Origin of the sequence: Rhodoferax bucti (assembly GCF_005876985.1) — a bacterium.
Lineage (GTDB): Bacteria > Pseudomonadota > Gammaproteobacteria > Burkholderiales > Burkholderiaceae_C > Allorhodoferax > Allorhodoferax bucti.
This window is the reverse complement of record NZ_VAHD01000003.1, coordinates 570300-684495: the sequence shown is the minus strand read 5'-3', so window position 1 is coordinate 684495 and position 114196 is coordinate 570300. Positions and strand designations below refer to the sequence as shown.

General features: G+C 60.5%; 103 protein-coding genes, 2 tRNA genes and 1 other RNA gene (1 of these 106 running past the window's edge). 67 read left to right on the top strand and 39 right to left on the bottom strand.

The features are described 5' to 3' along the window. Positions 1-1944 carry the 3' portion of a ribonuclease R gene (gene rnr, locus FDM28_RS14200; protein WP_138516155.1) on the top strand. Its footprint begins 321 nt before the window's first position, so 1944 of the gene's 2265 nt are visible here — the last part of the coding sequence; its start codon lies off the left edge, out of view; it ends in the stop codon at positions 1942-1944. A 61-nt stretch (positions 1945-2005) separates the two neighbouring features. Here the strand turns inward: rnr and FDM28_RS14195 are convergent, their stop codons facing one another. From FDM28_RS14195 to FDM28_RS14180, 4 genes are read right to left on the bottom strand one after another with little or no spacing between them, the layout of a single operon-like run. Beyond that, positions 2006-3466 (bottom strand): NAD(P)H-hydrate dehydratase, encoded by a 1461-nt coding sequence (locus tag FDM28_RS14195; RefSeq protein ID WP_138516153.1) that lies wholly within the window; start codon positions 3464-3466, stop codon positions 2006-2008. Beyond that, positions 3456-4343 carry an MBL fold metallo-hydrolase gene (locus FDM28_RS14190; RefSeq protein WP_138516151.1) on the bottom strand — a complete coding sequence of 296 codons (888 nt, stop codon included), beginning with the start codon at positions 4341-4343 and terminating at the stop codon, positions 3456-3458. The genes FDM28_RS14195 and FDM28_RS14190 overlap by 11 nt, the downstream gene beginning before the upstream one ends. Positions 4344-4353: 10 nt before the next feature. Continuing rightward, positions 4354-5196 carry an HDOD domain-containing protein gene (locus FDM28_RS14185; protein WP_138516149.1) on the bottom strand — a complete coding sequence of 281 codons (843 nt, stop codon included), beginning with the start codon at positions 5194-5196 and terminating at the stop codon, positions 4354-4356. 45 nt (positions 5197-5241) lie between these two features. Then, positions 5242-6495: an NAD(P)/FAD-dependent oxidoreductase gene (locus tag FDM28_RS14180; RefSeq protein WP_138516147.1), complete on the bottom strand. Its 1254-nt coding sequence runs from the start codon at positions 6493-6495 to the stop codon at positions 5242-5244. A gap of 269 nt (positions 6496-6764) precedes the next feature. Here FDM28_RS14180 and rpsB point away from each other — a divergent pair, with 269 nt between their 5' ends. The 21 genes from rpsB to FDM28_RS14075 all read left to right on the top strand — a co-directional run bounded on the left by rpsB (position 6765) and on the right by FDM28_RS14075 (position 28099). Continuing rightward, positions 6765-7517 (top strand): 30S ribosomal protein S2, encoded by a 753-nt coding sequence (gene rpsB / locus FDM28_RS14175; RefSeq protein WP_138516146.1) that lies wholly within the window; start codon positions 6765-6767, stop codon positions 7515-7517. Positions 7518-7599: 82 nt separating this feature from the next. Then, on the top strand, positions 7600-8523 hold the full coding sequence (gene tsf, locus FDM28_RS14170; protein WP_138516144.1) for a translation elongation factor Ts: 924 nt from the start codon (positions 7600-7602) through the stop codon (positions 8521-8523). A gap of 41 nt (positions 8524-8564) precedes the next feature. After that, on the top strand, positions 8565-9287 hold the full coding sequence (pyrH, locus tag FDM28_RS14165) for a UMP kinase (RefSeq protein WP_138516143.1): 723 nt from the start codon (positions 8565-8567) through the stop codon (positions 9285-9287). 28 nt (positions 9288-9315) lie between these two features. Beyond that, positions 9316-9876, top strand: coding sequence for a ribosome recycling factor (gene frr, locus FDM28_RS14160; protein ID WP_138516142.1), 561 nt, complete (start codon positions 9316-9318; stop codon positions 9874-9876). Positions 9877-9887: 11 nt separating this feature from the next. Then, positions 9888-10595 (top strand): polyprenyl diphosphate synthase, encoded by a 708-nt coding sequence (gene uppS, locus FDM28_RS14155; RefSeq protein WP_138516141.1) that lies wholly within the window; start codon positions 9888-9890, stop codon positions 10593-10595. A gap of 32 nt (positions 10596-10627) precedes the next feature. Next, positions 10628-11473, top strand: coding sequence for a phosphatidate cytidylyltransferase (locus FDM28_RS14150; protein WP_138516140.1), 846 nt, complete (start codon positions 10628-10630; stop codon positions 11471-11473). An 11-nt stretch (positions 11474-11484) separates the two neighbouring features. After that, entirely contained in the window at positions 11485-12672 is a 1188-nt protein-coding gene (gene dxr / locus FDM28_RS14145; RefSeq protein ID WP_138516139.1) for a 1-deoxy-D-xylulose-5-phosphate reductoisomerase, read from the top strand. Between the two features lie 15 nt (positions 12673-12687). Next, positions 12688-14046: an RIP metalloprotease RseP gene (rseP, locus tag FDM28_RS14140; RefSeq protein ID WP_138516138.1), complete on the top strand. Its 1359-nt coding sequence runs from the start codon at positions 12688-12690 to the stop codon at positions 14044-14046. Positions 14047-14092: 46 nt separating this feature from the next. Next, on the top strand, positions 14093-16390 hold the full coding sequence (gene bamA, locus FDM28_RS14135; RefSeq protein ID WP_420853029.1) for an outer membrane protein assembly factor BamA: 2298 nt from the start codon (positions 14093-14095) through the stop codon (positions 16388-16390). Continuing rightward, on the top strand, positions 16390-16899 hold the full coding sequence (locus FDM28_RS14130; protein WP_138516137.1) for an OmpH/Skp family outer membrane protein: 510 nt from the start codon (positions 16390-16392) through the stop codon (positions 16897-16899). Before bamA ends, FDM28_RS14130 begins: the two co-directional genes overlap by 1 nt. A 24-nt stretch (positions 16900-16923) precedes the next feature. Then, positions 16924-17907 carry a UDP-3-O-(3-hydroxymyristoyl)glucosamine N-acyltransferase gene (gene lpxD / locus FDM28_RS14125; protein ID WP_138516136.1) on the top strand — a complete coding sequence of 328 codons (984 nt, stop codon included), beginning with the start codon at positions 16924-16926 and terminating at the stop codon, positions 17905-17907. Further along, positions 17904-18344, top strand: coding sequence for a 3-hydroxyacyl-ACP dehydratase FabZ (fabZ, locus tag FDM28_RS14120; RefSeq protein ID WP_138516135.1), 441 nt, complete (start codon positions 17904-17906; stop codon positions 18342-18344). The genes lpxD and fabZ overlap by 4 nt, the downstream gene beginning before the upstream one ends. Before the next feature lie 10 nt (positions 18345-18354). Next, entirely contained in the window at positions 18355-19149 is a 795-nt protein-coding gene (gene lpxA / locus FDM28_RS14115; protein WP_138516133.1) for an acyl-ACP--UDP-N-acetylglucosamine O-acyltransferase, read from the top strand. A gap of 65 nt (positions 19150-19214) precedes the next feature. Further along, entirely contained in the window at positions 19215-20348 is a 1134-nt protein-coding gene (lpxB, locus tag FDM28_RS14110; RefSeq protein ID WP_138516346.1) for a lipid-A-disaccharide synthase, read from the top strand. Continuing rightward, the gene (gene rnhB, locus FDM28_RS14105; RefSeq protein WP_138516131.1) at positions 20320-20958 is read left to right on the top strand and encodes a ribonuclease HII; all 639 of its coding nucleotides are present in this window, start codon (positions 20320-20322) and stop codon (positions 20956-20958) included. The genes lpxB and rnhB overlap by 29 nt, the downstream gene beginning before the upstream one ends. A 7-nt stretch (positions 20959-20965) precedes the next feature. After that, complete coding sequence (locus FDM28_RS14100; RefSeq protein ID WP_138516129.1) at positions 20966-21736, top strand: TrmH family RNA methyltransferase; 771 nt, start codon at positions 20966-20968, stop codon at positions 21734-21736. 181 nt (positions 21737-21917) lie between these two features. Further along, positions 21918-23087, top strand: coding sequence for a glutamine-hydrolyzing carbamoyl-phosphate synthase small subunit (carA, locus tag FDM28_RS14095; protein WP_138516127.1), 1170 nt, complete (start codon positions 21918-21920; stop codon positions 23085-23087). Between the two features lie 5 nt (positions 23088-23092). After that, positions 23093-23761, top strand: coding sequence for a leucine efflux protein LeuE (gene leuE / locus FDM28_RS14090; protein ID WP_138516125.1), 669 nt, complete (start codon positions 23093-23095; stop codon positions 23759-23761). A gap of 23 nt (positions 23762-23784) precedes the next feature. Further along, positions 23785-27039: a carbamoyl-phosphate synthase large subunit gene (carB, locus tag FDM28_RS14085; RefSeq protein WP_138516123.1), complete on the top strand. Its 3255-nt coding sequence runs from the start codon at positions 23785-23787 to the stop codon at positions 27037-27039. Positions 27040-27182: 143 nt separating this feature from the next. After that, entirely contained in the window at positions 27183-27659 is a 477-nt protein-coding gene (gene greA, locus FDM28_RS14080) for a transcription elongation factor GreA (protein WP_138516121.1), read from the top strand. Further along, positions 27659-28099 carry a DUF4149 domain-containing protein gene (locus FDM28_RS14075; protein ID WP_138516119.1) on the top strand — a complete coding sequence of 147 codons (441 nt, stop codon included), beginning with the start codon at positions 27659-27661 and terminating at the stop codon, positions 28097-28099. The genes greA and FDM28_RS14075 overlap by 1 nt, the downstream gene beginning before the upstream one ends. A gap of 45 nt (positions 28100-28144) precedes the next feature. Here the strand turns inward: FDM28_RS14075 and FDM28_RS14070 are convergent, their stop codons facing one another. After that, positions 28145-28618, bottom strand: a complete 474-nt coding sequence (locus FDM28_RS14070) for a YhbY family RNA-binding protein (protein WP_138516118.1) — start codon at positions 28616-28618, stop codon at positions 28145-28147. An 18-nt stretch (positions 28619-28636) separates the two neighbouring features. On the opposite strand from FDM28_RS14070, the gene FDM28_RS14065 reads away from it, so the two are divergent. The 7 genes from FDM28_RS14065 (at position 28637) to FDM28_RS14035 (ending at position 34991) form a co-directional block, all read left to right on the top strand. Continuing rightward, complete coding sequence (locus tag FDM28_RS14065) at positions 28637-29323, top strand: RlmE family RNA methyltransferase (protein WP_138516116.1); 687 nt, start codon at positions 28637-28639, stop codon at positions 29321-29323. A gap of 132 nt (positions 29324-29455) precedes the next feature. Continuing rightward, complete coding sequence (ftsH, locus tag FDM28_RS14060) at positions 29456-31369, top strand: ATP-dependent zinc metalloprotease FtsH (RefSeq protein WP_138516114.1); 1914 nt, start codon at positions 29456-29458, stop codon at positions 31367-31369. A 65-nt stretch (positions 31370-31434) separates the two neighbouring features. Continuing rightward, positions 31435-32346, top strand: a complete 912-nt coding sequence (gene folP, locus FDM28_RS14055) for a dihydropteroate synthase (protein ID WP_138516112.1) — start codon at positions 31435-31437, stop codon at positions 32344-32346. 81 nt (positions 32347-32427) lie between these two features. After that, on the top strand, positions 32428-33759 hold the full coding sequence (gene glmM, locus FDM28_RS14050; protein ID WP_138516110.1) for a phosphoglucosamine mutase: 1332 nt from the start codon (positions 32428-32430) through the stop codon (positions 33757-33759). A gap of 3 nt (positions 33760-33762) precedes the next feature. Then, positions 33763-34263 (top strand): GNAT family N-acetyltransferase, encoded by a 501-nt coding sequence (locus FDM28_RS14045; RefSeq protein WP_138516108.1) that lies wholly within the window; start codon positions 33763-33765, stop codon positions 34261-34263. A 7-nt stretch (positions 34264-34270) separates the two neighbouring features. Next, positions 34271-34546 (top strand): hypothetical protein, encoded by a 276-nt coding sequence (locus FDM28_RS14040; protein WP_138516106.1) that lies wholly within the window; start codon positions 34271-34273, stop codon positions 34544-34546. Positions 34547-34586: 40 nt separating this feature from the next. Next, positions 34587-34991: a hypothetical protein gene (locus tag FDM28_RS14035; RefSeq protein WP_138516104.1), complete on the top strand. Its 405-nt coding sequence runs from the start codon at positions 34587-34589 to the stop codon at positions 34989-34991. Positions 34992-35015: 24 nt separating this feature from the next. On the opposite strand, the gene arsA is transcribed toward FDM28_RS14035, so the two are convergent. From arsA to FDM28_RS14000, 7 genes are all read right to left on the bottom strand, one after another. After that, a complete protein-coding gene (gene arsA, locus FDM28_RS14030; protein ID WP_138516102.1) occupies positions 35016-36788 on the bottom strand; it encodes an arsenical pump-driving ATPase in 1773 nt (590 codons plus the stop codon). Further along, positions 36767-38113, bottom strand: coding sequence for an ATP-grasp domain-containing protein (locus tag FDM28_RS14025; protein WP_138516100.1), 1347 nt, complete (start codon positions 38111-38113; stop codon positions 36767-36769). The genes arsA and FDM28_RS14025 overlap by 22 nt, the downstream gene beginning before the upstream one ends. Before the next feature lie 16 nt (positions 38114-38129). Continuing rightward, positions 38130-38876 carry an arsenical resistance protein ArsH gene (gene arsH / locus FDM28_RS14020; protein ID WP_420853025.1) on the bottom strand — a complete coding sequence of 249 codons (747 nt, stop codon included), beginning with the start codon at positions 38874-38876 and terminating at the stop codon, positions 38130-38132. Further along, on the bottom strand, positions 38854-39273 hold the full coding sequence (gene arsC, locus FDM28_RS14015; RefSeq protein ID WP_138516096.1) for an arsenate reductase (glutaredoxin): 420 nt from the start codon (positions 39271-39273) through the stop codon (positions 38854-38856). Before arsC ends, arsH begins: the two co-directional genes overlap by 23 nt. Beyond that, positions 39270-40139, bottom strand: a complete 870-nt coding sequence (locus FDM28_RS14010; RefSeq protein WP_138516095.1) for an aquaporin — start codon at positions 40137-40139, stop codon at positions 39270-39272. The genes arsC and FDM28_RS14010 overlap by 4 nt, the downstream gene beginning before the upstream one ends. After that, positions 40136-40636 carry an arsenate reductase ArsC gene (locus FDM28_RS14005; RefSeq protein ID WP_138516093.1) on the bottom strand — a complete coding sequence of 167 codons (501 nt, stop codon included), beginning with the start codon at positions 40634-40636 and terminating at the stop codon, positions 40136-40138. The genes FDM28_RS14010 and FDM28_RS14005 overlap by 4 nt, the downstream gene beginning before the upstream one ends. Positions 40637-40772: 136 nt before the next feature. After that, a complete protein-coding gene (locus tag FDM28_RS14000) occupies positions 40773-41102 on the bottom strand; it encodes an ArsR/SmtB family transcription factor (RefSeq protein WP_138516344.1) in 330 nt (109 codons plus the stop codon). Positions 41103-41346: 244 nt separating this feature from the next. Here FDM28_RS14000 and FDM28_RS13995 point away from each other — a divergent pair, with 244 nt between their 5' ends. Genes FDM28_RS13995 through FDM28_RS13975 form a run of 5 tightly spaced genes read left to right on the top strand, consistent with a single transcriptional unit; the run spans position 41347 to position 46647 of the window. Further along, positions 41347-42096, top strand: coding sequence for a GNAT family N-acetyltransferase (locus FDM28_RS13995; protein ID WP_240792027.1), 750 nt, complete (start codon positions 41347-41349; stop codon positions 42094-42096). Next, positions 42096-42971: a UDP-2,3-diacylglucosamine diphosphatase gene (locus FDM28_RS13990; RefSeq protein WP_138516088.1), complete on the top strand. Its 876-nt coding sequence runs from the start codon at positions 42096-42098 to the stop codon at positions 42969-42971. Before FDM28_RS13995 ends, FDM28_RS13990 begins: the two co-directional genes overlap by 1 nt. After that, complete coding sequence (locus FDM28_RS13985; RefSeq protein ID WP_138516086.1) at positions 42968-44059, top strand: glycosyltransferase family 4 protein; 1092 nt, start codon at positions 42968-42970, stop codon at positions 44057-44059. The genes FDM28_RS13990 and FDM28_RS13985 overlap by 4 nt, the downstream gene beginning before the upstream one ends. A 26-nt stretch (positions 44060-44085) precedes the next feature. Further along, the gene (gene ppk1 / locus FDM28_RS13980; RefSeq protein WP_138516084.1) at positions 44086-46170 is read left to right on the top strand and encodes a polyphosphate kinase 1; all 2085 of its coding nucleotides are present in this window, start codon (positions 44086-44088) and stop codon (positions 46168-46170) included. A gap of 15 nt (positions 46171-46185) precedes the next feature. Further along, positions 46186-46647 (top strand): SixA phosphatase family protein, encoded by a 462-nt coding sequence (locus tag FDM28_RS13975; protein ID WP_138516082.1) that lies wholly within the window; start codon positions 46186-46188, stop codon positions 46645-46647. A 5-nt stretch (positions 46648-46652) separates the two neighbouring features. On the opposite strand, the gene FDM28_RS17990 is transcribed toward FDM28_RS13975, so the two are convergent. Continuing rightward, a complete protein-coding gene (locus tag FDM28_RS17990; protein ID WP_170211767.1) occupies positions 46653-47303 on the bottom strand; it encodes a hypothetical protein in 651 nt (216 codons plus the stop codon). Between the two features lie 132 nt (positions 47304-47435). Between FDM28_RS17990 and FDM28_RS13960 the strand changes: the two genes are divergently transcribed. Then, positions 47436-49238 carry an EAL domain-containing protein gene (locus tag FDM28_RS13960; protein WP_138516078.1) on the top strand — a complete coding sequence of 601 codons (1803 nt, stop codon included), beginning with the start codon at positions 47436-47438 and terminating at the stop codon, positions 49236-49238. Here FDM28_RS13960 and FDM28_RS13955 read toward each other — a convergent pair. From FDM28_RS13955 to FDM28_RS13945, 3 genes are all read right to left on the bottom strand, one after another. Then, entirely contained in the window at positions 49235-50734 is a 1500-nt protein-coding gene (locus tag FDM28_RS13955) for a Ppx/GppA phosphatase family protein (RefSeq protein ID WP_138516076.1), read from the bottom strand. The two genes, FDM28_RS13960 and FDM28_RS13955, sit on opposite strands and share 4 nt — an antisense overlap. 68 nt (positions 50735-50802) lie before the next feature. Next, positions 50803-51930 (bottom strand): ABC transporter substrate-binding protein, encoded by a 1128-nt coding sequence (locus FDM28_RS13950; protein ID WP_138516074.1) that lies wholly within the window; start codon positions 51928-51930, stop codon positions 50803-50805. Positions 51931-52027: 97 nt separating this feature from the next. Continuing rightward, on the bottom strand, positions 52028-52522 hold the full coding sequence (locus tag FDM28_RS13945) for a fasciclin domain-containing protein (protein WP_138516072.1): 495 nt from the start codon (positions 52520-52522) through the stop codon (positions 52028-52030). A gap of 195 nt (positions 52523-52717) precedes the next feature. On the opposite strand from FDM28_RS13945, the gene pstS reads away from it, so the two are divergent. Genes pstS through phoR form a run of 7 tightly spaced genes read left to right on the top strand, consistent with a single transcriptional unit; the run spans position 52718 to position 59297 of the window. Further along, positions 52718-53761 (top strand): phosphate ABC transporter substrate-binding protein PstS, encoded by a 1044-nt coding sequence (pstS, locus tag FDM28_RS13940; protein WP_138516070.1) that lies wholly within the window; start codon positions 52718-52720, stop codon positions 53759-53761. A gap of 36 nt (positions 53762-53797) precedes the next feature. Further along, positions 53798-54829, top strand: coding sequence for a phosphate ABC transporter permease subunit PstC (gene pstC, locus FDM28_RS13935; RefSeq protein ID WP_420853024.1), 1032 nt, complete (start codon positions 53798-53800; stop codon positions 54827-54829). Continuing rightward, positions 54826-55686: a phosphate ABC transporter permease PstA gene (gene pstA / locus FDM28_RS13930; protein WP_138516066.1), complete on the top strand. Its 861-nt coding sequence runs from the start codon at positions 54826-54828 to the stop codon at positions 55684-55686. Before pstC ends, pstA begins: the two co-directional genes overlap by 4 nt. 36 nt (positions 55687-55722) lie before the next feature. Beyond that, positions 55723-56502 (top strand): phosphate ABC transporter ATP-binding protein PstB, encoded by a 780-nt coding sequence (gene pstB / locus FDM28_RS13925; protein WP_138516064.1) that lies wholly within the window; start codon positions 55723-55725, stop codon positions 56500-56502. Positions 56503-56518: 16 nt separating this feature from the next. After that, positions 56519-57220 (top strand): phosphate signaling complex protein PhoU, encoded by a 702-nt coding sequence (phoU, locus tag FDM28_RS13920; protein ID WP_138516063.1) that lies wholly within the window; start codon positions 56519-56521, stop codon positions 57218-57220. Beyond that, positions 57217-57954, top strand: coding sequence for a phosphate regulon transcriptional regulator PhoB (gene phoB / locus FDM28_RS13915; protein ID WP_138516061.1), 738 nt, complete (start codon positions 57217-57219; stop codon positions 57952-57954). The genes phoU and phoB overlap by 4 nt, the downstream gene beginning before the upstream one ends. Before the next feature lie 20 nt (positions 57955-57974). Further along, complete coding sequence (gene phoR / locus FDM28_RS13910) at positions 57975-59297, top strand: phosphate regulon sensor histidine kinase PhoR (protein ID WP_138516059.1); 1323 nt, start codon at positions 57975-57977, stop codon at positions 59295-59297. A 25-nt stretch (positions 59298-59322) separates the two neighbouring features. Here the strand turns inward: phoR and FDM28_RS13905 are convergent, their stop codons facing one another. From FDM28_RS13905 to trxA, 4 genes are all read right to left on the bottom strand, one after another. Further along, on the bottom strand, positions 59323-61035 hold the full coding sequence (locus FDM28_RS13905) for a hypothetical protein (RefSeq protein ID WP_138516057.1): 1713 nt from the start codon (positions 61033-61035) through the stop codon (positions 59323-59325). Positions 61036-61131: 96 nt separating this feature from the next. Further along, the gene (locus FDM28_RS13900; RefSeq protein ID WP_138516054.1) at positions 61132-61389 is read right to left on the bottom strand and encodes a type B 50S ribosomal protein L31; all 258 of its coding nucleotides are present in this window, start codon (positions 61387-61389) and stop codon (positions 61132-61134) included. A 109-nt stretch (positions 61390-61498) separates the two neighbouring features. After that, positions 61499-62764, bottom strand: a complete 1266-nt coding sequence (rho, locus tag FDM28_RS13895; RefSeq protein WP_087497082.1) for a transcription termination factor Rho — start codon at positions 62762-62764, stop codon at positions 61499-61501. A gap of 218 nt (positions 62765-62982) precedes the next feature. Next, the gene (gene trxA, locus FDM28_RS13890; RefSeq protein ID WP_138516052.1) at positions 62983-63315 is read right to left on the bottom strand and encodes a thioredoxin TrxA; all 333 of its coding nucleotides are present in this window, start codon (positions 63313-63315) and stop codon (positions 62983-62985) included. A 46-nt stretch (positions 63316-63361) separates the two neighbouring features. Between trxA and FDM28_RS13885 the strand changes: the two genes are divergently transcribed. From FDM28_RS13885 to FDM28_RS13875, 3 genes are read left to right on the top strand one after another with little or no spacing between them, the layout of a single operon-like run. Further along, positions 63362-66076: a PD-(D/E)XK nuclease family protein gene (locus tag FDM28_RS13885; RefSeq protein WP_240792013.1), complete on the top strand. Its 2715-nt coding sequence runs from the start codon at positions 63362-63364 to the stop codon at positions 66074-66076. Then, positions 66073-69516: a UvrD-helicase domain-containing protein gene (locus tag FDM28_RS13880; RefSeq protein ID WP_206021973.1), complete on the top strand. Its 3444-nt coding sequence runs from the start codon at positions 66073-66075 to the stop codon at positions 69514-69516. Before FDM28_RS13885 ends, FDM28_RS13880 begins: the two co-directional genes overlap by 4 nt. Beyond that, positions 69509-70819, top strand: coding sequence for a TIGR03862 family flavoprotein (locus FDM28_RS13875; protein WP_276611955.1), 1311 nt, complete (start codon positions 69509-69511; stop codon positions 70817-70819). Before FDM28_RS13880 ends, FDM28_RS13875 begins: the two co-directional genes overlap by 8 nt. A gap of 65 nt (positions 70820-70884) precedes the next feature. On the opposite strand, the gene FDM28_RS13870 is transcribed toward FDM28_RS13875, so the two are convergent. After that, on the bottom strand, positions 70885-72810 hold the full coding sequence (locus tag FDM28_RS13870) for a sensor domain-containing diguanylate cyclase (RefSeq protein ID WP_138516048.1): 1926 nt from the start codon (positions 72808-72810) through the stop codon (positions 70885-70887). Positions 72811-72844: 34 nt separating this feature from the next. Beyond that, positions 72845-72940, bottom strand: an RNA gene (ffs, locus tag FDM28_RS13865) — signal recognition particle sRNA small type. A 40-nt stretch (positions 72941-72980) separates the two neighbouring features. Between ffs and dnaX the strand changes: the two genes are divergently transcribed. Genes dnaX through FDM28_RS13845 form a run of 4 tightly spaced genes read left to right on the top strand, consistent with a single transcriptional unit; the run spans position 72981 to position 76494 of the window. After that, the gene (dnaX, locus tag FDM28_RS13860; RefSeq protein WP_138516046.1) at positions 72981-75053 is read left to right on the top strand and encodes a DNA polymerase III subunit gamma/tau; all 2073 of its coding nucleotides are present in this window, start codon (positions 72981-72983) and stop codon (positions 75051-75053) included. Positions 75054-75098: 45 nt separating this feature from the next. Further along, on the top strand, positions 75099-75431 hold the full coding sequence (locus FDM28_RS13855; RefSeq protein ID WP_138516044.1) for a YbaB/EbfC family nucleoid-associated protein: 333 nt from the start codon (positions 75099-75101) through the stop codon (positions 75429-75431). Between the two features lie 22 nt (positions 75432-75453). Then, the gene (gene recR / locus FDM28_RS13850; protein ID WP_138516042.1) at positions 75454-76044 is read left to right on the top strand and encodes a recombination mediator RecR; all 591 of its coding nucleotides are present in this window, start codon (positions 75454-75456) and stop codon (positions 76042-76044) included. Between the two features lie 36 nt (positions 76045-76080). After that, complete coding sequence (locus FDM28_RS13845; protein WP_138516040.1) at positions 76081-76494, top strand: MAPEG family protein; 414 nt, start codon at positions 76081-76083, stop codon at positions 76492-76494. Between the two features lie 47 nt (positions 76495-76541). Here FDM28_RS13845 and FDM28_RS13840 read toward each other — a convergent pair whose 3' ends face one another. Next, positions 76542-78212, bottom strand: coding sequence for a transglycosylase SLT domain-containing protein (locus tag FDM28_RS13840; RefSeq protein WP_138516038.1), 1671 nt, complete (start codon positions 78210-78212; stop codon positions 76542-76544). Beyond that, a complete protein-coding gene (gene gloB, locus FDM28_RS13835) occupies positions 78209-78979 on the bottom strand; it encodes a hydroxyacylglutathione hydrolase (RefSeq protein WP_138516036.1) in 771 nt (256 codons plus the stop codon). Before gloB ends, FDM28_RS13840 begins: the two co-directional genes overlap by 4 nt. Between gloB and FDM28_RS13830 the strand changes: the two genes are divergently transcribed. Beyond that, positions 78978-79778 (top strand): class I SAM-dependent methyltransferase, encoded by an 801-nt coding sequence (locus FDM28_RS13830; RefSeq protein ID WP_240792012.1) that lies wholly within the window; start codon positions 78978-78980, stop codon positions 79776-79778. The genes gloB and FDM28_RS13830 overlap by 2 nt on opposite strands. 8 nt (positions 79779-79786) lie before the next feature. Next, entirely contained in the window at positions 79787-80242 is a 456-nt protein-coding gene (rnhA, locus tag FDM28_RS13825) for a ribonuclease HI (RefSeq protein ID WP_138516337.1), read from the top strand. Position 80243: 1 nt separating this feature from the next. On the opposite strand, the gene moaA is transcribed toward rnhA, so the two are convergent. Then, on the bottom strand, positions 80244-81392 hold the full coding sequence (gene moaA / locus FDM28_RS13820; RefSeq protein WP_138516034.1) for a GTP 3',8-cyclase MoaA: 1149 nt from the start codon (positions 81390-81392) through the stop codon (positions 80244-80246). A 94-nt stretch (positions 81393-81486) separates the two neighbouring features. On the opposite strand from moaA, the gene FDM28_RS13815 reads away from it, so the two are divergent. Genes FDM28_RS13815 through FDM28_RS13805 form a run of 3 tightly spaced genes read left to right on the top strand, consistent with a single transcriptional unit; the run spans position 81487 to position 86320 of the window. Then, the gene (locus FDM28_RS13815; RefSeq protein WP_138516032.1) at positions 81487-83430 is read left to right on the top strand and encodes a TonB-dependent receptor plug domain-containing protein; all 1944 of its coding nucleotides are present in this window, start codon (positions 81487-81489) and stop codon (positions 83428-83430) included. A 5-nt stretch (positions 83431-83435) separates the two neighbouring features. Beyond that, positions 83436-84368 carry an ABC transporter substrate-binding protein gene (locus FDM28_RS13810; RefSeq protein ID WP_138516030.1) on the top strand — a complete coding sequence of 311 codons (933 nt, stop codon included), beginning with the start codon at positions 83436-83438 and terminating at the stop codon, positions 84366-84368. Then, a complete protein-coding gene (locus tag FDM28_RS13805) occupies positions 84350-86320 on the top strand; it encodes a hybrid sensor histidine kinase/response regulator (protein WP_240792011.1) in 1971 nt (656 codons plus the stop codon). Before FDM28_RS13810 ends, FDM28_RS13805 begins: the two co-directional genes overlap by 19 nt. On the opposite strand, the gene FDM28_RS13800 is transcribed toward FDM28_RS13805, so the two are convergent. Both FDM28_RS13800 and FDM28_RS13795 read right to left on the bottom strand, forming a co-directional pair. Continuing rightward, a complete protein-coding gene (locus FDM28_RS13800; RefSeq protein WP_138516026.1) occupies positions 86317-86988 on the bottom strand; it encodes a response regulator transcription factor in 672 nt (223 codons plus the stop codon). The two genes, FDM28_RS13805 and FDM28_RS13800, sit on opposite strands and share 4 nt — an antisense overlap. Before the next feature lie 117 nt (positions 86989-87105). Then, positions 87106-89160, bottom strand: a complete 2055-nt coding sequence (locus FDM28_RS13795; protein ID WP_138516024.1) for a sodium-translocating pyrophosphatase — start codon at positions 89158-89160, stop codon at positions 87106-87108. A 228-nt stretch (positions 89161-89388) separates the two neighbouring features. Here FDM28_RS13795 and ppa point away from each other — a divergent pair, with 228 nt between their 5' ends. After that, entirely contained in the window at positions 89389-89919 is a 531-nt protein-coding gene (ppa, locus tag FDM28_RS13790; RefSeq protein WP_138516022.1) for an inorganic diphosphatase, read from the top strand. Positions 89920-90053: 134 nt separating this feature from the next. Here the strand turns inward: ppa and FDM28_RS13785 are convergent, their stop codons facing one another. Next, positions 90054-90851, bottom strand: coding sequence for an esterase/lipase family protein (locus FDM28_RS13785; RefSeq protein WP_138516020.1), 798 nt, complete (start codon positions 90849-90851; stop codon positions 90054-90056). A gap of 304 nt (positions 90852-91155) precedes the next feature. Between FDM28_RS13785 and FDM28_RS13780 the strand changes: the two genes are divergently transcribed. Further along, on the top strand, positions 91156-93279 hold the full coding sequence (locus FDM28_RS13780) for a methyl-accepting chemotaxis protein (protein WP_138516018.1): 2124 nt from the start codon (positions 91156-91158) through the stop codon (positions 93277-93279). Here the strand turns inward: FDM28_RS13780 and FDM28_RS13775 are convergent. After that, the gene (locus tag FDM28_RS13775) at positions 93276-94469 is read right to left on the bottom strand and encodes a GNAT family N-acetyltransferase (RefSeq protein WP_138516016.1); all 1194 of its coding nucleotides are present in this window, start codon (positions 94467-94469) and stop codon (positions 93276-93278) included. The two genes, FDM28_RS13780 and FDM28_RS13775, sit on opposite strands and share 4 nt — an antisense overlap. A 74-nt stretch (positions 94470-94543) precedes the next feature. Here FDM28_RS13775 and FDM28_RS13770 point away from each other — a divergent pair, with 74 nt between their 5' ends. Together FDM28_RS13770 and FDM28_RS13765 are read left to right on the top strand one after the other, a co-directional pair. Continuing rightward, positions 94544-96220, top strand: coding sequence for an NAD+ synthase (locus FDM28_RS13770; protein ID WP_138516014.1), 1677 nt, complete (start codon positions 94544-94546; stop codon positions 96218-96220). 20 nt (positions 96221-96240) lie between these two features. Beyond that, on the top strand, positions 96241-96579 hold the full coding sequence (locus FDM28_RS13765) for a P-II family nitrogen regulator (RefSeq protein WP_138516012.1): 339 nt from the start codon (positions 96241-96243) through the stop codon (positions 96577-96579). 33 nt (positions 96580-96612) lie between these two features. On the opposite strand, the gene FDM28_RS13760 is transcribed toward FDM28_RS13765, so the two are convergent. From FDM28_RS13760 to FDM28_RS13740, 5 genes are all read right to left on the bottom strand, one after another. Beyond that, entirely contained in the window at positions 96613-97038 is a 426-nt protein-coding gene (locus FDM28_RS13760; protein WP_138516010.1) for a diacylglycerol kinase, read from the bottom strand. Continuing rightward, positions 97035-97517 carry an RDD family protein gene (locus tag FDM28_RS13755; RefSeq protein WP_138516008.1) on the bottom strand — a complete coding sequence of 161 codons (483 nt, stop codon included), beginning with the start codon at positions 97515-97517 and terminating at the stop codon, positions 97035-97037. The genes FDM28_RS13760 and FDM28_RS13755 overlap by 4 nt, the downstream gene beginning before the upstream one ends. 95 nt (positions 97518-97612) lie before the next feature. Then, positions 97613-98257 carry a DUF3106 domain-containing protein gene (locus FDM28_RS13750; RefSeq protein WP_138516006.1) on the bottom strand — a complete coding sequence of 215 codons (645 nt, stop codon included), beginning with the start codon at positions 98255-98257 and terminating at the stop codon, positions 97613-97615. Positions 98258-98296: 39 nt separating this feature from the next. Then, a complete protein-coding gene (locus FDM28_RS13745; protein WP_138516004.1) occupies positions 98297-98734 on the bottom strand; it encodes a DUF3619 family protein in 438 nt (145 codons plus the stop codon). Further along, a complete protein-coding gene (locus tag FDM28_RS13740) occupies positions 98731-99297 on the bottom strand; it encodes an RNA polymerase sigma factor (RefSeq protein WP_138516002.1) in 567 nt (188 codons plus the stop codon). The genes FDM28_RS13745 and FDM28_RS13740 overlap by 4 nt, the downstream gene beginning before the upstream one ends. Positions 99298-99589: 292 nt before the next feature. On the opposite strand from FDM28_RS13740, the gene FDM28_RS13735 reads away from it, so the two are divergent. From FDM28_RS13735 to FDM28_RS13710, 6 genes are all read left to right on the top strand, one after another. After that, on the top strand, positions 99590-101368 hold the full coding sequence (locus FDM28_RS13735) for an acetolactate synthase 3 catalytic subunit (RefSeq protein WP_138516000.1): 1779 nt from the start codon (positions 99590-99592) through the stop codon (positions 101366-101368). Positions 101369-101505: 137 nt separating this feature from the next. After that, positions 101506-101997: an acetolactate synthase small subunit gene (gene ilvN / locus FDM28_RS13730; protein ID WP_138515997.1), complete on the top strand. Its 492-nt coding sequence runs from the start codon at positions 101506-101508 to the stop codon at positions 101995-101997. Between the two features lie 135 nt (positions 101998-102132). Further along, on the top strand, positions 102133-103149 hold the full coding sequence (ilvC, locus tag FDM28_RS13725) for a ketol-acid reductoisomerase (protein ID WP_138515995.1): 1017 nt from the start codon (positions 102133-102135) through the stop codon (positions 103147-103149). A gap of 153 nt (positions 103150-103302) precedes the next feature. After that, positions 103303-104118: a CDP-diacylglycerol--serine O-phosphatidyltransferase gene (gene pssA / locus FDM28_RS13720; protein ID WP_138515993.1), complete on the top strand. Its 816-nt coding sequence runs from the start codon at positions 103303-103305 to the stop codon at positions 104116-104118. A 19-nt stretch (positions 104119-104137) separates the two neighbouring features. Then, a complete protein-coding gene (locus FDM28_RS13715) occupies positions 104138-105676 on the top strand; it encodes a 2-isopropylmalate synthase (RefSeq protein ID WP_138515991.1) in 1539 nt (512 codons plus the stop codon). Between the two features lie 139 nt (positions 105677-105815). Further along, positions 105816-106880 carry a serine hydrolase gene (locus tag FDM28_RS13710; protein WP_170211765.1) on the top strand — a complete coding sequence of 355 codons (1065 nt, stop codon included), beginning with the start codon at positions 105816-105818 and terminating at the stop codon, positions 106878-106880. Positions 106881-106937: 57 nt separating this feature from the next. Here FDM28_RS13710 and FDM28_RS13705 read toward each other — a convergent pair whose 3' ends face one another. Genes FDM28_RS13705 through aat form a run of 3 tightly spaced genes read right to left on the bottom strand, consistent with a single transcriptional unit; the run spans position 106938 to position 109280 of the window. After that, positions 106938-107723, bottom strand: a complete 786-nt coding sequence (locus FDM28_RS13705) for an IclR family transcriptional regulator (protein ID WP_138515987.1) — start codon at positions 107721-107723, stop codon at positions 106938-106940. Beyond that, positions 107716-108519, bottom strand: coding sequence for an arginyltransferase (locus tag FDM28_RS13700; RefSeq protein WP_138515985.1), 804 nt, complete (start codon positions 108517-108519; stop codon positions 107716-107718). The genes FDM28_RS13705 and FDM28_RS13700 overlap by 8 nt, the downstream gene beginning before the upstream one ends. After that, the gene (aat, locus tag FDM28_RS13695) at positions 108516-109280 is read right to left on the bottom strand and encodes a leucyl/phenylalanyl-tRNA--protein transferase (RefSeq protein ID WP_138515984.1); all 765 of its coding nucleotides are present in this window, start codon (positions 109278-109280) and stop codon (positions 108516-108518) included. The genes FDM28_RS13700 and aat overlap by 4 nt, the downstream gene beginning before the upstream one ends. A gap of 67 nt (positions 109281-109347) precedes the next feature. Between aat and FDM28_RS13690 the strand changes: the two genes are divergently transcribed. Next, a tRNA-Pro gene (locus tag FDM28_RS13690) sits at positions 109348-109424 on the top strand. Positions 109425-109478: 54 nt separating this feature from the next. Continuing rightward, a tRNA-Arg gene (locus FDM28_RS13685) sits at positions 109479-109555 on the top strand. Positions 109556-109566: 11 nt separating this feature from the next. On the opposite strand, the gene murI is transcribed toward FDM28_RS13685, so the two are convergent. Both murI and FDM28_RS13675 read right to left on the bottom strand, forming a co-directional pair. Continuing rightward, positions 109567-110388 carry a glutamate racemase gene (gene murI / locus FDM28_RS13680; protein WP_420853023.1) on the bottom strand — a complete coding sequence of 274 codons (822 nt, stop codon included), beginning with the start codon at positions 110386-110388 and terminating at the stop codon, positions 109567-109569. 4 nt (positions 110389-110392) lie between these two features. Continuing rightward, complete coding sequence (locus FDM28_RS13675) at positions 110393-111946, bottom strand: fumarate hydratase (protein WP_138515979.1); 1554 nt, start codon at positions 111944-111946, stop codon at positions 110393-110395. Between the two features lie 169 nt (positions 111947-112115). On the opposite strand from FDM28_RS13675, the gene acs reads away from it, so the two are divergent. Further along, the gene (acs, locus tag FDM28_RS13670; protein ID WP_138515978.1) at positions 112116-114110 is read left to right on the top strand and encodes an acetate--CoA ligase; all 1995 of its coding nucleotides are present in this window, start codon (positions 112116-112118) and stop codon (positions 114108-114110) included. Positions 114111-114196 lie beyond the last annotated feature (86 nt).

The following is a 114196-nucleotide window of genomic DNA, read 5'->3' as shown; positions in this document are numbered from 1 at the left end:
CCCGGGCAAGTTGTCGTGGTGGAGTTGATTGAGCCTCCTGCATTGTTTGGACAGCCGGTAGGCCGTATCAAAGAAGTGCTGGGTGAGGTGGATGACCCGGGCATGGAGATTGAAATTGCGGTGCGCAAATACAGCGTGCCACATGAATTTTCGGATGCCTGCGTAGCCCTAGCGCGGACCCTGCCGGACAAGGTTCGACCCCAAGACAAGCTGCACCGTATTGACCTCACCGACGTGCCGCTGGTGACTATTGACGGCGAAGATGCCCGTGACTTTGACGATGCTGTCTACTGCGAACCCGCCAGCAAAGGGCGAGGTAAGACGGCACTGAAAGGGTGGCGCTTGCTGGTCGCCATTGCGGATGTCAGTCACTATGTCGAGACCGGCAATGCGATTGACATTGACGCGTATGACCGCGCGACCAGTGTTTACTTTCCGCGTCGGGTGATTCCGATGTTGCCGGAAAAACTCTCTAACGGTTTGTGCTCGCTCAATCCGGAGGTGGAACGCCTGTGCATGGTCTGCGACATGTTTGTGACCGAAGATGGTGAGGTCGATGCCTACCAGTTTTACCCTGCGGTCATGTGGAGCCATGCCCGTTTTACCTACACGGAAGTGGCGGCAATTCTGGGCAACACGCGTGGCCCTGAAGCCAGCAAGCGCAAGGAGCGTGTGCAGGATCTGTTGAATTTGCATGGGGTGTACCAGGCACTGCTCAAGTCCCGCCACAAACGGGGTGCTGTAGATTTCGAGACCACCGAAACGCAGATCGTGTGTGATGAAAACGGACGCATTGAAAAGATCGTGCCGCGCACCCGCAACACCGCGCACCGTCTGATTGAAGAGGCCATGCTGGCGGCGAACGTCTGCAGCGCGGATTTCATTGCCCAGAACAAGCATCAAGGCCTGTTCCGCGTGCATGAAGGCCCTACGCCCGAAAAACAGGAGATGCTGCGGAACTACTTGAAAGCCAGTGGCATAGGCATGAGCATCAGCGACAAGCCGGCGCCCGGTGAGTTCCAGGCCATCGCCGAAGCTACCAAAGACCGCCCGGATGCGCAGCAGATTCATTCCATGCTGTTGCGCTCCATGTCGCAGGCGATTTACACCCCGGTGAACAGCGGGCACTTTGGCTTGGCGTTTGATGCCTATACCCACTTCACCAGCCCTATCCGCCGTTATCCCGATTTGCTGGTGCATCGCGTCATCAAGGCCATTCTGGCTAAAAGCAAATACCAGCTTCCTGCGCTGCCCACGCCGGGCGAGGCACATGCCAAGCTTGCCCGCCGGTTGGAGAAAAATCTGGCCTCCCGCGTGGCCAATCCGGAGACAAAACCCAAGAAGCTCAATGCCGAGGGCACGGCTTGGCAAGCAGCAGGCCTGCACTGCAGCGCCAACGAACGCCGCGCTGACGAGGCCAGCCGCGATGTGGAGGCTTGGCTCAAGTGCAAGTACATGCGCGAGCATTTGGGGGAAGAGTACTCCGGCGTGGTGTCGTCTGCGACCACGTTCGGCTTGTTCGTGACGCTGGATGCCATGTACGTGGAGGGCTTGGTTCACATCACCGAGCTTGGCGGTGAATACTTCCGGTTCGATGAAGCTCGGCAGGAACTTCGTGGTGAGCGCACCGGCATTCGTTACGCGATCGGTACCCGGGTCCGCATTCAGGTAAGCCGCGTTGATTTGGACGGCCGCAAGATCGATTTCCGCTTGGTGCAGGAAGGCGGCAGCGCGGTCCCTAAACTGCCGCCCGAAAAGGGCGCTGGCCGGGAAGCGAAGTCCAGTCGCGGGGACTACGCCAACCGGGCTGAGCCGGAGTCAGCCAGCGGCGCGCCGTTCAAAGGCAAGGCGCGGCAGCAGCGCGGTTCGGCCAGCTCGGCGCGCAGCGGTCGCGCTGAAAAGCCGAGCCCCTCCGCTAAAAAGACTGCGAAAAAAAGACGCTGACCCAGAGTTTTTTTGCTATAAAAAGAATAGCTGCTTGCGCATATTTGATGGGCGCTAGCAGCTATTTTTGTATGGAATCAACGAGCCGGGTGGCCGTCAGTGCCACGTCGGCAGGCCAGGAATCAGCCAGCACCCCGTGGCGATAGCTCGCGGTGCAGGCCGCAGTCCATGCGCTGGCGGTGTGGGCCAAGGAAGCGCCGGCCATGCCCGCAAGAACGTCCCCGGTGCCGGCCACCGCGAGTTGGCCGTTGCCGGTGGGGTTGATGTGGAGCGTTTGCCGGGGCGCTGCAATCACGCTGCCTGAGCCTTTGAGAATGACCGCGCACTGCAGATGGGTGGCCAAGCGCTGGGCTGCGGCCAACCGGTCTGCTTGCACATCGGCCACGCTGCAACCCAGCAAGCGCGCTGCTTCCAGTGGGTGGGGGGTGATCAGGGTGGTGTCCGCACGGCGTTGCTGAACCAGCGATTGCAGAGTGGGAGATATGGCAATGGCATTCAGCGCATCGGCGTCCAGCACCAGGCGCGCAGATTCCTTCAGCCAGCGGGGGAGGGTGTCTGCAATTTCCTCGCCGCCCCCACATCCTGCGACTACGGTGCAGGTTTCGGGCCGCAGCGAGCCAGTGGAGCGCAGCATCAAATCAGCGGGTCGAGGGACACCAGGGCTTTCGTGCCCGGATGCCAGTAGCGCCAGATACACCCGCCCTGCGCCTGCGTGCAGCGCTGCTCGGGCAGCTAATACGGCCGCACCCTCCATACCCCCGGTGCCGCCTACGATGGCAACATCTCCGTAGCTGCCTTTGTGTGATGCGTGTGGGCGAGCAAGAGCCTCGGGTGCCGGGTTCAACCAGGCGGGCGGCGGGGTCACGTGATCTGCGCTCAAGGTGTTTAGCCAGATGTCGCCGCAGAGGTCTCGCCCTTGCGCGGTGAACTGGCCGGGCTTCAGGCCGAGCAGAGCCAGCGTGTGACTGGCACGGATGCAAGCGCCCGGTACAGCCCCGGTATCAGCATGTAAGCCGCTGGGAATGTCCGCTGAGATGACCGGGCCTTGCCCTGCGCGGATGCGTCCAATCCAGTCTGCATAGACGCTGGTGGGGGCATCCCGCAAACCGATGCTGAGCAGTGCGTCGATACATGCGTCCCAATGCACAGGTGGTTCTGAATGTATGGTTAGGCCCGCTTGGCTAGCCCTTTCCAGCGCCAGTGCTGCATCGCTGGGTAGTGCGCCGCCGCCCTCAGGCAGGCTGACGTGCACAGATTTGCCCCAGCGGTGCAGATGGAGTGCGGCTTCCAATCCATCGCCGCCGTTGTTGCCACGCCCGCAGGCGACCCACACAAGCTGGGCGTGGGGTGCGACGGCCAGCGTCAGTTGCGCTAGGGCCAACCCTGCGCGCTGCATCAAAAAGCCGGTGGGCTGGTGGTGTGCCGCTTGGGCTTCGATTAAGCGTGTGCTGGCGGTGTCAAAGAGTGGAAGGCGCGACCCCACACGAGGGCCTCCGGGCCCGGTGATCCACTCAGAATTCATAGGTTTCGCCCTCGCGGGCGAGGCGAATATCCATGTGCTGGGTGAGGGGGGCGTTGTGCCGTAGTGCCTCCGCAAATGCGGCTTCCAGTGCATCGTCGCTGCGCGTGGGTTCGTGGTGGGTACAAAAAAGCACTTTGGCCCCCGCCGCATGTGCAGTGGCAATGCTGGTGCTGAAGGTGCCATGCCCCCAGCCCTTTTTGCCGGGGTACTCGGCATCGGTGTACGAGGTGTCGGCGATGTAGACATCTACGCCGCGTATAGCATCCAAAATAGCGCGATTTTTCTCGTCGACAAAGGCTTGGTAATCCGCATAGCTTTCGTCGCCAGGTGCATAGATGTTGTACGGTGGCTCGTGGTCGCCGGTGAAAAATACGGACTTCCCGTCGCAGTCAATACGGTAGCCGAAGTCCACCACCGGGTGGTTCAGGAGGCAGGGGGTCACGGTGGCACTGCCGATTTGCACCGGCTGGTCAGGCATCAGCGTGACGTATTCGATGCGGGCTTTCATTTCCTCCTCGCGAACGGGGAAGTAGCTGTATTGCAGTTGCACTGCCATCACTTGTTCAATGCCTTTGCCCGATACCGGATCAAACCCGCCGTGCAAGCGCAGGGTGTTACCCGGGATGAAGTTCGGGATAAAGAAAGGCAGGCCTTGTATGTGATCCCAGTGCGAGTGGGTAATGAGCACATTGGCGGTCACCGGCATTTCCGCCAACAGGGTTTGCGACAGGGGAAAGATGCCGGTGCCGGCGTCGAGAATGATCAGCTCGTTGTTGTCCGTGCGGATTTCTATGCAGGTGGTATTGCCACCGTAGCGCACGGTTTTGGGGCCGGGCGATGCAATGGAACCACGTACTCCCCAAAACCTGACTTTCATACGGCGTCCTTCACAGCTTGGCGAATACTTGTGCTTCTTGGAATAGCCCGCTCAGGTTCCCAAGCGAGCTGATGACCTCATCCAGATTGCCTCCCAATCGCTTTTGAAAAGGGGCCGGTAGCTCGTCAATGCAGTGATTGCCCGCAAAGCCAAAGGCCAATCGTTTGCTGATCTGGTTGGCACCGAATACACAGGCAATCATGTCGGTGTCTTTGAGGTTATTGATGTGCTGGTGTCGTATTGCTTCTACCAACGCGGGGGCGAACCGCCATTTTTCAACCAGCATGGCGCCCACAATGGCGTGATCCGCGCCCAATGTGGATTGCAGTGCTGCATGCAGCGAGCTGCCATTCGCTGCACTTTGTGCCAGCGCTGCTTTGAGTTCTTGTGGCATGAACTGGGCAAACACCACCTTGCCAAAGTCGTGCAGCAGGCCGGCAATGAAACAGTTCATCGGGTCGGCATCATCTACTTTGAGGGCCAGTTGCTTGGCGATGCTGGCTGTGGCCAAAGAGTGCAGTAAGTATTGCTGCACGTCGAAGGCGGCACTGTTTTCTTTGGGCAGCATGCCGATGGCGGCAATGCTGAGCGCCAGATTTTTGATGGTGTTAAAGCCCAGATACACCACCGCGTGCCCGATAGAGGTGACCTGCTTGGGCAGGCTGTAGTACGCCGAGTTGACAACTTTGAGAATCTTGACGGTGACCACCGGATCTTTGTCAATCACATCGACCAAGTCTTTGGGGGTGCTGTTGACATCCCGCGTGAGCTCCAAAATGCGCTGCACGCTTTTGGGAAAGGCGGGCATGCCATCCACTGCGGCAGCGAGGCGTTGCGACAGTTCTGGGCTCATGGTGTCTCTCCCTTTGCAGTAAATGCCTCTCGGGCGGCTGGGGCGTCAGCTGTGAAAGCGCTGCGGGCTGATTAGTTCACACGGCAAACTGTTTTTCTTGCCTGCTATCTGTTCGGATAGTAACCGCGCGCTGGCGGTGGCCAATGTCCAACCATTAGCGCCATGGGCGAGGTTGAGCCACACCCCGGGCAAGCCAGCGCTGCCCACGAGTGGCAGTCCATCGGTGGTGAAGGTGCGGCTTCCTCGCCAGACCTGTGTACCGGCAGGGTAGTTGGCTGCACCGGGAAAATACTGGTCCAGGGTGCGGAAAAGTTTGTGCACCATGCGCTTGTCGTGTGCTGCGTTGGTGGGCGGATTGAGCTCTGCACCCCCGCAAACACGCAGGCGTTTGCCCAGACGGCTGATGGTGATACCTGATTGGTGGTCTTGCACTGCACTACGTGGCGCGTTCAGAGGCTCCCGGATAGCGACGCTGAGCGCGTAACTATCGATCCGTGCAGTTGGAATGTGGGCGGCGAGTTTGAGTACGTCTTGGCCCGGCAGGGCCTCTGTGCAAACGACGACTTGGTCGAAGGACGCCGTTTCTCCATCGTGCATTCGCAACTGGGGTTTTCCGTGAGAGCTAATGGAAGCTATTTCCGCATTGAATTGGTAGCTCACGCCGTTGTGTATCGCTGCTTGTTTGGCCAGCAGCGCAAATTGGCGGCAGTTCATCACGCGGTCGCCGGGAATATGAATGGCTTTTGATACCCCCTCCGCGCCATGTAGTGCGGGCTCCAAGGCATCGAGTTCGGACCTTTCTAACAAGCGGTAAGGGTGTTCGGCTTGCTTGAGGGCCTGCAGTGCTGTCGCGTAGTGTTCTAGTTCGTCGTCGCTGCTGAGCAGGATGAGTTGGCCATCACTTTGCTCTACTTCCCACTGGTGATGGGCGATCCAGGCGTCGGAAATTTCCATGCCCCATCGGGCCATTGTTTGGGTGAATTGGCTCCGCTCCAATACGACATCCGGCGAACAGGAGGCGCTTTTTGTCCATAGCCAGCGCATATTTGCAGGGCGCGTGCAGCGGGCTTTGGAAAGCTCGCGAGTGCTTTGCAGCCATCTGCTGAGGCGGTTGCCCTGCATGGCAGCTCCCGTTAGTGGGAGTGTGAAGCTATGGCTGTGGATGCCGCCGTTCGCAAAGCTGGTGCCTTCGCTCGCCGCTGCATTTTTCTCAAACACCGTCACCTGATGACCTGCCTCGGCTAACTCATAAGCAGTTGCAATACCCACAACGCCCGCACCCACGATAGCTATTTTCATTTCGACTTTCAAAATACTGATGCGGACTCCGCTTGCCTCTATTTTTTCATAGCTTTGGACCTGTTTTGGTGCTTACGTATGTGGGCGACCGGAATCCTGCCAGGGCGGCTGAAGGAGCGGTGCGGCAAAGTGCGCGTGTTATACTCGACTGGCTTTGGTGGATTCGTCCATTGAAGTAATCACAAACCATCCCCACAAGGTGTTTCCGGCGATATATATCGCCGGCGATCAGCGGGGTGGATTTCAGATCTAACCTTTGGAGTTAAAAAATGGCAGTAACAATGCGCGAAATGCTGGAAGCCGGCGTCCACTTCGGACACCAGACCCGCTTCTGGAACCCTAAGATGGCCCCGTTCATCTTCGGTCACCGTAACAAGATTCATATCATCAACCTGGAAAAATCGCTCCCGATGTTCCAGGAGGCTGCAAAGTTTGTGCGCCAGTTGTCCGCCAAGCGTGGCACCATTTTGATGGTGGGCACCAAGCGCCAAGCCCGTGAAATCGTGTCTGCTGAAGCTCAGCGCGCTGGTGTTCCTTTTGTGGACCAGCGTTGGTTGGGTGGCATGTTGACTAACTTCAAGACCGTCAAGACATCCATCAAGCGTTTGAAGGATATGAAGGTCCAGCAAGAAGCCGGTTTGGACAGCATGAGCAAAAAAGAGCAGTTGATGTTCGCTCGCGAGCTGGAGAAGCTGGAAAAAGACATCGGCGGCATTCAGGATATGAACACATTGCCTGATGCAATTTTTGTGATTGACGTCGGTTACCACAAGATTGCAATCGCCGAAGCACGCAAGTTGGGTATTCCTTTGATCGGTGTGGTGGACTCCAACCACTCTCCCGAGGGTATCGACTATGTGATCCCCGGTAACGACGACTCTTCCAAGGCGGTGACTTTGTACGCTCGTGGCATTGCGGATGCGATTCTGGAAGGCCGTGCAAATGCGATTGACGACGTGGTCAAGGCTGTTGCAGCTGAAGGCGACGATGAGTTCGTTGAAGTGAGCGAAGCTTCCGCTTAAGCACTTCTGCACCCGAAAAAGGGGGCTTCGTTGCCCCTTTTTTTTAGCCCTTATTTAAACTGTTGAAATTCGGAGAATACAAATGGCAGCAATTACAGCGAGCATGGTGGCAGAACTGCGCGGCAAGACCGATGCGCCCATGATGGAATGCAAAAAGGCTTTGACTGAAGCCGAAGGCGATATGGCCAAAGCGGAAGAAATTCTGCGTGTAAAGTTGGGTAGCAAGGCTGGTAAGGCGGCGGCCCGCGTGACCGCTGAGGGCGTTGTTGCAACCAGCATCGCCAATGGCGTTGGTGCTTTGATCGAAGTGAACTGCGAAACCGACTTCGTGACCAAGAACGACAGCTTCTTGGCACTGGCGAACACCGCTGCGGCTTTGGTGGCTGAGCATAATCCCGCGGACGTGGCTGCATTAGGTGCATTGGCTTACGAGCAAGACGGTTTTGGTCCTACTTTGGAAGATGTTCGCAAGGGCTTGATCGGCAAGATCGGCGAGAACATGACATTCCGTCGTTTTCAGCGTTTTGCTGGCTCCAGCAAGCTGGCTGCTTACCTGCACGGTACCCGTATCGGCGTCGTTGTAGAGTTCGACGGTGATGAAGCTGCTGCCAAAGACGTTGCCATGCACGTCGCAGCAATGAAGCCTGTCTCCTTGTCTGCAGACCAGGTGCCTGCTGACCTGGTGGAGCGTGAGCGTTCCGTTGCGGCTGCCAAGGCTGCAGAAGATGCTGCCGTTGCTACTGCTGCTGGCAAGCCAGTGCAGTCTGCGGAGATCGTTGCCAAGCGCATCGAAGGCGGCGTGCAAAAGTTCCTCAAGGAAGTTTCCTTGTTTAACCAGCCGTTCGTGAAAAACGACAAGCAGACCGTTGAACAAATGTTGAAGGCTGCATCGACTACTGTTAAGGGCTTCACCCTGTACGTCGTCGGCGAAGGTATTGAAAAGAAGGTAGATGATTTCGCTGCCGAAGTGGCTGCGCAAGTCGCTGCTGCCAAGCAGTCTGCCTGATTGCTACGCAATATTTGTTGTCAAATAAACGGGAGTCGTTCATGAGCCAATCCAAGCCTGCTTACAAAAGAATTTTGCTCAAGCTGTCCGGTGAGGCGCTGATGGGCGACGACCAGTTTGGTATCAATCGCGACACCATCGTCCGCATGGTTGACGAAATTGCTGATGTGACCCGGCTGGGTGTGGAAGTTGCGGTTGTTATCGGTGGCGGCAACATTTTCCGTGGTGTAGCCGGTGGCTCGGTTGGTATGGACCGTGCTACCGCAGATTACATGGGAATGTTGGCCACGGTGATGAACGCATTGGCGCTCGGCGACACTATGAACAAGGCCGGTCTGACCGCTCGCGTCATGTCTGCCATTGGCATTGAGCAGGTCGTGGAGCCTTACGTGCGCCCCAAAGCACTGCAGTATCTCGAAGAGGGCAAGGTCGTCATTTTTGCCGCAGGTACTGGCAATCCTTTCTTTACTACCGATACCGCCGCTGCATTGCGTGGTGCAGAAATAGGCGCGGAGATTGTATTGAAGGCCACCAAAGTAGATGGTGTGTACACGGCTGATCCGAAAAAAGACCCTTTAGCAATCCGTTACTCCAGCATCACGTTCAACGATGCGATGACCCAGAATTTGGGCATTATGGATGCGGCAGCTTTTGCGTTGTGTCGTGATCAAAAGTTGCCCATCAAGGTGTTTTCGATTTTCAAGCACGGTGCCTTGGAACGAGTAGTGATGGGTGAAGATGAGGGCACGTTAGTGCACGTTTGATCTCTACTTGAGTAGATGCGAGGAAACTATGTCCATTGAAGAAATCAAAAAGACACTGGACGGCAAAATGGATCAGTCCATTGCCGCTTTGAAGAACAACTTGACCAAGATTCGTACGGGTCGTGCGAATCCAGCCTTGCTCGATACCGTGCAGGTTGATTATTACGGGTCTATGGTGCCCCTCAGCCAGGTCGCCAACCTTTCTCTTTTGGACGCGCGCACGATCAGCGTTCAGCCTTGGGAAAAAAACATGGCGCCCAAAATCGAAAAAGCCATTCGCGACTCTGATCTGGGTTTGAATCCCTCCAGCATGGGAGAGTTGATTCGGGTCCCTATGCCCGCCATGACTGAGGAGCGTCGTAAAGAGCTGACCAAAGTGGTTCGTGGCGAAGGTGAAGCGGCCAAAATCGCTGTGCGTAATTTGCGTCGTGACGCTAATGAAGCAGTGAAAAAGTTGGTGAAGGACAAGCTGGCATCGGAAGATGACCAGAAGCGGTGTGAAGCGGATGTTCAAAAGGCTACCGATAAGCACATTACGGAAATCGATCGTTTGGTCTCATCCAAAGAGCAAGACATCATGGCGGTTTAACGCCGCGTCGCATGTTGAGTTCCTCAGCACCGAGCCCTCTGCATGTTGCTATCGTGATGGATGGCAACGGGCGGTGGGCATCAAAGCGTTTTCTCCCCCGCCTTGCTGGGCACAAGCAAGGCGTAGACACACTCAAGCGCATCGTTAGAGCGTGTCCATCCCGAAGTATCGGTACCCTGACGGTGTTTGCCTTCTCTTCGGAGAACTGGAGTCGGCCCGCGGAGGAAGTCTCTGGTCTGATGGACTTGCTGGCGACGGCCTTAGCTCGGGAAGTATCTCAGCTGAAAAAAGAGGGTGTTCGACTTCGGTTTGTTGGAAGCCGCTCGGGTCTTTCGGACAAGGTCAAAGCAGGCCTTGCAGCGGCGGAGTTGGATACCGTCTCCAATACGGGTCTTGAGTTGAATATTTGTTTCAACTACGGTGGACGCTGGGATATCGTGCAGGCTGCTTCAGGATTGGCTGAGCGTGGAGAGCCAATTACTGAACAAACCTTAGGTGCTGCGTTAGCTCTCTCCCCTTCGGCGGATCCTGACTTATTCATTCGTACGGGCGGGGAATACCGCATCAGCAACTTTTTGCTGTGGCAGTCCGCCTATTCAGAATTCTTTTTCAGTCCTGCCTTGTGGCCAGATTTCACTGAGCAGGATCTGGATGCGGCTATCGCCGAATACAGTGCAAGAGAGCGACGCTTCGGTAAAACATCTGAGCAAGTTCGCTGAGCGCACCAGCGCTTTTCAATAAAGGTTTCTGTATGCTGCGTTTGCGGATCCTGACGGCGATTGCACTTCTCGCTGTATTACTCCCCGCTGTCTTTTTTCCAGAAGCTTGGCTATTTGCCTCGGTAGCAGGTGTTCTGATGGCATGTGCCGCTTGGGAGTGGTTTCGCTTGAACGGTGCGGGCTCTCAAAAGGCAGTGCTGGCCGGCTTTGGTTGTGCCGTCGTTTGCGTATTTCTATGGTTCACGCACCCTCAATCCGAGTCATTGAGCTTTGTTTGGCTCACTGCTGCTGTGGTGTGGGTAGTTGGCGGCGGTGTTTTGATCCGCTCGGGTGTGATGGCCTGGGCAAGGTTGAACGCTAACGTGCGCCAGGTGATTGGTTTTGTCGTGCTGTGTATCGCCTGGCTGGCTGTGGTGGCCGCGCGCGTTCGGGGGATTAACTTTTTGTTCTCAGTGATGGCGCTGGTGTGGGTGGCAGATATTGCAGCCTATTTTGCTGGTCGCGGCTTGGGCGGAAGGTTCTTCGATCAAAAGCTGGCTCCCGATATCAGTCCGGGAAAAACTCGTGAGGGTGCGATCGGTGGGCTGGTGGGTGTTCTGTTGCTGGCATTGGGTTGGATGTGGGTGGATATGGCTTACGCAACGGGTTCTCCCAGTATGTACACCTTGGTGGCCTCCAGGCACTGGGGCTTCATGTTGCTTGCCGTCATGTTTCTGGGTGTGATGAGTATTTGTGGTGATTTGTTGGAGTCGTTGGTGAAGCGGGCAGCTGGTGCCAAAGACAGTAGCCAACTATTGCCCGGACATGGCGGCGTGCTGGACCGCATTGATGCTTTGTTGCCGGTGCTGCCGTTAGCGATGCTTCTTACAGCTTATTGAGCAGAACAGTTATGAAGTACATCACCGTGTTGGGGTCTACCGGCTCCATCGGAGTTAACACTTTGGATGTGCTTCGGCGTCATCCGGAGCAATTTTCTGTTTTTGCGTTGACGGCCTCTCGCAATGTAGATTTGTTACTAGCTCAATGTGAAGAGTTCAAACCGCGCTACGCGGTGTTAATTAGCCCGGAGCATGCGCTAAGCCTGCAGGTTCGGTTGCAGCAGGCGGGTCTATCAACAGAAGTGTTGGTCGGTGCTGCGGCGCTGGATCAAGTGGCCGCCCATTCAGATGTCGATATGGTGATGGCTGCCATCGTAGGCGCTGCTGGCCTGTCCTCCTGCATTGCTGCAGCCCTTGCTGGCAAACGACTGTTGTTAGCTAACAAGGAAGCCTTGGTGGTGGGAGGCGATGTTTTTATGAGCGCGGTGAAACAAGGCGGCGCTACCCTGCTACCTATCGATAGCGAACACTCTGCTATTTTTCAATCATTACCAGATGATCGTGCACATTGGTCATCGGTGATCGACAAACTGATACTGACGGCCTCCGGGGGGCCTTTCAGGACTTGGGGCTCGGAGCAAATTCGAGCCGCAACGCCAGAGCAAGCTTGTGCCCATCCGAACTGGGTAATGGGTCGCAAGATTTCAGTGGACTCTGCCACCATGATGAACAAGGCCTTGGAGGTGATTGAGGCCAAGTTCTTGTTTGATGTTCAGCCCCGCCAAATCGACGTGGTCATCCACCCCCAAAGCGTGGTGCACTCCATGGTTCAGTATGTGGACAATTCGGTGGTGGCCCAGCTGGGTACTCCCGATATGCGTGGACCGATTGCATACGGCTTGGCATGGCCGCAACGCGTTGTCTCTGGTTCGGCTGCGCTAGATTTTTCGAGTATGGCGGCTTTGACCTTTGAGTCCATTCATAGCGAAGCCCATCGCGCCCGTTTTCCCGGTTTGGCACTCGCGTGGGAAACTTTAGAGGGGCAGGCTGGATCTACCGTGGTACTGAATGCAGCCAATGAGATTGCCGTGGCCGCATTTTTGAATCGCGAAATCCGTTTTGATCAGATCCACGCCGTGAATACACAAACTTTGCAGCAATTGGTTTTTTCGTCGCCTATGGACCTGCCGTCCTTGGTCGCGCTGGATGCGGAGGCTCGTAGCCTTGCCACCCGGTGCTGCGCCGTTTTGCGTAACTGATTACTCCTACTTGGCATCATGCAAACGATACTGGCTTTTTTACTGGCCATTGGTTTGTTGGTCGCTGTGCACGAGTGGGGGCACTTTTATGTCGCCCGTTTGTGTGGCGTAAAAGTCCTTCGCTTTTCTATCGGCTTTGGTCCGAAGATTGGGGGGATCTCCTCCAAGAGCACGGGAACTGAGTTCGTGCTTTGTGCGATTCCGCTGGGCGGTTACGTCAAGATGCTCGATAGCCGTGAGGGGCCAGTGCCCGATCATGAGCGATTCCAGGCGTTCAATCACCAGTCGCTAAAGCGCCGTGCAGCTATTGTGGCTGCGGGGCCGCTTGCGAATTTGCTTTTAGCCATTTGCCTGTACGCCGTGGTCAACTGGCAAACTGTCCCCCAAGCCGCAGCGGTTTTGCCCAGCCCGGTGGAGGCCTCGTTGGTCGCCAAAGGCGGTTGGTCCGGTGGCGAACGCATATTGGCTGTGGGCTTCGCTCCGGAGCGTTTGGAACCTATCCGCACTTTTGATGAGTTGCGCTGGTGGTTGACCAAAGCGAGCTTGGATAAGCGCGCCCTATATCTCAGCGCACAGCCGGCAGGCGCGGTTGGGGAGAATCCCACCTTGCGCACCTTGGCGCTTGGCACACTAGGTGCCAATGCAGCAGACGCAAGTTTGTTCCAAAAAATTGGTTGGATCGCGCCGTTTTCCAAACCCGTGTTGGGGGAGGTCGCTCCCGATGGGCGTGCAGCGTCTGCAGGGTTGCGTCAAGGGGACTTGGTGGTGTCGGTGGATGGGGTGGCCGTGGGAGATGCTTATCAACTCAGAGCCTTGATCCGTAAATCGCCCGAAACGGTGTTGCACTGGCGTGTATGGCGCGATGGGCGCGAGCTGTTGTTGTCAATTCAGCCGAAGGCAGAGCAACAAGGGGGTGAGACAGTAGGGCGCGTAGGTGCGTATATTGGTGCGGCGCCTGAGATGGTCGACATCCAATATGGCTTTGTCGATGGTGGTGTCCGTGCGTTTGAAAAAACTTGGGAAATTTCCCGCATGTCCTTAGCTGCCATGGCGCAAATGCTCACAGGGCAGGTTTCGCTGCGCAACCTCAACGGCCCCCTTGCGATTGCTGACTACGCAGGCAAGTCTGCGGCATTGGGCGCTGTGCAATTTTTGAGTTTTTTGGCGCTGATCAGCATCAGCTTGGGCGTGTTGAACCTGCTGCCCTTGCCCGTCTTGGATGGGGGGCACCTGATGTATTATCTTTGGGAGGGGTTGACCGGCCGTCCGGTACCCGAGAAATGGTGGGAAATGCTTCAACGCGCAGGCATCGCGTTGTTGCTGGTGATGATGTCAATCGCCTTTTACAACGATGTTTTGCATATTTGGGGTTGAACGCGTTGCCGTTTGACTCTATCCCCGGAGACTCAACTTGAGCACACTGAAAAATCACCGCCGCGGCATGCGCTTTGCGGCTTGCAGCGGATTGTTGGCTGTTTTATTACAAAGTGCATGGGCGCTTGAGCCTTTTGCAGTTAAGGATATCCGGGTAGAGGGGTTGCAGCGGGTGGAAGCGGGCACGGTGTTCGCCTCCATCCCTGTGCGCGTGGGTGACACCTACACAGACGATAAAGCAGCGGCATCGATTCGTGCCCTGTTCGCGCTGGGGCTTTTCAAAGACGTGCGCATCGATAGCAAAGATGGCGTGCTGGTGGTCATCGTGGAAGAGCGCCCCAATGTTGCTGACGTAGATTTTTCCGGCAACCGGGAGTTTGACAAAGACGTGCTCAAACGCGCACTGCGCGACATCGGCTTGGCAGAGGGTCGCCCCTTTGACAAAGCGTTGGTAGACCGCGCAGAGCAAGAGCTGAAAAAGCAGTACATCAATAAAAGTATGTACGCCGTGGATATCGTAACGACCGTTACCCCGATTGAGCGCAACCGGGTGAACGTGAGCTTTGCGGTGACTGAGGGGGACACCGCCAAGATCAGCGATATCAATATCGTTGGGGCCAAGAGCTTTTCCGAAAGCACTCTTCGTGGCTTGTTCGATTCCGACACGGGTAATTGGCTCAGTTGGTACACCAAATCCAACCGCTATGCGCGCACCAAACTGAATGCAGATATCGAGACCCTGCGTTCTTATTATTTGGCGCGCGGTTTCCTTGAATTCAAAGTGGACTCAACCCAGGTCGCTATTTCTCCGGATAAAAAAGATATTGCGATCACCGTCAATATCACTGAAGGTGAGCAATTCGCGGTATCAAATATCAAGCTGGCAGGTAACTTTCTCGGCAAAGAGCAGGAATTTCAATCCCTGATCACTATCAAAGCGGGGGAGCCTTACAACGCCACGGACGTTGCGCAGACTACCAAAGCATTCACCGACTATTTCGCAAATTTCGGCTACGCCTTTGCTCGCGCGGAGGCGCGCACTGATATTGACCGTGCCACTAACCGCGTCGAGATCACGTTGGTCGCTGAGCCCTCACGCCGTGTGTACGTGCGACGCATCAACGTCGCCGGGAATGACCGGACGCGTGACGAAGTGATTCGTCGTGAGTTCCGTCAACTGGAAGCCGCTTGGTACGACGGCGAGAAAATTCGCCAGTCGCGCAACCGGGTGGATCGTTTAGGTTATTTCACCAACGTCGGCGTGGATACTCAAGAGGTCGCAGGCTCTCCAGACCAGGTGGACTTGACGATCACGGTTGCAGAAAAGCCCACAGGCAGCATCAGTTTGGGGGCCGGTATTTCCAGTGCCGATGGTCTGGGCCTGTCTTTTGGCTTCAAACAAGAAAATGCCTTTGGCTCGGGGAACTCTCTGGGTATTGAAGTCAACACCAGCAAGGCCAACCGCACCGTGGTGCTGAGCACCACCAATCCGTACTTCACGGACGACGGTGTGTCCCGTACTTTCGATCTTTACCAGCGCACCAGCCGCCCTTATGACGATGTGGATACATATGCCCTCGAAACCACGGGTGTAGGTGTGCGTTTCGGAGTGCCATTCTCGGACTCTGACACGGTGTATTTTGGTATCGGAGCGGACAAGACCCGGATTATTCCCGGTACTTATCTGCCCACGGTTTACCAGGATTACGCCAATGAATTCGGTTACAGCGCCACGGCAGTCCCTCTGACTATCGGGTGGTCGCGAGACACGCGCGATAGCGCCTTGGTCCCCAGCACTGGCCGCGTGATCCGCACCAATGCAGAGTGGAGCGTGGGCGGCGATATGCGCTACATCCGCGGCACCGCGCAGTATCAGCAATTTGTGCCACTGTCTCGCACCGTAACCGGCGCGTTCAACTCAGAGTTGTCCTTGGGCGCCGCAACCGGCTCTGGTTCTTACCCCATCTTTAAAAACTACTACCTAGGTGGTTTGGGCTCGGTACGCGGGTTTGAGCAGGGCAGTTTGACCACGGCAGCACAGCGTGCGGCTTCGCTCACGGCAACGGGCGGCGCGAAGAAAGTTGTGTTCAACGCCGAAGTGCTGTCCCCGTTGCCCGGTGGCGGCAACGACCGAACTCTGCGTGGTTTTGGCTTTGTAGATGCCGGCGGAATTTATGCGGTGAACGAGGCTATCCAGCTGTCTGACATGCGCGCTTCATTCGGCGTGGGTATCAGCTGGATATCGCCAGTGGGCCCCTTGCGCTTGGTGTTCGCACGCCCGTTGTCCAAGTTTGACGCAGATAAAATGCAGAACATTCAATTTCAGATTGGAACCACTTTTTAATGAAAACATTGCATGCTAAATGGGCCTTGGTGGCTCTGATGACTTTGGGTACAGCCGGTGCTTTTGCCCAGGAATCCAAGGTGGGCTACATCAACACGCAGCGTATTACGACGGAGTCGGCCCCTGCCAAGGCTGCGCAAGCAAAGCTGGAGCAAGAGTTCTCCAAGCGCCAGAAAGATTTGGCCGACTTGCAGCAATCCTTGAAGTCCATGAGCGACAAGTTCGAGCGCGACGCGCCAGCCATGTCTGAAGCGCAACGCGTGGCTCGTCAGAAGGAGTTTGCGGAACAGAATCGCGACTTCCAACGTAAGCAGCGCGAGTTTCAGGAAGACCTGAACGGCCGCCGTAACGAAGAGTTGCAAAAAGTGTTGGATGCAGCTAACCGCGCTGTCAAGCAAGTGGCCGAAGGCGAGAAATACGATTTGGTGCTGCAAGAAGTGGTTTACAGCAGTACCCGCCATGACATCACTGAGAAAGTTTTGAAAATTCTCAACGCGGGTGCCAAATAAGCTTTGACGACACCGCACGTCCATGTGAAGTCTATTTCGCTCGCCGCGCTGGTTGAAAAACTGGGTGGTGAGTTGCTCGGCTCTGCCGAGGTGCGGATCACCGGTCTGGCTCCTTTGGAGTCAGCCACCGAGTCGCAAATCAGTTTTCTCAGCAATCCCAAGTACCAGCAGCAGCTCGCCCAAACTCGCGCAGCCTGCGTGATCGTCAGCCCTGCGGTAGCAGAGTTGGCTGCGGTGCGAGGGGCTTGCATTGTTACCCCTAACCCCTATCTGTACTTCGCCAAGCTTACGCAACTGTGGCGTGCACTTATAGCGCGCGATGTTTCCGGGGTGCCTGTGATCCACCCGAGTGCGGTAGTCGACCCTCAGGCCTCTGTGGCAGCCACTGCGCGTATCGGTCCTTTGTGTGTCATTGAAGCTGGTGCATCTGTAGGCGAAGGCACGGTGTTGAAGTCCCGCGTCACCGTGGGTGAAGATTGCCATGTCGGTGATCGCTGCATCGTTCATTCTGGTGTGGTGATCGGTGCCGATGGTTTCGGCTTTGCGCAAGACGGTGGGCGCTGGGAGAAAATCGAGCAGCTGGGTGCAGTCCGCATTGGCAACGATGTGGAGATTGGTGCTAACACCTGCATCGACAGGGGCGCGCTGAGTGACACGGTGATTGAAGATGGCGTAAAGCTGGACAACCTGATCCAGATCGGCCACAACGTGCGCATAGGCGCAAACACTGCGATGGCAGGGTGTGTGGGCGTTGCGGGGTCTGCCACCATTGGGCCGAATTGCACGGTGGGCGGTGGTGCGATCATTTTGGGTCATCTGACGTTGGCTGCTGGCGTGCACATTTCGGCTGCGACGGTGGTCAGCAAATCCATTCACAAACCCGGTCACTACACGGGCATGTTTCCGATCGATGAAAACGCAAATTGGGAACGCAATGCTGCTTCTTTGAAGCAGCTGCACAGCTTGCGTGACCGCATTAAAACCTTAGAAAAAGAGAACAAGCCATGATGGATATCCACAAAATTCTGAAACAACTGCCCCACCGTTATCCCTTTTTGCTCGTGGACCGGGTGTTGGAGTTGGAGAAGGGTAAGACCATCAAGGCCCTGAAGAACGTCACCATCAACGAACCGTTCTTTGAAGGCCACTTTCCGCACCGCCCCGTGATGCCGGGCGTGCTGATGCTGGAAGCCTTGGCCCAGGCCGCAGCCTTGTTGGCGTTTGACGCTTTGGACACCGCGCCGAATGACCAGATGGTCTATTATTTTGCCGGTATTGAAGGTGCCCGCTTCAAGCGTCCTGTGGAGCCGGGTGACCAGTTGCATCTGAATGTGGAATTGCTGCGCATGAAGGCCGGCATTTTCAAGTTCAAGGCTGCGGCCATGGTGGGAGATGAGCTGGCGTGTGAAGCCGAGTTGACCTGCGCCATGCGCGCGATCAGCTAAGGGGCAGGGCGTGTCTAACGTTCACCCCACCGCGATTGTGGCGCCTGGTGCCGAGCTGGATAGCTCGGTCACCGTAGGCCCGTACACCGTCATTGGCCCGCATGTGCGTATCGGTGCCGGCACTACGGTGGGTCCGCACTGCGTGATCGAGGGGCACACCACCATAGGTGAGCACAACCGGATTTTCCAGTTCAACTCGCTGGGTGCCATTCCCCAAGACAAGAAGTACGCCGGTGAGCCGTGCGAGCTGATCATCGGGGACCGCAACACCATCCGCGAGTTTTGCACCTTCAACATCGGCTCGCCCGGCGATGCCGGTGTAACCAAGGTCGGCAATGACAACTGGATCATGGCCTACGTCCACCTCGCGCACGATTGCATGGTGGGCAACAACGTCATTTTTGCCAACAACTCGCAGCTGGCCGGTCACGTCCATGTCGGGGACTGGGTGATTTTGGGGGGCTTCACGGTCGTCCACCAGTTCGTGCGCTTGGGCGCCCACAGCATGAGCGCCATGTGTTCCTTGCTGTTCGCAGACCTGCCACCGTTTGTGATGTGCCAAGGCCAGCCGGCCGCGGCGCGTTCCATGAACTTCGAGGGTTTGCGCCGTCGTGGCTGGACGCCTGAACGCATCTCCGGCGTGAAGGCGATTCACAAGGCCTTGTACCGGGAAGACCTCGCGCTGGAGCAAGCCAAAGAACGCATGGCCGCCATGGCGCTGGAGCGCCCTGAGACGGCGCCGGACGTGGACTTGATGAACGAATTTTTGGCTGGCGTATCCGCGAACCGCGGCATCGTGCGCTGACCGTCCGTCCTCCTGAGCCTGCAATGGACAACAGCCTCCGCGCCCCGGACGCGCCAGTCATGGCCATGGTGGCGGGCGAGGCCTCTGGTGACCTGTTGGCGGGCTTGCTGCTCGCCGGTGTGCGCCAGCGTTGGTCGGGTGCGACCGCACATGGTATCGGCGGGCCGCAGATGGCTAAGCAGGGTTTTCAAGCCTGGTGGCCGCACCACAAGCTGGCAGTGCATGGCTTCAGCTGGGAGCTGCTGCGGCGCTACCGCGAAATTGTTGGCATTCGCGCGGCCTTGGGTGACCGCTTGCTGGCCGATAAGCCGGATGTGTTCATTGGCGTCGATGCGCCGGACTTCAATCTCGACCTAGAAGCACGCCTCAAAGCCCAGGGGGTGAAGACGGTGCATTTCGTTTGCCCCTCCATCTGGGCGTGGCGCCCGGAGCGGGTGGAGAAACTGCGTCGCAGCACCGACCATGTGCTGTGCATTTTTCCCTTCGAGCCGGAGCTGCTCGCAGCACACGGGATTGCGGCAACCTATGTGGGCCATCCCTTGGCGAATGTGATTCCCATGGAGCCGGATAAGGCCGCTGCGCGCCGTGCGCTGGGGCTGTCTGATGCTGATGAGGTGGTGGCCATCCTGCCGGGCAGCCGCCAGTCAGAAATCCGCCATCTGGCTTTACGGTTCTTTCGGGCTGCAGCGCTCATCCAGTCTGCGCGACCAGCTATCAAATTTATAGTGCCTGCGGTGCCAGGCTTGTTGCCGGAAATTCAGGCGATAGCGCAGCGCAGTGGCATGGCCGGGCGCTTGCAGCTGCTGACCGGCCAGTCCCACACTGCATTGGCAGCTTGTGACGTCACCCTGATTGCCAGTGGCACTGCCACGCTGGAGGCCGCCTTGTTCAAGCGCCCCATGGTGATCGGGTACCACATGTCCTGGTTGTCCTGGCAGATCATGCGCCGAAAGCGGCTGCAGCCCTGGGTGGGTTTGCCCAATATTCTGTGCCGTGACTTTGTGGTGCCGGAGCTGTTGCAGGATGCCGCTACGCCGCAAGCGCTCGCGGCTGGCGTGCTGCAGTGGTTGGATGCCGAGCGGCAAGAGCCTGCGAAAATAGCGGCCCTCGAATCCACCTTCCGCGCGCTGCACACCGAGTTGCTGCGCGACACAGCAGCCCTTGCCACCGATGCCATTGAAAAAGTCCTCCAAAGCTAAAAGCACCGGCGCTGCCAAGGTGCAGCAAGTGGCCTTCAGCTGGGACATTCCGGGTTTGATCGCTGGAGTGGACGAGGCCGGGCGCGGCCCCTTGGCCGGACCGGTGGTGGCTGCGGCGGTCATCTTGGACGACTTGCGCCCGATTGCCGGCTTGAACGACTCCAAAAAGCTCAGCGCCGCGCGCCGCGAAAAGCTGTTTGACGAAATTCGCGCTAAAGCCCTGTGCTGCTCCATCGCGCAGGCCAGTGTGCAAGAAATCGACGAGATCAACATCCTGCAAGCCACTTTGCTGGCCATGCGTCGCGCGGTAGAAGGTCTGCGCCTGAAGCCGGCCAAGGTGTTGGTCGATGGCAACCGCCTGCCAGTGCTGGATGTGCTGGCCGAGGCCATCGTCAAGGGGGATGCCACGGTGCCCGCTATTTCTGCGGCCTCCATCTTGGCCAAAGTGACCCGCGACCGCTGGTGCGCCGAGCTGGATGCCCAGTACCCCCAATACGGCTTTGCCGCCCACAAAGGCTACGGTACCGCCGAGCACCTGGCCGCCTTACAGACCCACGGTGCCTGCCCCGAGCACCGGAAAACTTTTGCGCCGGTGACCCGCGTGCTCTGAAGCGTTTATGACCGAACCCATCCTCATCAGCTCCCGCGAGAACACGCTACTCAAAGAGCTGCGCAAGCTCAGCACCGATAACACGGCCTACCGCAAGGCGGGGCGCTTCTGGATCGAGGGCGACCACCTGTGCAGCGCCGCGCTGGCGCGAGGTGTGGTGCCATCGGTGTTGGTGGTTTCAGAGTCTTTTATGCCGCTAGCGCCGGTGGAATATGCGCGAGCAGCTATCAAAATCGTAGTGATACCGGATGCCTTGTTCCGCGAAATCAGCGGACTGGAGTCGCCGGCCAAGGTCGGCTTTGTGGTCGACCTGCCAGAGGCGGTGGACATCGACCCCTTGGCGGCCACCGTCATTCTGGACCGTGTGCAGGATGCGGGCAATGTGGGCTCCATCTTGCGCAGTGCGGGGGCGTTCGGCTTCCGTCAGGTGCTGGCACTCAAGGGTTCTGCCGCACTTTGGAGCCCCAAGGTGTTGCGAGCCGGCATGGGTGCGCACTTTGGTCTCCAACTGATCGAGGGCCTGGAGTTGCAAGATCTGGATGCCTTGCAGGTGCCCTTGGTGGTGACCAGCTCGCACCAAGGCGATCTGGTGCAAAAGCTGGACTTGCCCCACCCCTGTGCATGGGCCATGGGGCACGAAGGGCAGGGCGTGTCGGATGCGCTCATGGCCAAAGCCACGGTGTTTGCCCGCATTGGCCAGCCGGGGGGGGAAGAGTCGCTCAATGTTGCGGCGGCGGCGGCGATTTGCCTGCACGCTAGCAGTTTGAAGCTTGCCTGAAACTGAATTCGGGTTTGCCCTCGGTTATAATCAGAGGCTTTCCAGAAAACAGCCGTCCCAAGCGCACCTCTGCACATTCCCTCGTAAAAAGCATCCGCCAGGAGTCCACTCCCGTGCGGCACCCGCCAAGAGCCTGTCTTGAGCGCGTTTGGGCGTACCCGTAAAACATTCGGAGAAACCAGTGCTTTTGTCTCTCAAGGGAACTACCCCACCCGCCATCCTGGCGCTCGCAGACGGCACGGTCTACATTGGCAATTCCATTGGAGCCGCAGGCTCTACCGTCGGTGAAGTCGTGTTCAACACTTCCATGACCGGCTACCAGGAGATCCTCACGGATCCCAGCTATTGCCAGCAGATCGTCACCCTGACTTACCCCCACATCGGCAACTACGGTGTCAACCCGGAAGACGTGGAGTCCCACAAAGTCTTCGCCGCCGGTTTGATCATCAAAGATCTGCCTTTGGTGGCCAGCAACTTCCGCAAAACCCAGACGCTGACCGAGTACCTCGTTGCTGAGGGTACCGTGGCGATTGCCAACATCGACACCCGCCAGCTCACCCGCCAACTGCGCACCCAAGGCGCACAAAACGGCTGCATCCTGGCATTGGCGGCCGGTGAATCGGTGACCAAAGAAGCCGTCGAAAAAGCCGTGGCTGCTGCCAAAGGCGCGCCCAGCATGGCCGGCCTGGACTTGGCCAAGGTCGTCTCCAGCGCCAGCAGCTATGCATGGACGGAAGCCGAGTGGACCCTAGGCCAAGGCTACGGCCAGCAAACCGCTCCCAAGTTCCATGTGGTGGCTTACGACTTCGGTGTGAAGAAAAACATCTTGCGCATGTTGGCCGAGCGCGGCTGCAAAGTCACGGTGGTGCCCGCGCAAACGCCTGCGGCGGATGTGCTCAAGCTCAACCCGAATGGCATCTTCCTGTCCAACGGCCCTGGCGACCCAGAGCCTTGCGACTACGCGATTGCTGCGGCCAAGGAACTCATCGAGACCGGCACGCCCACCTTCGGCATCTGCTTGGGTCATCAGATCATGGCGCTGGCCAGCGGTGCCAAGACCTTCAAGATGAAGTTCGGCCACCACGGTGCCAACCACCCCGTCAAAGACTTGGACAGCGGCCGTGTCTCCATCACCAGCCAGAACCACGGTTTTGCGGTGGATGAAAAGACCCTGCCGGCCAACCTGCGCCCCACGCATGTGAGCTTGTTTGACGGCACTCTGCAAGGTTTGGAGCGCACAGACAAACCGGCGTTCTGCTTCCAGGGCCACCCTGAAGCATCGCCCGGTCCGCACGACATCGGTTACCTGTTTGACCGCTTTATTGCTGAGATGGAAAAGAAGGCGGGCTGAGCACCATGAGCTTCTACGGTGTCACTGACCTCTGGACGTACGTGATCGGCGCTATCGGCATCATTTTGTTGCCCGGCCCGAATTCGCTGTACGTGCTGTCCGTGGCTACCGTACGCGGTGTGAAAGCGGGTTACCAAGGCGCCATGGGTGTGTTTGTGGGAGACACCATTTTGTTGTTCCTCACTGCTTTGGGCGCTGCTAGCTTGCTGCGCACCTACCCGGCGCTGTTCATGGTGGTGAAGTACGCAGGCGCGGCTTATCTGACCTGGGTTGGTTTGAATTTGCTGATCGCTGCCGTCAAAAAATGGCGCAGCGCGCAGACCGAAGACCTGTCTGCCGACACGGCCGTGGCAGAGGCGGCCGCCAATATGCAACAGCCTTTCAAGCGCGCGTTGTTCATCAGCCTGCTGAATCCGAAGGCGATTCTGTTTTTGCTCTCGTTCTTCGTGCAATTCATTGACCCGAATTACGAGACGCCGGCCATCCCCTTCCTGATTCTGGGCTCCATCATCATGGTGTTCAGCGCCCTCTACCTGTCAGCGCTGATTTTTGCCGGCGCCCGTTTGGCGCGCGGTTTCAGCCGTCGCAAGCGTTTGTCTGCCAGCCTCTCTAGTGCGGTAGGCGGCCTGTTTATGTGGTTTGGCGCCAAGCTGGCGACCGCCAGTCTGAATTAATTGAAAAGTAAAGAGCACCCGAAATGCCAAAACGTACCGACATCAAAAGCATTCTTATCATCGGCGCCGGCCCCATCATCATTGGGCAGGCCTGTGAGTTTGACTACTCCGGCGTGCAAGCATGCAAGGCTTTGCGTGAAGAGGGCTACAAGGTCATTCTGATCAACAGCAATCCCGCCACGATCATGACCGACCCGGCCACGGCCGATGTGACCTACATCGAACCCATCACCTGGCAAACCGTCGAGAAGATCATCGCCAAGGAAAAGCCCGATGCGATTTTGCCCACCATGGGTGGCCAGACCGCGCTGAACTGCGCGCTGGACCTGTGGCACCACGGCGTGCTGGACAAGTACAAGGTCGAGCTGATCGGCGCCACGCCTGAAGCCATCGACAAGGCCGAAGACCGCCTGAAGTTCAAGGACGCCATGACCAAAATCGGTCTGGGTTCTGCGCGCTCGGGCATCGCCCACAGCATGGACGAAGCGTGGGCTGTGCAAAAGACCTTGGGCTTTCCGACTGTCATCCGCCCCAGCTTTACCTTGGGTGGCACCGGCGGCGGTATCGCCTACAACTCTGAAGAGTTTGAGACCATTTGCAAGCGCGGCTTGGAAGCCTCGCCCACCAACGAGCTACTGATCGAAGAATCTCTGCTCGGCTGGAAAGAGTACGAAATGGAAGTGGTGCGCGACAAGGCGGACAACTGCATCATCGTCTGCTCGATTGAAAACTTGGACCCCATGGGCGTGCACACCGGTGACTCCATTACCGTGGCGCCTGCACAGACCCTGACCGACAAGGAATACCAGATTCTGCGTAACGCTTCTTTGGCAGTGCTGCGCGAAATTGGCGTGGATACCGGTGGCTCCAATGTGCAGTTCTCCATCAACCCCAAAGACGGCCGCATGGTGGTGATCGAGATGAACCCGCGCGTGTCGCGCTCCTCGGCGCTGGCCTCCAAAGCTACCGGCTTCCCGATTGCCAAGGTCGCAGCTAAGTTGGCCGTGGGCTTCACGCTGGACGAACTGCGCAACGACATCACCGGCGGTGCCACCCCTGCATCGTTCGAGCCTTCCATCGACTACGTGGTCACCAAGATCCCGCGTTTCGCGTTCGAAAAATTCCCGGCTGCCGACAGCCGCTTGACCACCCAGATGAAGTCGGTGGGCGAGGTCATGGCGATGGGCCGTACCTTCCAAGAGTCTTTCCAGAAAGCCTTGCGCGGCCTGGAAGTGGGCGTGGACGGCATGAACGAAAAGACCCAGGACCGCGAAGTGCTGGAAAAAGAGCTGGGCGAGCCCGGCCCCGAGCGCATCTGGTACGTGGGCGACGCATTCGCCCAAGGCATGAGCGTGGACGAAGTGTTTGCGCTGACCAAGATCGACCCCTGGTTCCTGGTGCAGATCGAGCAGATCGTTAAGTTGGAGCTTGAAATCGAGCGCCTGCCCCAGCCCGCCAGTGGCTCAGCCCTGGACAAGATTGACGCCGCCACGCTGCGCGGCCTGAAGCAAAAAGGCTTCTCTGACCGCCGTTTGGCCAAGCAATTCAAGACCACCGACAAGGCTGTGCGCGAGAAGCGCCGCGCTTTGGGCGTGCGCCCTGTTTACAAGCGCGTCGACACTTGTGCAGCGGAGTTTTCCACCAACACGGCCTACATGTACTCCACCTACGAGGCCGATGGCTCTGAGTGTGAAGCCGCGCCCACCGACAAGAAAAAGATCATGGTGCTGGGCGGTGGCCCCAACCGCATCGGCCAAGGCATTGAGTTCGACTACTGCTGCGTGCACGCCGCCTTGGCCATGCGCGAAGACGGTTACGAGACCATCATGGTCAACTGCAACCCCGAAACCGTGTCTACCGACTACGACACTTCTGACCGCCTGTACTTTGAGCCATTGACGCTCGAAGACGTGCTGGAAATTGTGGACAAAGAGAAACCCGTTGGCGTGATCGTGCAATACGGTGGCCAGACGCCTTTGAAGTTGGCGCTGGACCTTGAAGCCAATGGCGTCCCCATCATCGGCACCACGCCCGACATGATCGATGCGGCTGAAGACCGTGAGCGCTTCCAGAAGCTGTTGCATGCCCTGAACCTGCGCCAGCCACCTAACGCCACAGCGCGTACGGAGCCAGAAGCGCTGGAGAAAGCTGCTGCCTTGGGCTACCCCTTGGTGGTGCGCCCCAGCTACGTGCTGGGTGGCCGCGCCATGGAAATCGTGCACGAACAGCGCGATCTGGAGCGCTACATGCGCGAAGCCGTGAAGGTGAGCAACGACAGCCCTGTGCTGCTGGACCGCTTCCTGAATGACGCCATCGAGTGCGATGTGGATTGCATCCGCGATGCGACCGGTGACACCTTCATCGGTGGCGTGATGGAACACATAGAACAAGCCGGTGTGCACAGCGGCGACTCCGCCTGCTCACTGCCACCCTACAGCCTGCATGCAGACACTGTGACCGAGATCAAGCGCCAGACCAAAGCCATGGCCGGTGCCCTGAACGTGGTCGGTTTGATGAACGTGCAGTTTGCGATCCAAAACGTGGATGGCAAAGACGTGATTTACGTGCTGGAAGTTAATCCACGCGCCAGCCGTACGGTGCCCTTCGTCTCCAAAGCCACCGGCATCCAGTTGGCGAAGGTGGCTGCACGTTGCATGGCCGGCCAGTCCTTGGCGAGCCAAGGCATCAGCAAAGAAGTCACACCCCCGTACTTCAGCGTCAAGGAAGCGGTGTTCCCCTTCGTCAAGTTCCCCGGTGTGGACACCATCCTCGGACCTGAGATGAAGTCCACCGGTGAAGTCATGGGCGTGGGCAAGACTTTCGGAGAAGCCTTTGTGAAGAGCCAGTTGGGTGCGGGCGCCAAACTGCCACGCGGCGGCAAGGCTTTCATCTCGGTGAAGCAGACTGACAAGCCCCGCGCTGTTGAAGTGGCCCGCAAGCTGGTGTCCCTGGGCTTTGAAGTGGTGGCGACCAAGGGCACTGCGGCAGCCATCAACGCTGCCGGTGTGGCCTGCGGTGTGGTCAACAAGGTCACTGAGGGTCGTCCGCACATTGTGGACATGATCAAGAACGAGGAAATTTCCATGGTGGTGAACACCGTGGAAGAGCGTCGCAATGCGATTGCGGACTCCCGCCTGATCCGTACCTCCGCTTTGCTGGCTCGCGTGACCACTTACACCACCATTGCGGGTGCTGAGGCTGCCGTAGAGGGTATGAAGTACCTGGACAGCCTGGGCGTGATCTCTGTGCAGGAAATGCACGCAGAACTTCAAGCTTGACGGGGGCAACGACCCGCGCAGCGGCGGAGCGTGGGGGCTCAATAACTTGGCATAATCAGGCCCAACCGTAGAGGACAGTGCCGCGCGCAAGCGCCGCACTGTCCTTGTACTTTGAGGCCCCATAAAACCTAGCTAGAGACACCATGGCAACCTATCCCATTACCAAGCGCGGCGCTGAAATGCTCAAGGCCGAGCTGCACAAACTCAAGACCGTCGAGCGTCCCTCGGTGATTCAGGCGATTGCCGAAGCCCGTGCCCAGGGCGACCTGAGCGAAAACGCCGACTACGACGCGGCCAAAGAGCGCCAAGGCTTCATCGAAGGCCGCATTCAGGAAGTCGAAGGCAAGTTGTCTGCCGCCCAGGTGATTGACCCGACCACCATCCAAGCGGATGGCCGAGTGGTGTTCGGTGCCACGGTGGAGCTGGAAGACGAAGACAGCGGCCAGCAGGTCAAATATCAGATCGTCGGAGAAGACGAGGCGGATCTGAAGCAAGGCTTGATCAACATCAGCAGCCCTATTGCCCGCGCCTTGATCGGCAAGGTAGAGGGCGACACCGCTGTGGTGCAAGCCCCCGGCGGCGAGCGCGCCTACGAGGTGGTAGCGGTCCACTACATCTGATGCGGCAGCTCCCGGTCTGGTTGGCGGCCGCGTGGGCTATGAGCCTGACGCTGCTGGGTTTTTTGGTGGTGCCCATGCTGTTTGTGCACCTGCCTACCCCGGCCATGGCCGGTCAAATGGCGGCCAAACTGTTCAGTGCCCAGACGTGGGTGTCGATCGCTTGCGGCGCCACCTTATTAATGGTTTTTAGGTCAAATCGGCCGCTAGTGCCGGTGGAATATGCGCGAGCCGCTACACTTTTTGTGGTGGGTGGCGTCTTGCTGGCTTTGCTGGTGGAGTTGGCGGTGGCTCCCCGAATCGTTGCCCGGGAGAACCTGGCCTTGTGGCACCGTTTGGGCAGTGCCATGTACTTTGCGCAGTGGGTATGTGCGCTGGTGGTGTTCAAACAGATGATTTCCGCGCTCGCTCCCGTCAACACGGCCAGCGATACGCAGGCATAAAAAAACCGGAGCTTGCGGCTCCGGTTGTCAGTAGAAAAATCCGTATCAGGTCTGGCTGCGTTTCTTGACGCTGGTTTTTGGCTTCGGCTTGGCGCGCTTGATGTTGCCACCGGGCGTGAGGCGCTGGTTGCCGAGTACACGCAGGGTTTTGACTTCGGGGCGGGTGCCGGGGCGGCCGAACTTCAACACTTTGAAGTCGCGGGGGCCGGGCATGCGGTCTTCATCGACGGCTTTTTCCTTTACCGCCTTGGGGCGCCATAGCACCAGCAATTTTCCGATGTGCTGGATGGGCGCCGCATTGAGCTCGTCCGCCAGGGTTTTGAACATCTCGTCGCGGGCAACGCGGTCATCAGAAAACACACGGACTTTGATCAGTCCGTGGGCGTTCAGGGCAGCGTCGATTTCTTTTTTTACGTTGGCAGTCAGGCCATCGCCACCGACCAGAACGACGGGGTCCAGGTGGTGGGCTTCAGCGCGGTGTTCTTTGCGCTGAGCGGGTGTCAATTGGATTTGGGGCATATGGGTATTATCAACGCAATGAAAACGCAGAGCAAAAGTAACAAGCCCGATAACAAGGCCGGCAACAAAAAGGTCAACAAGGCGTGGTTGCACGACCATATCAACGACCCCTGGGTCAAGCTCGCCAACAAAGAAGGCTACCGCGCCCGCGCCGCTTACAAACTCAAGGAAATTGACGAAACCCTGCATCTGGTCAAGCCCGGACAGTTGGTGGTGGACTTGGGCTGCACGCCCGGTGCCTGGAGCCAGTACCTGCGCCGCCGCATGTCGCCCAACGGGGCGGCGGTGGGGGAGATGAATGGCACCATCATCGGCCTGGATCTGCTGCCAATGGAGCCTATTGAGGGGGTGACCTTTATCCAGGGCGACTTCCGCGAGGCGGATACGCTGGCCCTGCTAGAGACCGCTTTGGCGGGCAAGCAGGCCGATTTGGTGGTGTCCGATATGGCTCCCAATTTGTCCGGCATTTCATCCGCAGACGCGGCGCGCATTGAGTATTTGGTAGAGCTGGCGATTGAGTTTGCGCAAAACCATATGAAGCCCCAAGGCGCGTTGGTTGCCAAAGTGTTTCATGGCGGTAGCTACAACGATGTGGTGCAGCGGTTCAAAGAGGCGTTTGTCACCGTCAAGCCGCTCAAGCCCAAAGCTTCGCGCGACCGCTCGTCGGAAACCTTTCTCATCGGGCTGGGCCTCAAGAGTTTTTGAGCCCTGCTTGATTAAACCCATGCAGTTTCTATGGCCGCGATAGCGTAAAAAACGGTGTCGCCGGCTTGAAAGGCCTAAAATGGGTCGCATGTACGCGGAGCACGGGCCTTCGCGTCCTTATTGGAGCTTCGCTTGAATAATCAGTGGTTTTCTAAAGTTGCAGTGTGGTTGGTGATCGCCTTGGTGCTGTTCACCGTGTTCAAGCAATTTGACTCACGCACGGCAGCGTCGGGCATGGTCGGCTATTCCGATTTCCTGGAGCAGGTGCGGAACAAGCAGATCAAGAGCGCCATCATCCAAGAGGGGCAGGGTGGGACCGAAATTCTGGCAGTGACCTCCGATGACCGCAAAGTACGCACTACCGCCACTTACTTGGATCGCGGCTTGGTGGGCGACCTGATCGCCAACAACGTTAAGTTTGACGTGAAGCCCCGTGAAGAAGGCTCTTTGCTCATGACCCTGCTGGTCAGCTGGGGCCCCATGTTGCTGTTGATCGGCGTTTGGGTGTACTTCATGCGCCAGATGCAGGGCGGCGGCAAAGGCGGAGCCTTCAGCTTCGGCAAGAGCAAGGCCCGCTTGTTGGACGAAAACACCAACACCGTGACTTTTGCTGACGTGGCCGGTTGCGACGAAGCCAAGGAAGAAGTGAAGGAAGTTGTCGACTTCCTCAAAGACCCCAGCAAGTTCCAAAAGCTGGGCGGACGCATCCCACGCGGTTTGCTGTTGGTTGGTCCTCCCGGTACCGGCAAAACTTTGCTGGCCAAGTCCATTGCCGGTGAAGCCAAGGTGCCGTTCTTCAGTATTTCCGGCTCTGACTTTGTGGAAATGTTTGTGGGCGTGGGTGCATCCCGCGTGCGCGACATGTTCGAAAACGCCAAAAAGAATGCACCTTGCATCATCTTTATTGACGAAATTGACGCCGTAGGCCGTCAACGTGGCGCAGGCCTGGGCGGCGGTAACGACGAGCGCGAACAGACCCTGAACCAGATGCTGGTGGAGATGGACGGTTTCGAGACCAACGTCGGCGTGATCGTGGTGGCTGCCACCAACCGCCCAGACATTCTGGATGCCGCTTTGCTGCGCCCAGGCCGTTTCGACCGTCAGGTCTACGTGACCCTGCCCGACATCCGTGGACGTGAACAAATTTTGAACGTGCACATGCGCAAAGTGCCTTTGGGCCAGGACGTGAGCGCCAGCGTGATTGCCCGCGGCACCCCTGGCATGAGCGGTGCTGATCTGGCCAACCTGTGCAACGAAGCTGCGCTGATGGCCGCCCGCCGCAACGCACGCTTGGTCGAAATGCAAGATTTCGAAAAGGCCAAGGACAAGATCATCATGGGACCTGAGCGCAAGTCCATGGTCATGCCCGAAGAAGAGCGTAAAAACACGGCCTACCACGAAGCAGGCCACGCTTTGATCGGCAAGATGCTGCCCAAGTGCGATCCAGTGCACAAGGTCACCATCATTCCCCGCGGCCGTGCCTTGGGTGTGACCATGAGCCTGCCTGCGCAAGACCGTTACTCGTACGACAGCGAATACATGCTCAACCAGATCAGCATGTTGTTCGGTGGCCGTATTGCCGAAGAAGTGTTTATGAAGCAAATGACCACTGGCGCTTCCAACGACTTCGAGCGTGCCACCTCTATCGCCCGCGACATGGTCACCCGCTACGGCATGACCGATGCCTTAGGCCCCATGGTCTATGCCGAAAACGAAGGCGAAGTGTTTTTGGGTCGCAGCGTCACCAAAACCACCAGCATGAGCGAGCAGACCATGCAAAAGGTGGACTCGGAAGTGCGCCGCATCATCGACCAGCAATACTCTCTGGCCCGCAAGCTGATTGAAGATAACCAGGACAAGATGCACGCCATGGCCAAGGCCTTGCTGGAGTGGGAAACCATCGACAGCGACCAGCTGGACGACATCATGGCCGGCCGGGAGCCTCGTCCTCCCAAGGACTGGACACCCCGCACACCGCCCAACAGCGGTGGAGGCAGCGGAGGCGCAACGGCGGTGACCGCCGACACAGCGCCCAATGCGGCATAAGCCACGTCAGTGATGCGACATACAGGGCCTTCGGGCCCTGTTGTCATTGGGGATAATCAAACGCTATGCATTGGCAAACCACCCGTTTCTCGCTTGACCTCAGCCGCCCCCGCGTCATGGGGATTGTTAACGTCACGCCTGACTCGTTTTCTGATGGCGGGCAGCACGCCACCAGCCAGGCAGCGATGGCGCACTGTGAGGCGCTGATCAAGGACGGGGCGGATATTTTGGACATTGGCGGCGAGTCCACCCGGCCCGGCGCGCCGCCGGTCTCGCAGGAGGACGAGTTGGCCCGCGTGCTGCCGGTGATCCGCCATGCGGTCACGCTGGGGGTGCCGGTGTCGGTAGACACCTACAAGCCTGCCGTGATGCAAGCCGCGCTGGACCTCGGAGCGGACATCGTCAACGACATCTGGGCCCTGCGCTGGTCGGGCGATACCGCGGGCAAAACCGGCAAAGACGTGGTGGCGGCACACCCCCGCTGCGGTGTTTGCCTGATGCATATGCACCGCGATCCACAAACCATGCAGACTGCGCCCATGGAGGGCGATGTGGTGCCCCAGGTGCTATCTTTTTTAGAGCAGCTTGCGCGAGATCTGCGAGCGTTAGGCATTGATAAGACCCGTATTTGCCTGGACCCCGGCATTGGGTTTGGCAAAACGGTGAAGCAAAACTTTGCGCTACTGGCAAGGCAGGCGCAGGCGGTGCCCGCAGGGTACGCCGTCTTGGCCGGCTGGTCGCGCAAATCGTCCTTGGCGGCGGTGACGAATACCTCGTTGGCCGAAGCGGCCGGGCTCAATATTGAACTGCGCCGCGCCCCCAGCGTGACCGCGGCCGTGCTGGCCGTACAAAACGGCGTCCACGTGGTGCGCGTGCACGATGTGCGCGACACCGTGAGCGCCCTCAAAGTGCTGGCTGCCATGCAGGCAGAACTAGAACCCCCACACTCCACCGCTGCGCGGGACGCTATCCCCTAAGGGGGCGCGATTTAGCTTGGTGCGGCCCGGCGCTAAAACCAAGCTTCGCAACTACACAACAAACAGAGAGGAATTGAATTCATGGGACGACAATATTTCGGCACCGACGGCATCCGCGGCACCGTGGGGCAAGCCCCCATCACCCCCGATTTTGTGCTGCGCTTGGCGCACGCCGTGGGCCATGTGCTCAAGGAAACTGAGGCGCGCCCCACGGTGCTTATCGGTAAAGACACGCGCATCTCCGGCTACATGCTGGAGAGCGCGCTGGAAAGCGGCTTTAACTCCGTGGGCGTGGACGTGGTGTTGCTCGGCCCCTTGCCCACACCGGGCGTGGCCTACCTCACCCGTGCGCAGCGGGCCTCGCTGGGCGTGGTCATCAGCGCCAGCCACAACCCGTTTGCGGACAACGGCATCAAGTTTTTCAACGCCAAAGGCAGCAAGCTGCCCGACGCCTGGGAGCTGGCGGTAGAGGCCGAGCTGGAGAAGCCGCCGGTGTGGGTGGACTCCGCCAGCTTGGGCAAAGCCCGCCGTCTGGACGACGCGGCAGGCCGCTACATCGAGTTTTGCAAAAGCACTTTTGCCAATGACCTGACCCTCAAGGGCTTGAAGATTGTGGTGGATGCTGCCCACGGTGCGGCGTACCACATTGCGCCCAAGGTATTCCATGAGCTGGGGGCTGAGGTGATTGCCATTGGCTGCTCGCCCGATGGCCTCAACATCAACAAGGGCGTGGGTGCGACGCACCCGGAGGCCTTGGTCGCTGCAGTCAAAGAGCACAAGGCTGACTATGGCATTGCGCTGGACGGTGATGCCGACCGCTTGCAGCTGGTGGACGCAGAGGGGCGTCTCTACAACGGCGACGAGCTGCTGTATTTGATGGCGGACGACCGCCTGGGCCGCGACGAGCATGTGCCCGGCGTGGTGGGCACGCTGATGACCAACATGGCCGTCGAGGTGGCGCTTAAAGCCCGTGGCGTGCAATTTGTGCGTGCCAAGGTGGGCGACCGCTACGTGCTCGAAGAGCTGGAGAAGCACAAATGGATTTTGGGTGGTGAAGGCTCCGGCCACCTGCTGGCGCTCGACAAGCACACCACGGGCGATGGCCTGGTGTCTGCTTTGCAGGTGCTGCAGGCCTGCGTGCGCAGCGGCAAAACCATGGCGCAGTTGCTGGCCGGGGTAACGCTGTTCCCGCAAACCCTGATCAACGTGCGCCTGACCCCCGGCCAGGACTGGAAGAGCAACACCCGCATGGCCGACGAAACCCGTGCCGCCGAAGCCGCGCTGGGTGACAGCGGCCGCGTGCTCATTCGCGCCAGTGGTACCGAGCCCTTGGTGCGTGTGATGGTCGAAGCCCGCGACGCGGCGCTGGCCCAAAGCTGCGCCCAGCGCATTGCCGATACCCTGAAGGTCTGAGCCATGACGAACGCCATCCGCGTGGTCCGCGCCGACTATGCCAACCCGGTGCACGCTGCAGCCTTGGTGATGTTGCTCGATGCCTATGCCAGCGACCCCATGGGCGGCGGCGAGGCCTTGAGCGACTTCGCCAAGGCGAATCTCGTGCCTTCGCTCGCAGCGCGGCCGCAGGCGTACAGCGTGCTGGCGTTTGCGTCGGCCGACGACACGGTGCCTGTGGGCCTGGTCAACTGTATAGAAGGCTTCTCCACCTTCAAGTGCCAAGCGCTGGTGAATGTGCACGACGTGGCGGTGCTGGCGGGCTACCGCGGCCAGCGCATTGGTGAGCAAATGCTGGGGCTGGCCGAGCAGATCGCCCGCGAGCGCGGCGCCTGCAAGCTCACGCTGGAAGTGCTGTCCGGCAACACCGGCGCCGAAAAACTGTACCGCCGGGTAGGCTTTGCCTACTACGAGCTCGATCCCGCCATGGGGCAGGCGGGCTTTATGCAAAAGTGGCTGGACTGAGCGCACCATGTTCAAAATCTACTGGACCGATGCCGAGGGCCAATCCCACGGCGCAGAAACTGCAGACCTGGTGCAGGCCCTGCAAATCACCAAAGACAAGCGCGATGCAGGCCACACCTTTGTGACCATGGCCAGCGAGAACCCACAGCACGTGGGCAAACCGGGCGTGGCCGCCGTGGTGGATGGCAAAACCCCCGATGGGCAGGACTACGATTGGTCCAAAGCCGGGCGCGCCGGCAAACCGCGCCGGGGCGACAAGGTCATCACGCACAAAGACCATTGAGGTCGCGTTAGAGCTTGCGTTCGACGCACTCACAAGATTCATGAACCTCCTCTTCGCCCTCTACACCCTCGCCAGCCTCACGCATTTCGCGCACAACGCGGAGTACATCGCGTTCTATCCCGGCTTGCCAGTGTGGATGACGCGGGAGTCGGTGTATCTCGCCTGGTTGGCGGTAGCGGCGGTGGGTGGGCTGTCCTTGATCGCCAGCCGGCTGGGTTGGTCGCGGCTGGCAGCCGTTTTGTTAGTGGCTTATGGCCTGCTGGGCGCAGACGGTCTTTTGCACTACACCCTGGGCCTGTGCTCGGAGCACACCCTGATGACCAACCTCACCATCTGGGCGGAAGTGCTGCTCGGGGTCACGCTGGCCTGTGCGGCTGCGCTGCGTTTGAATCGCTTAGGTTGGCGCAAGGCGTCGCGTATTTTTTTGAATAAAAATAGGCTCTAGCGCTTATGAAATATGCGCAAGCAGCTACTGTTTTGATAGCGTGGTCAAGCTGCTGAGCGCTGAAATGCCGACCGGGCGCTCGGCCAGCCAGGGCACCAGGTAGGTGTTGCGGGACAGGCCGCTGGCAATCCGGTCCATCTGTGTTTGTTCACCCGCCAGCCGCGCGGCCAGCAGTGGGTCACGGGTGCCCGCCGCCGCCATGCTTTTGTTGATGACCCAGGCATAGGGCTCAATCTTGGCGCGGCGCAGGTCGTCTTGCAGTGCGGCCGCTTGCGACACGGGCGTGACCTCGGGCAGGGTGACCAGCACGATCTTGGTGTGCTCGGGGTCTTGCAGGCGCATCAGCGGGGTGACCAGGCGGCCGGGGTTGGCGTCGCCATACTCGCGCAGCATCTGGCGGTGGTAGGCGCCGGTGGCATCCATCAGCAGCAGGCTGTGGCCGGTGGGCGCGGTGTCCAGCACCACAAAGGCGCTGCGCGCCTCGCTCACGATGCGCGAAAACGCATGGAACACGGCCACCTCTTCGGTGCAAGGCGACTGCAGGTCTTCACGCAGCAGCGCAATACCTTCGGCATCCAGGCCGGTGGACTTGGCGGCCATTACTTTGGCGATGTATTTGTCGGTCTCGGCCTTGGGGTCGATGCGGTCCACCTTCAGGCCGGGCAAGCTGCCATCCACGGTGACTTGCAGGTGGTCGGCGGGGTCGGTGGTGCTCAGGTGCACCGTGTGGCCGCGCTGCACCAGCCCGGCGGCAATGGCCGCCGCCACCGTGGTTTTGCCCACGCCGCCTTTGCCCATGACCATGATGAGCCCGTGCCCTGGAGCGGCAAGTGCATCGGTGAGTGCGGCGAGTGTGCGGGCCTCGTCGAGCGGTGGGGTATGCGCGGAGGCCGTCGCAGGTAGCATGCTGTCCGGCGCTTGCAGCAGCGCGCGCAGCGCAGGCAAGCCCACGGTGTCGAATGCGCGCAGCGGAATCTGGTCTTGCGGCAAGGCCTGCAGGTGGGGCGGCATGGCGGCCAGTGCCCGGGTGCCCAGGGCTTCAAACGCCGTGGCCACGGCATCGTCCGCCACGCTGGCGTGGAACACGCCGTTGATGGCCAAGCGCTGGTTGTGCAGGCCCAGGTCTTGCAGCTCCAGCGACGTGCGGGCTGCTTCGGCAATGGCGCCCCCATCGGGCCGGGTGACTAGCACCACGGTGGTTTGGGCGGCGTCGCTCAGCGTCTGCAGGGCTTGGGCAAAGCGCGCCTCTTGCATCTTGAGGCCCGAGTGTGGCCCGAGGCAGGACGCGCCGCGGTCGTTGCCCTCCAGAAAACCCGTCCACGCTTTGGGCAGGCTCAAAAGGCGCAGCGTGTGGCCGGTGGGGGCGGTGTCAAACACCACGTGGTCAAAGCCCGCCGCATCGCCACTGAGCAGGTTGGCGAACTCGTCGAACGCGGCAATCTCGGTGGTGCAGGCCCCCGAGAGCTGCTCTTGCACCTGGCTGCGCTCAGCGTCGGTACTGGCCGGGTCCATTTGCGCCAGCACGCGGGCGCGGTAACTCTGGGCCGCGTTGTCGGGGTCGATGTTGAGCACCGACAAGCCCGGCACGCCGGGTACGGGCACCGGCGTGTTGGCCAGGGTGATGCCCAGCATTTCGTCCAGGTTGCTGGCGGCATCGGTGCTCACCAGCAGCACCTGCTTGCCGCCGTCGGCCAGGGCAATGGCGCAGGCGGTGGACAGCGAGGTTTTGCCCACGCCCCCTTTGCCGGTGAAAAACAGGTGGCGGGTGGGGTGGTCTAACAACGTGGGGCGTGGCATGGCAGGTGCTCCATCAGGGCAAGGGGCGTGGGCCCATCGGGCGCCCACAGGACCGGGGCGAAACCGCCGCCCTCGGTGCGGAAGTTGGTGGTCTGCCCGCTGTAGGTGCGGGCGGCCAGCAACTGGACTTTGCCGGCATAGGTGTAGGCACGCAGGTCGAACTTGAGTTCGGTGGCTGCATCGCCCACCTGCATGGCACGCAGTGGCGGCGGCACCAGCGCCTGGGCGATGTAGTCGCCTTGCAGGATTTGCTCCCACACCTTTTTGGTGAGCTTGTCGCCACGGTACACCGCACGGGCGCCAAAGCCGTCCAGCGGTTTGAAGAACAGCTGTTTGCGTTGCTCCCACAGCGCTGCGGCGTTGTCTGCATGGACGCGTTCACAAGCCGGCACCGTGGCCAGCAGGGTGTGCTGGTCCGCGGGCGGTACGCCCAAGGCCTGCAGCGCAGCAGCTTGGCCCAGTGTGACCAGGTGTTGTTTGTTGGCGCGCAAGGCGTGGGCGCGCGGGTGGGGCGTCACCGCCGCCACGTTGTCCCGGTAGGCCTGTGCCAGTGCGGTATGGGCGGGGTCTGACAGGTCAAAGTCGGTCAGGCGGTTGTAGACCAGGTCCAAGGCCAATGCATCGGCGTAGACCGCCCCGTCGCGCAGTTGCAGGCTGGCCGGATCGATAACCACGGCCTGCATGCCATGGCGCTGGAACAGTTCGGCAAACAGCGCGAACTCGGGCGCGAGGTACTGGCTCTGCGGCGCTTCGTCCACGATGGCGATGCTGCGCAAGGGGCGTGGTGTCTGCCCGCGCGCGCGGTTGAACACGTCCCACTCGGCCTGGAACATCGCCACAAACTCGTCCTCCAGCGTGGCCATGTTGCGGTAGGCGTTGAGCGCGGTATTCATCAGCCCGCAGCACACCGCCTGTGCGCGCAGCAACACCGCGTTGAGCATGGCGCCGCCCGCGTTGGTGTTGATTTCAATCAGTTGCGGGCCTTGTGGCGTAAGGTGAAAGTCGTAGCCCATGAATACACCCAGCGGGCCGTGGTCTGCTTGGGCGATAGCGCTGGCACCCGGCAGCACCTGCTGCGCCCAGGCGGGCAGGGACAAGGTGCGCTCCAGCGCGGCTACTGCCGCTTGCACCGCCTGCACCGTGGCGTGGGAGGCAAACACGGCCGTGTTCGCAAACAGGTGCGGGTGGGTGTGGGCCAAGGTGGCGGCCACATCGCGCAGGCCCGCATCGCGGCCCAGCTCCTGGCGCAGTTGCTCCGCATCCAGGGTCTGGCAGCGGCAGCCGTGGTTCAGTGCATCGGCCAGGGCGGTGGGTGGGGTGTGCATGGTCGGTGGCGAATGGCTACAGGCTACGCTGATTCACCCGCTGCATCAGTTGCTCCGCGCTCTCTTTGCGTTCGCTGTAGCGGTCCACGAGGTAGGGCGAAGCGTCGCGGGTCAGCAGGGTGAACTTCATCAGCTCCTCCATCACATCGACCACGCGGTCAAAGTAGGCGGAGGGCTTCATGCGGTCGTCGTCGCCGAACTCCATGAAAGCCTTGGCCACCGAACTTTGGTTGGGGATGGTGAGCATGCGCATCCAGCGGCCCAAGACGCGCATCTGGTTGACGGCGTTGAAGCTTTGCGAGCCGCCGCTGACCTGCATGACCGCCAGCGTCTTGCCTTGGGTGGGGCGCACCGCGCCGCTGTTGAGCGGTATCCAGTCGATCTGGGCTTTCATGATGCCGGTCATGGCGCCGTGCCGCTCGGGCGATGTCCAGACCATGCCTTCACTCCACTGCGTCAGTTCGCGCAGCTCTTGCACCTTGGGGTGGGTGTCGGGCGCGTCGTCGGGCAGGGGCAGGCCGCTGGGGTTGAAGATGCGGGTCTCGGCGCCCATGGCTTGCAGCAGGCGGGCCGCTTCTTCGGTCAGCAGCCGGCTGAAGGACCGGGGCCGCAGCGAACCGTAGAGCAGCGCAATGCGCGGTGCGTGGGTGGAGGGTGCCGGGCGCAGCGCGGCGGCATCCGGCAGGCGGAAGTGGGCACCCTCCAGCTGGGGCAGGGTGCTCTGCAAATCAGACATGCAATCAGACACGTTGGCCCTTGTCATTCACCACCGCTTCGCCGTCTTCTTTGGTGAACGCGGCTTGCTGTGCGTGGGGCAGGATGTCCAGCACCAACTCTGACGGGCGGCACAGGCGGGTGCCCAGGGGCGTCTCCACCACGGGGCGGTTGATCAGGATGGGGTGGGCCAACATGAAGTCCAGCAGCTCGTCGTCGGCCCACTTCTCGTTCGCCAAGTCCAGTTCGGCATAGGGTGTGCCTTTTTCGCGCAGCAGGGGGCGGGGGCCGGTGCCCATGGCAGCCAGCAGCTCTTGCAGGCGGGCCTTGGTGGGTGGCGTCTTGAGGTATTCAACGACCGTGGGCTCCACGCCGCTGTTGCGGATCATGGCCAGGGTATTGCGCGAGGTGCCGCAGGCGGGGTTGTGAAAGATGGTGATGGTCATACAGAAGTCTTCTTGGGGGAAAGTGCTTGTGCCAAGGCTACGCCGAGCGTAGCGCCCACGGTTTGCGCCAGCACAAAGCCGGGCGCGCTGGCCGGGGCGATGCCGGCAAAGGTGTCGCTGAACATGCGGCCCATGACGGCGGCAGGGTTGGCAAACGAGGTGCTGGCGGTGAACCAGTAGGCCGCGCCGATGTAGCAGGCCACCAGCGCCGGGGCCTTGCCCTCAGGCGCCCGCAGGATGGTGAACAGCAGCCCGCCGGTGGCCACGGCTTCAGCCACCCACTGGCCCCAGCCGGTGAACTGGCCCGCAGCATCCCAGCCGCCGCGCAGGTGGTGGCTCAGGTGCAGCAGCGGCAGCTCGAACATGGCGTTAGCCAGCGCTGCACCCGTTACGGCGCCGGAGAGTTGGGCTGCTATGAAAAGCGTAGCTACTCGCGCACTATTCTCGGGCGCTAGCTGCCCTTTGGACCACATTACCAGGGTGACCAGCGGGTTGAAGTGGGCGCCGCTGATGGGGCTCAGGCTTTCGATCAGCACGTAGAGCGCGAACACGGTGGCCAGGGTGTTGGCCAAGAGCGCTACGCCGTCATTGCCGCCGCTGATGCGCTGGGCCATGATGCCGGAGCCTATGACGGCGCAGAGCAGGGCGGCGGTGCCTGCGAACTCGGCTAGCAGTTGTTGTCCGAGTGAGTGCTGCGGGGCTGCCTTTGGTGCGCTGCGCCCGGGCGGCAGCGCGTTCTGCTCCGTGTCCTCCGCCCGCTGCGCGGGCTCCTCCTTGACCTGCGCAGAACGCGCTGCCGCCCGGGCTTCCGGGCTGGCGCTCACGCTGATGCCGGCACTCGTTGTCAACTTCGTGGGTTCGCTCATGCTTTCGCCAGATCTTTCGCGGTTTGTTGGAGGGTCATGGCTTCCAGCTTGTCGGCGGGGAGGTTGACCAGCAGGTCCAGGCGGCGGCGGATGGCGTGCAGAGTGTGTTTGAAGGCTTCTGCTTTTTGTTCGTCGCTGCCATCGCCGGCAGACGGGTCGGCGTAGCCCCAGTGCGCAGTGGCGGGTTTGCCGGGCCAGAAGGGGCAGACCTCACCGGCGGCGTTGTCGCACACGGTGATGATCAGGTCCATGTGTGGCGCGTCGGGCAGGGCGAACTCATCCCAGCTTTTGCTGCGCAGGCCCTCGGTGCTGATGCCGGCGTTGCGCAGGGTTTGCAGGCCTATGGGGTTGGGCTGCTGGTTTTCGCGCGGGCTGCTGCCGGCCGAAAAGCCTTGGAAGCGGCCGCCGCCGATGTGGTTGAGCGTGGCTTCGGCCAGGATGCTGCGGGCCGAGTTGTGGGTGCACAAAAAGAGCACGTTGAGGGTCGCTGTGGACATGGTGGTTTCCTTGATAGTGAAAAACAAGACGAATAGTTGCTATGAATTCAGGAGCTGCTTCCGTAGGCGCGATGAACGCTAGAGGCTTTTTTGTGCCTGAAAACTGCGGTGCTCCGGTACATGAGGGCTCCCTGCCTCAGCAGGTGGTGCACACGCCGGGGGCGTTGGTGGCTTCGCAGGCGGCACCTTGGCAGCAGTGCTCGGTGAGGTAGGCCAGCACGCCGTTCATGCGGCTGAAGTCGGCGCGGTAAATCAGGTTGCGCCCGCGCTGCTCGCTGCTCGCCAGGCCGGCATGGGCCAGTTCTTTGAGGTGGAAAGACAGCGCGCTAGGCGCCGCGCCTAGGCGCTCGGCCAGCACGCCGGGGGTCAGCCCGTCTTGCCCGGCCACCACCAGCGCCTTGAAGATGCGCAGCCGTTGGGCCTGGGCCAGCGCGGTGAGGGCTTGCAGGGCTTGGGTTTCGTCGATCAGGGTGGAGTTCATATTTCAATAATACTTGAAATATTGAATTAATAGCCCGCGTGCTGCGTGTGTCACGAAAAGTTCACGGGACTGCCATGTTCGGGTCATCCCGCCTGCCCACACTTGCTGCTCATTGCTACCGCACTCAGAGAAGGGGACAACAATGACAATTTCTGCCGCTATTTCCGCACCCACCCTGGCATCACCCACCGTGCAGCGCACGGCCCTGCCGACAACCTTGGCAAACACGATGCAACCGGCTGCGGAGCGCAGCCATGGCATTGAAGTGCAGTGGGCCCGCCACCAGGATGATGTGCGCGCCGCCCAGCGCCTGCGTTTTGATGTGTTCGCAGGTGAAATGGGCGCGCGCCTGAGCACCCCCTTGGCCGGCCACGATGTGGACTTGTTTGACAACTTTTGCGAGCACCTGCTGGTGCGCGAGCAGGCCACCGGCCAGGTCATCGGCACCTACCGGGTGCTCACCCCCGCCCAAGCCAAGCGGGTGGGCAGCTTTTATAGCGATACCGAGTTCGACCTCACCCGCCTGCGCAGCATGCGCGCGCGCATGGTGGAGCTGGGCCGCAGCTGCGTGCACCCCGACCATCGCCATGGCGGCGTCATCATGGCGCTGTGGGGTGCGCTGGCCGAGTTCATGGTGCGCAACCAGCTGGACTCCATGATCGGCTGCGCCAGCATTCCCATGCTGCACAACGGTGTGGTTAGCGGCGATGTGGCGGCCAGCATCTGGCGCCAGGTGCAGGCCACGCACCTCGCCCCGATCGACTTCCATGTGCGCCCGCGCCTGCCGCTGCCGATTGAGCAGCTCGACAGCACGCTGGACGTGGAGCCCCCGGCGCTCATCAAAGGCTATTTGCGCCTGGGCGCCAAGGTGTTGGGTGCTCCGGCCTGGGACCCGGACTTCAACACGGCGGACTTGCCGATGCTCATGCGCATTGCGGACTTGCCCGCCCGCTACCGCAAGCACTTTCTGGGGGCGTAATGCGCAGCACATTCGACGCCCTCGGAGCCAACTTCCCCGGTTTGGTCACGGGCGCCGAAGGTCCGGACACGGATGACGATGTCGGCCATCGCCGCTACCGTGCGGTGTTTGTGTCGGACATCCACCTGGGCACCGCCGGTTGCCAGGCCAAGCCCCTGCTGGACTTTTTGAAGCACCACCCCAGCGACAACCTGTATTTGGTGGGCGACATCATCGACGGCTGGCAGCTGCGCCGCCGCTGGTTTTGGCCGCAGGCGCACAACGACGTGGTGCAAAAGCTGCTGCGCCGCGCGCGCAAGGGCTGCCGCGTGGTATTCATCCCCGGCAACCACGACGAATTTGCCCGCGCCTTTGTGGGCCACCAGTTCGGCGGCATCGAGGTGCATGCCGATACGGTGCACACCACTGCCGATGGCCGCAAGCTCTGGGTCACGCATGGTGATTATTTCGATGCGGTCATCCAGCGCGCCAAGTGGCTGGCCTACACCGGCGACTACGCCTACGAATTTACTCTGCGGATGAACCGCCATTTGAACCACCTGCGCGCGCGCCTGGGCTTGCCCTATTGGTCGCTCTCGGCCTACCTCAAGCACAAGGTGAAGATGGCGCTCAACTACGTGACCGACTTTGAAAAAGCCGTGGCCCAGGAAGCCCGCCACCGTGGCCACGATGGCGTGGTGTGCGGCCACATCCACCGGGCGGAGATGCGCACTATCGACGGCACCCTGTACTGCAACGATGGCGATTGGGTGGAGAGCCGCACTGCATTAGTCGAGCACATGGATGGCCAGCTGGAGCTGGTGGTGTGGGGCGATACCCCTGGAATGCCAGCGACTGCGTTGTTGCCGGCCCCCTTGCAGGAAACCCCCGCATGAAACTGGTGCTGGTAACCGATGCCTGGTTGCCGCAGGTGAACGGGGTGGTCACCACCCTGGTGCAATTGGTGCGTGAGCTGGGGCGCACGGGGCATGAGGTGGAAGTCATCCACCCCGGCCTGTTTGCCACCCGGCCATGCCCCGGCTACCCCGGCATTGACCTGGCAGTGTGCCCGGGCCGTGCCATGGCCGCTTTTCTGCAGGCCGCCAAGCCCGATGCGATTCACCTCGCCACCGAGGGTCCGCTGGGCTGGGCGGCGCGCAGCTATTGCCGTCAACGCCAGTGGGCCTTCACCACCGGCTACCACACCCGCCTGCCCGCGATACTGCGCAGCCGCTTTCATGTGCCCCAGTGGCTGAGCTGGGCGGTGCTGCGGTATTTCCACCGCGCCTCGTGCGGGGTGATGGTGCCGACCCATGGCCTGTTGCACACCCTGCATGCCAAGGGCTTTCGCCGTTTGCGCAGCTGGACGCATGGTGTCGATGCTGCTGCCTTTGCCTACCGGGAGACGCTGCAGGTCTACCCGCCGCTGGGGGCGTTGGCACGCCCGGTGTCTTTGTATGTAGGGCGTGTGGCTGCTCAGAAAAATATCGAGGCCTTTCTCAAGCTCGATGTGCCGGGCACCAAAGTGGTGTGCGGCGCCGGCCCGCTGGAGCAGGACCTGAAGGACCGCTACCCCACCGCGCGTTGGCTGGGCGTGTTGCCGCGCGACGAGTTGGCCCGCGTGTATGCCGCAGCCGATGTGCTGGTCATGCCCAGCCGGACGGATACCTTTGGCATGGTCATGCTGGAGGCCATGGCCTGCGGCACGCCGGTGGCGGCGTACCCGGTGGCTGGCCCTGCGGAAGCCGTCGGCACGCCGCCCCGGGGTGGGGTAACGCACAGTGATCTGCAGCAGGCGTGGTACGGTGCACTCAGCGTACCGCGCCACGAGGCCCGCAGCCGGGCCCTGCAGTTCAGCTGGGCCTATGCGGTGCTGATGTTCCTCGGTCACCTGGTGCCCGCAGAGGCGGGGGCGCGCTTGCCGCGCGGTACAGTCTCCGTGACAAACGTCACAAATCTGTCATCTGGTGCGTCAAAAATCTGACATTTATCAGTCACTCACTAGCTGCCATGTGGACCTCATTTCAGGATCGTTCCTCCGTTGCCAATCCGGATTTGCTGGACCGCGACCTCAGCCTTCTGGCCTTTAACGAGCGGGTGCTGGATTGGGCGGTGCGCGAAGACGTGCCGCTGCTGGAGCGCTTGCGCTATTTGTGCATCGTCTCCTCCAACCTCGACGAGTTTTTTGAAGTGCGCGCCGAGCCGCACCTGAGCGCTTTTCAGGGTAACGACCGCAAGGGCCAGTACACCGTGGCCAGCTTCGACCGCCTGGCCGACGCCCTGCACCAACTGGTAGACCGCCAATACACTCTGTACAACGAAAAGCTCATGCCCGCCCTGGTGGCCCAGGGCCTGCGCATCATGTCGCACGGCGAGCGCAATGCCGCCCAGCGGGCGTGGGTGAAACAGTATTTTGAAAAAGAAGTACGCCCGCTGCTGATACCGGTGGGACTGGACCCGTCGCACCCTTTTCCGCAGGTGGCCAACAAGTCGCTCAACTTCATCGTGCGCTTGACCGGCAAAGACGCCTTTGGCCGCAACAACGAAATTGCCATCGTCAAAGTGCCGCGCGTATTGCCGCGCCTGATTCGCATGCCGGCCAAAGTGGCGGGGCAGAAGGCTTTGTTTGTATCGCTTTCCAGCGTGATCCGCGCCCACTTGGCAGAGTTGTTCACCGGCCGCGAGGTGTGGCAGTTTTCGCAGTTCCGTGTGACCCGTCACTCCGATCTGGCGGTGGACGAGGACGATGTGCAAAACCTGCGCATGGCCCTGCGCGAAGGCCTGGAGCACCGCCACTACGGGCAGGCGGTGCGGCTGGAGGTGTCGGCCGGATGCTCCGAGCATTTGTCTGAGTTTTTGCTCAAGCAGTTTGAGCTGCCGCCCAAGGCATTGTTCCGGGTGCATGGCCCGGTGAACCTGGTGCGCCTGACGCAGCTGATCGATTTGGTGGACCGGCCGGACCTGTGCTTCACCCGCTACAACCCGAGCTTTCCGGTGCAGATCCGCGCCGGGCAGTCGATCTTTGAGCAACTCAAAGAGCGCGACATCCTGATGCACCAGCCCTTTGAGAGCTTTGATGGCGTGCTCACTTTTTTGCGCGATGCGGTGAACGACCCACAGGTGCTCGCCATCAAGCAAACCATTTACCGCACCGGCACCGACTCCGAGCTGATGGAGTTGCTGCGTGAGGCGGTGCGCCGGGGCAAAGAGGTGACGGTGGTGGTGGAGCTCAAGGCGCGCTTTGATGAAGAGGCCAACATCAACTGGGCCGAGATGCTGGAGTCCATCGGCGCGCAGGTGCTGTATGGCGTGGTGGGCCTCAAAACCCACGCCAAGATGATGCTCATCACCCGGCGCGAGGGCAAAACGCTCAAGCGTTACGGGCACTTGTCGACCGGCAACTACAACCCCAAGACAGCCCGCCTGTACACCGACATCAGCCACCTCACGGCCGATGCGGCCATCACCGCCGACATGGAGCATGTGTTTGTGCACCTGGCCAGCCAGAGCAAGTTGCCGCGCATGAGCAAGTTGTGGATGGCACCGTTTCATCTGCACCGCAACCTGCTCGCCAAAATCGAAGCCCTCGGCGTTGAGGCGGCGGGTGGGGCCGATACGCGCATCGTTGCCAAAATGAATTCGCTCACCGACGAGGCGCTGGTGCGCGCCCTGATGCTGGCGGGCCAGCAAGGGGTGAAGATCGACCTGATCGTGCGCGGTGCCTGCATCTTGCCGGCGCAGGTGCCGGGCTATACCGACAACATCCGGGTGCGCTCGGTCATCGGGCGGTTTTTGGAGCACTCGCGGGTGTTTTACTTCCGTAGCAATGCAGTGGACGAGTTGTACCTCTCTAGCGCCGATTGGATGAACCGCAACATGGTGCGTCGCGTCGAGCTGGCCTGGCCTGTGACCGATGAGGCCCTGCGCCAGCGCCTGGTGGACGAGTGCCTGGTGGCCTATATGCACGACGGCGTAGACGCCTGGGACATGCAAGCCGACGGCAGCTACCGCCGCACCGAAGCGGCCCCCGGAGTCGAGGCGCACGGCGCACAACAAGCACTGATGGACCGCTACGGTCGCACCCAAAAAAACTAAAGGGAGTAAGCAGCCATGGACCTGATTTTGTGGCGACATGCAGAGGCGATTGACCTGGATCTGGTCGGGGACGACTTGCTGCGTTCACTGACCGCCAAAGGCGAAAAGCAGGCAGCCCGCATGGGCGCTTGGTTGGACCGGCAGCTGCCCGATGGCGCCAAAATCTGGTCGAGCCCGGCAACGCGTACCGAGCAAACGGCCGTGGCGCTGGGGCGCAAATACAAGGTGCATGCCGCGTTGGCACCCTTGTGCGGGGTGGATGATTTGCTGCAGCTGGTGCAGTGGCCCCACGCCAAAGGATGCGTGGTGGTGGTGGGCCACCAGCCCACCTTGGGGGAGACGATTTCGCGCCTGCTGGGTCTGCAGGAAGCCGAGTGCGCCGTGAAAAAGGGCGCACTCTGGTGGCTACGCCACCGTGAGCGCGACGGTATCGCGCAGACGGTAGTGGTTACCGTGCAGTCTCCCGAGGTGCTGTAAGGCTTTTAGGCCTTTTTGCCCTTGGCGGGGCGGCCGGTCTTGAGGCTGGGCACAGCGGCCAGTGCGGCCTTGAAGGCAGCGTCGCTCAAGGCGGCAATCGCCTTCATGCCGGCACGAATCAGCTCGGTCTTTTTGGCGGGGCTGCCGAGTTGCAGGGCGCGTTGCTTCAGGCTGTCGAGCACGTCGTATTCATTTTTGGGGATAGTGAAGCTGTCCCGCACCATCTTGGGCTTTTTGGCCTTTTCCACCTTGGGGGCCGCTGGCTTGGCAGCAGGCTTTGCGGTAGCTTTAACAGCCGTTTTCGGGGCTGCCTTGGGGGCTGCTACTTTGGCAGCGGGTTTCGCGGCCGGCTTGGCTGCGGGTTTTGCTGCTGCTTTCACGGGCGCTTTAGCAGTTGCTTGGGCGGCAGGCTTAGCCAGTGCTTTAGCGGCTGGTTTTGCCGCTGGCTTGGCGCCGGGCTTGCTGGCTGCTGCGGGCTTGGGTGCTACTTTTTCTGCTGCTTTCGGTGCTGCTTTTGCAGGCGCCTTTGCTACCACTTTGGTAGCGGGCTTGGCAGCTGGTGCAGCGGTCGCAGCTGCAGGGGTTGCAGCAGAGGCCACAACGGGTGCGGGCGCTGCAGCGTGTGTGGTTTCTTGTTTTTGTTCGGTCGATGTCATGGGCTCACTCCTTAAATAAACGGTATATATAGTTTATACCGTTATTCGAGTTCAAGAAGCTGTTTCTCTTGTCACTGATCCGTCACGGTGCAGACGGAAAATTCGAGTCCCTTAGTCGTTTGGAAGCTCGCCATGCCATCAAGCCGATTGCGTTTGGTCACGAGCGGCGCACGGATCACCGGTGGGCACGGACCCCTGGAAAGCGTGCTGCAAGACCGTGCTCTTTACCCTGTGTTCCAGCCCATCGTGAAGCTCGAGGACGGATCGGTTCACGCCCATGAAGCCCTGATTCGTGGGCCGGTGGACACGGCCCTACATACGCCCGACAAGCTCTTGCTTGCGGCCAAGGAGGAGGGCTTGAGCAATGCCTTTGAAGTGGCGTGTGTGAGCAGCGCGCTGGAGTATTGGGGGCGCCATCAGGCGGCTGGTCGCTTGTTTGTCAATATCAGTGCCGAGACGTTGATCCAGGCCTATGACAAGCAGGGGGGCACCGGGTTGATGGAGTGGTTGCTGGATTTCCGGGTGACCCCGCGCAAGCTGGTGCTGGAGATTACCGAGCACGAGCGGGTTGATAACATGGATCGTCTGGCAGAGGTGGTGGGTGAAATCCGCTCCACCGGGCTCTCCTTGGCATTGGATGATTTTGGCGACGGCCGCTCCAGCTTGCGCTTGTGGTCGCAGATCAAGCCCGAAGTGGTGAAGATCGACAAATACTTCACCCGCAATATCAGTGCGCACGGCGACAAGCTCAAAACCATTCAGGCGCTGCAGCAGATTGCCACAATCTTCGGCACTGCCTTGGTGGCCGAAGGCATTGAAACCGCTGAGGACTTGCGGGTGTTGCGCGACATGGGCATTGAGTACGGCCAGGGTTTCTATCTGGGCCGGCCGGACCGCTGCCCCCTGGACTTTCTGGCGGAGACGCCACGGCGGGTGCTGGCAGAGCGGCAGGTGGTGGTGTTTCCCGAGCTGGGGCGTATGTCGCAGGGCGGGCACTTGCGCAGCCTGTCCTTGTTGCGGGCGCCGACCGTGAGCCCCGAGACGCACAACGACGAATTGGCCAAGGTGTTTATGGACAACCCTGCATTGCACGCAGTGGCGGTGCTGGACGGCGAGCGCCCCGTGGGCATCATCAACCGGGTGCAGTTCATGAACGAATACAGTAAGCTGTATTACCGCGAGGTGTGGGGCCGCAAGCCCTGCAAGATGCACGCAAATTTTGAGCCCCGCCTGATTGAGCGGGAGCACAGTGTGGACGAGCTGGTCGGTATCCTGACCTCGCAGGACCAGCGCTACCTCAGCGATGGTTTCATTGCCACAGACAATGGCCGCTATGTGGGCCTGGGCACCGGGGACCAACTGGTTCGCTCGGTGACGGAGACCCGTATTGAAGCGGCGCGGCATGCGAATCCGCTAACGTTTTTGCCCGGCAATATTCCGATCACCCAGCACATTGAGCGCTTGCTGAAAAAGCAGGTGCGTTTTGTGGCCTGCTATGCAGACCTGAACCATTTCAAGCCCTATAACGACTACTACGGCTACTGGCGCGGCGACGAGATGATCCGGCTTCTGGCGCGCATTGCCATGGAGCAATGCGATTCCCAGCGTGATTTCCTTGGGCATGTGGGCGGCGATGACTTCATCCTGCTGTTTCAGAGCGAAGATTGGCGTGCGCGCTGCGAGCGCCTGGTGTCGCAGTTTGCGGAGCGTGCACTTTTGCTATTTGATGACGCTGCGCGTGCGGCGGGTGGCATCACCGCGGAAGACCGCTACGGGGTGACCCGCTTTTTCCCGTGCACCACGCTCTCAATCGGCGCGGTGGTGGTGGATGGTCAGCAGTTCACTCGCGCCGAAGACGTGGCCAACCTCGCGGCCATGGCCAAGCACGCGGCCAAGCACTCCGTGACGGGAGTGCATGAGTCGGTGCTGACTTAGATTCCGCTGATCTGCAGGGTCCAGGGGGTTTTTTGCCAGGCAAGCCCCTCTTCACGCAGGAGGTGCGCGCTTTGCGGGTAGCTGTTGGCCCACGCAGGCCGGCAGCTCAGGTGCAGCGTGGTGGGGTGCTGGGCGTCCAGGGACAGGCTCACGCCTTTGAGGTCAGGGTCACGGCGTGCGTGGCACAAAATGACCGCCAAGCGCAAACACAGCAGTTGCAAAACCAGGTCTTCCTGCTGCAAGACGGGCTCCAGCTTGCGCAGCTTGCCGCGGTGGCCCAGGACCAGCAGGCTCAGGCGGTGCATTTCGGACAGGGAGAAGCCGGCAGCGTCCGCGTTGTCGAGGATGTAGGCGCCGTGCTTGTGGTAATCGCTGTGTGCGATGTGGCTGCCGATTTCATGCAGCTCCGCTGCCCAGCCCAGCTTGCGCAAGAGGCGCTCCGACTCTGTGGCCGGGGTGCCGGCCAGCACCTGCTTGAGCAGTTGGGTGGCCACGCCGGACACCCGGGCGCTGTGTGTGGTGTCAATGCTGAATTTGGACGCCAGGCGCTGCACGCTTTTGGCGCGCAGGTCTCCGTAGTCCCGGGCGCCGCCGGTCAGGTCGCAAATCAGCCCGTGGCGCAGGCCGCCGCTGGCTTGCTGCATTTCGGTGATACCGAGCAGGCTGAAGATGGCGCGCATTACGCTCAATCCGCCGCCTATGATGGCGCGGCGGTCTTCCCGCATGCCTGCGATCTTGACCTTGTCGGCACTTTGCGCCGCAATCAGTTTGTCCAGCAGCCAGTCCAGTCCGTCCTGGGTGAGTACGCCCTCAGGCCATCCGGCGGCGACCAGCACATCGCCAATAGCGCCTACGGTGCCTGCGGAGCCATAAGCGGTGTCCCACAGGTCGGGGTGGTAGGCGTCAAAGGCTTCGTCCAGCACGGCTTTGGCTGCGACTTCGGCAATTTCAAATGCCTTGGGGGTGAACAAGCCATCCGGAAAGTAGCGCTTGGACCAGGCAATGCTGCCTACGCGGTAGGACTCCATGGTGCCCGGCGTCATGCCCTGGCCCAGGATGAGTTCGGTGGAGCGGCCGCCCACATCGATCACCAGGCGGCGCTCGGTGTCAGCGGGCAACATGTGCGCTACGCCTTGGTAAATGAGGCGGGCTTCTTCGCGGCCGGAGATCACGTCAATCGGGAAACCCAGCACCGTGTTGGCTTTGGCCAGAAATTCGTCGCGGTTGCGCGCTTCACGCAGGGTTTGCGTGGCGACGGCTTTGACTTCATGGGGCTTGAAGCCCGCCAGCCGTTCGCCAAAGCGAGCCAGGCATTCCCATCCGGCCTGCATGGCGGCGGGGGTGAGGTTGCGCTCTTCATCGAGCCCGCCGCCTTGGCGGACAGTCTCTTTGAGGTACTCGGTGCGTTGGAATTCGCCGTGGTCCACCCGTCCGATTTCGAGCCTGAAGCTGTTGGAGCCCAGGTCCACTGCAGCGAGGCGGTTTCCGTTAGTCATGAAGATTTAATTGTTTAGATGGTTTCGCAATGTGTCGATAGTACCCCCACGCATCGCAGGGGTTGGCCTCAACCCACAATTTTGCCGTCTGCACCCAACATGCTTTGCGTGACCAACACACCGGTACGCTTGCGGGTGTCCGGGTTCAGGCGCAAGCCGCCCAGCTCCAGCGTCTGGCGCTTGGCAAACGCCTGGAAGGCGGTGCCGCGGTTCAGCGGGCCGTCCAGCCCTTGCAGCACTTCGGCGCAATAGCGCGCAGATACAAAGCCCGCCAGGCTTTGTGCCGAGGGCGGCTCGTCGTACAGGCGGGTGAGCACCTCGCGGAAGTTGCGCACCAGGGGAAGGTTGCTGTTGGTGGGGGGCACGCTTTGGGTGGCGATCACCGGGGTGAAACGGGAGATACCCAGCTGCTGCAGGGCCACCACGTTCACATCGGACATGGCCACGATGTAGCGCTGTGCAGCCTGCTTCTCGATGCCTTGGGCAAATTGGGCCAGCTCGGGCGTGCCGCCCATAAAAATGAGGATGCGCGGGCTCTGTACGTTCAGGGTGTTGGCCAGGGCATTCAGCGTGGTGCTGGGCTGGTAGGTGCGGATGCGGAGCTTGAGCTCGTTGGCCGCACGCTCCATGTCGTCGCGGTAATTGCTGGCTTCTGCGGGGCTGCCGTACACCGCGCCGATTTCTTGCACGCCCATGACGGTGAGCGATTTCAGGGCGTAGGCCATTTGCTCCTGGCGAGTGGCAAAGATACTGAAGGTGTTGTCGCTGCCATCACCGGGGCTGTGCAGCCAGGGCGCGACGTGGGCCAGCTCCGGTAGCTCGCGGCGCAGCATGGCGGCGAGTTGGCTGGCCAAGCGGTCGCCCACGCTGCCTACAGCGGCAACGCATTCGGGCATGCCCTTGAGGGTGTCTACCGCCGAGCGCAGGGTTTTGCTGCTGCCGTCTACCTCCAGCACCACATGGCGCACCGGCTTGTTGCGCACGCCACCGCGGGAGTTCAGGTCTTGCCAGGCCGCGCGGGCGCCCACCAGAAAGTCCTTGGATACATCAATCTGCCCGGGTGACATGTCTACCACCTGCACCACAGACGGCCCGGCGCCCCCGGTTTTCGGGGTTTGTGCCCATGCCGGTGCGGCACACAGGCTGGCACCGGCGGCCAGCGAATGGGTAAGCAGTGTGCGGCGGCGAAGTGTCATGGACTTGGATGAATGAATTGCTATAAAAATAATAGCTGCTAGCGCACACTCTACGTGCGCTAGCAGCCCATTTGATACTTAAACCGGCTGGGTGGACTTATTTGGCTGGTGGCAGCAGCACGGTGTCCACCACATGGACTACGCCGTTGGTGGCGCGCAGGTTGGCTTGGGTGACTGCCGCGCTTTCCACAGTGACGAAGTCGCCGGCTTTTGCGACCGCCAGGGAGGCGCCGTTGAGCGACTTCAGGTTGCTGTTTTTGATATCTGCCGCCATGAGCGTGCCGCTCACCACGTGGTAGGTCAGCACGGCTTTGAGTTTGTCGGGGTTGGCGGCCAGCTCATCCAGAGTTTTGGCGGGCACGGTTTTGAAGGCGTCGTTGCTGGGCGCGAACACGGTGAAGGGGCCTGCGGCCTTGAGGCTGTCGCTCAGGCCGGCTTTGACGACCAGGGCATTCAGTGTGCTGAGTGCAGGTGTGCGGGCAATAGTGTCGGCCACGTTGGCAGGTTGCGACACGGTGGCGCAGCCGCTCAGGCCGGCAACGGCGGTGGCGGCAATCAACAGGGCGCGGCGGGAGAGGGCGAAACAGAACATGGCGTACTCCAAAGCTTAAAACGCCGAAGCGTAAGAATTATTTATGACAAAAAAGTGACAGAAATAAGATCCCCCCGGGTGGCGGACCATCCCCCCGAGGTTTTGGGGGCTTTGCGGGTTCACACAACTGTCATAAAAGGTTCTTAAAGTTCAACCTGTCTGAGTTCTCGTCAACCTACCTTCAAAGGCTCTCCCATGACATTGACATTCCACCGAATCGCTTTGGCAACTGCTGCCAGCGCCCTGTTGGCCGGTTCCGGCTTGGCTTCTGCCCAAGAAATTACGGGTGCTGGCGCCTCTTTCCCGGCACCTATTTACTCCAAGTGGGCGTCTGACTACAACAAGGCCACCGGCGTGAAGGTGAACTACCAGTCCATCGGCTCTGGTGGTGGTATCAAGCAAATCGACTCCAAGACGGTGGACTTTGGCGCCTCTGATGCACCTTTGACCGACGAAGTGCTGAAGTCCAAGGGCCAAATGCAATTCCCCACCGTGTTGGGCGGCGTGGTGCCTGTGATCAACGTGAAGGGCATTGAGCCCGGCCAGTTGAAGCTCAACGGCCAGGTGCTGGGCGACATCTACCTGGGCAAGATTGCCAAGTGGAACGACCCCGCCATCAAGGCACTGAACCCCAGCCTGAATCTGCCTGATGCCGCAATCGCCCAAGTGCGCCGCGCAGACGGCTCCGGCACTACGTTCATCTTCACCAACTACCTGAGCAAGGTGAATGCAGAGTGGAAGTCCAAAGTGGGCGAGGGCACAGCTGTGAACTGGCCAGTGGGCGCCGGCGGCAAGGGCAATGAAGGCGTGGCTGCGTTTGTGGCCCGCTTGCCCAACTCCATGGGTTATGTGGAGTATTCCTATGTGAAGCAAAACAAGCTGAACTACGCCATCATGCAAAACGCAGCGGGCAACTTCGTGAAGCCTGAAGATGATTCCTTCAAAGCTGCAGCAGCGGGTGCGGATTGGAATAAGACTTTCTACCAAATCCTGACCAACCAGCCCGGCAAAGACGCTTGGCCTATCAGCGGCGCCACCTTCATCTTGATGCACCTCAAGCAAGACAAGCCTGCTAACGCTACCGAGACCCTGAAGTTCTTCAACTGGGCGTACACCAACGGTGCCAAGGCTGCTGAGGACCTGGACTACGTGCCTATGCCCCCAGCTGTGGTGGCCGCTATCCAGAAGTCCTGGGGCGAGATCAAGGACGGTGCTGGCAAGCCTGTCGCTTTCAAGTAATTCCCTGTTGAGCTGATCCTGACGGAGGAAATTCCCATGTCTTCTACACTTGCTCATGGGGATTCCCCGAGTCAGTCGATTGTTCAACCGCCTTCCCGTGCTATGACAAAACCACCTCCCATGAAACGTGCCCGCTCCGGCCCCATGGCTGACCGATTGTTCGGTTACGCCGCCAAGGCCTCTGCCTTGGTGACCTTGTTGTTGTTGGTCTCCATTCTGGTTACTTTGACCATGAGTGCCTGGCCTGCCATCAGCAAATACGGCCTGTCTTTCCTGACCAGCACGACCTGGGACCCTGTGCAGGAAGAGTTTGGTGGTTTGGTGATGATTTACGGCACCTTGGCCACGTCGCTGATTGCCTTGTTGATTGCAGTGCCGGTGAGTTTCGGCATTGCTTTGTTTTTGACCGAGTTGTCGCCTGCCTGGCTCAAGCGCCCCTTGGGCACCGCGATTGAGTTGCTGGCGGCTGTGCCGTCCATCGTGTACGGCATGTGGGGTTTGCTGGTGTTCGGCCCGGTGCTGGCCACGTATGTGCAGCAGCCTATTCAATCGCTGACCGCTGGTATTCCTTACATCGGTGCTTTTTTCTCCGGTCCGCCGGTGGGTATCGGTATTTTGTCGGCCGGCATCATTCTGGCCATCATGATCATTCCGTTCATCGCTTCGGTGATGCGCGATGTGTTTGAAGTCACGCCCCCCATGTTGAAAGAGTCTGCCTACGGGCTGGGCGCCACCACATGGGAAGTGGTCTCCAAGGTTGTGCTGCCTTACACCAAGACCGGTGTGATCGGCGGCATCATGCTGGGCCTGGGCCGCGCCATTGGCGAGACCATGGCGGTGACCTTTGTGATTGGTAACTTCAACCAACTGGATTCTTTGAGCTTGTTCCAGGCGGCCAACAGCATTACCTCTGCGCTGGCCAACGAGTTCGCTGAAGCCGGTGAGGGCTTGCACCAGGCTTCGCTGATGTACCTCGGCTTGGTGCTGTTCTTTATTACCTTTGTCATTCTTTCCTTGTCCAAACTCCTGCTGGCGCAACTGCGCAAGGCGGAGGGAGCCAAATCATGAGCGCAACGCTTTCACAAATTCGCAGCGCGCGTTTTGCGCAGCGCAAGCGCGTCAATATTCTGGCCACCGGGCTGGCACTGGCAGCCATGGCATTCGGTCTGGTGTGGTTGTTCTGGATTCTTTGGGAAACCTTCCGCCTGGGCATTGGCGGCATGACGCTGGCCACGCTGACGGAAATGACCCCGCCCCCCAACGAGGCAGGTGGTTTGGCCAACGCCATTTACGGTTCGCTGCTGATGGTGGTGCTCGCAACCTGTGTAGGCACCCCCGTGGGTGTGATGGCCGGTATCTACCTGGTGGAGTTTGACAACAAGAGCTGGTTGGCTGCCACCGTGCGTTTTGTGAACGACATTTTGCTATCGGCGCCTTCTATCGTGGTGGGCCTGTTTGTGTATGCCGTGGTGGTGTCGCGCTTCAAGTCGTTTTCGGGCTACGCCGGCATTTTGGCCTTGTCGCTGATCGTGATTCCGGTGGTGATCCGCACCACGGAAAACATGCTGCAACTGGTGCCTGCCGGTTTGCGTGAAGCGGCTTATGCCTTGGGCGCACCCAAGTGGAAAGTCATTTTGAGCATCACCCTCAAGTCGGCCCGTGCCGGTGTGATTACGGGTGTGCTGCTGGCGGTGGCCCGCATTGCCGGTGAAACCGCGCCTTTGCTGTTCACTGCGCTGAGCAACCAGTTCTGGACCTCATCGCTGAGCGAGCCCATGGCCAGCTTGCCTGTGACCATTTTCAAGTTCGCCATGAGCCCGTACGAAAACTGGCAGCAACTGGCGTGGGCCGGTGTGTTCTTGATCACTTTGGCTGTTTTGGGACTGAATATTTTGGCTCGGGTATTGACCCGCACCAAGGCCTGATGCGCTGAGCGCACTGACGTTACAAGGATTACTTTTATGTTGAATACCCCTAGCGCACCGACCAAGTCCAAGATTTCCGTCAAGGACCTGAACTTTTACTACGGCAAGTTCCACGCCCTCAAGGGCATCAACCTGGAAATCCCCGAAAAGCGCGTGACCGCGTTCATCGGCCCCTCCGGTTGCGGCAAATCTACGCTGCTGCGCATCTTCAATCGCATGTTTGAGTTGTACCCCGAGCAGCGCGCCGAAGGCCAAATCATGCTGGACGGTGAGAACCTGTTGACCAGCAAAGAAGACGTAGCGTTGTTGCGCGCCAAGGTCGGCATGGTGTTTCAGAAGCCCACGCCGTTCCCGATGTCCATTTACGACAACATCGCCTTTGGCGTGAAGTTGTTCGAAAACCTCAACGCCACCGATATGGAAGAGCGTGTGGAGTGGGCGCTGCGCAAGTCCGCGCTGTGGACGGAAGTGAAAGACAAGTTGCATCAGAGTGGCTCCAGCCTCTCCGGCGGCCAGCAGCAGCGTTTGTGTATTGCACGCGGCATTGCGATCAAGCCTGAAGTGCTGTTGCTCGACGAGCCTTGCTCCGCGCTGGACCCCATTTCTACCGCCAAGGTGGAAGAGTTGATTGTGGAGTTGAAGAACGATTACACCGTGGTCATCGTGACCCACAACATGCAGCAAGCGGCGCGTTGCAGCGACTACACCGCCTACATGTACCTGGGCGACCTGGTGGAGTTCGGGCCGACAGAGCAGATGTTCTTCAAGCCGACACGCAAAGAAACAGAAGACTACATTACCGGCCGTTTCGGCTAAGCAAGGAGAGGACGCTATGCCCGATAAACATCTTTCGACCCAGTTCGACAGCGAACTGACGTCTGTCTCGTCCCAGGTGATGGAGCTTGGGGGACTGGTGGAGTCGCAAATCCGCCAGGCGATTTACGCACTGTCCCAATTCAGCGTGGAAGTGGCCGATGAGGTCAGCGCCCGCGAAGCCCGCGTGAACGCGATGGAACTGGAGATCGACCGCGACCTCTCCAGCATTATTGCCCGCCGCCAGCCCACCGCCCGCGACCTGCGTTTGCTGATTGCTATTTCCAAGACCACCGCCAACTTGGAGCGTGTGGGGGACGAGGCAGAAAAAATCGCCCGCATGGTGCGTTCCATCATTCAAAGCGGTGCACCCCGTTCGCTGCCATCTTTGGAGCTGCGTGTGGCGGCCGATTTGGCCTCCGGCCTGTTGAACAAGGCGCTGGATGCATTTGCCCGTTTGGACGTGGCGGCAGCCGTGTCCATCCTGAAGGAAGACGACCTGATCGACGCGGAGTTTGACGGCTTCGTTCGCAAGCTGGTCACCTACATGATGGAAGACCCCCGCATGATTTCCCCCAGCTTGGACTTGTTGTTCCTGGCCAAGGCGATTGAGCGCATCGGCGACCACTCCAAGAACATCGCTGAGTTCATTATTTATGTGGTCAAGGGTGAGGATGTCCGTCACTCCACCATGGAAAAAATCGAGTCTGTTATCAAATGAAGACGATGCCCGCTGTTCTGGTGGTCGAGGATGAGTCGGCTATTGCAGAGTTGATTGCAGTCAATCTCCGGCACAACGGGTTCCGCCCCCGCTGGGCGATGGACAGTGACACCGCTCAGCGTGAGATTGATGCGGGAATTCCTGACCTGATTCTGCTCGACTGGATGCTCCCGGGCGAAAGCGGTTTGACGTTGGCCAAGCGCTGGCGCTCTGACCCCCGCACCAAGGACGTGCCCATCATCATGCTCACTGCACGTGGTGATGAGGCCGATCGCGTGGCGGGCTTGGATGCCGGAGCGGACGATTACATTGCCAAGCCGTTTTCTACCAAGGAATTGCTGGCCCGGGTGCGTGCGGTATTGCGCCGTCGCACGCCGGAAAGTGCCGGCGATGCGCTGACGATTGCCGGGCTGACGCTGGACCCTTCTACCCATCGTGTATCTTTTGAAGAGATGGCTTTGAAGCTGGGGCCAACCGAATTCAAGCTGTTGCACTACCTCATGGGACATGCCGAGCGGGTACACAGCCGTGCCCAGCTTTTGGACAACGTCTGGGGCGACCATGTGTATATCGAGGAGCGCACGGTCGATGTCCACGTCAAACGGCTGCGAGAGGCTTTGGCCCACGCGGGCTCGATGGTGGAAACCGTGCGTGGTGCGGGCTATCGCTTGACCGCGAAACCCGCAGTACCCGTGGTCTCGCCGGCCTTGGCCGCTGACAAAGTCAACGCCTGATTGCTGGTTACAGTTAGCGGATGTTTTTTCGCATTTTGTCTTTCCTGCTGCTGCAGATCGCAGGCGGCTTGGCAGGGTACTGGGTGTCTGGTGCGGGTCTGCCTCATTGGGGGCCTTTCTTCGGAGCACTGGCCGGAGGCTTCGCTTGGCTGTTGATCGATGCGGCTCGGGGTATGCGCCTGATGCGCTGGCTGCAACATGGCGAGTCCACCGAAATCAAGCTGGGCTACGGGTTCTGGAGCGAGGTAGCAGAACGTACCCGGCGGCAATTCCGCGCCCGTGAGCGCCGCGTGGCGGATGGCGAAACCAAGCTGCAGGATTTTTTGGCCGCTTTGCAAGCCTCTCCCAACGGGGTGGTGTTGTTGGATGCGTCGGGCCGTATTGAGTGGTTTAACCAAATGGCGGGGCAACATTTCGGATTTGATGCCCGCCGTGACATGCTCCAGCATTTCGGCAACCTGGTGCGCGACCCTGGCTTTGCCACCTACTACACCGGTCACGATTTCAGCCACGGGCTGGTCATGCCGGGGCGAGAAAGCACCGGCTCCAAGCCCGTCAAGCTCTCTGTGCACTTGCACCCCTACGGAGAGGGGCGTAATTTGCTGCTGTCGCGGGACATCACTGCGGTAGAGCAGGCCGAGGCTATGCGGCGCGACTTTGTCGCCAATGTGTCGCACGAAATCCGTACGCCGCTGACCGTGCTGGCCGGCTTTGTCGAGACCTTGCAGACCCTGCCTCTGGACGAGGCCGAGCGCCATAGCTATCTGAACCTGATGTCGCAACAGGCATCGCGTATGCAGAGTTTGGTGAATGATTTGCTCACCCTGTCTCGCTTGGAGGGCAGTCCTGCTCCTTCCGGTGCGGATCTCGTGGACATGGTGCAGTTGCTGCAGCAGTGCAAGCAAGAGGCTCACCAGCTGTCCTCTCTGGTGTGGGGCAAAGCGCAAGACATTCAGTTTTTGATTTCCGATGCGGTAGCCGTCACCGGCTCACCCACTGAATTACACAGCGCGGTGGCCAACCTGATTGGCAATGCCATTCGCTACACCCCAGCAGATAAAAGCATTCAGGTCCACTGGCGTAAAACAGCAGATGGCTTGGGTGAGCTCTCGGTGCAGGACACCGGACCGGGCATTGCGCCGGAACACATTCCCCGTCTGACTGAACGCTTTTACCGCGTTGACAGAAGCCGCTCCAGGGATACCGGTGGTACTGGCCTGGGGCTGGCCATCGTCAAGCATGTCGCGCAGCGCCATGGCGCTGAGTTGCTGATTGAGAGTATTCCGGGAAGGGGCTCTACATTCACCTTGCGATTCAAGGCTGCGCGGCTGCGGCTTCAATAAGCGGACTGCGCACCGCCGCAACTGTTTAGTCGGTCTTGAGGCGCTTCAAAATCCAAAACATTTCTGATCCAGCGACCGGATGTTGCACCAAGGTGTGGGGTGCCCATTGGCTTCTGTCGATAGACGGTGAAATTTCGGCATTGCCCGCAGGCTCTGTGAGAAGCCAAGGGCATTCCGCTGCGTTGGTGGCTTGTCGCAAGTCGAGTTGGCCGTACCAGCGCAATGCTGCGATTTGGGCGACGTCGATATTCATGACCGCTGCACATTGGTCCGCAGAAATAATGGCACGGGTCTGGCGAACCATAGTTTTTGCGCTTTGTGCGTAATCCAGCAATGGCATCCATAGCGTCATCAACAGCAGCCAGCAGAGAGATGCTCCACTTGCAGGCAGCACCAGACTCTTCCAGATAGCCGCCCGATGACGACCGGCTCTCCATCGCACCAGCCATGCCCAAGCCAGCGTGGCGGCAAGGGCAAATACAAAGGGAAGCAGTTGAAAGCGGGCATCAAAACCCGGCGCGAGGCGTGCGACATTCGCCGCAGGTTGGGGCGGAACACCGGTTTGCATGGCAATCCACACCACCCAGATGATGATGCCGCATCCGGTAAAGAAGAGCAGAGTGAACCAATCGATCAGGGCGGCGACCTGGCGGCGCAGCGTAGGCAGCGCAAACGCAGCCATGGCAGCAAACGCGGGCAAAGCCAGCAAGAGGGAGCGGTCCGGTGAACCGGACAGCAGCATGGAGCCCACACTGGTCACAATAAACCAAGCAGGCAAAGATAAGTGCCGACTGATATGCAGATTGAACAGTTGCTTGCGCCATCGCCAGACGCTGTAGAGCGCCAGAGGCCATGACGGCCAGGTAAACCACAAGAGCAACTGCACATGCCCGTTCCAGTAGTCCCAGCTGAGAGCGGGCCATTCCACCTTCCAGACCCACAGCCCCAGAGCACGTGCGGACCATGCGATCAGCAGCGCGACGACAGCGAGTGCAGTCGCCTCTGCTGCGGTGTTTCGCACGGGGGCATGTTCCTCTGCACCAGTACGTTTGTCGATGGCATGGATGCAAGCGCCCCCCAAGCCGAAAAGCAAGGAAACCGCGGGTGCTCCACTCAGGCTCAAGCCCGCCATGCCGACCACAGCGCTGAGCGCAGGTCCGGTGCGATGGTAGGGCAGTGCACTGAGCGCATAAAACAACAGGGCCGTAAAACCGAGTTGGGCAAGTGCCGGCGTAGTTTCATGGCCGAGTTGTGCCAGGCCCAGAGAGGCCAAAAACGCGAGGACTCCCCCGTCTGCCATGGCACGGGCATAGTCGGTGGGGCGCGCCTCGCCGCCAAAAGCGAAGGCCACCGGTTGTGCAGCAGGGCTGCGCGCCAGGTAGTAACTGCCGTACCACGTGCCGATGAACGCGATGGTCAACAGAAGTGCAAAAGGAATGCGCACCCAAAAATCGGTGTCCGCATGGGCTGGGGCGATTTCAAGTACCCAAGCTCCTAACCAATACGGCAACAGGGCGGGAAAGTCCGGGCGAATACCCAGCAGTGCGGGCTGCAACCAAGAAGCCTCACCCCGCTGCAACGCTGCCATAAAGCCGAGCGCACTCAAATCAGCACTGCGCCAGCCATCGCGTCCGATAAAGCCCGCGCCTATGAATGCCAAACACAGCAGTATCAGGGCGGGGCGGGGAAGGCGCCGCACAGAGGCTTGGGCAACGATGGCAGGATTGGGGAGGTTCACAGGTGTTGAAAAAGAGAATCAGCGGAGATCAAAAAAAAAGCAGCGCGGAGGTCCGTGCTGCTTTTATACCAACCCAGGCCGAGGCCTGAACTGCGATTACTTCGCTGCGGTTTTGCCGAAACGGTTGCGGAACTTCTCCACGCGTCCGCCCATGTTGTCCACCGACTTTTGGGTGCCGGTGTAGAAGGGGTGGGATTCGCTGGTGGTATCGAGCTTGAAGAGGGGCAACTTACGGCCGTCTTCCATATCGATCATTTCCTTGGTGTTTGCGCAAGAACGTGTCACGAATTTGAATCCGTTAGACATGTCCTGGAAGCACACTTCGCGGTAGTTGGGGTGAATGCCTTCTTTCATACTCTTCTCCATCAGTTGCGCCAGCCGCGTAGACCCTTGCGCAAACCCTGCGCAATACAAAAGCCCGACGTACTTGTCGCGAAAACCTTGGATTATAGCCTAGGCCGTATCAGCCGCCCCGACGCATCATGTCGAAGAACTCGCTGTTGTTCTTGGTGGCACGCATTTGCTTAAGCACCATTTCCATGGATTCGATTTCATCCATGTTGTAGAGGAATTGGCGCAGGATGCGCGTTTTTTGCAGAATTTCGGGTTGCAGCAGCAACTCTTCGCGGCGGGTGCCGCTGCGGTTGAGCTGGATGGACGGGAAAATTCGCTTCTCGTACAGGCGGCGGTCCAGGTGCACTTCGCTGTTGCCGGTGCCCTTGAACTCTTCAAAAATCACTTCGTCCATGCGGCTGCCGGTGTCCACCAGAGCTGTGGCGATGATGGTGAGCGAGCCGCCTTCTTCCACATTGCGGGCCGCACCCAAGAAACGTTTGGGGCGCTGCAGGGCGTTGGCATCCACACCACCGGTCAGCACTTTGCCGGAGGAGGGCACCACGTTGTTGTAAGCGCGTGCCAGGCGGGTGATCGAATCCAGCAGGATCACCACGTCTTTTTTCAGCTCCACCAAGCGTTTGGCGCGCTCGATCACCATTTCGGCTACGTGCACGTGGCGCGCTGCGGGCTCGTCGAAGGTGGAGGCAATCACCTCGCCTTTGACGGTGCGCTGCATTTCGGTCACTTCTTCCGGGCGCTCATCCACGAGCAAAACCATCATGTGGCTGTCGGGGTAGTTGGCGGAGATGGCGTGGGCGATGTGCTGCATCATCACGGTCTTGCCGCTCTTGGGCGGAGCCACCAACAAGGCGCGCTGGCCTTTGCCGATAGGCGCAATGATGTCGATGACACGGCCGGTGATGTTTTCGTCGGTCTTTAGGCCATCTTGCTCTAGGCGCATCTGCACCTTGGGGAACAGAGGGGTCAAGTTTTCAAACATGACCTTGTGCTTGTTGCCTTCCGGCGGGCCGCCGTTGACCTTGTCCAGCTTGTTCAGCGCAAAGTAGCGCTCGCCGTCTTTGGGCGTACGCACTTCGCCTTCAATCATGTCGCCGGTGTGCAGGTTGAAGCGGCGCACCTGGCTGGGGCTGATGTAGATGTCATCCGTGCTGGCGGTATAGCTCGTGTCGGGGCTGCGCAGGAAGCCGAAGCCATCCGGCAGGATTTCCAGCACGCCATCCGCAATGATCTGCTCGCCCGCACGGGCCCGCTTCTTGATGATGGCGAACATCAGCTCCTGCTTGCGCATGCGGCCGGTGTTTTCAATCTCAAGTTCTTCAGCTTGCTTGAGCACTTCGGACACGTGCAGTGCTTTGAGTTCGTTTAAATGCATGGAGTGGGTCCCGTCAGGGCGTTAACCGGAAATCGGCAAAGAAACCAGTGGTGGTTCAAAAATCTGGGGAGTGGGGAGTGAGGCAAGACCGTGTGCTTGGCCTCGGTGTCCGGAGCCTGATCTGGCTGACCGCCTTCAATCCGGCGGGTGAACACAAATATTATGACAGGAAATTGCGACCGTGCTGCAGTGTCACGGTCGCAGGGGCTAGCGGCGGATCAGGCCAGTTGTTGGTCAATGAAGGCAGTGAGTTGCGCTTTGCTCAATGCGCCCACCTTGGTAGCAGCCAATTGGCCGCCTTTGAACAACATCAGGGTAGGGATGCCGCGGATGCCGAACTTGGCAGGAATGTCGCGGTTTTCGTCCACATTCATCTTGGCGATTTGCAGTTTGCCTTCGTAAGTGGCAGACACTTCGTCCAAGATGGGGGCAATCATTTTGCAAGGGCCGCACCACTCGGCCCAGTAGTCCACCAGGATAGGTTGGTCAGACTGCAACACATCGGCTTCAAATGTGGCGTCGGTTACGTGTTTGATGAGTTCGCTGGCCATGGTGGTTCCTTTGGAAGAGTGCTAATGCAGCTAAAGTGGCGGCATTGTGACAGAAACCAAGTCCCCCCACGCCCTGCCGCAGGCTATCGCCGGCATAGCCAAAAACGATACTGCCCCGGCCTTGCGGGCCTTTCAGTACCCTCCCGATCACCCGGCAATGGCGCTCTGGTCGGACCCGGCCTCCGGCTTGATCGCCCGTTTGCAGCAGTGGATGACCTCAGAGGGCATTCACCCGGGGCGCACGTTGGTGCTTCTGCCGTATGCGCAGCTCTTGCCGCTGGCGCGCCGCGTCTGGTCGCAGCACTGTGCGCAAGGGTTCGCCCCCCGGTTTGAAACCACGTCTAACTGGCTGGCCTCTCTGGGCGACCGCACATTGCAGGCCACCGACATCAGCTTTGATGTGGCCTTGGATACCTTGACTGCGCAACACCTTCTGGCCGGCAGTGGCATGCCGGACCCCGCGGGCTTGGCAGGTTTGTTGGTGGAGACGGCGCACCAGTTGGCCCCTTATGCGGCTGCGGCGGGACCGCAGGGGCGCAGCGCGTGGGCCCAGGAGGCAAGGCGCAGCCTGGCCGCAGGCATGGATGGCCCCGCGCTGGCGTGGGAAGCCCGCGTGCTCCAGGTGGCCGTGGAGTGGGCCGCCGTCTCGGCTTTCGATACCGATGTGTTGTTCGAAGACGCTGCCCCCGATGCCTGGGATGCAATTGCGCTGGTACAAGGCCTAGCCGTGGACCCGGTCGCCACTGCGCTGCAGGCCCATTGGGGCAGCTGGGCACGGCTCTTTATGCTGGATGCCTCTTTGGAGCCGGCGGAGGATGACCTAGGAGCCTCCCCTGTACTCGGGAGCGCTACGCTTGTGGAGACAGCGTTGCCATCGGTGCTGCATTTCCATGCATGCCAAGACGCAGAGGACGAAGCCCAGCGTGCTGCGGCCTGTGCCATGGCGCATGTGGCTGCAGACAGGTTTCCCGTGGCCTTGGTGTCCTCGGACCGGGCGCTGACGCGACGGGTGCGTGCGATGTTGGAGGGTGCAGGCATTGCCATGCGGGATGAAAACGGCTGGAAGCTCTCGACCAGCCGGGCAGGCGCCGCACTCATGGCTGTGCTCAAAGCCTCGGTGTGGAATGCCAGCACGGACGCTGTGCTGAATGCCTTCAAGCTCACGCCCGCACTCCAGCCGGACATGCAGGCACTGGAGCAGCTGCTGCGCAAAGAGCAAGTGCGGGACTGGCGGCAGGTGCCCGGCCACACGGCCATTCGCACATCTGAAGTGTTGCGTGCCCACTGCGCCCGCATCGAAGCGATCCGCGCCAAGCTTCAGGGCACACGCACCCTGCCGGCGTGGTTGGTTGCGCTGCAATCCGCGCTGGTGGACTCCGGCTTGTGGGAGCCGCTGGGCGCGGATGAGGCCGGGGCCAGCCTGCTGTCCGCGTTGCGCCTGGTGCCGCCGGAGCCCCAAGCCTGGGCGGAGTACACCGAAGCGGCCTTGTGGGCCGGCACCCGACGCGATTTGCCCGCTTTTACCGCCTGGGTGAACCAGGTGCTGGAGGCGCACAGCTTTCAGCCGCCGTACCCGGACGAAGAGCAGGTCGTCATCCTGCCCATGAGCCAGATGTTGGCCCGCCCCTTTGCCGCCGTAGTGCTGGCCGGTTGCGATGAGGTGCGCCTGCCGCCGTCCCCCGAGCCTGCCGGCTTGTGGACGCCCACCCAGCGCGCGGCCTTGGGCATGCCATCACGGCAGGCGCTGGAGGCCCGCCTGCGGGCGTCCTGGGGGCAGGCTTTGCGTGCGCCGGCGTGTGACGTGCTGTGGCGCACCAGCGACGATGCGGGCGAGCACATCGCCCCCAGTGCACTGGTGCAATCGCTGCAACTGTTGCTGCACGACGGGCCGCCGCCGCACGACCCGCGTGTGTTGCGGGAAATCGCTGCGGTCCCGGCACTGGCACCTATGCCGTGCGGAGACCGCTTGCCGGTCACCCAACTCTCGGCAAGCGGCTATGACGATTTGCGGACCTGCCCCTACCGCTTTTTTGCATTGCGCCAGCTGGGCCTCAAATCGGTGGACGAGTTGGATGCGGAGGTCGACAAGCGGGATTTTGGCGTTTGGTTGCACGCGGTGCTGCAGCAATTTCATGCCAGCTTGGCCGAGTCGCCGTGCGCAGATCGCAGTGCGCGCTCCGCCTTGCTGCAGCGCGTAGCGGAAGAAGTCACGGCCACCATGCACTTGCCCGAAGGCGAATTTCTGCCCTTTGAGGCCGCCTGGCCGCAGGTGCGCGAGGGCTATTTGCAATGGCTCGATAAGCACGAGGCCCAGGGCTGGACGTTCAGCAGCGGCGAAACCGCGCACACCCAGGTGGTGGGTACGACCACGCTGGTCGGCCGCATCGACCGCACGGACCGTGCAACGGCGGGCGAAGCCGGTGGCGGGCTCATGGTGCTGGACTACAAAACCGAGCCATCCGCCAAAACCAAGGCGCGGGTAAAAAATGCGCTGGAAGACACCCAAATCGCTTTCTACGCGGCCCTGCTGCCCGAGGACTCCTTGCGCGCGGCCTATATCAATGTGGGCGAGCGCGAGGGCACCGAATTGGCAGAACAAAAAGACATCCTGGCAGCGCGGGACGCACTGATTGAGGGCATCGTGGCTGACATGGAGCGCATCGCCCAAGGCCATGCCTTGCCTGCTTTGGGCGAAGGGGCGGCTTGCGACTACTGCCAGGCGCGCGGCTTGTGCCGCAAGGACTTTTGGAGCCAGGCATGAGCAGCGCTATCGAGGTGGCCGCCTACGAGGTCAATGGCCGGCGTGTGGCCCGTGAGCAGTTTTACGCGATTGCGTGCGATCCGCGTCGCAGTGTGGCGGTGGAGGCCTGTGCCGGTGCGGGCAAAACCTGGATGCTGGTGTCCCGCATGGTGCGTGCCTTGCTGGAAGGTGCAGCCCCCCATGAAATTCTGGCCATCACTTTCACCAAAAAAGCGGCGGGCGAAATGCGCGAGCGCCTGCACGAGTGGCTGCGCGACTTTGCCCGGGCTGATGACGCCACCCTGCGCAAAGAGCTCAAGCTGCGCGGCATGGCCGCAGAGCCCACACCTGAGCAGCTCCAGACCCTGCGCGGCCTGCACCAGGCCCTGCTTCTGGCGGGCCGGCCGGTGCAGGTGCGCACCTTCCACAGCTGGTTTGCGGCCTTGCTGCGCAGTGCGCCCATGGCGGTCTTGCACCAGCTCGGTTTGCCCACGCAATACGAGTTGCTGGAGAACGATGCCAAAGCCATCGTCCATGTCTGGCGGCGTTTTCAAACCCGCATTGCCGCAGAGCCCGCGGCTCGGGAGGATTATCAGCAGGCGGTGGCGGAGTATGGTCGCCACGGCACCCACAGGGCACTGGAGTCTGCGCTGGCCAAGCGCACCGAGTTCGCCCTGGCCGATGCACATGGGGTCGTAGAAGCCTCGGTGGCGCATTTCAGTGCGCAGTACCCGGCTTTTGCCGCCCTGGCGCAGCCCGATGACCGCATGCGCAGTGAGCCGGTGCAACACCTGCTGTGGGCCAGCGCACGCGCACTGGGCGCCAGCAGCCTGAAAACCTGCACCCAGGCCGGCAGCTTGTTGGAGCGCGCCTTGACCGATGGCGACACCGAAGGCGTGCTGGACGCCCTGTTCACCGAAAAAGGCAAAGGCACGCCCCGCAAGCTCAGCGAAAAAATGGCCGGCATCGAGACGGTGCGCGAAGCCCAGGCGGTGCTCGACGAGGTGCGCGCCGCCTCGCACCAGCACCAGGCCTGGCTGCACCAACAGCGCATGACGCGCCTGAGCCGGGGGCTGCTGCAGGACTACGCCGCCCTCAAGCGCGAGCTGGGCTGGATCGACATGGGCGACTTGGAGCAGGCCGCCTTGTTTTTGCTCTCGGATGACGATGTGTCCGGCTGGCTGCAAGAGCGGCTGGACGCCCGCATCCGCCATGTGCTGATTGACGAATTTCAAGACACCAACCCTCTGCAGTGGCAGGCGTTGAGTTCGTGGCTGCGGGGCTACGGCGGTGCCGGCAACGCGCCCGGCGTGTTCATTGTGGGCGACCCCAAGCAAAGCATTTACCGCTTCCGGCGGGCGGAGCCGCAGGTGTTTCGCGCGGCCAAAGAGTTTGTGGTGCAAGGACTGCAGGGCGACGTGCTCAGCTGCGACCACACCCGGCGCAATGCGCAGGCCATCATCGGGGTGGTCAACAGCGCCATGCAAGCGGCGCAGGGCGCGGGCGAGTTTGAGGATTTTCGCGACCACACCACCGAGTCGGCGGTGGCGGGCGAGGTCTTCAAGCTGCCCCGCATTGAGCGGCAGGCCGCTCCGGAGGCGGAGGATGCCGCCCCCGAGTGGCGCGACAGCCTGACCACGCCCCGCCACGAGGTAGAAGACACCCTCAAAACCCTGGAGTGCCGCCAGGCCGCCCTGTGGTTGGCCGGGCGCCTGCAAGGGCATGGGGGCCGCTTGCAGGCCAAAGACATCATGGTGCTGGCCCGCCGGCGCGAGCGGCTTACGCTGATGCAGCAAGAGCTGGCGGCCTTGCGCATTCCGGCGCAGCAACCCGAAAAGAACGAGCTGGGCGACATGCCCGAGGTGCAAGACCTGATGGCCTTGCTGGATGTGTTGGTATCGCCGGGGCACGACCTCTCGCTGGCGCGGGTGCTCAAGTCGCCGGTGTTTGGCGCCAGTGATGACGACTTGGTGGCGCTGGCCCTGCGCCACCGCCAAGCTCGCCGCGACGCCCGTGCCCTCCAAGACGCCGCCCAAGCAGCGGGTACCCCGCCGGACGCCGGGGTGGCGCAACCCAGCTGGCTCAGCGTGTTGCTGGCCTTGCCTGCCTCTGGCACGGCAGAGCCCTTGCAGCGCGCGGCAGCCAGCCTGCAACGCTGGCAGGATTGGGTGCAAACGCTGCCGGTGCATGACGCCTTGCACGCCATTTTTGAAGATGGCGATGTGCTGGCCCGCTACGCCGCCGCCGTGCCCGCCGTGATGCGCGAAGGGGTGTTGGCCAACCTGCGGGCGGTGCTGGGCGCTGCCTTGCAGGTGGACGGCGGGCGCTACAGCACCGCCTACACCCTGGTGCGCGCCCTGCGCGCCGGCGGCATTGCGGCCCCGGTGCGGGCCGATGCGGGTGCGGTGCGCCTGCTCACCATCCACGGCGCCAAGGGCCTGGAGGCGCCGCTGATGCTGATGCTGGATACCGATGCCGAAAGCGCCCGCACCGAATCCATGGGCGTGCTGGTGGACTGGCCGGGCGAAGCCCCATACCCGCGCAAGCTGGTGTTTTTGGCCAGCGAATCGCGCCCCCCCGCGTGCGTGGCGCCCACGTTGGCCCTGGAGCAAGCCGCCCGGCAACGCGAGGAGCTCAATGCGCTCTACGTGGCGCTGACCCGCACCCGCCAGACCCTGGTACTCTCCGCCATGGCGCCCCACCGCGAGCAGGCCGGCAGCTGGTGGAAGCGTTTGCAGGAGATGGCGCAAGAAGTGATGGCGGGTGCCCCTGAGGATGTGACAGAGGCGGCCCCGGCAGAGGTGCCGGCCAGTGCAAACGCGACTGAGGTGCCCGACTCAGGCCTCGCCACCACCGCGACCCCAGCGGCCGCCGCAGATCGCATTCAACTCTGGGCGCTACCGGGCTGTAATTCTGAGCGAAATAAGCCTCTAGCGCCCGTGGAGTATGCGCGAGCAGCTCCTGAAAAAGGAGCAAAAGAGGCGACGGAAAGCCTCGAATCCCGCATCGGCCAAGCCATGCACCGGCTGCTGGAGTGGGTGCCGGTGCGCGACGCTACCCCTGCGGGCGCCGCCGTGTGGACGGCCACCCAACTGGCGCAGGTGGGCCGTGCCTTTACCCTCAGCCCGGAGCAGGTCGAGCAGGCCTGGCAGATGGCGCAAGGCATACTCGGCGGGGAGGGCGCATGGGCCTGGCAGCGCAGCGCATTGATGTGGCATGCCAACGAAGTGGCGCTCACCCACGCCGGCCAGCTGCTGCGCCTGGACCGCCTGGTGCAGCGCCGCGATACCGGGGCGTGGTGGGTGCTGGACTTCAAATCGTCCGCCCAACCGCACACCCAAGCAGCCCTGTGCGCCCAACTCCGCGAGTATCGCGCTGCCCTGGCCCTCGTGTATCCGGGGCAGGCGGTGCACACCGCTTTTTTAACGCCGCAAGGCCGATTGATTGAACTCCTTGACTAACGTGCTTCCTGAAAATTCTTCTTCCCTGCCTCCGCTGGAGACCGATGTGGTCGTTGTTGGCGGTGGCCCTGCCGGCCTGATGGCCGCCCAAGTGCTCAGCGAGTCCTGGGTGTCGGTGCATGTGTTTGACGCCATGCCCTCCATCGGCCGCAAGTTCTTGCTGGCCGGCAAGGGCGGCCTGAACCTGACCCACTCCGAAGACGCCGACCGCTTCGCTGGCCGCTACGGCACCCGCCGTGGCGCCATCGAGGCGCTGCTCGCCGGGCTCGACGCCACGGCGCTGCGCAACTGGGCGCAGGGCTTAGGGGTGGACACCTTCGTGGGCAGCTCCGGCCGCGTGTTTCCCAAAGACATGAAGGCCGCGCCCCTGCTGCGGGCCTGGCTGCACCGCCTGCGCCACCCGGCGCAGGGCGCGGGGGTGCAATTCCACATGCGCCACCGCTGGACCGGCTGGGCCGACGGCACGCCAGCGGCAGGCCGCATCGCTTTGCAGTTTGATACCCCGGCCGGTGCGCGCCAGGTGCATGCCCGCGCGGTCGTGCTGGCGCTGGGCGGCGGAAGCTGGGCACGGCTGGGCTCCAACGGCGCTTGGGTGCCTTTGCTGGCACAGCGGGGTGTGGCAGTGGCGCCGTTGCTGCCTGCCAACTGCGGTTTTGATGTGCAAGGCGGCTGGACGCCGCTGTTCAAAGACAAGTTTGCCGGTCAGCCGTTCAAGTCGGTGGCTTTGTCCTTCACCACGGCGCAGGGCGTGGCCTTCTCCCGCAAAGGCGAGTTTGTGGCCACGGCCACCGGTGTAGAGGGCAGCCTGGTCTACGCCGCCTCGGCGCTGCTGCGCGACGACATCGTGCGCCACGGGCAGGCCACTTTCCACCTGGATTTGCTGCCCGACATGCCGGCCGAGAAGGTGCTGGCAGAGGTGATGCATCCACGCGGCAGCCGCTCGCTGTCCAGCCACCTCAAGAGCCGCCTGCATCTGGAGGGCATCAAGAGCGCCATTCTGTACGAATGCCTGTCCAAAGAAGCCATGGCCGATCCGGCACAGCTGGCCGCCGCTATCAAGGCTTTGCCCATCACCTTGCAGGCCGCTCGCCCCCTGGACGAGGCAATCAGCACCGCCGGCGGCGTGTTGTTTGAAGTGCTCACGCCCCAGCTGATGCTGGAGCAGGTGCCAGGCATGTTCTGCGCCGGCGAGATGCTGGACTGGGAAGCCCCCACCGGCGGCTACCTGCTGCAAGCCTGTTTTGCCAGTGGTGCCCAAGCCGGGCGGGGCGCTTTGCAATACCTGAATGCATTGTCAAAGTAGCCTCTAGCGCCCGTCTGGTATGCGTGAGTAGCTCCTGATTTGGTAGCAAATCAGGAGCTTTTTTCTTAGGCTTCGGTGACTTCTGCGGCTGCATTGGGCCGCAAACGGGGTGCTGCCGCGCGTACGCAGTTGCGCCCGCCGTGCTTGGCCTCGTACAAGGCCTTGTCGGCATCGCCCACAAACTGCGAGGGGGTGAAGTGCATGTCGGGGATGGCGCTGGCCACGCCAATGCTGGCGGTGACCCGCAGCGTGAGGCCGTCGATGGGGATTTCCAGGGCGGCAATGTCAGCGCGGAATTCTTCTGCCAAATCCAGCGCATCACCCAGGGTGCTGTTGATCAGCAGCACCACAAACTCCTCGCCGCCATAGCGGGCCAGCAGGTCGCCAGCGCGCTGCACCTTGCGCCGCATGTAGTCGGCCAGGGCTTTGAGACAGGCGTCGCCGGCGGGGTGGCCGTAGGTGTCGTTGATGGTTTTGAAATGGTCGATGTCCAGCAGCAACAGCGCCAGGGGTTGCTTGAGCCGGCTGGCACGCTTGTGTTCGGTGACGAGCGACTGGTCAAAAAACGCGCGGTTGCCCACCTGGGTCAGGCTGTCGGTTTGCGAGAGGCGTTGCAGCTGCTCATTGGCCAGGCGCAGCTGGTCCAGCGTGGTGTTGAGTTCGTTGGTGCGGGTCTGCACGCTGGCTTCGAGCTCGCGGTTGGCGTTTTCGGTGGCCTGAATCAAGGCGTGCTGCGAGGCACGGGCTTTGCGGGCATGCTCTAGCGCGGCTGCTTGGGCGTTGATGCGCAGGCTGCGGTCTGTGTTGATGCGGTCGGCCAGAGTCAGCGAGAGCAGTACCACCAGCATCAGCACCCCGATCTGGGAGGCGTTGTCGACCCAGAAGCCCGCCGGCAGCCAGCCGAATTTGCTGACGGTGAGCACGCTCACGCCCACAAACACCGAGGTCCACGACAGGCAATAAAACCGGGCGTAGCGCGCACCCCGCCACCAGCGCCAGTAGCCAATCGACAGCGCCGCCACCGACACCACCAGAATGAAGGCCGACGTCACCCGGATCACCAGCGCGTAGGGCAACACCGCGGTGCCCAGCATCAGCCCCAGGCTCACCCAGCCCATGGCTTTCATCACCCGGTGGGTGCGCGGGGCGTAGCGGCGCAGCTTGAGAAAGTTGTCCGCAAACAGGCAGGCAGACAAGCAGGCGCTGGCTATCGAGAAGGGCACGGCAATGCTGTTCCAGCGGATGGCGCTGGGCCACACATAGGCAAAGGCGTAGCCGCTCAGCGTGGACCAAAACACCAGGTAGCTGGCTACAAAGCTGATGTAGTAGAGGTAGTTGATATCGCGGGTGGAAAAGTACACAAACAGGTTGTAAACAATCATCACCACCAGCATGCCGAAGACGGCGCCTGCCAGCAGGTGCTCCTGGTCCGAGGCTTCGTAAAACGCAGCGGGTTGCCAGATACGCAGCGGCGCCTCCACGGTGCCGGTGGACGCCACCCGCAGGTACACCGCGTTGCGCCCGGGTTCCAGCGTGAGTGGCATTACAAAATGGTGGTGCTGCACCGTGCGCTGCGGAAAAGGCTGCTCATCGCCCAAGGCGTAGCGGTTGAGAATTCGGCCATCCACCACCTGCAGCAGGCGCACATCGTCCAGAAACGGGCGCGGCAGCTCGATGTAGCGCACCAGGGGTTTGCCGGTCTGGTTGTCCAGGTAGAGGCGGAACCAGTAGGCGTTATTGGTGAATCCGAAGTTGGGGCTGCTGCGGGCCACCGGCATCCAAGGCAGGCCGTCTGCCAAAGCCTGGGTGGCGTTGAGTTGGCGGCTTTCGTCTTGCAGGTAGGCGACGTGGGAGCCGACGTCGATCGACGTGGGGCTGTCGGCGTGCAGCGCAATGACGGGGAAGGTCGCAGAACCACCCACGGTCTGGGCGCCACAGGCGCTGACACACATGCACAAAGCCACGATCCAACGCAGGAAACCCATGACCATGTGTGCGTGGTTTTCTAGAAGGAGAAAAAGGGTAGTTGACGAGCCTTATCCCGGCACTGGCTCCACAGTTAGGGCTGCTTGGTTCCCCACCTGACCCGGTTGGCCGCTTCACCATGCGGGAAGGCCCGTCACCTGCTATTGTACCCCTGACTAGCCCGTAGAATCCTCGCATGTCTTATCTCGTGCTCGCCCGCAAGTACCGCCCCCGGAATTTCACAGAAATGGTGGGGCAGGACCATGTGGTGCAAGCCCTGACCAACGCGCTCACCACGCAGCGCCTCCACCACGCCTACCTGTTCACCGGCACCCGGGGCGTGGGTAAAACCACCGTGTCGCGCATTTTGGCCAAGTCGCTCAACTGCCAAGGCGTGGATGGCACTGGCGGAATCACCGCTACCCCTTGTGGCGTGTGCCAGGCCTGCTCTGATATTGATAGTGGTCGCTTTGTCGATTACACCGAGCTGGATGCAGCCTCCAACCGGGGGGTGGACGAAGTGCAGGCCCTGCTGGAGCAAGCGGTCTACAAGCCGGTGCAAGGGCGCTTCAAGGTTTTCATGATTGACGAGGTGCACATGCTCACCAACACCGCGTTCAACGCGATGTTGAAGACCTTGGAAGAGCCTCCCGAATACCTCAAGTTCGTGCTCGCCACCACCGACCCGCAAAAAGTGCCGGTGACGGTGTTGAGCCGCTGCTTGCAGTTCAACCTGCGCCCTATGGCGCCGGAAACTATCCGCGAGCACCTGACGAAAGTGCTGGAGGTGGAGCAGGTCAGCGCCGAAGCCCAAGCCCTGCGCCTGTTGGCCCGCGCGGCCCGGGGCTCCATGCGCGACGCCCTGAGCCTGACTGACCAGGCGATCGCTTTTGGCTCCGGCCAGTTGCAAGAGGCCACGGTGCGCCAGATGCTGGGCAGCGTGGACCGGTCGTATGTGTTCCGCCTGATTGAGGCACTGGCCTTGGGCGATGGCAAAACGGTGGTGGACACCTCAGAGGCCTTGCGCCTCAACGGCCTGAGCGCAGGCTCTACGCTGGAAGAAATGTCCACCATCTTGCAGCGCATGGCGGTGGTGCAAGCCGTGGGTGGTGCTGCCGCAGACGATGCGGACCCGGAAACCGCAGACATTGCCCGCCTGGCAGCCTTGTTGCCGGCGGACGAAACCCAGTTGCTTTACAGCATCTGCCTGCATGGCCGGGCGGACCTAGGGCTGGCGCCGGACGAATACGCCGCGCTCACCATGGTGCTGCTGCGCTTGTTGGCTTTCAAGCCCGCGGCTGAAAAAAAAACTCTAGCGATTCCTGAGCGCGTAGCTGCGCAGCAGCCGGCGGCAGTCGCTGCTGCGCCTGTGCCAGTGGCAAGTGCTTTGCCTGCAACTGCCGTGGCGCGTCCTGCCCCCGTGCCGGTGGCACCTGCTACTCCTGCCGTCGCAAGCCCTGTAGCGGCTTCTATTCCGGTGACAACGCCCGTGCCACCAGTCGCAGCGCCCGTGGCGCCGGCTGCCCCCAAAGCGGTACAGCCTTGGGAGGATGCTCCTGCTGCTCCCGGCCCGGCGCCGGCATTGCCTGCGGTGGCGGACCGCGTCGTGCCACCCGGACAGGTGTTGCCGGTACGCGAGAGCAGCCCTGACTCCACAGCCTCGCAGGACGATGACGCTGACCTCGCCCCGGAGGTGGGTGACGACGCCGTTGATGATGCTTATGAAGCGCCGTGGGTCGATGATGTGGATGAAGACTATGAGTCATCCATGCCTCTACCGCCCATCCAGAGTGCGCCTGCAGCTACCAAAATCGTAGCAATTCCAGTGCAGGAGTTGCAAGAAAGTGCGCTGGATGAGCCTGTGGCTGCGGTGGGGTTCGAGCCGACGGAAGAGGGCGACTTCTGGCACCAGTTGGTCGAGCAGCTGATCGCTTCCGAGGCCATCACCGCCATGGTACGGGTGCTGGCGCTGCAATCCCAACTGATTGCGCGCGATGCCGATCAGTGGTTGCTGCGCCTGGAGCGCGAGTCCTTGAACCAACCCAGCACCCGCGAGCGCCTGACCAACGCCTTGCATGCGGCCGGTTATCCGGTGCAACTGGCCATTGAGGTGGGACGGGTGGTCGATAGCCCGGCGCGGCGCAATGCGGCAGCGTCTGCCGAAAAGCAGGATGCGGCCCAGCGGATAATTCTGGGGCAACCTTTTGTACAAGCCATGATGCGGGAATACGGCGCGAAAATCGTGCCCGGATCCATCAAGCCCCTTTAAGGGCCATCACTTTTCTCTCTTTTTTCACCCCCTTTAAGGAAAACCATGTTCAACAAAGGACAACTCGCGGGCCTGATGAAGCAAGCCCAGGCCATGCAGGACAACATGAAAAAAGCCCAGGACGAGTTGGGCAACATCGAAGTGACCGGTGAGTCCGGTGCGGGCCTGGTCAAGGTCACCATGACTTGCAAGCACGACGTCAAGCGCGTGGCCATCGACCCCAGCCTGCTGGCCGACGACAAAGACATGCTGGAGGATCTGGTGGCCGCTGCGTTCAATGCTGCCGTGCGCAAGGCCGAAGAAACCTCTTCTGAAAAAATGGGCAAGATCACGGCCGGCATGCCGGGCCTGCCCGGTGGCATGAAGTTCCCGTTCTGACACCCGCCCGCTGCACATCGCCATGTCGGATACCAACGCGCTCGACACCCTGATCCAAGCCCTGCGGGGCTTGCCGGGGGTGGGCGTCAAGTCGGCCCAGCGCATGGCGTTTCACTTGCTGCAGCACGACCGGCCGGCGGCCCAGTTTTTGTCCCGCGCGCTGCAGCAGGCGACCGACACGGTGCACCACTGCGAGCGTTGTCATACCTTCACGCAAGACGCGGTGTGCTCCACCTGTTTGGACGAGCGGCGCGACCGCACGCAGCTCTGTGTGGTGGAAACGCCGGCCGACCAAAGCGCCATGGAGCGCACCGGAGCCTACAAGGGCCTGTACTTTGTGTTGATGGGCAAGCTCAGCCCGCTGGACGGGGTAGGTCCTCACGATTTGGGTTTCAAGAAGTTGTTTGACCGGGCCAGTGATGGCGTGGTGCAAGAGGTGATCCTCGCAACCAACTTCACCGCTGAGGGTGAGGCCACCGCCTATGTGATTGCCGAAGGCCTCAAGGCCCGTGGCCTGCGCCCGACCCGCTTGGCGCGTGGCGTGCCCGTGGGCAGTGAGCTGGAGTACGTGGACCTGGGCACTATCGCCCACGCGCTGGTGGACCGCCGCTAGGCATTTCCGATTATTTTTTTGAAAGACCGTTTGTTCATGCAATACGCCCACTTCACCGTTGCTTATTGGTGTGTCCTGATTGCGGCGATATTGCCGATTGTCTGTGCCGGCCTGGCTAAATACGGCCGCATTGGCGTGCCGCGCAAGCAGGGCGGTTATGACAATGTAAACCCCCGTGAGTGGCTTGCCCGCCAGACCGATTGGCGTGCCCGTGCCAATGGGGCGCAGGCCAACAGCTTTGAGGCGCTGCCGTTCTTTATTGGTGCGGTCATCATTGCGCACCAGCTGGGTGCCCCGCAGGCGCGGCTGGATGTACTGGCCTTTTTGTTTATCGTGTTGCGCCTGCTCTACATCATGATGTACGTCGCCGGCATGGCCAATGTGCGCTCTGCCCTTTGGTTTGCAGGTTTTTTGACCAACGTCGGTATTTTGTTGGTGGGTTCCCGCTGAAACAGGCATTGACCAACGCAAAGGGCGCCATGAATGGCGCCCTTTTTTTATCCCTGTTTCTTTTTGACCGTTTTGCCCGGTTTGTCTTGGGCTTTGGAGTTTTTGGCCAGTTTCGCGTCCGGCTTGGGTTTGCTGCTGGCGCTCTTACCGGTGCTGCCTTTTTTGCTAGGGGCCGCTTTGTCTTTGGCAGAGGCTTGGGCGGTTGCAGTGGCTTTGTCAGCGCCTTTGAGCTTCACCCCGGCAGGCAAAAACAGCACCACGGCGTGGCCCGGTTTGAAGGCGGCCGTGCTGCTCACTTTGTTCCACTCCGCCACATTGGCGGGGGTGACTTTGTACTTGCGGGCGATGCTCGCCACGTTATCCCCTTTGCCGGCTTTCACGGTGTGGCGTTTGAGGGTGATTTCCGGGGCCAGGGACAGCTGCCCGTTGTCCGCCACTTTTTCGGTCACATCCGGCATATGGGCATTGCGTGGCACCAGCAGTGTGGAGCCGGCCCGGATCACCACCTTGGGCGGAATATTGTTCATGGCGCGCAAATCGGCCTCGCTCATGCCCACCCGTTTGGCTACCTCGGCAGGGCGCAGGGTGGTCGGGGCGACCCAAGCGGTCCAGCTGGCGAGGCGGCCTCCACCGTAGCTTTCCAAGTTGGATTGGAAGATTTCTGCGTTGTCCCAGGGCAGCAAAATCTGCGGGGTACCTGCGGCCAGGATCACCGGCCGGTTGATGGAGGGGTTCAGAGCCTTGAAGTCGTCCACGCCCACTTCAGCCAACTTGGCGGCCAAGGTGACATCGATGTCACGTCGGATGGTGACAGTCTGAAAGTAAGGGTGGTTCTCGATCAATGGCAGCTTGGAGCCGTATTTGCCTGGCTTGGAGACGATGTTTTTCACCGCCTGCAGCTTGGGCACATAAAAGCGGGTCTCCATGGGCATGTTGAGGTCGGTGTAGCTGGTTGGCAGGCCGGCCCGCTTGTTTTTGGCGATGGCGCGTGCCACGCTGCCTTCGCCCCAGTTGTAAGCGGCCAGTGCCAAGTGCCAGTCGCCAAACATGCCGTAGAGCTTTTGCAGGTAGTCCAGGGCGGCGCGGGTGGAGGCCAGCACGTCGCGCCGGTCGTCCCGGAAGGTGTTTTGCTTCAACTCAAAATACTTGCCGGTGGCCGGCATGAATTGCCACATACCAGCAGCCTTGGCGTTGGACACGGCCTGGGGGTTGAAGGCACTTTCGATGAACGGCAACAGCGCCAGCTCAGTGGGCATGTTGCGGATTTCCAGCTCTTCAACAATGTGGAAGAGGTATTTCTTGGACCGCTCCGTCATCCGGAAGATGTAGTCGGGCCGGCTGGAGTACCACTGTTCGCGGTCTTGCACTAAGTCGCTTTCCAGGTCGGTCATGGCGTAGCCGCGCCGGATGCGTTCCCACAAATCAGCCGGCGGAGCAATGGCAGCCACCGAGCGGGAGCTGGGCAAAGGAGCGACGGCGGTCAGCGGCACGGCATCGCCGTTGCGGGCAGCCCCGAGCGCCGGGGATGTAGAGGAGGGCGCCTGCGTGCGCGGGCGCACGATTTCCCGGCTGGGGCGCAGGGTCAGACTGTCACCATCGGCTGGCGCAGGCTTAGGGGGCGCGGCCTGCGGGTCTGCAGGCATGGGGGAATTGAGGGTGCCCGCGCATCCGGCGAGCAACACGACGATGCTCGCGGTGGCAATACGTATCAGGTTCATTTAAAAGTGTTTTTCCATTCGCGCAGCGCGGCAAATACGCCAGCTGCCTGGGTGCCTTGGGGGTCATGGGCACGCACAGGCTCTGCCACAGAGGGTAGGTGGCTGCGCAAAAAAGGGTTGATTCGGATTTCCAGCGCCATGCTGGAAGGCAGGGTGGGCAGGCCTTGGGCCCGCAGTTGTTGGCAATGGGCTCGGTAGTCCCGCAAGTCACTGTTGCCTGGCTCCACAGCCACTGCAAAGCGCAAATTGCTCAAGGTGTATTCATGGGTGCAGCACACCCGGGTGTTTGCAGGGAGTGCTGCCAGCTTTTCCAGCGAGTGCAGCATTTGTGCCGCAGTGCCTTCAAACAAGCGTCCGCAACCCGCGCTGAACAAGGTGTCGCCGCAAAACAAGAGCGGTGCCTCGCCGGCCGGTTCTGCCACAAAAGCAATATGACCCGCGGTATGGCCCGGCACATCGAGCACGTGAAAATCCAAGCCCAGGCTGTGGACGACATCGCCTTCCACCAGGCGTGTCAGGGGCTCGGGAATGGATTCCCGGGCAGGGCCATAAACGCGTGCGCCGGTGGCATCACGCAGTGCATTGACCCCGCCGGTGTGGTCCGCATGGTGATGCGTGACTAAAATGCTTTGCAGTGTCAACGCGTGGCGCTGCAGCGCATCCATTACCGGTTGTGCATCGCCCGGATCGACTACCAAAGCGTCACGTCCGTTGTGCAACATCCAGATGTAGTTGTCGGTGAAAGCGGGCAGTGGTAGCAAGTTCATGAGCACACAAATTATAGATTTGCAGGGGTGGTTGGATTCCCCCGCAGGGGCTTACCTGCTGGCATGGGAGCAGGCCCAGTTGGATGAGGCTGTCGCCGATTTGTTCGGCTACCACGCCTTGCAACTGGGCATACCAGAACTGCAGGGTTTGCGCGCTAACCGCATGCCGCACCGCTGGTTTGCCTTGCACGAGACACCGGAGCATAGCGGCAAGCAAGTGGCGGTGGTTGATTTCTATGCAGACTTTACCGCGCTGCCTTTTCCGGCCAACAGCATTGATCTTTTGGTGCTGCCCCACACGCTGGAGTTCAGTACCGATCCGCATGCGACACTGCGCGAAGTGGAGCGTGTGCTGGTGCCCGAGGGCAAGGTGGTGATTTGTGGTCTCAACCCGGCCAGTCTCTGGGGGTTGCGGCAGCGGCGTAGCCGGTGGTACCAGCGCTTCGGTTGGGGCGCAGTTTTTCTACCCCAGTGGGGCGATTTGATTGGCTATTGGCGTCTGCGGGACTGGCTGCGACTCTTGAGTTTTGAAGTGGATGTCGGGCGTTTCGGCTGCTACCGCCCGGCGGTGGATTCGGTGAAGTGGCTGCGTCGCTGGTCCTGGCTGGACAGGGTGGGCGCGCGCTGGTGGCCTATTTTTGGTGCTACTTATTTTGTAGTGGCTACCAAGCGGGTGCGTGGCATGCGCTTACTGGGAAGTCAGTGGCGCAGCGTTGCCCAACGCAACCCGGCGACAGTGCCTGTGGTGCAGCAATCGCAGTTTGCTGCCGTCAAGAATGGTGAAAAGGACAGTGTGTGAGTGATGTGTTGACCTCCGTGGTGATTTACACCGATGGCGCCTGCAAAGGCAATCCGGGTCCCGGCGGCTGGGGCGTTTTGCTGCGTTCGGCTGACGGGTCGGAAAAAGAATTGTTCGGAGGCGAGTTGGGCACGACCAATAACCGCATGGAAATGATGGCGGTAATCGAGGCCTTGGCTGCGCTCAAACGCCCCTGTCGCGTGACTCTGCATGTGGACAGTCAATACGTGCTTAAGGGCATGACCGAATGGCTGGCGGGCTGGAAAGCCAAGGGTTGGAAGACCGCCAGCAAGCAACCGGTGAAAAATGTGGATCTCTGGCAGCGTATGGATGCCTTGGTCAATGGCGTCGGTCATCGGATCGACTGGCAATGGGTCAAAGGCCATGCGGGCGACCCGGGCAACGAGCGCGCAGATGCATTGGCCAACCTGGGGGTGGAGAGCGCCTTGAAGGCGCGTGCCTGAGCTATCCCCCGATGTAGCTCATTTCCACGCGCCGCACAGGTGCGGAGGCGTCGGCGGGTGCTAGCCCGCGCAATGCGGAGTAACGATCGTTTCGATCCCCCCAGATGCCAGCAATCGCTTGGCGAAGTTCGGTGGGGGAGGCTCCTGCGCGCAGCAGGGTGCGCAAGTCGTGTCCCTTGCCCGCGAAGAGGCACATGTACAGTTGCCCCTCCGTAGAGAGGCGGGCGCGATTGCAGTCGCCGCAAAAGGCTCGCGTCACGCTGCTGATAAAGCCCACTTCCCCGGCCGCAGCATCGTGCGAGCCATTGGCTTTGGCAAAGCCCCAGCGTTGCGCGGTTTCCCCGGTTTGCCGGCTGGGCAGGGGGACGAGCGGCATCTGCTGGCGAATCAACTCCAGCACCTCGTGGGAGGGCAGCACGTCGTTCATGCGCCAGCCGTTGGTGGCACCTACATCCATGTATTCGATGAAGCGCAGAGCCACGCCGCTGCCCTTAAAGTGACGCACCATGGGCAGGATTTCCTGATCATTGGTGCCGCGCTTGACCACCATGTTGACCTTGAGGGGCCCGAGGCCGGCAGTTTGGGCTGCCTCTATGCCCTTGAGCACCTCCCGCACCGGAAAGTCCACATCATTCATGGCCTTGAAAACAGTGTCGTCGAGGGCATCGAGGCTGACCGTCACACGCTGGAGCCCGGCGTCACGCAAGGACGCCGCTTTTTTGGCCAGCAGTGCGCCGTTGGTGGTCAGGGTGATGTCCAGCGCCTGGCCGTCCGGGGTGCGGAGCTCTGCCAGCTGTCCGATCAGGGTCTCGATATTTTTCCTCAACAAGGGTTCCCCCCCGGTAAGGCGGATTTTTTGTACCCCCAGCGCCACGAATTCGCGGGCAAGCGTGGTGATTTCCTCAAAACTCAGCAGGGCGCTGTGGTGTAGGTAGCGGTAGTCTTTGTCAAACACCTCTTTGGGCATGCAGTAACTACAGCGGAAGTTGCAGCGGTCGGTCACACTGATGCGCAAGTCACGCAAGGGGCGGCCCAAGGCGTCCTGCAGCATGTGAGAAGGCGAAAGGGCAGGGGGGGGCGCCGGGCGTATGGGAAATCCAACGGTCCGCTCGTCGATCAGCGGAAAAACACGGGTGTTGCGGTTCGCCATGGCGTTTTGTCGGGGTTGTGCGTGAATTCGCGTATTCAAAGTGCAAAATCAACAGGACTTCAAAATTGCAGCCACTGTCTTGGGGCCTGGACCCATGAAACAAGTACCACTCGCCATATTACTGACATTGCTAAGCCCTTGGGTGGTGGCCCAGTCCACGGCCCGGCAAGGTGTTTCTGAGCAGGACTTTCTGGACGAAATGCCGGTGGTGCTATCGGTCTCCCGCCTGGCGCAGCCTCTGGATGAAACCCCGGGAGCGGTCACCGTACTGGATCACAATTTCATCCGCATGTCCGGAGCGCGGGATGTTGCCGATTTGTTGCGGCTGGTGCCGGGCTTCCAGACAACGACCTCGTTTGAGACCGATGCCCCGGTGGCCAGCTACCACGGCCGCAACGATGACTGGGCCAACCGCATCCAGGTACTCGTGGATGGACGCTCGGTGTATTCCGGGCATTTGCAAGGCTCGGCGGGTTTGGGGCTGCAGACGCTGGCGATGGATGACATCGAACGGATCGAAATTCTGCGCGGTTCCAACTCCGCAGCCTATGGCGCACGGGCATTCCTGGGGGTGGTCAACATCGTGTCCCGGGACGTCCGGGAAACCTCTGGCCCCCGCGTGCGCTTCACCGGTGGAGATAACGGAGTGGCGGATGCCGCAGCCAGCATTGGTTGGGGGAGCACCGAGAGTGCATACCGCTTGAGTGCGGACAGTCGGGGGGATATGGGTCTGCGTTCAGCCTATGGCGTCAACCGGGTGTCGCGGGTGAACGTGTCTGCGGCGCTGTCCATGGACAAAGGCAGGGAGCTGGAGTTGCGGGCCGGGAGCTTGGGTATTGATGCGGGACGGGGAAGTACGGGCTCTGCGGGCAATGCGGAGCGGAGCCGTTTCTTGGGCGCGCAATTTGTTCAGGCAGACATGCATGTGCCTCTGGGTTTTGACCAGGATGTGCAATTCACCGCGTCGCATACCGAGAACACGCACCGGGATAACTTTCCCTATCTCTCTACGGCGGCGGGTGTGAACTACTACGGCATCCCTATCGATTTCGGCGCCCGCGAAGTCACCCAGGCCATGACCCTGCAGCACACCGCCCGTTGGAGCGAGGAGTGGCGGACCGTATGGGGGGGCGAACTGCGCCGCGAGGTGATCACGTCGCCCGCCAGTTTTGATGCCCGAGGTTCCGTGACCTCCAACTTCCAGCGTTTGTTCGGCAATGCCGAGTGGCACTTGACGCCCACCGTGGTGCTGAATAGCGGGGCCATGCTGGAGCAGAGTGAGTTGGGGGGCAATACGGTGTCCCCCCGTGTCATGGCCAATTGGCATGTGGCAACCGGTCATACTTTGCGTGCGGGGGTGTCCTCCGCTTTCCGTCCGCCGAGTGCGTACGAAAAATACGCCGCTGTGCGGTACTACGACGTGAATGGTGCCAACCCCATCACCACGGTACTCAGCAGCGGTCAGGTCGGCCCCGAAAAAATATACAGCCGCGAGCTGGGCTACAACCTGAGCCTGCCGTGGGTGGGTGTGTCTGGGGACATGCGTTTGTTCGAGGAGCGTATTTCAGATGGCATCGAGCGCCCGAAAAAAGCGCAGGACAGCGATCCTGATGACTACCGCAATATCGACAATTACCGTATCACTGGTGCAGAGCACCAGTTGCAGTGGAAACCCTCCGCCAGCGCTTTGGTATTTCTGACGCAGGCCTGGACGGATGTGGCCGGGGCTGAGCGCTTCCGCGTATCCCACAGTGCCGCGCGTTACGCAATGTCTCTGGCGGGCATGTACACCACCGATGCCGGGTATGTCTGGTCCATGATGCATGCCCAGTCCGAGGACATTGCGCTTATGTCCGACAGCAAGCAGCTGTATACCGTGGCGCGCACCGACTTCCGCGTGGCCAAGCCCTTCCGCTTGGGGCGGAGCAAGGCGGAAATATCCTTCGTGTTGCAGAACGTGGACCAACCTTACCGCGATGGGGACTGGAAATTCCGCTTCGATCGGCGGGCATTCGTGTCCCTGCAGGTGGAGCAGTAATCACCATGCTCGGCAAGCACTTCCGCTGCTTCTGCCTGCTGCTGTCGAGTCTGCTATGGGCCGGCACGGCGCAGGCTGCGGATGTCGTGATTGTGAGCGGGGACCGCAGTCCGGGGTATTTGGAGGCTGCCCAGACCGTAGTGGCAGAAATGGGCCGGGTGTCGGACAAACTTGAGACGCAAGTGTTGTACCTGCCAGATGCGCCAGGACTGGAGGCGTCCCCCTTGATCGCGGCCAAAGTGATTGTGACGTTGGGGACGGACGCCCTCTCCAAGGTACTGGCGCGTGACGTGCGTGTGCCGGTGGTCGCTGCCCTGATTCCCAAGGCAGGGTATGAACGGGTACTGCGGGAGTTGGGTCGCAAGCCCCAGGCGCCGGTAAGCGCTTTGTATCTGGAGCAGCCCTTTCCCCGGCAGTCCGAGTTGCTGCGCCTGGCGCTGCCCGATGCGCGCAAGGTTGGCGTGCTGTGGGGCGCGGAGTCTGGCGTGCAGGCCCAGGCGGTGCAGTCTGCCTTGCAGGCCCGCGGGTTTGAGTTGGTGAATGGCTATGTGGGCGGCGGCAATACCTTGTTTGCAGGCTTGAAGGCGGTGTTGGACGACACCGATGTATTGCTGGCCATACCCGACCCGCAGGTCTACAACGGCTCCAGTATTTCCAATGTGCTGCTCGCCACTTACCGTGCACGGGTGCCCATGCTGGCATTCTCGCCGGCGTATGTGCGTGCGGGTGCCTTGCTGTCGTTGCACAGCACCCCCAGACAAATCGGGTTGCAGGCGGTCACCATGGCGCGGTCGCAGTTGCAGGGGGCTGCTGTGGGGTCCCAGTACCCGGTCGATTTCTCTGTTGTGCTGAATGACCACGTAGCCCGCTCATTGGGGCTGAATCTGGATGAGACGGTGCTGACGGAGCGCTTGCGCAAATGGGAGCGCCGGCAGTGAACTTTCAGGGAATTCGCTCCCGCATGCTGTTGGCGGTGATTGCCCCCATTGTGTTGGTGGTGCTCACCTTGATGGGCGTGTTCTGGTCCACCCGGGTTTCTGACTTGGACGACGCGCACACCATGCGCAACAAGCTCATGGCGCACCAGGTCGCGATGGCGAGCGAATATGGATTGTTCTCCGGGAATATTGCCACCCTGCAAGCCATCACGTCCGGCTTGCAGCGGGAGGCGGATGTCCGGTCGGTTGCCATTTTCGACAGCAACGGCCAATTGTTGGCGAAAACCGGCAGAAGCCATTACGGGGAACTGCCCGAGGCGGTGGGTGCCGGTTACATCGCGCAGCAGCGGGCCTTGGGGGTGGACGTGGTGTGGGAGAGTGTGTCCAGTGGCAGTGTGTCGCTGGATGATTTTTATACCCCGCAACAAACCGTGCCGGGTGCCGGCACGGTACTCGGCTATGTGGTGCTGGAGGTGACCCGCGAGCGCCTGGACAGTCGGGGGCATGAAACCATGTTGGTGGCCGTGCTCATTGGTCTGGCGGGCTTGTTGATTGGCAGCTTGTTGGCGTGGCGCTTGGGCGAAGGGGTGATCGGGCCGGTGATGCGGGTGTCCCGCACGATTGAGCGCATCGGGGAGGGGGATTTGACACTCAGCTCCGAGGCCCAGCCCAACGACCCCTTGTATGACCTGCAGATTCGCCTCAACCAGATGGCGCAGCGATTGGCGTGGGGCCGAGAAGAGCTGGAATACCGGGTGGAGGCCGCGACCCGCGAACTGCGCATCAAAAAAGAGGAAGCGGAGACAGCCACCCTTGCCAAGTCGCGCTTTCTGGCGGCAGCCAGCCACGATTTGCGCCAGCCCACCCACGCGCTGGGCATGTTTGTGGCACGCCTGGGTCAGTTGCCCTTGGATGCGCAAACCCGCCAGGTGGTGGGTAGTCTGGAGGCCTCAGTGCACTCCATGCAGGATTTGCTGGACGGCTTGCTGGATGTATCCCGCCTGGATGCCGGCGCGGTGCAGGTGCACCGGGTGGCTACGCCGGTGGACGAGCTGTTTCAAGGCATACGCAAAGCCCTGTCGCCCGTGGCAGATGGCAAAGGCCTGCGCCTGCGGGTGCGGCCCAGCAGCCAGTGGGCGTTGACCGACCCGGTGCTGTTGCAGCGCATGGTGATGAACTTGGCCAACAACGCGCTGCGCTACACCGAGCGCGGCACGGTGCTGGTGAGTTGCCGGGTGGTCGATGCCGGTACACAGCTGCGCATTGATGTAGCGGACAGCGGCATCGGCATTTCGCCCGAGCACCAGCGCGATATCTTTCGGGAGTTTTACCAAGTGGGTAACCCGGGGCGGGACCGGGCGCAGGGCTTGGGCCTGGGTTTGAACATTGTGGAGCGCACGGCCAAGCTGTTGGGGCACACCGTGGCCTTGCGCTCCGGGCTGGGTTGTGGAACCCGTTTTTCCATCACGTTGCCACGGGCCTTGCCCCGGGAGGTGCCGGTGGCGACCTTTCATGCCTCTGAGCCGGCGGGCTTTCAGGAGCTCGAGGGCATGCGCATCCTGATTGTGGAAGACGATGGCTTCGCGCTCGAAGCTCTGCGCGATCTGCTGAGCTCTTGGGGGTGCGTGGTGAACGCGGCAGCTAACGTTCAGGACGCGCTGGACTTCATCAATGCCTATCCGGCGCCGGACCTTGTGCTGTCGGACTTCCGCTTGGGCGAGGAGCGTAATGGCATTGATGTGATTGAAATGGTGCGCTCGCACGCTCGTCGCCAGATTCCGGCCTGCCTGATGAGTGGGGATACCGATACCACGCTCATCCAGGCTGCCCAGTTCTCGGGCCTGACCTTGTTGCACAAGCCGGTGCGACCGGCCAAGTTGCGCAGCTTGTTGCGCCGACTGTCCAAAGCCGAGAATCAGGCCATGGACGTTGTGGACGTGTTCAGCGCCTAAGCGGTAGCTGGACGGTAGCCGCTGCGGGCGGCAGCCACCACGGCTTGGGTGCGGTTTTGCACATCAAAGTGCCGCAAGATGGCGGCTACGTGGGTCTTGACGGTCTCTTCCGACACATTCAGGGTGAGCGCAATTTCCTTGTTGGACCGGCCATCCAGCAGCTCCCGCAGTACCAATTCCTGGCGTTGCGTCAGGGGCGTTTTGTCGGGGAGCTGGTCGAAGCCGCTCACATCGCTGCGGCCTTCGAGCTCGCGGGGGGTGTAGACCTCGCCATCCAGCACCAAGCGCACGGCATGAAGCAGCTCATCGCTCAAGGTGGATTTGGTGACAAAGCCGGAGGCGCCGGACTGCAGCACCTGCCGCATGATTTGGGTATTCGCTGAGCCGGAGAGCATCACGATAGGCAGCTCCGGGTGGCGGCGGCCGAAAATGTCCAGCGCCTCCAGGCCGGTCATGTCCGGAAGGTGGTAGTCCAACAGCACCAGGTCCAGGTCCAGGTGCTGTTGGGTGATGTCAAACGCCTGCCCGCAGGTGCCGGCTTGCAGCACAACCACGTTTTCATCCAGCCCTTTGAGGACTTGGTGCAGGCCTTCGCGGACCAAGGCGTGGTCATCAATCACAAGAATTTTCACAACGATCTCTTTGGTGGTGGCGGGCCGTGCAGACATGCCCGGCCGCAGACGGCAGTCGCAGCATATTAGCGCATGGAGGGCCTTTGGACGCCCACAACACAAAGGCCCGCAGCGCTGGGCATGCGGGCCTTGTCTGGCTGGTGACAGCGCGTATCAGCCGCCGTGGATCTTCATCATGAGTGGCACGATCAGCAAGGCCACGATGTTGATGATCTTGATCAGCGGGTTCACCGCCGGACCGGCGGTGTCCTTGTAGGGGTCGCCCACGGTGTCACCGGTCACGGCGGCCTTGTGGGTCTCGGAGCCCTTGCCGCCGTGGTGGCCGTCTTCGATGTATTTCTTGGCGTTGTCCCAGGCGCCACCGCCGGTGCACATGGAGATGGCCACAAATAGGCCTGTCACGATGGTGCCCATGAGCAAGCCTCCCAAGGCGGCCGGGCCGAGTGCCAACCCGACCACGATGGGCACCACCACGGGCAGCAGGCTGGGGATCATCATTTCCTTGATGGCGGCGGTGGTCAGCATGTCGACTGCGGTGTCATATTCCGGCTTGCCGCTGCCGTCCATGATGCCCTTGATTTCCTTGAATTGGCGGCGCACTTCAACCACGACAGAACCTGCTGCACGACCCACGGCCTCCATGGCCATGGCGCCGAACAGGTAGGGGATCAGCCCGCCGATGAACAGGCCGATGATGACCATCGGGTCGCTCAGATCAAAGCTGATGTGCTTGCCGTAAGCATCAAGCTTGTGGGTGTAGTCCGCAAACAGCACCAGCGCGGCCAGGCCGGCGGAGCCGATGGCATAGCCTTTGGTGACCGCTTTGGTTGTGTTGCCTACGGCGTCCAGCGGGTCGGTAATGTCCCGCACGCTGGCAGGCAGTTCGCTCATCTCGGCAATACCGCCGGCGTTGTCCGTGATGGGGCCGTAGGCGTCCAGCGCGACCACGATGCCTGCCATGCTGAGCATGGACGTGGCGGCAATCGCAATGCCATACAAGCCGGCTAGTGCATAGGCGGTGTAAATAGCCATGCACACGAATATCACTGGCCAGGCGGTGGAGCGCATGGACACACCCAAGCCCGCAATGATGTTGGTGCCGTGGCCCGTGGTAGATGCTTGGGCGATGTGCTGAACAGGCGCGTACTGGGTGCCGGTGTAGTACTCCGTGATCCAGACCAGCGCAGCCGTGAGCACCAGGCCCACGGCGCAGGCGCCGAACAGCTTGCCTGCAGCTCCGGTACCGCCCAAGGCGTTGTCGGCAATCATCGATTGCGTCACAAAGTAAAACGCAATCAGCGACAGCACACCGGCTACTGCCAGGCCCTTGTAGAGAGCCGGCATCACGTTTTTCATGCCGGGCGATGCCTTGACGAAAAAGCAGCCGATGATGGACGCCACAATCGACACAGCTCCCAGCGCTAAAGGATATAAAACGGCGTTAGCGCCCGCCCCACTTGCGAGAAGCGCTCCTAAAACCATAGTGGCGATCAGGGTGACTGCATAGGTTTCAAACAGGTCGGCCGCCATGCCGGCGCAATCGCCCACGTTATCGCCCACGTTGTCGGCAATCACGGCCGGGTTGCGCGGGTCGTCTTCCGGAATGCCGGCTTCCACTTTGCCCACCAGGTCCGCGCCCACGTCAGCCCCTTTGGTGAAGATGCCGCCGCCCAGGCGCGCGAAGATGGAAATGAGGGAGGAGCCAAAGGCAAACCCGATCAGCGGGTTGAGCTTGGCGGCGGTGACGGCGCCGTCCGGCACCAGAAACCAGTAAAAACCGGTCACGCCCAGTAGGCCGAGGCCCACCACCAGCATGCCGGTGATGGCGCCACCGCGGAAGGCGACGTCCAGCGCGGGCCCGATGCCATGCGTAGCAGCCTGCGCCGTACGCACATTGGCGCGCACCGACACATTCATGCCGATGAAGCCGCAGGCGCCAGAGAGCACTGCGCCCAGCACAAAGCCCACCGCAGAGAGGCTGTCCAGAAAGATACCGATCAGGATGGTGAGCACCACGCCGACGATCGCGATGGTTTTGTACTGCCGCGCGAGGTAAGCCGCTGCACCGGTCTGGATGGCGGCTGCAATTTCCTGCATGCGCGCGTTGCCGGGGTCTTGGGAGAGAATCCAGCTGCGTGCCCAAATGCCGTATGCCACGGCAATCAACCCACAGCCAAGCGCCAGAAAAAGCGCTGTGTTGCCCGTCATAGAAATACTCCTCTATGGTTGTTTCGCAAAGATGGGAGCAACGCCAGCGTTGTCCCCGCTGCGTTGCTTCCTCAGTGCTCCAACCCTGCAGGGCAAGGGGAGTTGATTGGCCAACGCACCCAATGTAACGGGCTTCGCGCGGGCGTGGAATATTTCGCAAGTGTGTAGTCAGTAAAATTCGGGTTAATCCGTACGTTTCCTGTTTCAACTCAAACCAAGAGAGATTGCATGTCCCTAGACAATGTCACCCCCGGCAACAAAGTGCCTGAATCGTTCAACGTCATCATTGAAATCTCGATGAACGGCGACCCCATCAAGTACGAAGTGGACAAGGCCTCCGGCTGCATCTTTGTGGACCGTTTCATGAACACGGCCATGCACTACCCCACCAACTACGGTTACGTGCCCAAGACCATCGCCGGTGACGGCGACCCGGTGGACGTGCTGGTGATCACCCCCGTGCCCCTGCCACCCGGTGTGGTGGTTCCTTGCCGTGCCATCGGTATCCTGAAGATGGAAGACGAAGGAGGTATGGACGGCAAAGTGTTGGCTGTGCCTACCGACAAGATCCTGCCCCTGTATTCCCGTTGGAAGACCCTGGAAGACCTGAACCCCGTGCGCCTGAAGGCCATCGAGCACTTCTTTGAGCACTACAAAGATCTGGATGCCGGCAAATGGGTCAAGGTGCAAGGCTGGGGCGGTGTGGACGAAGCCCACAAAGAAATTCTGGACGGCATCGCCGCCTACAACCAGCAATAAGCTGCCCGGGCCCAAGCGCTTCTTTGGAAGCGTTTGAGGCCTCTAGCGCCCGCAGAATATGCGCGAGCCGCTATCAAAAAAATAGCGCCATCGGGTCACCATGGCGCTATTTTTTCGTCGGCACCCGGCCGGTTTCAACGCTGGGGGTCTGGAAACAGCAAGCGTCTGGCCAGTGTGCCGCTGCGCTCAAAGGCCTGCCATTGGCCCTCGGGCTGCGCCAGCCGGTCGGCCACCACCCACCAGGCGCTGGGGTTCAGGCCCAGGCCGATGTGGCTGGCAAACACCTCCACGTTTTCAGTGCGGGGTTGTTTGCGGCTTTTGGCTTGCAGGCTGGCTTGCCAAGCCACCACGCCGTCACTGCGGGAGTAAATGGAGGTGGTGGGTACAGGGGGCGCGGTGGCCAGGTCGAACTGCTCGATCGCATCGGTGATCTTGTGGCCAGCGGCCAGCTCGTACAGCTTCCACGCATTGGTGCTTTTGTGGGAGCCGCCAAACGGGGTGCCCAGGGTGATCACGCTGCGCACCAACTCCGGCAGTTCCTTGGCGAGCTCGCGGGCATAAATGCCGCCCAAGCTCCACCCCACCAGGCTGACTGCGCGGCCGGTGCCCTCGGCCGTTTGCAGAATTTGCTGGCGGGCGGCTTCCAGCACCCCAGCGCGGGGGCCGAAGTTGTAGCCCTGGTTCCAGCCGTAAACGTCGTAGCCCAGGTTTTTGAGGTAAGCCCGCAGGGGCAGGGTGGACCCATCGCTGGCAGTCAGGCCGGGAAACACCACCACCGGGTGCCCGTCCCCGGCCGGCGCTTTGCTCAGCACCGGCCAGCTGGGGAGCACCGACCACAGCTCCCATGGCGCGCGCAGCTCCAGGGCTATCAAATGCCAGCCCGGTGGCGGGTGGTGGCCCTCGGATACGTCAGGGGTGGGGGGATGTGTCATGCGTGGGGCGGGCGGAGTGGGCCGGTGCGGATTCAAAAGGTGGCATGAAGTTAGCAGCTTTCGCCCGGTTTGCGGCAGGCCGGCGCCCACTTTAGGTGCATGGCTCCAAGCGGGGAGGGGCTATGGGTGTGGCGGGCATCGCTCCGGCTTTGTCCCCTTGCGAGCGGTCACTGCCTCTGTGTATGATGATTTTGAGAAAAATGTTAAAAACATTTATGCGGTGCCTGAGCCCGGCTTTATTTCTGCTTGGGTGGCACGGGGAATGCGTATGCTGGCAGTGTTGTTACGTCTTGCGGCGATACCCATGCGTTTTTTATTTCTGAATTCCCTGCGCGGGAAAATCGTGGCGCTGGTGGGGGTGTTGGTGGCCTGCGGGCTATTTGCACTCTCGCTGACCAATGTGCTGACCGCACGCTCCCATGCGCTGGAAGCCCTGGACAACCAGACCCGCTCGCTGGCGCACTCCCACGCCACCGGCGTGGCCGACTGGGTGGCCAGCCGCCACCAACTGGTCAAGTCTTTTGGTTTTGCCATCAACGAGCCCGAACCCCTGAAATACCTGGTGCAGGCCAAAGTGGCGGGCGATGTGGACTCTGCCTACATCGGCTACCCCGACAAGCGCACCGCATTTTCTGAAAATCAGAACCTGCCGCCTGATTACGACCCCACCACCCGCCCCTGGTACCAGCTGGCCGCAGCGGCGCAAGGGCCGGCGCTCACCCCGCCGTATGTGGATGCGGGCTCCAAGAAACTGGTGATCACCTTCTCCGCCGCGATTCGTGACGGGGGAACCGTCAAGGCAGTGACGGCGGTAGACGTGTTCATGGATGGGGTGGTGCGCAATGTGGCCTCCATCCGCCCCACACCGGGCACCTATGGCTTTATTGTGGACAAGAGCGGCAAGGTCATGGTGCACGAGGACTCTGCCAAGGTGCTCAAACCGGTGACCGATATCGCCCCCGAGTTGGGCGGCGCGGGCCTGGAGAGCCTAGCCACAGCCCGGGCGGTGCGCGAAATTGCCATGGGCGGTGAAAAGCGCCTGGCCTTTGCGGAGCCCATTACCGGCACCGATTGGGTGCTGGTGATTTCCCTGGACCGCAAAGAGGCGCTGGCAGGCATTGCCGCCATGGTGTGGTCGTCTGCCGTGGGCAGCGTGGTGATTGCCGTGGTGGCGGTGCTGCTGATTGGTGCTTTGCTGACCACCATGCTGAGCCGTCTGGTGGTGCTTAAAGACGCGATGCAGGACATCGGCTCCGGCCAGGGCGATCTGACCCGCCGCATTGAAACCCGCGGCAACGACGAGCTGGCCGCGATTGCCGCCGGCTTCAACCAGTTTGTGGAAAAAACCCAGGGCGTGCTGCGCCAGGTGCGCTCCAGCGCCGATGCCGTGGCTACATCGAGCGCCGAAATTGCCCAAGGCAACAACGACTTGAGCGCCCGCACCGAACAACAAGCCAGCGCCCTGGAAGAAACCGCCGCCTCCATGGAAGAACTCGGCTCCACCGTCAAACAAAACGCGGACTCTGCCCGCCAAGCCAACCAACTCGCCATGAATGCGTCTACCGTGGCGATTCAAGGCGGAGAAGTGGTGAGTCAGGTGGTGGAGACCATGAAAGGCATCAACGAGAGCAGCCGCAAGATTGCTGACATCATCAGCGTCATTGACGGCATCGCCTTCCAAACCAACATCCTGGCCCTGAATGCAGCGGTAGAAGCCGCACGGGCGGGTGAACAGGGACGAGGCTTTGCCGTCGTCGCCTCCGAAGTCCGTAGCTTGGCCGGACGCAGTGCCGAAGCCGCCAAAGAAATCAAAACCCTGATCAACGCCAGCGTAGAGCGGGTGGAGCAAGGTAGTAGCTTGGTCGACAAAGCCGGTGAAACCATGACCGAAGTGGTCAGCAGCATCCGCAGAGTCACCGACATCATGGGAGAAATCAGTGCCGCTAGCTCAGAGCAAAGTGCTGGGGTCTCTCAAGTGGGAGAAGCGGTGACCTCCATGGACCAGACCACGCAGCAGAACGCGGCCTTGGTGGAAGAGATGGCAGCGGCGGCCAGCAGCTTGAAGAGCCAGGCCAACGACCTGGTGCAAGTAGTTGCGGTGTTCAAGCTGGGCAATGACGAGTCGCAGGCGTATGGCCGCAGCTCCGCATCTGCCGACTTGCCTGCGTCTCCCAAAGGCAGCCAGCTGGCGGCCCCCTTGCCCCGCGCGGCGGTGCGCTCCAACCCGCCCAAGGTGAGCCACTTTGCCTGGCCCGAGCGCCGTGCCGCTGCCACTGCGTCGGCACCCAAGCCGGCAGCAAAACCGGCGGGCAAGCCGGCGGCCCAACCCGCAGCCGCCAAGGCTCCGCCGGTCTTGCTATCCGTAGCGCCTAAAACCAGCAGCCGCGCCACCCCGGCAGGTGGCGATGACGACTGGGAGACCTTTTAACCCGGCTTTTTGAGCGGCGTGCGCTGCTCCAGATGCTCCAGGTAGTTCTGGATGCCATCGCCCTCGCGCTCCAAAAAGCGCTGCACCGCATCGGCAAATGCCGGGTGCTGCAGCCAGTGGGCGCTGCTGGTTTTGACCGGGAGCAGGGCGCGCGCCATTTTGTGCTCACCCTGCGCGCCGCCTTCAAAGCGCTGGTAGCCGTTGGCAATGCACCACTGTAGGGGCTGGTAGTAGCAGGCCTCAAAGTGCAGGCAGTCCACGTGCTCCAAGGCCCCCCAGTAGCGGCCGTAAGCCACCCGGTCTTCAGTGCCAAATAGGCCGCTAGCGCCCGTAGAGCGTGCGCCAATAGCTATCAAACTACTAGCAATCGTACGGCCCTCACGCTCCGCCACAAATAGCAGCCAGTGCTCCGGCATGGTGGTGGCCATGCGGTGGAAGAAGTCCGGGTTCAGGTAGGGCGGGTTGCCGTGCTCGCGGTAGGTTTGGGCGTAGCAGCGGTAAAAAAAGTCCCAGTCGGCAGCGCTGATGTCCGCCCCCTGGCTGTGGCGGAAGGTCACGCCAGCTTCTGCGACCTTGCGGCGCTCCTGCTTGATTTTCTTACGCTTCTCCTGGTTCATGGATTGCAAGAAGTGGTCGAAGTCCGCATAGCCTGGCGTGCTGTTGTGCCAGTGGAATTGCACCGTGTGCCGCGCCATCCATGCGGCATCGGAGGCAGTTTGCATATCCGCCTCGCTGGCAAACAGCAGGTGGGCAGACGACACGCCTTCGGATTCGCACCACGCTTGCACCGCCTGCAGCAGTGCTTGCCGGGCTGCCTCGTCCACCGCCAGCAGGCGGCTGCCGGGCACCGGCGTGAAGGGCACAGCCACCGTTGCCTTGGGGTAGTAGTCCAACCCGTGCTGCTGGTAGGCGCTGGCCCAGGCCCAGTCAAACACATATTCACCGTAAGAGTGGCTTTTGAGGTACACCACGCAGCCTGCGCACAGCACCTCGCCCCGGTGCAGGGTGATGAAGCGGGCATCCCAGCCGGTGGCCGGGCTGGCGCATCCACTTTCGTGCAGGGCGGCTAGGTAGGCATGCCGCATGAATGGTGTGGGGTGCGCTTGGGCAGCCAGCAAGCCATCCCACGCACGGGCGCCTACGTCCGAGGGCGTGTCTGACACCCGGATGACATAATCCGTTTTACCCATTGTGCGCCCCCGGCGCGACGGCCCCGCCCGGCACTGCCGCGCTGCGTGGGCTTTGAACTTCTATCGGTTGGTTCATGACTCTCAAACTGTGCGTTGCGCAACTCAATTTCATCGTCGGCGACCTCAGCGGTAATGTGAAAAAAATCGTCGATGCGGCCACCCACGCCTATGGGCAGGGCGTCCGTCTGGTGCTGACGCCGGAGCTCTCTATCTGCGGCTATGCCGCGGAAGATTTGTTTTTGCGCCCCGCCTTCATCCAAGCCTGTGATGATGCCGTGAAATCGGTCGCCCAGCAGTTGGCCGGGCTGAAAGGCCTGAGCGTGGTGGTGGGTCACCCCACCGGGGGCGACAGCCGCACCCGCTCGGTGGCGATTCAAAGTCGCTTCAACTCCGCCAGCGTGCTGCGCGAGGGGCAGGTCGTCGCCCAGTACGCCAAGCGCGAGTTGCCCAATTACCAGGTGTTTGATGAGCGCCGCTATTTCAGCCCCGGTCACGATGTCTGTGTGTTTGAAGCCGGGGAGGGCGCGGATGCCGTGAAGGTAGGCCTGCTGATTTGTGAAGACGCTTGGTTCGAAGAGCCTGCCCGTTTGGCGCAAGAGGCGGGTGCCGAGATGCTGGCGGTGATCAATGCATCGCCTTTTCACGTCGGCAAGGGGTACGAGCGCGAAGCCCGCATGGGCGAGCGTTGCCGCGCCACCGGCCTGCCCATGGTGTATGCCCACATGGTGGGTGGGCAGGACGAAGTGGTGTTTGAAGGCCACTCTTTCGCGCTGAACGCGCAGGCGCAGGTCACTGGCCGGGCCCCGAGTTTTAAGGAAAATCTGTTTGTAGCGCAGGTGGAGCGTGCGCAAGCAGCTATGCAATTGATAGCGCCTGTCGAGCCCGAGCGATCCGCCGAGGCCGATTTGTGGGATGCGCTGGTGCTGGGCGTGCGTGACTACGTGGGTAAAAACGGCTTCCCCGGCGCGCTGCTGGGCCTGTCGGGCGGCATTGACTCTGCGCTGGTGTTGGCCGTGGCGGTTGATGCCTTGGGGGCAGACAAAGTGCGCGCGGTGATGATGCCCTCGCCCTACACCGCCGATATCAGCTGGATCGACGCACGCGACATGGCTGCCCGCATGGGCGTGCGCTATGACGAAATCTCCATCGTGCCGGAGTTTGAAGCCTTCAAGGCTTCGCTGGCCGGCGAATTCGCCGGGCGGGCAGAAGACACCACCGAAGAAAACATCCAGGCTCGCATTCGGGGTACGTTGCTCATGGCCCTGAGCAACAAGTTCGGCAGCATCGTGCTCACCACCGGCAATAAATCTGAGATGGCCACCGGCTACTGCACCTTGTATGGCGACATGGCGGGCGGCTTTGCGGTGATCAAGGATTTGGCGAAGACCACCGTCTTCAAATTGGCCTGGTGGCGCAATGCGCATGACCCGTATGGCACGGGCGCCTCTCCGATTCCCGAGCGCATCATCACCCGCCCACCGAGCGCGGAACTGCGCCCCGACCAGAAGGACCAGGACAGCCTGCCGCCCTACGAGGTGCTGGACGGCATTCTGGAGCGCTACATGGAAAACGACGAGAGCATCGAGGCCATCATCGCCGCCGGCTACCGGGCGGAGGATGTGGAGCGTGTGACCCGCCTGATCAAGATCAACGAGTACAAACGCCGCCAAGCACCAGTGGGAATCCGGGTGACCCACCGCAGCTTCGGCAAAGATTGGCGTTATCCTATAACCAACCGTTTTCGGGCCTGATTTTTAAACTGGACATGCAGATGAAACAAATTACCGCCGTCATCAAACCTTTCAAACTCGAAGAAGTCCGTGAAGCGCTGGCCGAGTGTGGCGTGACTGGTTTGACCGTGACTGAAGTCAAAGGTTTCGGCCGCCAGAAGGGCCACACCGAGCTGTACCGTGGCGCGGAGTATGTGGTGGACTTTTTGCCCAAGGTGAAAGTGGAAGTCGTGGTCAAAACCGACGATGTGGACCGTTGTGTGGATGCAATCGTCAAGGCCGCGCACACCGGCAAGATCGGTGACGGCAAGATTTTTGTGACTAGTGTGGAGCGTGTGGTGCGTATCCGCACAGGCGAGCAGGACGAGTCCGCCGTTTAAGCAGCCCAGCGCAGCGCCATGCTGCGCTTTCTCTCAGAGGCTGAAGCGCTCCCAGAGCGCTGCACCCCAGATTCCCGTACAGAGCAGCAAGCTCAGCAGAACGGCAGCACTGCCGATATCTTTGGCCCGTTTGGACAGCTGGTGCCACTCCGGCCCCACCCGGTCCACCACGGACTCGACGGCGGTGTTGAGCAACTCCACCACCATCACCGCGACCACGCTGGCGGCCAGCACGGCAGTTTCCAGCCACGTCTTCCCCACCGCAAACGCTGCAGGCAGCAGAATGAGCGCCAACACGCATTCCTGCCGGAACGCCGGCTCATTCCAACCCGCTTGCAGCCCTGCCCAGGAGTAGCGGGTGGCGTGCAGGATGCGGCTCAAGCCTTTGCGTTGCTTTTGTGGATTCACGGCGGAGCCGGTGGGCGGCGTTGCGGTGCCGGCAGTATTTTTGTGATTCATCGGCTCAAAGGGGCTGAGTGGACCAGTCGGGTGCCGGCCCAGGCGTCATGCCAGAACTGCCTGGTCGGGTGAAAGCGGCTCAAGAGGGCCCAGACCGCAATCCATCCCAGGCAGATCACGATGATTTCGCCGCCAGGTAGCTGAAAGGGCGCCACTGCCAGTAGCGGCGGCAGGAACCAGACCCAGCTCAGCACATAGCGGCCCAGCGCACGGGTTTGGGTGATTTTGCGGCCGTCACGGCCGACGACCCGGATGTTCCATGTCTTCATGGCCAGTGTCTGGCCATGCGCCCAGAACCAGACGAAATAAATACCCAGCACCACAAACAAAAAAGCCTGCAGGCCGTGCCGGTTATCCAGCGCGTAGCGCGTTTGGCTCAGGGTACCAAACAGGTAGCCTGCGAGAAACACCACCCCGAACAACAAAATTCCTTCATACAACCAGCACGCCATGCGGCGGCGCAGTCCGGGTGTTTCCATGTGCATATCCATGTGGTGGGGCAGCCTCGTTCAGGTGAAGCCACGATTGTAGGCATGCGGGGCGATTGCCCCGTGCAGGGGAGCCCTAGCGGGGCTTAATTGCTGCTGGAGTTTTTGGCGGGTGCCAAAGGCAGGAGGGTGTTTTTGTCCACCGGCTGTTGTGCAGCCAACTTGTCCCGCTGCGAGTCAGAAGAATTGCGGGTCAGCGGAACGGGGGTCAGCTTTTCAGGCGCAGGAGCTTTGGTGGCGATGGCGGCACCCGCAGGTTTGACCGCCGCTTTTTTGGCCAAGGCTTCTTTTTCCTCGGGGCTCAGGGCTTGGTAGGCCTCCCAATTCGAGGCGCGCTCGGAGGCGGGCACTTTTTTGGTTTCGGCAAAGTTCAGGCGGGCTTGCTGGCGCTCTTTGGGTTTGAGGGCCGCCCATTCGACCATGCGGCTGTGCATTTTTTCGCGGTCAGCGGCGGACATGGTCGAAAAGTTCTGCGAAAGCGCAATCCATTTGCGTTGCTGGCCTTCTGCCATGGTTTCCCAAGTGGCTTGCAAGGGGGCCAGCGCCTCTTTTTGCGCAGGAGTCAGGCTTTTCCAGGGGATGACCACCGGCGCGGTTAGTACTGCTGGTGCTGTTGCCGCCGGGGTGGGCACAACCTGCGCTACGGACAGGGATGGCAGCAGCCCCGCCAAGATGGCGCAAATGGCAGGCAAACAGACTGCGGCGCTGATGGAGGGCGGGCGGCCAGACATGGCAATGGGGCTTGAGGGCAGGAGGGGCAACACAGAAACCTATTTTTCTTGATTGTTGCGCAAAAACTGGGCGAAGCCCGGGTCTGTGTAGGCGGCGGGAGGTAAAGAATCGGTTAACAGCTCCGCATCCACATCGGCCAGTTCCCGTGCGCGGGAGTCGTCCTGCATCACGCTGATCACGAGCATGCCGGTAATCAGCGCCAGCAATGGGAGCCACGAGCCCAACTGTGTCCACAAGTTGCGCAGGCCGGAGCCCATTTGCAGGCTGGCCTGCCCGGCGCTTCCGAGCACGACAGGATTGTTAGCGGTTTCGGCAACCAGCTTGCGTTTGGCCAGGGCCTGCATGCGCGCGACTTTGAGCCGCTCCGAAATGTCGTGGGGCAACGCGTCGGCACCCTCTTGAAGACGGGAGGTAATCGCGCGCCCGATAGCCTCTTGAATTTCAGCGCCTGAAAGGTGTGATGTTTTTGTAGTCATAGTCGAATTCCCTTTCCTTTCAATGCGTTTCCCAGTGCCTGAACGGCCCGTGAACAATGTGTTTTAACGCTGCCTTGCGAGCATCCCATGGCCGCGGCCGTCTCCGCAACGTCCATATCCTCCCAGTAACGCATGAGGAAGGCTTCCCGTTGACGTGCCGGGAGACGCAAAATTTCTTCCTCAATCGCCATCAGGGTTTGACCGCGCTCTGTTTGGGTTTCGGCGCTTTCGGATTGTTCTCCGCCTGCGCTAGTGACTAGCGATTCGAGCAGGTTGAAATTGTCATCCTCGTCGTCGGACTCAAAGTCGCTGAGGTTGGAAAACAAAGCCCCGTAGGTCTTTTGCCGGCGAAACCAGTCCAGTGTGCTGTTAGACAAAATTCGCTGGAACAGCATGGGTAGCTCCGCAACCGGCTTGTGGCCGTAATGCTCGGCGAGCTTCATCATGCTGTCTTGCACAATGTCTAACGCAGATTCCTCGTTCCGTACATGGTAGGTCGCGCGCTTGAAGGCGCGCTTTTCCACGCTTTTCAGAAAGTCGGACAGTTCTTTTTCGGTCGCCAAGAGATACGGCCTTCAGGTGGCTTAAGTACAGACACCACAGCGGAAAATCCCGCTGGCAGGTGCAGTGTGGTCGTCGATTATTGCACCGCCCGGAGCTTGCCGCTTGGGCGTTTGAAAGTGTGTGCAGAAAGCAATGCGATAATACGAAGGCAAATTAAAAGGCAAACGGGTCCTGGTCCGGTGCAACATTCAATGTGCCCATGGCTTGGACCTTAAGTTCCGCCGCGACTTCACAAGAGTTTGCGAAGGAGCACCCAAGGTTTTTCGTCAGAGAAATTCACAAAGGTTCATCATGGAAATTTCCAAAGCCGACATCGCTTCGGCAGCATCTACATCCAAAACATCTCCGGCTCCCGAATTGCGGGGGGCAGAAGTCCTCGTCAAAGCGCTTCAAGCGGAAAACGTCAAGTACATCTGGGGCTACCCCGGTGGCGCTGTTCTGCACATTTACGACGCTTTTTACAAGCAAGACACGATTCAGCACGTGCTGGTGCGCCATGAGCAGGCAGCGGTACACGCCGCCGATGGCTACGCCCGTGCCACTGGCGATGTCGGTGTTGCGCTGGTGACCTCCGGCCCCGGTCTGACCAATGCGGTGACCGGTATCGCCACGGCGTACATGGACAGTATTCCCATGGTGATCATCTCCGGTCAGGTGCCTACGCACGCGATCGGATTGGATGCCTTCCAAGAATGCGACACCGTGGGCATTACCCGCCCCATCGTCAAGCACAACTTCCTGGTCAAAGACGCCAAAGACATGGCCGAGGTCATGAAGAAGGCTTTCCACATCGCACGCAGCGGCCGTCCCGGTCCGGTCGTGGTGGACATCCCCAAAGATGTGTCCTTCAAGAAGGTGCCGTACCACGGGTACCCCGAGAGCGTGGAAATGCGCTCTTACAACCCGGTACGCAAAGGCCACGGTGGGCAGATCCGCAAGGCGCTGCAATTGCTGTTGGCGGCCAAGCGTCCCTACATCTACACCGGCGGCGGCGTGTTGCTGAGCAATGCGTCCAATGAGCTGCGTACCTTGGTGGACATGTTGGGTTACCCCTGCACCAACACCTTGATGGGCTTGGGTGCTTACCCCGCCAGTGATCGCAAGTTCCTCGGCATGCTGGGCATGCACGGTACGGTAGAAGCCAATAACGCCATGCAGAACTGCGATGTGTTGCTGGCTGTGGGCGCTCGTTTTGATGACCGAGTGATCGGCAACCCGAAACACTTCGCGCAAAACGAACGCAAGATCATTCACATTGACATTGATCCATCGAGCATCTCCAAGCGCGTCAAGGTCGACATCCCTATCGTCGGTGACGTCAAGGATGTGCTGAGCGAGATGATTGCCATGATCCGCGAAGGCGCCGTTAAGCCCGATGCCGGTGCTCTGGGCGCTTGGTGGGACACGATTGAAGGCTGGCGCAGCCGCGATTGCATGAAGTACAACCCGGGCAATGGGGACGTGATCAAGCCGCAGTTCGTGGTGGAAACTTTGTGGAACATGACCAAGGATGCGGATACCTACATCACTTCTGATGTGGGTCAGCACCAGATGTGGGCTGCGCAGTACTACAGGTTTGACGAGCCCCGCCGCTGGATCAACTCCGGTGGTTTGGGCACCATGGGCGTGGGCATCCCCTACGCCATGGGCATCAAGCTGGCCAAGCCGCAAAGCGAGGTGTTCTGTATTACCGGTGAAGGCTCGGTGCAGATGAACATCCAGGAGTTGTCCACCTGCTTGCAATACAACACGCCTATCAAGATTTGTTCGCTGAACAACCGCTACCTCGGTATGGTGCGCCAGTGGCAAGAGGTGGAGTACGAAGGCCGCTACAGCCACAGCTACATGGATGCACTGCCCAACTTCGTGAAGTTGGCTGAGGCCTATGGCCATGTGGGCATGTTGATCGAACGTCCGCAGGATGTGGAGCCCGCTTTGCGCGAGGCCCGCAAACTCAAGGACCGTACCGTGTTCATGGACTTCCGTACTGACCCCACCGAGAACGTGTTCCCGATGGTGCAGGCCGGCAAGGGCATTACCGAGATGCTGTTGGGGTCGGAAGACCTGTAAGCATTTTTTAGTCAAATAGTGCTCTAGCGCCCATGGAATGCGCGCAGACCGCTATCATTTTTGAATGAATCTATTGTCTGCCGAGCCGTGCGGTTACCGCCACACGGGGAGGGCAGCGAAAAGAGGAGTCGGTATTTATGAAACACATCATTGCAGTGCTGCTGGAAAATGAGCCCGGTGCTCTTTCCCGCGTAGTGGGCTTGTTTTCGGCCCGCGGTTACAACATTGAATCGCTGACCGTGGCCCCCACGGAAGACCCCAGCCTGTCGCGCATGACGATTGAGACCCACGGATCTGATGACGTGATTGAGCAGATCACCAAGCATCTGAACCGCTTGATTGAAGTGGTCAAGGTTGTGGATCTCACAGAAGGTGCTTACATCGAGCGTGAGCTCATGATGGTCAAGGTCCGTGCAGTGGGCAAGGAGCGTGAAGAGATGAAGCGCATGGCGGACATCTTCCGCGGCCGCATCATCGACGTGACCGAAAAAAGTTACACCATTGAACTCACAGGCGATCAGTCCAAGAACGATGCGTTTCTGGAGGCCATCGAACGCACCGCCATTCTGGAAACCGTGCGTACCGGCTCCAGCGGCATCGGGCGCGGCGAACGTATCCTGCGGGTTTGACAGAGGTTTTCCTGTGTGGGCTTCGGCTGGCTCACCACACAGGGGTTGTTTGGCGACAGTGTTTACCGTTCGCCCCGAGCTTAGGTGGTTTTTGCAACAGGGCGCTTTTCGCCAATATTTATTTCGGAGAGAAAAATGAAAGTTTTTTACGACAAGGATTGTGATCTGAGCCTGATCAAGGGCAAGACAGTGGCCATCATCGGCTACGGTAGCCAAGGCCATGCGCACGCGCAAAACCTGAACGACAGCGGCGTGAAGGTCGTGGTCGGTCTGCGCAAGGGTGGCGCTTCTTGGGACAAAGTCGGTAAAGCCGGCCTGACCGTGATGGAAGTCAACGATGCGGTCAAGGCCGCTGACGTGGTCATGATTTTGTTGCCCGATGAAGATATCGCTGGCGTGTACAAGAACAACGTCGAACCCAACATCAAGCAAGGCGCTTCGCTGGCTTTTGCCCACGGTTTCAACGTGCACTACAACCAGGTCGTGCCCCGTGCGGATCTGGATGTGTGGATGGTCGCGCCCAAGGCGCCCGGCCACACCGTGCGCAACACCTACACCCAAGGTGGCGGCGTGCCCCACCTCGTGGCCGTGCACCAGGACAAGACCGGCAAGGCTCGTGACTTGGCGCTGAGCTACGCCATGGCCAACGGTGGCGGCAAGGCCGGCATCATTGAAACCAACTTCAAGGAAGAAACCGAAACCGACTTGTTCGGCGAGCAAGCCGTGTTGTGCGGTGGTGCGGTCGAGCTGATCAAGATGGGTTACGAAACTCTGGTGGAAGCCGGTTACGCCCCTGAAATGGCGTACTTCGAGTGCCTGCACGAGTTGAAGTTGATTGTGGACCTGATCTACGAAGGTGGTATCGGCAACATGAACTACTCCATCTCCAACAACGCGGAGTACGGTGAGTACGTGACCGGTCCTGAAGTGATCAACGCAGAATCCCGCGTCGCCATGCGCAACGCGCTGAAGCGCATCCAGACGGGCGAATACGCCAAGATGTTCATCTTGGAAGGCCGCACCGGCTACCCCAGCATGACTGCGCGCCGCCGTTTGACTTCCGAGCACTCCATTGAAGTCGTGGGCGCCCAGTTGCGCGCCATGATGCCTTGGATTGCCAAGAACAAGCTGGTGGACCAGACCCGCAACTAAGCACTGACGATGCTCCTGCAAAAGGCCACCTTGGGTGGCCTTTTGCTTTGGCGGGTATCCGTATTTAACGCCTCTGCTGGCTTACACTGCGCGGGTTAGGCGGTGCCATCGGTTTGGCGCTGTAGCGGCGAATGTCGCCTGTTTGGAGATTGCATGCACGACGGAATTGACACGGAAGCGACCCCCCTAGAGCCGGGTCTTGCTAAAAAGCGACGCAAGGGCATTTATGTGTTGCCCAACCTGTTCACGCTGGCAGCTTTGTTTGGTGGGTTTTATGCGATTGTGATGGCGATGAACGATCGCTTCGATCTGGCTGCTGCAGGCATTTTTTGCGCCATGGTGTTAGATAGTCTGGATGGCCGCGTTGCCCGCATGACCAATACGCAAAGTGCGTTCGGCGAGCAGATGGATTCGCTCTCCGACATGGTGTCTTTTGGTGCAGCACCTGCCTTGATCTCGTACGAATGGGCGTTGCGCGGCTTGGGGCGCTGGGGGTGGTTTGCTGCGTTTGTGTACTGCGCTTGCGCGGCGTTGCGCTTGGCCCGCTTCAATGTGAACACTACGGTGGTGGATAAACGGTATTTCCAAGGACTCCCATCGCCCGCCGCAGCGGCGTTGTTGGCAGGGTTTATCTGGTTGGCGACCGATCAGGGTATTGCCGGCTCCGTGGTGGCATGGCCCATGTTTGCGCTGGCTTTGTATTCCGGCCTGACCATGGTGACCAATGTGCCGTTTTACAGTTTTAAAGATATTCAGATGAAGCGCAGCGTACCGTTTGCGGTAATTGTGCTGATTGCTTTGGGTATCGCGGTGATCAACATTCACCCGCCCATTGTGATGTTTGGCGTATTTGTCGTTTACGGATTCAGCGGCTATGTGGTGTACCTCGTGCGGCGCGCGCGCGGCATTCACACCAGCGTGATCAGTACCTCGACCGACGAGCCCGACGAGCGCGGCTTGCACCGTTAAACCTATTCCGGAGACTTCCATGGCTGACAAACTCATTATTTTTGACACCACCTTGCGCGACGGTGAGCAATCCCCCGGGGCCTCCATGACGCGTGATGAAAAGTTGCGCATTGCCCGCCAACTGGAGCGTTTGCGAGTGGATGTGATTGAAGCCGGCTTTGCAGCCAGCTCCAACGGAGATTTCGAGGCGGTGCAACTGATTGCCAACTCCATCAAAGACTCCACGGTCTGCTCTTTGTCCCGCGCCAACGATCGCGATATCGCGCGTGCTGCAGAGGCGCTCAAAGGGGCGAATAGTGCGCGCATCCACACCTTCATTGCGACCTCTGCGCTGCACATGGAGAAGAAGCTGCGCATGACGCCCGAACAGGTCTTGGAGCAGGCCAAGCAGTCGGTGCACTTTGCACGCAATCTGGTGGCCGACATTGAGTTCAGCCCCGAAGACGGCTACCGCAGTGACCCGGATTTCTTGTGCCGTGTCTTGGAGGCCGTGATTGCCGAGGGTGCGAGCACCATCAATGTGCCGGACACTGTCGGCTATGCGGTGCCGGAGCTGTACGGCAACTTCATCAAGGACTTGCGCGAGCGCATCCCCAACTCCGACAAAGCTATCTGGTCGGTGCATTGCCATAACGACTTGGGCATGGCGGTGGCCAACTCGCTGGCAGGCGTCAAGATTGGTGGTGCGCGGCAAGTGGAATGCACCGTGAACGGGCTGGGCGAGCGGGCAGGTAACTGCAGCTTGGAAGAGATTGTGATGGCGGTGAAAACCCGCAAAGATTACTTCGGCTTGGAACTGGGTATTGATGCCACCCACATTCTGGCGGCGAGCCGCATGGTGAGCCAGACCACCGGCTTTGTGGTGCAGCCCAACAAGGCCGTAGTGGGAGCCAATGCATTTGCCCATGCCTCCGGTATTCACCAGGACGGCGTGCTCAAGGCCCGGGATACTTACGAAATCATGCGGGCGGAGGATGTGGGCTGGACGGCCAACAAAATCGTCTTGGGCAAGCTTAGTGGGCGCAATGCTTTTAAGCAGCGCTTGCAAGAGCTCGGCGTGCAGCTGGAGAGCGAGGCCGAAATCAACGCGGCTTTTGCCCGCTTCAAGGAGTTGGCAGACCGCAAGAGCGAAATATTTGATGAAGATATTTTGGCCTTGGTAGGCGATGAGAGCGTTTCGCTGGAGCGGGAGCACTTTGGGTTCGTTTCCTTGTCTCAGCACAGTGAGACCGGCGAGAAGCCGCAGGCGTCGATTGTCTTTACCGTGGCAGGTAAGGAGGTCAAAGGCACCTCCGACGGCAATGGTCCGGTAGATGCCTCTTTAAAGGCGATCGAGTCCCATGTGCACAGCGGTGCAGAGATGGTGCTGTACTCGGTCAACGCCATCAGCGGGTCTACCGAAAGCCAGGGCGAGGTGACGGTGCGCTTGCAAAACAGCGGTCGCGTGGTGAACGGTGTGGGCGCAGACCCGGACATTGTGGTGGCGTCTGCCAAGGCGTATTTGAGTGCTTTGAACAAGTTGCAAAGTAAATCTGAGCGAGTGGCAGCGCAAGGTTGACGCGGCCGTTCTGAAAAATAGTTGAGGTTTGGCTTGCAAGTAGTTGATCTATTTGACATTTTTTGATTAAACTGCAAGCCAATATTTCAATAAAACGCAGGCGACTCTGTTCGCATGCGTTTTACCCAAAGGAACTACGTTGAAACGCACACTCATTCAACTGGGCTTGGCTGGTTTTCTTGTGTCGGCTTTGCTGATTCCTCAAGGCGCTGCGGCTGCAAGCAAGCAAAAAAAATCGGCAAGCAAACCCACCGTGGTCAAGGTGCATGCCAAAGCCAAGGAAAAAGCTCTTCCCCAGAAGAAGTTGGTAGCCATTAAAAAGACCAAGGGCAGCAAGCCCGTTGCAGTGGTGCAGCCCAAGCCCTCTTTCGGGCAACTGGCCGGTTTGCACGGTACCTCAGACGCATTGGCCTTGAAATCGAGCGTGGCCTTTGTTGTGGACCAGGACACCAAAGAAGTTTTGTTCAGCAAAAACGAAAATGCGGTCCTGCCCATTGCTTCCATCACCAAACTGATGACGGGCGTGGTGATCAGCGAAGCCCATTTGCCGATGGATGAAACCATCGAAATTACCCAAGCCGATGTGGATACTGAAAAGGGCAGTCGCTCCCGTTTGATCGTGGGCACAGAGCTGTCCCGTGGCGAGTTGTTGCATCTGGCGTTGATGGCCAGCGAGAACCGCGCTGCGCACGCCCTCGGGCGCACCTTCCCCGGTGGTTTGCAGCGTTTTGTGGGCTTGATGAATAGCAAAGCCCGGGGCTTGGGTATGGCGGACACCCAATATGTCGAGCCCACAGGCTTGAGCAGCCGTAACCAGTCGAGTGCCAGAGACTTGGCGACCTTGGTGAACTATGCCTACGGTGATCCGACGCTGCGCGAACTCTCTACCTCTACCGGCTACCAGGTCGAGGTGGGCAATCGCACTCTGCAATACAACAACACCAACCGCTTGGTGAAAAGTCCGGCTTGGGATATCGGTTTGCAAAAGACCGGCTATATCACCGAAGCCGGTCAGTGCTTGGTCATGCAAGCCAAGGTCGCGGGCCGCAAGCTGATCATGGTGTTTTTGGATTCCACCGGTAAATTAACGCGTATTGCCGATGCAGAGCGCGTGCGCAAGTGGGTAGAAACCAGCCACCCCGCTGGGGCCAAAGCCTCACCTTTGGCGCTGCGAGGGTTTGATAGCCGCATCGCTACCAACTAAAAACGAAACCCCGGCAAGTCCGGGGTTTCGTTTTTTGGAGCTAGGGCTTCTAGGCGGCTATCGCAAGGCGGGCCTGAAGCCAAGCGTTTCAGAAATATGTTGCGCAGTCTCTTTGAGCTTGGGGAGCCAGTGGTCTTCCAAGCGGCCTGAAGGCGCGGAAATCGAGAGGCCGGCAATCAGTTTGCCTTGGTCATCGTAAATGCCCGCTGCCATGCAGCGTACACCCAGCTCCAGCTCTTCGTTGTCACTGGCCTGTCCATACTGGCGGACTTTTGCCAATTCCCGCTCCAGCGCGTCCAGTTCGGTGATGCTGTTTTTGGTGTGGCCCTGTAAGCCGGTACGGGTCGCGTAAGAGCGAATGCGCAGTGGATCGTCCGCTGCCAAAAAGAGCTTGCCCACCGAGGTGAGGTGCAAGGGGGCACGTCCCCCGATCGCGCGTACCACCTGCATGCCACTGCGTTCGCTATAGGCGCGCTCGACATAAATGATTTCGTCACCCTGGCGCATGCTCAGGTTCACCGGCTGCTGGGTGAGCTTGTGCAGTTCGCGCATGGGCCCTAGCGCGGCATCACGCACGTTCAGGCGGGCTTTGACCAAATTGCCGAGCTCCAGCAAACGCATGCCCAGGCGGTAGCTGCCGGATTGGGGGCGATCCACAAACCTGCCTGACACCAAGTCATTCAGGATGCGGTGCGTGGTGGAGGGGTGCAGCCCGGCCCGCTCGCTGATTTCCTTGAGAGGAATGGCATCTTCTCGGGATGCTAGGACATCGATGAGCGTGAACATGCGTTCCAGCACTTGCACGGCGGGAGCGGCTTGGGGATCGTGTTCTTTTTTAGTCATGGTGTGGTGTATCTGGCGATGTTAACCCGCCCGCACACGGGGCTTTTGGTTGAGAGTCGCCAGCGATCGTCCACCGCCCGTGAATGAGCACTTCGTGAGGGGTAAACCGGGCTTTGTATTGCATTTTCTGGCTATCGCGAATCCAGTAACCCAAGTACACATAAGGCAGCCCGAGTTGCTTGGCTTGTTCGATTTGCCACAGAATATTGAACGTCCCGTAACTGCCACGCGGTATTGGGTCGAAGAAGGTGTAAACGGCGGATAGCCCGTCGTCCAACACGTCGAGAATGGACACCATTCTTAAGGCTCCCAGTTCGCCGGTGTCCGTCGTTGGGTCCCGGAACTCCACCAGTCGCGAGTTCACCCGGCTGTGCAGCAGAAATTGCACATACTGGTCCACACTGTCTTGATCCATGCCGCCGCCTGCGTGGCGGGTGGTTTGGTAGCGCAGATACAAGTCATAGTGCTCTTGCGAGAAGCCCAGATTCATCACCCGCGCCTGTAGCAAGCGGTGCCGGCGTTGTGCCTGCCGTTGGCTCTTGTCGGCTTGGAAGGCACGTACCGGAATCCGCAGTGGCGTGCATGCGGTGCAGCCATCGCAATAGGGGCGGTAGGTGAATAAGCCGCTGCGGCGGAAACCTTTGGCCACCAAATCCGAGTAGGTGCTGGTGTCTATCAAGTGGCTGGGAGTGGCAACTTGAGAGCGCGCCTGCCGGTCTGGCAAGTAGCTGCACTCGTAAGGCGCAGTGGCGTAAAACTGCAGCGTGTGGATGGGGAGATCGGTCAAGTCTGTCATGGGCGATTCGTGCAGGCTGACTCCAAGATATCCCAGTATAGGGGCCTGAATTCCCAGTGCAGTGCCGGTTGGGTAACCGCGGCACTCAAGTAGTTTGCAAACGACTCCCGGGTGACGGGCCTCGCGCCCATGAATGCAAGGTGGGAGGTCACTTGCTGGCAATCGACCCACGCTACGTCTTGCGATAACAGCATTCCCACCAAAGCGGCCAGCGCGATTTTGGATGCATCTGTCTTCCGGCTGAACATGGATTCACCAAATACGGCATGCCCTATGCAAATGCAGTACAGGCCGCCTACCAGCGTGCCGTCTTGCCAGGTTTCAACGCTGTGGGCGTGGCCCATGCGATGGAGCTGTGCATAAGCGGCTTGCATCTCCGGTTGTATCCAAGTGCCCGTCTGCCCATCGCGAGGATTGCTGGCGCAGAGGGACATGACTTCGGCAAAGCGGGTGTCCACCCGGATTTCGCATTCGGAAGACGCTCGAAATTTACGGATAACGCGCTTGAGCGATTGGTGCAGCCTGAATTCACGGGTGTGCAAGGTCATGCGTGGGTCAGTGCTCCACCACAAAATGGGCTGCCCTTGGCTGTACCAAGGAAAAATGCCCCGTGAGTAGGCTTGGAGTAGGGTAGGCACGCTCAGGTCTGCACCAGCCGCCAGGAGCCCGGGAGCCTCCGTTTCGGCGCCCCAAGCTTGGGAAATTGCTGGAAATGCATCTCCCGGATCGAGCCAGGGCAAGGGGGGCGGACGGCTTGTCATGGAAGGCGTATCAAATTTAGCAGTGAGAGCCAAAATGGCTCATAAATCGGGTTAGAATACCAGCTGTCGGGGTGTAGCGCAGCCTGGTAGCGCATCTGCTTTGGGAGCAGAGGGTCGCGAGTTCGAATCCCGCCGCCCCGACCATTCTTTCAAAATCAAAGGCTCTAAAGTTGTACTGCTTTGGGGCCTTTGTTCTTTGTGCCCGTAGCTCAGTTGGATAGAGCAACAGCCTTCTAAGCTGTGGGTCGGGGGTTCGATCCCCTCCGGGCACGCCAACGGCTTTCCCTCAAACCGACAACGCCGCCACGGTCGTGTGCAATCCCAGCCAACGTTGGGCGGCCGATTGCAGGGCATTGGTATCCCCCGTGCTGTAAAAAATAGACGGTGAGCGCTCCGCTTCCGTAGCGTTGTGCAGTGCGTTTACGGCGTGCAGCAAGCGGCGGGTTTGGCGGGCAACAGGTGCGCCACCTTCCAGGTAGACCACCTCGTCCCCGGTTCCCTTGCGCAGAGCGTCCTCTGCAAACGGGTAGTGGGTACAACCCAGCACCAAGGTGTCCATTTGCTCTGGTTGGAGACCAAATGTGCCTATTGCGCTCGTGTATTCTGCGCAAGCAGCTCCTATTTTGATAGCATCAAACTGCTCGATGGCTGGTACCAACCCCGAGCAGGGCTGGAGCACAAACCGGGCTTGATCAGCCAGACTGGCCAGCAGGCGTTTGAATTTTTCACTTTGTAAGGTGCTGCGGGTCGCCATCACCCCGATCACCTTGGTTTTGCTGTGCGCTACGGCGGGTTTGAGCGCCGGCTCAATGCCGATGATGGGCAGCTCGCGATGGGCATCACGCAGGATATGAATCGCTGCCGCAGTGGCCGTGTTACAGGCTACGACCAGCGCTTTGATGTGGTGCTGGCGGAGCAGGTAGTCGGTAACCGCGTGGGATCTCTGGATGAGGTAGTCGTCATCCCGCTCACCGTAGGGCGCGTGGCCGCTATCGGCGACGTACACAAACTGCTCGTGTGGCAACTCGGCCATGAGCGCCCGCAGGACGCTCAGGCCACCGACGCCGCTATCGAACACCCCAATGGGGCGACTGCTCAGCTCCGCCAAGGCCTTAGCGCGACGTGACAGGAATGGATTTGAACTCGCCGGTAGCGATCCGCTTTTGCCATTCGGCCGGGCCGGTGATGTGGGCGCTGGTGCCACCGGCATCGACCGCCACGGTGACGGGCATGTCGACCACGTCGAATTCATAAATGGCTTCCATGCCCAGGTCTTCAAAGCCCACCACCTTGGCGTGCTTGATGGCCTTGGACACGAGGTAGGCTGCACCGCCGACTGCCATCAGGTAAGCACTTTGGTGCTTTTGGATGGCTTCAATGGCGACCGGGCCGCGCTCGGCCTTGCCGACCATGGCGATCAGGCCGGTTTGCGCCAACATCATTTCGGTAAAGCCGTCCATGCGTGTGGCGGTGGTGGGGCCCGCAGGGCCGACAGCCTCGCCGGCTACGGGGTCTACGGGGCCCACGTAGTAGATGACACGGTTGGTGAAGTCCACCGGCAGCTTTTCACCTTTGGCCAACATGCCCTGAATGCGCTTGTGCGCAGCGTCGCGGCCGGTCAGCATCTTGCCGTTGAGCAGCAGGGTCTGGCCGGGCTTCCAGCTGGCTACTTCAGCGGGGGTGAGCGTGTTCAGGTCTACGCGCTTGCTCTTCTGGGTGTCGGGGGTCCAGTTGACGTTGGGCCACAGATCCAAGCTTGGCGGGTCGATGTAGACAGGGCCGGAGCCATCGAGCACGAAGTGGGCGTGGCGGGTGGCTGCGCAGTTGGGAATCATGGCCACGGGCTTGCTGGCCGCGTGGGTGGGGTACATCTTGATCTTCACGTCCAGCACGGTGGTCAGGCCGCCCAGGCCTTGTGCGCCGATGCCCAGTGCGTTGACCTTTTCAAACAGCTCCAGACGCATTTTTTCGACGTTGTCCAGTTCGGCGCCCGAAGCCTGTTTGGCTTGCAGCTCGTACATATCCAAGTCGTCCATCAGGCTTTCCTTGGCCATGAGCACCGCCTTCTCAGCGGTGCCGCCGATGCCAATGCCCAGCATGCCGGGCGGGCACCAGCCTGCGCCCATGGTGGGCACGGTTTTCAGCACCCAGTCGACCACGCTGTCACCGGGGTTGAGCATGATCATCTTGCTTTTGTTCTCAGAGCCACCGCCCTTGGCCGCCACGGTGACTTCCACGGTGTTGCCGGGCACGATTTCGGTAAAGATCACGGCGGGGGTGTTGTCTTTTGTGTTTTTGCGCAGGAACTCGGGGTCGGCTACCACCGAGGCACGCAGGGTGTTGTCAGGGTGGTTGTAGCCCTGGCGCACACCCTCGTTGATCGCGTCGTCCAGCGAGCCGGTGAAGCCTTCCCAGCGCACATCCATGCCCACTTTCAGGAACACGTTGACGATGCCGGTGTCCTGGCAGATCGGGCGGTGGCCGGTGGCGCTCATTTTGCTGTTGGTCAGGATTTGCGCGATGGCGTCCTTGGCGGCGGCGCTTTGCTCGCGCTCGTAGGCGCGGGCCAAGTGCGCAATGTAGTCGGCGGGGTGGTAGTAGCTGATGTACTGCAGCGCTGCGGACACGGATTCAATCAGGTCGGCCTGGCGAATGGATGTGGTCATGGTCAATCTCTGTGGGGAGGTGAAAAGCGGGTAACGCGAACCGGTCGAGTTTAGCGAATGACTCCCACGCCAGCCTGACGCATGGCTTTGACATCCGTCAGTCAGTGATTTGTAAGTGCGTGGGTTAACCATGCGCGCAGTTTTTTAATAATTCCGAGGAGACAAACCCGTGAGCGCATCCAACTCTGCCATTGAGTCCGTCCTGGTTGAAAACCGGGTTTTTCCACCCAGCGAAGCAACAGTCAAAGCCGCACGTATTTCAGGCATGGAGGGCTACAACGCCCTGTGCGCAGAGGCTGACAAAGACTTTGAAGGCTTCTGGTCTCGCTTGGCCAAAGCCAATGTGGTGTGGAACAAGCCTTTTACCCGCACTCTGGATGAGTCCAACGCACCTTTCTATAAGTGGTTTGACGATGGTGAGTTGAATGCCTCTGCCAACTGCCTGGACAAGCACATCGGCACGCCCACTGAAAACAAGGTGGCGGTCATTTTCGAAGCGGATGACGGCACCGTTACCAAAACCACCTACAAAGAGCTGCTGGCCCGCGTGAGCCAGTTTGCCAATGCCTTGAAGGCCGATGGCATCAAAAAGGGCGACCGCGTGCTGGTCTATATGCCCATGACGCTGGAAGGCGTGATTGCCATGCAGGCTTGCGCCCGCATCGGCGCGACCCACAGCGTGGTGTTTGGTGGCTTCTCGGCCAAGGCCCTGCAAGAACGCATCATTGACGCAGGCGCGGTGGCAGTGATCACCAGCAACTACCAGATGCGCGGCGGCAAAGAGTTGCCCCTCAAAGCCATCGTGGACGAGGGCATCGCCATGGGCGGATGTGAGTCCATCAAAACGGTGTATGTGTTCCAACGCACCAAGACGGCTTGTAACATGGTGGCCGGACGCGACAAGACATTTGATGAAGCATTGGCTGGCAAAAGCACCGAGTGTGCCCCCGAGCCTGTAGGTGCGGAGCATCCCCTGTTCATCTTGTACACCTCGGGCTCCACCGGCAAACCCAAGGGCGTGCAGCACTCCACCGGCGGATACCTGCTGTGGGCCAAGCTCACCATGGACTGGACGTTTGACTTGAAGCCTGAAGACGTCTTCTGGTGCACGGCCGATATCGGCTGGATTACCGGCCACACCTACGTGGCCTACGGCCCCTTGGCCGCCGGCGCCACGCAGATCATTTTTGAGGGCGTGCCTACCTTCCCGAACGCGGGCCGTTTCTGGCAAATGATCGAGCGCCACAAGTGCAGCATCTTCTATACCGCGCCCACGGCTATCCGTTCGTTGATCAAGGCCGCGGAGGCTGATGCTGCAGTGCATCCGGATCGTTCTGACCTGTCCAGCCTGCGCATCTTGGGTTCGGTGGGTGAGCCCATCAACCCCGAAGCCTGGATGTGGTACTACAAAAACGTGGGCCATGAAAAGTGTCCCATCGTGGACACCTTCTGGCAAACCGAAACCGGTGGCCACATGATGAGCCCCATGCCCGGCGCAACCCCTCTGGTGCCCGGCAGTTGCACATTGCCCTTGCCAGGCATCATGGCCGCCATCGTGGACGAAAGTGGCAACGAAATGGCCAATGGCGCTGGTGGCATCTTGGTGGTGAAGCGCCCATGGCCCTCCATGATCCGTACGATCTGGAACGACCCTGAGCGCTTCAAGAAGAGCTACTTCCCTGAAGAGCTCAAAGGCTATTACCTGGCTGGTGACGGTGCAGTGCGTAGTGCGGACCGTGGCTACTTCCGCATCACCGGCCGTATTGACGATGTGCTCAACGTGTCGGGTCACCGCATGGGCACCATGGAAATTGAGTCTGCCTTGGTCGCAAAGTCCGATCTGGTGGCAGAGGCCGCGGTAGTGGGCCGTCCGGACGACCTGACGGGTGAAGCCATCTGCGCCTTTGTGGTGCTCAAGCGTTCCCGCCCCGAGGGTGACGAAGCCAAGGCTATTGCCAAAGAGTTGCGCGATTGGGTGGCCAAGGAAATCGGCCCGATTGCCAAGCCCAAGGACATCCGCTTCGGTGAGAACCTGCCCAAGACCCGCTCCGGCAAGATCATGCGCCGCTTGCTGCGCTCGCTGGCGAAGGGTGAGTCCATCACACAGGACACCAGCACGCTGGAAAACCCGGCTATCCTGGACCAGTTGGGCCAAGCCTACTGAACGTAACGAAGGTGGCCTGGCGCCACCTCTTGGGTTCAACAAAAAAGCCGCTGGATTCAGCGGCTTCTTTTATCGGTATGCGAAAG

Bases quoted from the DNA above. Each gene is read 5' to 3' on its own strand.
- FDM28_RS13745 (WP_138516004.1), bottom strand. From the start codon at position 98,734: ATGACTACAAAAACATCACACCTTTCAGGCGCTGAAATTCAAGAGGCT.
- FDM28_RS13855 (WP_138516044.1), top strand. From the start codon at position 75,099: ATGTTCAACAAAGGACAACTCGCGGGCCTGATGAAGCAAGCCCAGGCC.
- FDM28_RS14040 (WP_138516106.1), top strand. From the start codon at position 34,271: ATGTTCAAAATCTACTGGACCGATGCCGAGGGCCAATCCCACGGCGCA.
- pssA (WP_138515993.1), top strand. From the start codon at position 103,303: ATGCACGACGGAATTGACACGGAAGCGACCCCCCTAGAGCCGGGTCTT.
- aat (WP_138515984.1), bottom strand. From the start codon at position 109,280: ATGACAAGCCGTCCGCCCCCCTTGCCCTGGCTCGATCCGGGAGATGCA.
- FDM28_RS13800 (WP_138516026.1), bottom strand. From the start codon at position 86,988: ATGTCTGCACGGCCCGCCACCACCAAAGAGATCGTTGTGAAAATTCTT.
- FDM28_RS14075 (WP_138516119.1), top strand. From the start codon at position 27,659: ATGCGGCAGCTCCCGGTCTGGTTGGCGGCCGCGTGGGCTATGAGCCTG.
- FDM28_RS13775 (WP_138516016.1), bottom strand. From the start codon at position 94,469: ATGGGTAAAACGGATTATGTCATCCGGGTGTCAGACACGCCCTCGGAC.
- FDM28_RS13780 (WP_138516018.1), top strand. From the start codon at position 91,156: ATGCGTTTTTTATTTCTGAATTCCCTGCGCGGGAAAATCGTGGCGCTG.
- FDM28_RS13880 (WP_206021973.1), top strand. From the start codon at position 66,073: ATGAGCAGCGCTATCGAGGTGGCCGCCTACGAGGTCAATGGCCGGCGT.
- FDM28_RS14035 (WP_138516104.1), top strand. From the start codon at position 34,587: ATGAACCTCCTCTTCGCCCTCTACACCCTCGCCAGCCTCACGCATTTC.
- frr (WP_138516142.1), top strand. From the start codon at position 9,316: ATGTCCATTGAAGAAATCAAAAAGACACTGGACGGCAAAATGGATCAG.
- FDM28_RS13715 (WP_138515991.1), top strand. From the start codon at position 104,138: ATGGCTGACAAACTCATTATTTTTGACACCACCTTGCGCGACGGTGAG.
- arsA (WP_138516102.1), bottom strand. From the start codon at position 36,788: ATGCCACGCCCCACGTTGTTAGACCACCCCACCCGCCACCTGTTTTTC.
- FDM28_RS14185 (WP_138516149.1), bottom strand. From the start codon at position 5,196: ATGAGCCCAGAACTGTCGCAACGCCTCGCTGCCGCAGTGGATGGCATG.
- moaA (WP_138516034.1), bottom strand. From the start codon at position 81,392: ATGGCGAACCGCAACACCCGTGTTTTTCCGCTGATCGACGAGCGGACC.
- FDM28_RS13795 (WP_138516024.1), bottom strand. From the start codon at position 89,160: ATGACGGGCAACACAGCGCTTTTTCTGGCGCTTGGCTGTGGGTTGATT.
- ilvC (WP_138515995.1), top strand. From the start codon at position 102,133: ATGAAAGTTTTTTACGACAAGGATTGTGATCTGAGCCTGATCAAGGGC.
- phoR (WP_138516059.1), top strand. From the start codon at position 57,975: ATGTTTTTTCGCATTTTGTCTTTCCTGCTGCTGCAGATCGCAGGCGGC.
- FDM28_RS13675 (WP_138515979.1), bottom strand. From the start codon at position 111,946: ATGACCACATCCATTCGCCAGGCCGACCTGATTGAATCCGTGTCCGCA.
- tsf (WP_138516144.1), top strand. From the start codon at position 7,600: ATGGCAGCAATTACAGCGAGCATGGTGGCAGAACTGCGCGGCAAGACC.
- uppS (WP_138516141.1), top strand. From the start codon at position 9,888: ATGTTGAGTTCCTCAGCACCGAGCCCTCTGCATGTTGCTATCGTGATG.
- pstA (WP_138516066.1), top strand. From the start codon at position 54,826: ATGAGCGCAACGCTTTCACAAATTCGCAGCGCGCGTTTTGCGCAGCGC.
- folP (WP_138516112.1), top strand. From the start codon at position 31,435: ATGCATTGGCAAACCACCCGTTTCTCGCTTGACCTCAGCCGCCCCCGC.
- FDM28_RS13995 (WP_240792027.1), top strand. From the start codon at position 41,347: ATGCAACCGGCTGCGGAGCGCAGCCATGGCATTGAAGTGCAGTGGGCC.
- dxr (WP_138516139.1), top strand. From the start codon at position 11,485: ATGAAGTACATCACCGTGTTGGGGTCTACCGGCTCCATCGGAGTTAAC.
- FDM28_RS13700 (WP_138515985.1), bottom strand. From the start codon at position 108,519: ATGACAGACTTGACCGATCTCCCCATCCACACGCTGCAGTTTTACGCC.
- leuE (WP_138516125.1), top strand. From the start codon at position 23,093: ATGAGCTTCTACGGTGTCACTGACCTCTGGACGTACGTGATCGGCGCT.
- FDM28_RS13955 (WP_138516076.1), bottom strand. From the start codon at position 50,734: ATGACTAACGGAAACCGCCTCGCTGCAGTGGACCTGGGCTCCAACAGC.
- FDM28_RS13755 (WP_138516008.1), bottom strand. From the start codon at position 97,517: ATGGAAACACCCGGACTGCGCCGCCGCATGGCGTGCTGGTTGTATGAA.
- rpsB (WP_138516146.1), top strand. From the start codon at position 6,765: ATGGCAGTAACAATGCGCGAAATGCTGGAAGCCGGCGTCCACTTCGGA.
- FDM28_RS13785 (WP_138516020.1), bottom strand. From the start codon at position 90,851: ATGACACATCCCCCCACCCCTGACGTATCCGAGGGCCACCACCCGCCA.
- gloB (WP_138516036.1), bottom strand. From the start codon at position 78,979: ATGAACTTGCTACCACTGCCCGCTTTCACCGACAACTACATCTGGATG.
- pstB (WP_138516064.1), top strand. From the start codon at position 55,723: ATGTTGAATACCCCTAGCGCACCGACCAAGTCCAAGATTTCCGTCAAG.
- FDM28_RS13810 (WP_138516030.1), top strand. From the start codon at position 83,436: ATGCTCGGCAAGCACTTCCGCTGCTTCTGCCTGCTGCTGTCGAGTCTG.
- greA (WP_138516121.1), top strand. From the start codon at position 27,183: ATGGCAACCTATCCCATTACCAAGCGCGGCGCTGAAATGCTCAAGGCC.
- pstS (WP_138516070.1), top strand. From the start codon at position 52,718: ATGACATTGACATTCCACCGAATCGCTTTGGCAACTGCTGCCAGCGCC.
- FDM28_RS13840 (WP_138516038.1), bottom strand. From the start codon at position 78,212: ATGAACCTGATACGTATTGCCACCGCGAGCATCGTCGTGTTGCTCGCC.
- FDM28_RS13845 (WP_138516040.1), top strand. From the start codon at position 76,081: ATGCAATACGCCCACTTCACCGTTGCTTATTGGTGTGTCCTGATTGCG.
- FDM28_RS13990 (WP_138516088.1), top strand. From the start codon at position 42,096: ATGCGCAGCACATTCGACGCCCTCGGAGCCAACTTCCCCGGTTTGGTC.
- FDM28_RS13945 (WP_138516072.1), bottom strand. From the start codon at position 52,522: ATGTTCTGTTTCGCCCTCTCCCGCCGCGCCCTGTTGATTGCCGCCACC.
- FDM28_RS14130 (WP_138516137.1), top strand. From the start codon at position 16,390: ATGAAAACATTGCATGCTAAATGGGCCTTGGTGGCTCTGATGACTTTG.
- FDM28_RS13760 (WP_138516010.1), bottom strand. From the start codon at position 97,038: ATGAATCACAAAAATACTGCCGGCACCGCAACGCCGCCCACCGGCTCC.
- FDM28_RS14065 (WP_138516116.1), top strand. From the start codon at position 28,637: ATGAAAACGCAGAGCAAAAGTAACAAGCCCGATAACAAGGCCGGCAAC.
- trxA (WP_138516052.1), bottom strand. From the start codon at position 63,315: ATGGCCAGCGAACTCATCAAACACGTAACCGACGCCACATTTGAAGCC.
- rnhB (WP_138516131.1), top strand. From the start codon at position 20,320: ATGCCATTGAAAAAGTCCTCCAAAGCTAAAAGCACCGGCGCTGCCAAG.
- FDM28_RS13900 (WP_138516054.1), bottom strand. From the start codon at position 61,389: ATGAAAGAAGGCATTCACCCCAACTACCGCGAAGTGTGCTTCCAGGAC.
- glmM (WP_138516110.1), top strand. From the start codon at position 32,428: ATGGGACGACAATATTTCGGCACCGACGGCATCCGCGGCACCGTGGGG.
- FDM28_RS14150 (WP_138516140.1), top strand. From the start codon at position 10,628: ATGCTGCGTTTGCGGATCCTGACGGCGATTGCACTTCTCGCTGTATTA.
- FDM28_RS14195 (WP_138516153.1), bottom strand. From the start codon at position 3,466: ATGAATTCTGAGTGGATCACCGGGCCCGGAGGCCCTCGTGTGGGGTCG.
- pyrH (WP_138516143.1), top strand. From the start codon at position 8,565: ATGAGCCAATCCAAGCCTGCTTACAAAAGAATTTTGCTCAAGCTGTCC.
- carB (WP_138516123.1), top strand. From the start codon at position 23,785: ATGCCAAAACGTACCGACATCAAAAGCATTCTTATCATCGGCGCCGGC.
- arsH (WP_420853025.1), bottom strand. From the start codon at position 38,876: ATGACAAGGGCCAACGTGTCTGATTGCATGTCTGATTTGCAGAGCACC.
- dnaX (WP_138516046.1), top strand. From the start codon at position 72,981: ATGTCTTATCTCGTGCTCGCCCGCAAGTACCGCCCCCGGAATTTCACA.
- lpxB (WP_138516346.1), top strand. From the start codon at position 19,215: ATGGTGGCGGGCGAGGCCTCTGGTGACCTGTTGGCGGGCTTGCTGCTC.
- FDM28_RS13870 (WP_138516048.1), bottom strand. From the start codon at position 72,810: ATGGTCATGGGTTTCCTGCGTTGGATCGTGGCTTTGTGCATGTGTGTC.
- ppk1 (WP_138516084.1), top strand. From the start codon at position 44,086: ATGTGGACCTCATTTCAGGATCGTTCCTCCGTTGCCAATCCGGATTTG.
- pstC (WP_420853024.1), top strand. From the start codon at position 53,798: ATGTCTTCTACACTTGCTCATGGGGATTCCCCGAGTCAGTCGATTGTT.
- FDM28_RS13975 (WP_138516082.1), top strand. From the start codon at position 46,186: ATGGACCTGATTTTGTGGCGACATGCAGAGGCGATTGACCTGGATCTG.
- FDM28_RS14100 (WP_138516129.1), top strand. From the start codon at position 20,966: ATGACCGAACCCATCCTCATCAGCTCCCGCGAGAACACGCTACTCAAA.
- FDM28_RS13765 (WP_138516012.1), top strand. From the start codon at position 96,241: ATGAAACAAATTACCGCCGTCATCAAACCTTTCAAACTCGAAGAAGTC.
- FDM28_RS13815 (WP_138516032.1), top strand. From the start codon at position 81,487: ATGAAACAAGTACCACTCGCCATATTACTGACATTGCTAAGCCCTTGG.
- FDM28_RS13805 (WP_240792011.1), top strand. From the start codon at position 84,350: ATGGGAGCGCCGGCAGTGAACTTTCAGGGAATTCGCTCCCGCATGCTG.
- ppa (WP_138516022.1), top strand. From the start codon at position 89,389: ATGTCCCTAGACAATGTCACCCCCGGCAACAAAGTGCCTGAATCGTTC.
- FDM28_RS13960 (WP_138516078.1), top strand. From the start codon at position 47,436: ATGCCATCAAGCCGATTGCGTTTGGTCACGAGCGGCGCACGGATCACC.
- recR (WP_138516042.1), top strand. From the start codon at position 75,454: ATGTCGGATACCAACGCGCTCGACACCCTGATCCAAGCCCTGCGGGGC.
- phoB (WP_138516061.1), top strand. From the start codon at position 57,217: ATGAAGACGATGCCCGCTGTTCTGGTGGTCGAGGATGAGTCGGCTATT.
- ilvN (WP_138515997.1), top strand. From the start codon at position 101,506: ATGAAACACATCATTGCAGTGCTGCTGGAAAATGAGCCCGGTGCTCTT.
- FDM28_RS13830 (WP_240792012.1), top strand. From the start codon at position 78,978: ATGAGCACACAAATTATAGATTTGCAGGGGTGGTTGGATTCCCCCGCA.
- fabZ (WP_138516135.1), top strand. From the start codon at position 17,904: ATGATGGATATCCACAAAATTCTGAAACAACTGCCCCACCGTTATCCC.
- FDM28_RS14005 (WP_138516093.1), bottom strand. From the start codon at position 40,636: ATGTCCACAGCGACCCTCAACGTGCTCTTTTTGTGCACCCACAACTCG.
- rho (WP_087497082.1), bottom strand. From the start codon at position 62,764: ATGCATTTAAACGAACTCAAAGCACTGCACGTGTCCGAAGTGCTCAAG.
- arsC (WP_138516096.1), bottom strand. From the start codon at position 39,273: ATGACCATCACCATCTTTCACAACCCCGCCTGCGGCACCTCGCGCAAT.
- FDM28_RS14010 (WP_138516095.1), bottom strand. From the start codon at position 40,139: ATGAGCGAACCCACGAAGTTGACAACGAGTGCCGGCATCAGCGTGAGC.
- FDM28_RS13985 (WP_138516086.1), top strand. From the start codon at position 42,968: ATGAAACTGGTGCTGGTAACCGATGCCTGGTTGCCGCAGGTGAACGGG.
- FDM28_RS14190 (WP_138516151.1), bottom strand. From the start codon at position 4,343: ATGAAAGTCAGGTTTTGGGGAGTACGTGGTTCCATTGCATCGCCCGGC.
- FDM28_RS14070 (WP_138516118.1), bottom strand. From the start codon at position 28,618: ATGCCCCAAATCCAATTGACACCCGCTCAGCGCAAAGAACACCGCGCT.
- FDM28_RS14180 (WP_138516147.1), bottom strand. From the start codon at position 6,495: ATGAAAATAGCTATCGTGGGTGCGGGCGTTGTGGGTATTGCAACTGCT.
- FDM28_RS13735 (WP_138516000.1), top strand. From the start codon at position 99,590: ATGGAAATTTCCAAAGCCGACATCGCTTCGGCAGCATCTACATCCAAA.
- FDM28_RS13770 (WP_138516014.1), top strand. From the start codon at position 94,544: ATGACTCTCAAACTGTGCGTTGCGCAACTCAATTTCATCGTCGGCGAC.
- FDM28_RS17990 (WP_170211767.1), bottom strand. From the start codon at position 47,303: ATGACATCGACCGAACAAAAACAAGAAACCACACACGCTGCAGCGCCC.
- FDM28_RS14025 (WP_138516100.1), bottom strand. From the start codon at position 38,113: ATGCACACCCCACCCACCGCCCTGGCCGATGCACTGAACCACGGCTGC.
- FDM28_RS13705 (WP_138515987.1), bottom strand. From the start codon at position 107,723: ATGACTAAAAAAGAACACGATCCCCAAGCCGCTCCCGCCGTGCAAGTG.
- FDM28_RS13750 (WP_138516006.1), bottom strand. From the start codon at position 98,257: ATGTCTGGCCGCCCGCCCTCCATCAGCGCCGCAGTCTGTTTGCCTGCC.
- phoU (WP_138516063.1), top strand. From the start codon at position 56,519: ATGCCCGATAAACATCTTTCGACCCAGTTCGACAGCGAACTGACGTCT.
- FDM28_RS13950 (WP_138516074.1), bottom strand. From the start codon at position 51,930: ATGACACTTCGCCGCCGCACACTGCTTACCCATTCGCTGGCCGCCGGT.
- FDM28_RS14045 (WP_138516108.1), top strand. From the start codon at position 33,763: ATGACGAACGCCATCCGCGTGGTCCGCGCCGACTATGCCAACCCGGTG.